General features: G+C 62.8%; 104 protein-coding genes, 1 tRNA gene, 7 pseudogenes and 1 riboswitch (2 of these 113 running past the window's edge). Of the genes and pseudogenes, 42 read left to right on the top strand and 70 right to left on the bottom strand.

Annotation, left to right across the window (positions count from 1 at the left end; all coding sequences use genetic code 11):
• Positions 1-1,478 carry the 3' portion of a dynamin family protein gene (locus tag AC3AP7_RS19120; protein WP_487364148.1) on the top strand. 625 nt of this gene lie to the left of the window's left edge, so only the last 1,478 of its 2,103 coding nucleotides appear in the window; the start codon falls outside the window, past its left edge; it ends in the stop codon at positions 1,476-1,478.
• 192 nt (positions 1,479-1,670) lie between these two features.
• Here AC3AP7_RS19120 and AC3AP7_RS19115 read toward each other — a convergent pair whose 3' ends face one another.
• From AC3AP7_RS19115 to AC3AP7_RS18985, 27 genes are all read right to left on the bottom strand, one after another.
• Positions 1,671-3,227 (bottom strand): MutS-related protein, encoded by a 1,557-nt coding sequence (locus tag AC3AP7_RS19115; RefSeq protein ID WP_487364147.1) that lies wholly within the window; start codon positions 3,225-3,227, stop codon positions 1,671-1,673.
• Complete coding sequence (locus AC3AP7_RS19110) at positions 3,224-4,759, bottom strand: MutS-related protein (protein WP_487364146.1); 1,536 nt, start codon at positions 4,757-4,759, stop codon at positions 3,224-3,226. Before AC3AP7_RS19110 ends, AC3AP7_RS19115 begins: the two co-directional genes overlap by 4 nt.
• A gap of 167 nt (positions 4,760-4,926) precedes the next feature.
• Positions 4,927-4,991: riboswitch (Fluoride riboswitch) on the bottom strand.
• 983 nt (positions 4,992-5,974) lie between these two features.
• Entirely contained in the window at positions 5,975-6,712 is a 738-nt protein-coding gene (locus tag AC3AP7_RS19105; protein ID WP_487364145.1) for a YoaK family protein, read from the bottom strand.
• A gap of 578 nt (positions 6,713-7,290) precedes the next feature.
• Complete coding sequence (locus tag AC3AP7_RS19100; protein WP_487364144.1) at positions 7,291-8,304, bottom strand: relaxase/mobilization nuclease domain-containing protein; 1,014 nt, start codon at positions 8,302-8,304, stop codon at positions 7,291-7,293.
• A gap of 1 nt (position 8,305) precedes the next feature.
• A complete protein-coding gene (locus AC3AP7_RS19095) occupies positions 8,306-8,842 on the bottom strand; it encodes a plasmid stabilization protein (protein ID WP_487364938.1) in 537 nt (178 codons plus the stop codon).
• Positions 8,843-8,856: 14 nt separating this feature from the next.
• Positions 8,857-10,380 (bottom strand): LPD7 domain-containing protein, encoded by a 1,524-nt coding sequence (locus AC3AP7_RS19090; protein WP_487364143.1) that lies wholly within the window; start codon positions 10,378-10,380, stop codon positions 8,857-8,859.
• Between the two features lie 51 nt (positions 10,381-10,431).
• Positions 10,432-12,285, bottom strand: a complete 1,854-nt coding sequence (locus AC3AP7_RS19085) for a PriCT-2 domain-containing protein (RefSeq protein ID WP_487364142.1) — start codon at positions 12,283-12,285, stop codon at positions 10,432-10,434.
• Positions 12,282-14,018, bottom strand: a complete 1,737-nt coding sequence (locus AC3AP7_RS19080; RefSeq protein ID WP_487364141.1) for a type IV secretory system conjugative DNA transfer family protein — start codon at positions 14,016-14,018, stop codon at positions 12,282-12,284. The genes AC3AP7_RS19085 and AC3AP7_RS19080 overlap by 4 nt, the downstream gene beginning before the upstream one ends.
• Positions 14,015-14,416, bottom strand: coding sequence for a hypothetical protein (locus AC3AP7_RS19075; RefSeq protein WP_487364140.1), 402 nt, complete (start codon positions 14,414-14,416; stop codon positions 14,015-14,017). The genes AC3AP7_RS19080 and AC3AP7_RS19075 overlap by 4 nt, the downstream gene beginning before the upstream one ends.
• Positions 14,417-14,423: 7 nt before the next feature.
• The gene (gene virB11, locus AC3AP7_RS19070; protein ID WP_487364139.1) at positions 14,424-15,542 is read right to left on the bottom strand and encodes a P-type DNA transfer ATPase VirB11; all 1,119 of its coding nucleotides are present in this window, start codon (positions 15,540-15,542) and stop codon (positions 14,424-14,426) included.
• Positions 15,539-16,702, bottom strand: coding sequence for a type IV secretion system protein VirB10 (gene virB10, locus AC3AP7_RS19065; protein ID WP_487364138.1), 1,164 nt, complete (start codon positions 16,700-16,702; stop codon positions 15,539-15,541). The genes virB11 and virB10 overlap by 4 nt, the downstream gene beginning before the upstream one ends.
• 28 nt (positions 16,703-16,730) lie before the next feature.
• Positions 16,731-17,561 (bottom strand): TrbG/VirB9 family P-type conjugative transfer protein, encoded by an 831-nt coding sequence (locus AC3AP7_RS19060; protein ID WP_487364137.1) that lies wholly within the window; start codon positions 17,559-17,561, stop codon positions 16,731-16,733.
• Positions 17,558-18,262: a VirB8 family type IV secretion system protein gene (locus AC3AP7_RS19055; protein WP_487364136.1), complete on the bottom strand. Its 705-nt coding sequence runs from the start codon at positions 18,260-18,262 to the stop codon at positions 17,558-17,560. The genes AC3AP7_RS19060 and AC3AP7_RS19055 overlap by 4 nt, the downstream gene beginning before the upstream one ends.
• Positions 18,263-18,466: 204 nt before the next feature.
• The gene (gene virB5 / locus AC3AP7_RS19050) at positions 18,467-19,162 is read right to left on the bottom strand and encodes a P-type DNA transfer protein VirB5 (protein ID WP_487364135.1); all 696 of its coding nucleotides are present in this window, start codon (positions 19,160-19,162) and stop codon (positions 18,467-18,469) included.
• A 10-nt stretch (positions 19,163-19,172) separates the two neighbouring features.
• Positions 19,173-20,354, bottom strand: a complete 1,182-nt coding sequence (locus AC3AP7_RS19045; RefSeq protein WP_487364134.1) for a TrbL/VirB6 family protein — start codon at positions 20,352-20,354, stop codon at positions 19,173-19,175.
• Positions 20,351-22,798: a VirB4 family type IV secretion/conjugal transfer ATPase gene (locus AC3AP7_RS19040; RefSeq protein WP_487364133.1), complete on the bottom strand. Its 2,448-nt coding sequence runs from the start codon at positions 22,796-22,798 to the stop codon at positions 20,351-20,353. Before AC3AP7_RS19040 ends, AC3AP7_RS19045 begins: the two co-directional genes overlap by 4 nt.
• Before the next feature lies 1 nt (position 22,799).
• Entirely contained in the window at positions 22,800-23,144 is a 345-nt protein-coding gene (locus AC3AP7_RS19035) for a VirB3 family type IV secretion system protein (RefSeq protein ID WP_487364132.1), read from the bottom strand.
• Between the two features lie 16 nt (positions 23,145-23,160).
• Positions 23,161-23,502: a TrbC/VirB2 family protein gene (locus AC3AP7_RS19030; RefSeq protein WP_487364131.1), complete on the bottom strand. Its 342-nt coding sequence runs from the start codon at positions 23,500-23,502 to the stop codon at positions 23,161-23,163.
• A 66-nt stretch (positions 23,503-23,568) separates the two neighbouring features.
• Positions 23,569-24,192: a lytic transglycosylase domain-containing protein gene (locus tag AC3AP7_RS19025; protein ID WP_488324852.1), complete on the bottom strand. Its 624-nt coding sequence runs from the start codon at positions 24,190-24,192 to the stop codon at positions 23,569-23,571.
• Between the two features lie 20 nt (positions 24,193-24,212).
• Entirely contained in the window at positions 24,213-24,836 is a 624-nt protein-coding gene (locus AC3AP7_RS19020) for a hypothetical protein (protein WP_487364129.1), read from the bottom strand.
• Between the two features lie 539 nt (positions 24,837-25,375).
• Complete coding sequence (locus tag AC3AP7_RS19015; RefSeq protein ID WP_487363172.1) at positions 25,376-26,182, bottom strand: IS5 family transposase; 807 nt, start codon at positions 26,180-26,182, stop codon at positions 25,376-25,378.
• A 42-nt stretch (positions 26,183-26,224) separates the two neighbouring features.
• Positions 26,225-27,031 carry an IS5 family transposase gene (locus AC3AP7_RS19010; protein WP_487364128.1) on the bottom strand — a complete coding sequence of 269 codons (807 nt, stop codon included), beginning with the start codon at positions 27,029-27,031 and terminating at the stop codon, positions 26,225-26,227.
• Positions 27,032-27,361: 330 nt separating this feature from the next.
• Positions 27,362-28,552 (bottom strand): M20 aminoacylase family protein, encoded by a 1,191-nt coding sequence (locus AC3AP7_RS19005; protein ID WP_487364127.1) that lies wholly within the window; start codon positions 28,550-28,552, stop codon positions 27,362-27,364.
• A gap of 57 nt (positions 28,553-28,609) precedes the next feature.
• The gene (locus AC3AP7_RS19000) at positions 28,610-30,076 is read right to left on the bottom strand and encodes an aldehyde dehydrogenase family protein (RefSeq protein WP_487364126.1); all 1,467 of its coding nucleotides are present in this window, start codon (positions 30,074-30,076) and stop codon (positions 28,610-28,612) included.
• 87 nt (positions 30,077-30,163) lie between these two features.
• Positions 30,164-31,489 (bottom strand): NAD(P)/FAD-dependent oxidoreductase, encoded by a 1,326-nt coding sequence (locus AC3AP7_RS18995; protein ID WP_487364125.1) that lies wholly within the window; start codon positions 31,487-31,489, stop codon positions 30,164-30,166.
• Between the two features lie 204 nt (positions 31,490-31,693).
• Entirely contained in the window at positions 31,694-32,575 is an 882-nt protein-coding gene (locus AC3AP7_RS18990; protein WP_487364124.1) for a GNAT family N-acetyltransferase, read from the bottom strand.
• 66 nt (positions 32,576-32,641) lie between these two features.
• Positions 32,642-33,046 carry a RidA family protein gene (locus tag AC3AP7_RS18985; RefSeq protein WP_487364123.1) on the bottom strand — a complete coding sequence of 135 codons (405 nt, stop codon included), beginning with the start codon at positions 33,044-33,046 and terminating at the stop codon, positions 32,642-32,644.
• Positions 33,047-33,185: 139 nt separating this feature from the next.
• Between AC3AP7_RS18985 and AC3AP7_RS18980 the strand changes: the two genes are divergently transcribed.
• From AC3AP7_RS18980 to AC3AP7_RS18970, 3 genes are all read left to right on the top strand, one after another.
• Positions 33,186-34,106 (top strand): LysR substrate-binding domain-containing protein, encoded by a 921-nt coding sequence (locus AC3AP7_RS18980; protein ID WP_487364122.1) that lies wholly within the window; start codon positions 33,186-33,188, stop codon positions 34,104-34,106.
• A 190-nt stretch (positions 34,107-34,296) separates the two neighbouring features.
• On the top strand, positions 34,297-35,427 hold the full coding sequence (locus AC3AP7_RS18975) for a DSD1 family PLP-dependent enzyme (RefSeq protein WP_487364121.1): 1,131 nt from the start codon (positions 34,297-34,299) through the stop codon (positions 35,425-35,427).
• Positions 35,428-35,507: 80 nt separating this feature from the next.
• Positions 35,508-35,783 carry a transposase DNA-binding-containing protein gene (locus AC3AP7_RS18970; protein WP_487364937.1) on the top strand — a complete coding sequence of 92 codons (276 nt, stop codon included), beginning with the start codon at positions 35,508-35,510 and terminating at the stop codon, positions 35,781-35,783.
• A gap of 390 nt (positions 35,784-36,173) precedes the next feature.
• On the opposite strand, the gene AC3AP7_RS18965 is transcribed toward AC3AP7_RS18970, so the two are convergent.
• The 10 genes from AC3AP7_RS18965 to AC3AP7_RS18920 all read right to left on the bottom strand — a co-directional run bounded on the left by AC3AP7_RS18965 (position 36,174) and on the right by AC3AP7_RS18920 (position 45,061).
• Positions 36,174-36,479 (bottom strand): hypothetical protein, encoded by a 306-nt coding sequence (locus AC3AP7_RS18965; protein WP_487364120.1) that lies wholly within the window; start codon positions 36,477-36,479, stop codon positions 36,174-36,176.
• Complete coding sequence (locus AC3AP7_RS18960; RefSeq protein ID WP_487364119.1) at positions 36,476-36,718, bottom strand: helix-turn-helix transcriptional regulator; 243 nt, start codon at positions 36,716-36,718, stop codon at positions 36,476-36,478. The genes AC3AP7_RS18965 and AC3AP7_RS18960 overlap by 4 nt, the downstream gene beginning before the upstream one ends.
• A gap of 605 nt (positions 36,719-37,323) precedes the next feature.
• Positions 37,324-38,358 carry a porin gene (locus tag AC3AP7_RS18955; protein WP_487364936.1) on the bottom strand — a complete coding sequence of 345 codons (1,035 nt, stop codon included), beginning with the start codon at positions 38,356-38,358 and terminating at the stop codon, positions 37,324-37,326.
• 62 nt (positions 38,359-38,420) lie between these two features.
• Positions 38,421-38,975, bottom strand: coding sequence for an amino acid synthesis family protein (locus AC3AP7_RS18950; protein WP_487364118.1), 555 nt, complete (start codon positions 38,973-38,975; stop codon positions 38,421-38,423).
• On the bottom strand, positions 38,972-40,387 hold the full coding sequence (locus AC3AP7_RS18945; protein WP_487364117.1) for an amidase family protein: 1,416 nt from the start codon (positions 40,385-40,387) through the stop codon (positions 38,972-38,974). The genes AC3AP7_RS18950 and AC3AP7_RS18945 overlap by 4 nt, the downstream gene beginning before the upstream one ends.
• 49 nt (positions 40,388-40,436) lie before the next feature.
• Complete coding sequence (locus tag AC3AP7_RS18940; protein ID WP_487364116.1) at positions 40,437-41,615, bottom strand: ABC transporter substrate-binding protein; 1,179 nt, start codon at positions 41,613-41,615, stop codon at positions 40,437-40,439.
• An 8-nt stretch (positions 41,616-41,623) separates the two neighbouring features.
• Positions 41,624-42,385, bottom strand: coding sequence for an ABC transporter ATP-binding protein (locus AC3AP7_RS18935; protein WP_487364115.1), 762 nt, complete (start codon positions 42,383-42,385; stop codon positions 41,624-41,626).
• Complete coding sequence (locus AC3AP7_RS18930; protein WP_487364114.1) at positions 42,372-43,106, bottom strand: ABC transporter ATP-binding protein; 735 nt, start codon at positions 43,104-43,106, stop codon at positions 42,372-42,374. Before AC3AP7_RS18930 ends, AC3AP7_RS18935 begins: the two co-directional genes overlap by 14 nt.
• Positions 43,106-44,182 (bottom strand): branched-chain amino acid ABC transporter permease, encoded by a 1,077-nt coding sequence (locus tag AC3AP7_RS18925; RefSeq protein ID WP_487364113.1) that lies wholly within the window; start codon positions 44,180-44,182, stop codon positions 43,106-43,108. The genes AC3AP7_RS18930 and AC3AP7_RS18925 overlap by 1 nt, the downstream gene beginning before the upstream one ends.
• A gap of 3 nt (positions 44,183-44,185) precedes the next feature.
• A complete protein-coding gene (locus AC3AP7_RS18920) occupies positions 44,186-45,061 on the bottom strand; it encodes a branched-chain amino acid ABC transporter permease (protein ID WP_487364112.1) in 876 nt (291 codons plus the stop codon).
• A 257-nt stretch (positions 45,062-45,318) separates the two neighbouring features.
• Here AC3AP7_RS18920 and AC3AP7_RS18915 point away from each other — a divergent pair, with 257 nt between their 5' ends.
• Both AC3AP7_RS18915 and AC3AP7_RS18910 read left to right on the top strand, forming a co-directional pair.
• A complete protein-coding gene (locus tag AC3AP7_RS18915) occupies positions 45,319-45,564 on the top strand; it encodes a helix-turn-helix domain-containing protein (protein ID WP_487364111.1) in 246 nt (81 codons plus the stop codon).
• A gap of 435 nt (positions 45,565-45,999) precedes the next feature.
• Positions 46,000-47,343 (top strand): amidase family protein, encoded by a 1,344-nt coding sequence (locus AC3AP7_RS18910; protein WP_487364110.1) that lies wholly within the window; start codon positions 46,000-46,002, stop codon positions 47,341-47,343.
• 42 nt (positions 47,344-47,385) lie between these two features.
• Here the strand turns inward: AC3AP7_RS18910 and AC3AP7_RS18905 are convergent, their stop codons facing one another.
• From AC3AP7_RS18905 to AC3AP7_RS18895, 3 genes are all read right to left on the bottom strand, one after another.
• A complete protein-coding gene (locus tag AC3AP7_RS18905; protein ID WP_487364109.1) occupies positions 47,386-47,874 on the bottom strand; it encodes a GNAT family N-acetyltransferase in 489 nt (162 codons plus the stop codon).
• The gene (locus AC3AP7_RS18900; protein ID WP_487364108.1) at positions 47,871-48,143 is read right to left on the bottom strand and encodes a type II toxin-antitoxin system TacA family antitoxin; all 273 of its coding nucleotides are present in this window, start codon (positions 48,141-48,143) and stop codon (positions 47,871-47,873) included. Before AC3AP7_RS18900 ends, AC3AP7_RS18905 begins: the two co-directional genes overlap by 4 nt.
• A 99-nt stretch (positions 48,144-48,242) precedes the next feature.
• Positions 48,243-49,079 carry a FadR/GntR family transcriptional regulator gene (locus AC3AP7_RS18895; protein WP_487364935.1) on the bottom strand — a complete coding sequence of 279 codons (837 nt, stop codon included), beginning with the start codon at positions 49,077-49,079 and terminating at the stop codon, positions 48,243-48,245.
• A 238-nt stretch (positions 49,080-49,317) separates the two neighbouring features.
• Here AC3AP7_RS18895 and AC3AP7_RS18890 point away from each other — a divergent pair, with 238 nt between their 5' ends.
• The 12 genes from AC3AP7_RS18890 to AC3AP7_RS18835 all read left to right on the top strand — a co-directional run bounded on the left by AC3AP7_RS18890 (position 49,318) and on the right by AC3AP7_RS18835 (position 61,702).
• Positions 49,318-50,577 carry an acyl-CoA dehydrogenase family protein gene (locus AC3AP7_RS18890; RefSeq protein ID WP_487364107.1) on the top strand — a complete coding sequence of 420 codons (1,260 nt, stop codon included), beginning with the start codon at positions 49,318-49,320 and terminating at the stop codon, positions 50,575-50,577.
• Between the two features lie 31 nt (positions 50,578-50,608).
• Positions 50,609-50,887 (top strand): acyl carrier protein, encoded by a 279-nt coding sequence (locus AC3AP7_RS18885; protein WP_487364106.1) that lies wholly within the window; start codon positions 50,609-50,611, stop codon positions 50,885-50,887.
• Between the two features lie 106 nt (positions 50,888-50,993).
• Positions 50,994-51,911 carry a 3-oxoacyl-[acyl-carrier-protein] synthase III C-terminal domain-containing protein gene (locus tag AC3AP7_RS18880; protein ID WP_487364105.1) on the top strand — a complete coding sequence of 306 codons (918 nt, stop codon included), beginning with the start codon at positions 50,994-50,996 and terminating at the stop codon, positions 51,909-51,911.
• The gene (locus AC3AP7_RS18875) at positions 51,908-52,855 is read left to right on the top strand and encodes a 3-oxoacyl-[acyl-carrier-protein] synthase III C-terminal domain-containing protein (protein WP_487364104.1); all 948 of its coding nucleotides are present in this window, start codon (positions 51,908-51,910) and stop codon (positions 52,853-52,855) included. The genes AC3AP7_RS18880 and AC3AP7_RS18875 overlap by 4 nt, the downstream gene beginning before the upstream one ends.
• A 47-nt stretch (positions 52,856-52,902) precedes the next feature.
• Positions 52,903-54,522, top strand: a complete 1,620-nt coding sequence (locus tag AC3AP7_RS18870) for an acyl-CoA ligase (AMP-forming), exosortase A system-associated (protein WP_487364103.1) — start codon at positions 52,903-52,905, stop codon at positions 54,520-54,522.
• On the top strand, positions 54,519-55,727 hold the full coding sequence (locus AC3AP7_RS18865) for a pyridoxal-dependent decarboxylase, exosortase A system-associated (RefSeq protein WP_487364102.1): 1,209 nt from the start codon (positions 54,519-54,521) through the stop codon (positions 55,725-55,727). Before AC3AP7_RS18870 ends, AC3AP7_RS18865 begins: the two co-directional genes overlap by 4 nt.
• Before the next feature lie 26 nt (positions 55,728-55,753).
• Entirely contained in the window at positions 55,754-56,866 is a 1,113-nt protein-coding gene (locus AC3AP7_RS18860; RefSeq protein ID WP_487364101.1) for an acyl-CoA dehydrogenase family protein, read from the top strand.
• A complete protein-coding gene (locus tag AC3AP7_RS18855) occupies positions 56,863-57,459 on the top strand; it encodes a GNAT family N-acetyltransferase (RefSeq protein ID WP_487364100.1) in 597 nt (198 codons plus the stop codon). The genes AC3AP7_RS18860 and AC3AP7_RS18855 overlap by 4 nt, the downstream gene beginning before the upstream one ends.
• Positions 57,460-57,467: 8 nt before the next feature.
• On the top strand, positions 57,468-58,508 hold the full coding sequence (locus AC3AP7_RS18850) for a beta-ketoacyl-[acyl-carrier-protein] synthase family protein (RefSeq protein WP_487364099.1): 1,041 nt from the start codon (positions 57,468-57,470) through the stop codon (positions 58,506-58,508).
• A complete protein-coding gene (locus tag AC3AP7_RS18845; protein WP_487364934.1) occupies positions 58,502-59,431 on the top strand; it encodes a 3-oxoacyl-ACP synthase in 930 nt (309 codons plus the stop codon). Before AC3AP7_RS18850 ends, AC3AP7_RS18845 begins: the two co-directional genes overlap by 7 nt.
• 366 nt (positions 59,432-59,797) lie before the next feature.
• On the top strand, positions 59,798-60,586 hold the full coding sequence (locus tag AC3AP7_RS18840; RefSeq protein ID WP_487364098.1) for a LuxR family transcriptional regulator: 789 nt from the start codon (positions 59,798-59,800) through the stop codon (positions 60,584-60,586).
• A gap of 267 nt (positions 60,587-60,853) precedes the next feature.
• Positions 60,854-61,702, top strand: a complete 849-nt coding sequence (locus AC3AP7_RS18835; RefSeq protein ID WP_487364097.1) for an acyl-homoserine-lactone synthase — start codon at positions 60,854-60,856, stop codon at positions 61,700-61,702.
• Here the strand turns inward: AC3AP7_RS18835 and AC3AP7_RS18830 are convergent.
• From AC3AP7_RS18830 to AC3AP7_RS18790, 9 genes and pseudogenes are all read right to left on the bottom strand, one after another.
• On the bottom strand, positions 61,617-62,207 hold the full coding sequence (locus tag AC3AP7_RS18830; RefSeq protein WP_487364096.1) for a hypothetical protein: 591 nt from the start codon (positions 62,205-62,207) through the stop codon (positions 61,617-61,619). The genes AC3AP7_RS18835 and AC3AP7_RS18830 overlap by 86 nt on opposite strands.
• A 714-nt stretch (positions 62,208-62,921) precedes the next feature.
• Positions 62,922-63,086 carry a hypothetical protein gene (locus AC3AP7_RS18825; RefSeq protein ID WP_487364095.1) on the bottom strand — a complete coding sequence of 55 codons (165 nt, stop codon included), beginning with the start codon at positions 63,084-63,086 and terminating at the stop codon, positions 62,922-62,924.
• A gap of 298 nt (positions 63,087-63,384) precedes the next feature.
• Entirely contained in the window at positions 63,385-64,134 is a 750-nt protein-coding gene (gene hutC / locus AC3AP7_RS18820; protein WP_487364094.1) for a histidine utilization transcriptional repressor HutC, read from the bottom strand.
• 35 nt (positions 64,135-64,169) lie between these two features.
• Positions 64,170-65,753: an HAL/PAL/TAL family ammonia-lyase gene (locus AC3AP7_RS18815; RefSeq protein ID WP_487364093.1), complete on the bottom strand. Its 1,584-nt coding sequence runs from the start codon at positions 65,751-65,753 to the stop codon at positions 64,170-64,172.
• Between the two features lie 33 nt (positions 65,754-65,786).
• The gene (locus AC3AP7_RS18810; RefSeq protein WP_487364092.1) at positions 65,787-66,578 is read right to left on the bottom strand and encodes an ABC transporter ATP-binding protein; all 792 of its coding nucleotides are present in this window, start codon (positions 66,576-66,578) and stop codon (positions 65,787-65,789) included.
• 27 nt (positions 66,579-66,605) lie between these two features.
• On the bottom strand, positions 66,606-67,352 hold the full coding sequence (locus tag AC3AP7_RS18805; RefSeq protein WP_487364933.1) for an ABC transporter permease: 747 nt from the start codon (positions 67,350-67,352) through the stop codon (positions 66,606-66,608).
• 18 nt (positions 67,353-67,370) lie between these two features.
• The gene (locus tag AC3AP7_RS18800) at positions 67,371-68,093 is read right to left on the bottom strand and encodes an ABC transporter permease (protein WP_487364091.1); all 723 of its coding nucleotides are present in this window, start codon (positions 68,091-68,093) and stop codon (positions 67,371-67,373) included.
• 45 nt (positions 68,094-68,138) lie between these two features.
• Positions 68,139-68,984, bottom strand: a complete 846-nt coding sequence (locus tag AC3AP7_RS18795; protein WP_487364090.1) for a transporter substrate-binding domain-containing protein — start codon at positions 68,982-68,984, stop codon at positions 68,139-68,141.
• A gap of 629 nt (positions 68,985-69,613) precedes the next feature.
• Positions 69,614-69,775: pseudogene (locus AC3AP7_RS18790) on the bottom strand (transposase domain-containing protein); the annotation flags it as partial.
• 42 nt (positions 69,776-69,817) lie between these two features.
• On the opposite strand from AC3AP7_RS18790, the pseudogene AC3AP7_RS18785 reads away from it, so the two are divergent.
• Positions 69,818-70,456 (top strand): annotated as a pseudogene (locus AC3AP7_RS18785) (transposase); the annotation flags it as partial.
• A gap of 395 nt (positions 70,457-70,851) precedes the next feature.
• Here the strand turns inward: AC3AP7_RS18785 and AC3AP7_RS18780 are convergent.
• Positions 70,852-73,203 (bottom strand): serine hydrolase domain-containing protein, encoded by a 2,352-nt coding sequence (locus AC3AP7_RS18780; protein ID WP_488324851.1) that lies wholly within the window; start codon positions 73,201-73,203, stop codon positions 70,852-70,854.
• Positions 73,204-73,311: 108 nt separating this feature from the next.
• Here AC3AP7_RS18780 and tnpA point away from each other — a divergent pair, with 108 nt between their 5' ends.
• From tnpA to tnpC, 3 genes and pseudogenes are all read left to right on the top strand, one after another.
• Positions 73,312-73,758 (top strand): IS66-like element accessory protein TnpA, encoded by a 447-nt coding sequence (gene tnpA, locus AC3AP7_RS18775; protein ID WP_488324850.1) that lies wholly within the window; start codon positions 73,312-73,314, stop codon positions 73,756-73,758.
• Positions 73,755-74,099: an IS66 family insertion sequence element accessory protein TnpB gene (gene tnpB, locus AC3AP7_RS18770; protein WP_488324849.1), complete on the top strand. Its 345-nt coding sequence runs from the start codon at positions 73,755-73,757 to the stop codon at positions 74,097-74,099. Before tnpA ends, tnpB begins: the two co-directional genes overlap by 4 nt.
• Before the next feature lie 30 nt (positions 74,100-74,129).
• Positions 74,130-75,687: pseudogene (gene tnpC / locus AC3AP7_RS18765) on the top strand (IS66 family transposase).
• Positions 75,688-76,023: 336 nt separating this feature from the next.
• Here tnpC and AC3AP7_RS18760 read toward each other — a convergent pair.
• The 3 genes from AC3AP7_RS18760 to AC3AP7_RS18750 form a co-directional block, all read right to left on the bottom strand.
• On the bottom strand, positions 76,024-76,293 hold the full coding sequence (locus tag AC3AP7_RS18760; protein WP_487364086.1) for a hypothetical protein: 270 nt from the start codon (positions 76,291-76,293) through the stop codon (positions 76,024-76,026).
• Between the two features lie 129 nt (positions 76,294-76,422).
• Positions 76,423-77,676, bottom strand: a complete 1,254-nt coding sequence (locus AC3AP7_RS18755; RefSeq protein ID WP_487364085.1) for a tyrosine-type recombinase/integrase — start codon at positions 77,674-77,676, stop codon at positions 76,423-76,425.
• Between the two features lie 189 nt (positions 77,677-77,865).
• Positions 77,866-79,257 carry an aminotransferase-like domain-containing protein gene (locus tag AC3AP7_RS18750; protein WP_487364084.1) on the bottom strand — a complete coding sequence of 464 codons (1,392 nt, stop codon included), beginning with the start codon at positions 79,255-79,257 and terminating at the stop codon, positions 77,866-77,868.
• A 226-nt stretch (positions 79,258-79,483) separates the two neighbouring features.
• Here AC3AP7_RS18750 and glyA point away from each other — a divergent pair, with 226 nt between their 5' ends.
• The 5 genes from glyA to thrC all read left to right on the top strand — a co-directional run bounded on the left by glyA (position 79,484) and on the right by thrC (position 84,883).
• Positions 79,484-80,731 carry a serine hydroxymethyltransferase gene (gene glyA, locus AC3AP7_RS18745; protein ID WP_487364083.1) on the top strand — a complete coding sequence of 416 codons (1,248 nt, stop codon included), beginning with the start codon at positions 79,484-79,486 and terminating at the stop codon, positions 80,729-80,731.
• A 7-nt stretch (positions 80,732-80,738) separates the two neighbouring features.
• Positions 80,739-81,956 (top strand): benzoate/H(+) symporter BenE family transporter, encoded by a 1,218-nt coding sequence (locus tag AC3AP7_RS18740; RefSeq protein ID WP_487364082.1) that lies wholly within the window; start codon positions 80,739-80,741, stop codon positions 81,954-81,956.
• A gap of 20 nt (positions 81,957-81,976) precedes the next feature.
• Complete coding sequence (locus tag AC3AP7_RS18735; RefSeq protein WP_487364081.1) at positions 81,977-83,137, top strand: NAD(P)/FAD-dependent oxidoreductase; 1,161 nt, start codon at positions 81,977-81,979, stop codon at positions 83,135-83,137.
• A gap of 57 nt (positions 83,138-83,194) precedes the next feature.
• Complete coding sequence (locus AC3AP7_RS18730) at positions 83,195-83,614, top strand: Rid family detoxifying hydrolase (RefSeq protein WP_487364080.1); 420 nt, start codon at positions 83,195-83,197, stop codon at positions 83,612-83,614.
• Between the two features lie 69 nt (positions 83,615-83,683).
• A complete protein-coding gene (gene thrC / locus AC3AP7_RS18725) occupies positions 83,684-84,883 on the top strand; it encodes a threonine synthase (RefSeq protein WP_487364079.1) in 1,200 nt (399 codons plus the stop codon).
• 452 nt (positions 84,884-85,335) lie between these two features.
• Here the strand turns inward: thrC and AC3AP7_RS18720 are convergent.
• The 8 genes and pseudogenes from AC3AP7_RS18720 to AC3AP7_RS18685 all read right to left on the bottom strand — a co-directional run.
• Positions 85,336-85,507 (bottom strand): annotated as a pseudogene (locus AC3AP7_RS18720) (IS3 family transposase); the annotation flags it as partial.
• 94 nt (positions 85,508-85,601) lie between these two features.
• On the bottom strand, positions 85,602-86,378 hold the full coding sequence (gene benD / locus AC3AP7_RS18715) for a benzoate diol dehydrogenase BenD (protein WP_487364078.1): 777 nt from the start codon (positions 86,376-86,378) through the stop codon (positions 85,602-85,604).
• Positions 86,375-87,397 carry a benzoate 1,2-dioxygenase electron transfer component BenC gene (gene benC, locus AC3AP7_RS18710; protein WP_487364077.1) on the bottom strand — a complete coding sequence of 341 codons (1,023 nt, stop codon included), beginning with the start codon at positions 87,395-87,397 and terminating at the stop codon, positions 86,375-86,377. The genes benD and benC overlap by 4 nt, the downstream gene beginning before the upstream one ends.
• Positions 87,398-87,430: 33 nt before the next feature.
• Positions 87,431-87,919, bottom strand: a complete 489-nt coding sequence (gene benB / locus AC3AP7_RS18705; RefSeq protein WP_487364076.1) for a benzoate 1,2-dioxygenase small subunit — start codon at positions 87,917-87,919, stop codon at positions 87,431-87,433.
• Positions 87,916-89,274 carry a Rieske 2Fe-2S domain-containing protein gene (locus AC3AP7_RS18700; protein WP_487364932.1) on the bottom strand — a complete coding sequence of 453 codons (1,359 nt, stop codon included), beginning with the start codon at positions 89,272-89,274 and terminating at the stop codon, positions 87,916-87,918. The genes benB and AC3AP7_RS18700 overlap by 4 nt, the downstream gene beginning before the upstream one ends.
• Positions 89,275-89,367: 93 nt before the next feature.
• Entirely contained in the window at positions 89,368-90,297 is a 930-nt protein-coding gene (catA, locus tag AC3AP7_RS18695; protein WP_487364075.1) for a catechol 1,2-dioxygenase, read from the bottom strand.
• A 78-nt stretch (positions 90,298-90,375) separates the two neighbouring features.
• On the bottom strand, positions 90,376-90,666 hold the full coding sequence (gene catC, locus AC3AP7_RS18690) for a muconolactone Delta-isomerase (RefSeq protein ID WP_487364074.1): 291 nt from the start codon (positions 90,664-90,666) through the stop codon (positions 90,376-90,378).
• Between the two features lie 24 nt (positions 90,667-90,690).
• Positions 90,691-91,827 (bottom strand): muconate/chloromuconate family cycloisomerase, encoded by a 1,137-nt coding sequence (locus AC3AP7_RS18685; protein WP_487364073.1) that lies wholly within the window; start codon positions 91,825-91,827, stop codon positions 90,691-90,693.
• A 190-nt stretch (positions 91,828-92,017) separates the two neighbouring features.
• Here AC3AP7_RS18685 and AC3AP7_RS18680 point away from each other — a divergent pair, with 190 nt between their 5' ends.
• Entirely contained in the window at positions 92,018-92,953 is a 936-nt protein-coding gene (locus tag AC3AP7_RS18680) for a LysR family transcriptional regulator (protein WP_487364072.1), read from the top strand.
• A gap of 242 nt (positions 92,954-93,195) precedes the next feature.
• Here AC3AP7_RS18680 and AC3AP7_RS18675 read toward each other — a convergent pair.
• Both AC3AP7_RS18675 and AC3AP7_RS18670 read right to left on the bottom strand, forming a co-directional pair.
• A pseudogene (locus tag AC3AP7_RS18675) lies at positions 93,196-93,492 on the bottom strand (IS3 family transposase); the annotation flags it as partial.
• Positions 93,493-93,496: 4 nt separating this feature from the next.
• Complete coding sequence (locus AC3AP7_RS18670) at positions 93,497-94,894, bottom strand: IS30 family transposase (protein ID WP_487364071.1); 1,398 nt, start codon at positions 94,892-94,894, stop codon at positions 93,497-93,499.
• A 346-nt stretch (positions 94,895-95,240) separates the two neighbouring features.
• On the opposite strand from AC3AP7_RS18670, the gene AC3AP7_RS18665 reads away from it, so the two are divergent.
• Positions 95,241-96,290 carry an IS110 family RNA-guided transposase gene (locus AC3AP7_RS18665; RefSeq protein WP_487364070.1) on the top strand — a complete coding sequence of 350 codons (1,050 nt, stop codon included), beginning with the start codon at positions 95,241-95,243 and terminating at the stop codon, positions 96,288-96,290.
• 12 nt (positions 96,291-96,302) lie between these two features.
• A pseudogene (locus tag AC3AP7_RS18660) lies at positions 96,303-96,509 on the top strand (IS3 family transposase); the annotation flags it as partial.
• Positions 96,510-96,751: 242 nt separating this feature from the next.
• On the opposite strand, the gene nikR reads toward AC3AP7_RS18660, so the two are convergent.
• Positions 96,752-97,210 carry a nickel-responsive transcriptional regulator NikR gene (gene nikR, locus AC3AP7_RS18655; protein ID WP_487364069.1) on the bottom strand — a complete coding sequence of 153 codons (459 nt, stop codon included), beginning with the start codon at positions 97,208-97,210 and terminating at the stop codon, positions 96,752-96,754.
• Between the two features lie 159 nt (positions 97,211-97,369).
• Between nikR and AC3AP7_RS18650 the strand changes: the two genes are divergently transcribed.
• A complete protein-coding gene (locus tag AC3AP7_RS18650) occupies positions 97,370-98,434 on the top strand; it encodes a HoxN/HupN/NixA family nickel/cobalt transporter (RefSeq protein ID WP_487364068.1) in 1,065 nt (354 codons plus the stop codon).
• Positions 98,435-99,442: 1,008 nt separating this feature from the next.
• Here the strand turns inward: AC3AP7_RS18650 and AC3AP7_RS18645 are convergent.
• Together AC3AP7_RS18645 and AC3AP7_RS18640 are read right to left on the bottom strand one after the other, a co-directional pair.
• Positions 99,443-100,162 carry a LysR family transcriptional regulator gene (locus tag AC3AP7_RS18645; RefSeq protein ID WP_487364067.1) on the bottom strand — a complete coding sequence of 240 codons (720 nt, stop codon included), beginning with the start codon at positions 100,160-100,162 and terminating at the stop codon, positions 99,443-99,445.
• Positions 100,163-100,207: 45 nt separating this feature from the next.
• Complete coding sequence (locus AC3AP7_RS18640) at positions 100,208-101,089, bottom strand: LysR family transcriptional regulator (RefSeq protein WP_487364066.1); 882 nt, start codon at positions 101,087-101,089, stop codon at positions 100,208-100,210.
• A 157-nt stretch (positions 101,090-101,246) separates the two neighbouring features.
• Between AC3AP7_RS18640 and AC3AP7_RS18635 the strand changes: the two genes are divergently transcribed.
• The 11 genes and pseudogenes from AC3AP7_RS18635 (at position 101,247) to AC3AP7_RS18585 (ending at position 111,038) form a co-directional block, all read left to right on the top strand.
• The gene (locus AC3AP7_RS18635; RefSeq protein WP_487364065.1) at positions 101,247-101,993 is read left to right on the top strand and encodes an SDR family NAD(P)-dependent oxidoreductase; all 747 of its coding nucleotides are present in this window, start codon (positions 101,247-101,249) and stop codon (positions 101,991-101,993) included.
• A gap of 64 nt (positions 101,994-102,057) precedes the next feature.
• Entirely contained in the window at positions 102,058-103,257 is a 1,200-nt protein-coding gene (locus AC3AP7_RS18630; RefSeq protein ID WP_487364064.1) for an MFS transporter, read from the top strand.
• A 160-nt stretch (positions 103,258-103,417) separates the two neighbouring features.
• Complete coding sequence (locus AC3AP7_RS18625; protein WP_487364063.1) at positions 103,418-104,164, top strand: SDR family NAD(P)-dependent oxidoreductase; 747 nt, start codon at positions 103,418-103,420, stop codon at positions 104,162-104,164.
• A 25-nt stretch (positions 104,165-104,189) separates the two neighbouring features.
• On the top strand, positions 104,190-104,693 hold the full coding sequence (locus tag AC3AP7_RS18620) for a DUF3237 domain-containing protein (RefSeq protein ID WP_487364062.1): 504 nt from the start codon (positions 104,190-104,192) through the stop codon (positions 104,691-104,693).
• Positions 104,694-104,711: 18 nt separating this feature from the next.
• Positions 104,712-105,113 (top strand): nuclear transport factor 2 family protein, encoded by a 402-nt coding sequence (locus tag AC3AP7_RS18615; protein WP_487364061.1) that lies wholly within the window; start codon positions 104,712-104,714, stop codon positions 105,111-105,113.
• 222 nt (positions 105,114-105,335) lie between these two features.
• Complete coding sequence (locus AC3AP7_RS18610) at positions 105,336-106,181, top strand: alpha/beta fold hydrolase (protein WP_487364931.1); 846 nt, start codon at positions 105,336-105,338, stop codon at positions 106,179-106,181.
• Between the two features lie 64 nt (positions 106,182-106,245).
• Positions 106,246-106,995: an SDR family NAD(P)-dependent oxidoreductase gene (locus AC3AP7_RS18605; protein ID WP_487364060.1), complete on the top strand. Its 750-nt coding sequence runs from the start codon at positions 106,246-106,248 to the stop codon at positions 106,993-106,995.
• A gap of 17 nt (positions 106,996-107,012) precedes the next feature.
• Positions 107,013-108,260 (top strand): MFS transporter, encoded by a 1,248-nt coding sequence (locus AC3AP7_RS18600; protein WP_487364059.1) that lies wholly within the window; start codon positions 107,013-107,015, stop codon positions 108,258-108,260.
• 81 nt (positions 108,261-108,341) lie between these two features.
• Positions 108,342-109,592, top strand: a pseudogene (gene egtB / locus AC3AP7_RS18595) (ergothioneine biosynthesis protein EgtB); the annotation flags it as partial.
• Positions 109,572-110,561 carry an L-histidine N(alpha)-methyltransferase gene (egtD, locus tag AC3AP7_RS18590; protein ID WP_487364930.1) on the top strand — a complete coding sequence of 330 codons (990 nt, stop codon included), beginning with the start codon at positions 109,572-109,574 and terminating at the stop codon, positions 110,559-110,561. The pseudogene egtB and the gene egtD, both read left to right, overlap by 21 nt.
• A 114-nt stretch (positions 110,562-110,675) precedes the next feature.
• Positions 110,676-111,038 (top strand): DUF7673 family protein, encoded by a 363-nt coding sequence (locus tag AC3AP7_RS18585; protein ID WP_487364058.1) that lies wholly within the window; start codon positions 110,676-110,678, stop codon positions 111,036-111,038.
• Here AC3AP7_RS18585 and AC3AP7_RS18580 read toward each other — a convergent pair.
• The 4 genes from AC3AP7_RS18580 to rpoD form a co-directional block, all read right to left on the bottom strand.
• On the bottom strand, positions 111,019-111,309 hold the full coding sequence (locus tag AC3AP7_RS18580; RefSeq protein WP_487364057.1) for a DUF6538 domain-containing protein: 291 nt from the start codon (positions 111,307-111,309) through the stop codon (positions 111,019-111,021). The two genes, AC3AP7_RS18585 and AC3AP7_RS18580, sit on opposite strands and share 20 nt — an antisense overlap.
• Before the next feature lie 228 nt (positions 111,310-111,537).
• Positions 111,538-112,770 carry a tyrosine-type recombinase/integrase gene (locus AC3AP7_RS18575; RefSeq protein WP_487364056.1) on the bottom strand — a complete coding sequence of 411 codons (1,233 nt, stop codon included), beginning with the start codon at positions 112,768-112,770 and terminating at the stop codon, positions 111,538-111,540.
• A 173-nt stretch (positions 112,771-112,943) separates the two neighbouring features.
• Positions 112,944-113,031: transfer RNA gene (locus AC3AP7_RS18570), tRNA-Ile, on the bottom strand.
• Between the two features lie 142 nt (positions 113,032-113,173).
• On the bottom strand, positions 113,174-115,343 hold the 3' portion of the coding sequence (gene rpoD, locus AC3AP7_RS18565; RefSeq protein WP_487364055.1) for an RNA polymerase sigma factor RpoD. Its footprint extends 224 nt past the window's final position; 2,170 of the gene's 2,394 nt are visible here — the last part of the coding sequence; its start codon lies off the right edge, out of view — the gene reads right to left on this strand; the stop codon is at positions 113,174-113,176.

The raw sequence follows: 115,343 nt of genomic DNA, 5'->3' as shown, positions 1-115,343 counted from the left end.
GATCCGCCGACATTGTCGTCGGACTGTTTGGCGCAGTCGGGGCAGGAAAATCGTCACTGATCAACAGTCTGCTGGGTAGCCCGCTTCTTCCCGTGGCCGCGTTGCCCACCACCGCCGTGCCGGTGGAAATCCGCTACGGAAAAGTCGAAAGAGGCGTGGTGGAATGTGTCGCAGCGAAGACCGAACTCATCGACCGTGCGCGGATCGCCGAGTTTGCCGATGAGCACTCCAATCCCCGGAACATCAAAGGGGTGACGCGGATGACGTTCGACACGCCCGCGCCGCTACTCACAGACGGAATTACGCTCATCGACACACCCGGCATCGACTGGGAAAGGCCCGACATTGCACAGGGAAGCTCTTCATCCGCGCCCTGGTGCGATATCGCGGTCGTGCTCATCTCCGCTGCGGCCCCGCTAACGCTACGTGAAGCGGCTTTCGTACGTCAACTCTGCAACCGCGGCGCACGGGTCGCCGCTCTGGTCACGAAAATCGACCTCGCAGGGGCCGATGACCGCTGGAGAATCTATGAGCACGTCGTGCGCGGCCTGTGGAAAAGTACCCATATCGAGGTTCCGGTCTATCTTGTCAGTACACAGGAGAATGTTCCGCCGTGGTGCCGTGCCTGGATCGATGGCCCCTTTGCCGACATGCTTGCAGAGTGCCGCAAACAGCGAACCGACATGCGTCAGCGCCAGCTCGCGATGCTGCGTCGGGACGTGCTTGACGCGCTCCAGATCCGCCTGCTGTGGCATGAACCGCAACCCCGTCCAGGGGAACAGTTGGACCAGGCGCTTCAGCGTACGACTGCAGACCGTGAGGCCGTCGACGCGGCGATCCGCTCACCGGCCGATCCCGTTGCACAGGTCACGCGGGCGATGGACGGACTCGTAAACGAAATCGCCCACAACGCGGCGGCACTCTGGTCGGAGACGCATGACCGGTCCTTCGACGTCACCCGGCTTGTCGAGCTCGCCGCGAATGCCCGGGCTCTTGCCTTTTGCGGCACATGCACGCGCGCCGTTGAAACGCTGAACGCAAGAGCGAACATCACGTTGCATCATCTGGCTGACACACTCGACGCACCGCGACTGATACCACCGCTGCCTGACTTGCCTGTCGTACCCGCGTTTGTCCTCCACGATGGGTTGCCTGCAACGATATTGCCACCCTCGTTAGGATGGGTGCTGGGACGGTGGGGTTTTTATCTGAGCGCTCGCCGCGCCTTGCAAGGTTGCCCTTCCATGCAGTTGGTCGGACGATCGCTCTGCGCGTATCTGGAACTGCTGGAAGCCTGGAAACACCAGGTGCTATCTGCGCTGGCGAGGACACTCACGGAACATATCGAGCGGCTTCAAGGCACCCGCGGCACCCATGAGCCTGGCGCGCAGGCGGCGTTTCAACGTTTGCGGGACGACATTGCGCGTCTTCGCTCTGCAGAGCTGAGCGACTGGTCAGGAAGCGAAGCCGGTCCGTGAGACGGGTTCAATCTGCGCGTCGCGGCATAACCCGCGGCCAGCCGGTTGAATGATTTCCGGCATGACGTCCGCCTGCCTAGCGAGCCGTGACCCACCATCACTTCACCGGCGTGCTCGCGAACCACAGTTGTGCCAGACCACCTGCTTCAGCAAGCTCCGGCCTCGTACGCGCTCTGCCGACGTTCCCGGACTTCAGGTCTCGCCCATCCCGGACAGCACGCCGTTTTCGCCTCCCGCTTCTTCGTCCGGGCGTGGTGCGTCGCGAAAGATCTGCCGGTACAGATCCTGTCCGAAACTGGTCTGCAGCGGCTCCGCTTCAACAAGTCTGAACGTCCGCACCCCGTCGCCCCGCCTTTCAGCACGCAGGAACAGGGTCGGGTAAGAGCCCGCCTCATGGAGGCCATGTGCGAGGGTAAAAAGGTGTGTTACGAGCACCACCTTCACATGACGATCGAGCAATGCATCCACGATTTGCCGACCTATCTGCGAACCTTCACGCTCGTTCGTTGATGCGAACGATTCGTTCGACAAAAACAGGCCGTGCTCGACCAGATGATCGACAATTTCTCGCATGCGCTTAAGCTCTTCGTCGAATTTGCCGCTTCGCATCGTCGCATCTTCCTCCCGCTTGTAATGTGTAAATATCGCCTTCGCCACATTCGCTTCGAATTCACTGGCGCCGAGGAACATTCCGGCCTGCAGGAGAATCTGCGCAATACCGACGCTGCGCAGGAAGGTTGACTTTCCGCCCTGGTTCGCACCGGTCACCACAATGAGATTCTTGTCGGTTGCGTCTGCATCGTTTGCCACAGGCGCCTGATCCAGGCGTAAGGCAAGGCTCACATCGTAGAGCTGCCGGTAGCGATGCCTGCGCTCAGCCGCCGCGCACGGCACAGGAAAGCAGACCGGCAGTCCCCGCCGCTGCAGTTCGCTGCGCAAATTCAGGCATCCCATATAGAAGCCAAGCTCTGCGCGAAGCATGAAAAAGAAGCTTTTCATGTGGTCGGCCGACTGTGCCAGTGCATTAGCCACATGGTTGATGCCGCGTGCCTCAAGATCGCTTAGTGCCCGCGCGCCATTTTCGTCCCGATCCGGGATACGAAATGTGCGAGATGGCGGACCTTTTGTAAACAGCCGCCTGAGAAGATTCGGATCTTTCTCGTGCGGCTTCCTCAGAATGTATTGTTCCCCCTTGTTTCCGCGACCGGGTCTGGCGCTGATCAACACCCCGCCGCTGAACTTCAGGTCCTTCAGGCATCGCGTGATGGTTACGAAATAATCGTCGGTCAGTTCCGACTGGATCATGTCGTAGAAACGACGGAAACCGGGTGATCGGAACCGTTCGATATTGTCGTCGGCCACGCGACGCAGCTTTCCGAGAACGCCGAGCAAAGCCTGAACAAGGTCCCGTGCGCTATGCAGCACGCTGCCCGGCGACGCACTGATACTCCAGTAAAAGCTCTTTTTTTCAACGTCCAGCGCTTCCACGGCAATGGCATACAGCTGCCTCACCGTTTCTTCATTTTCGATACAGTCATTCAGGATTGCCTGACGATAAAGTATCGCGACGAGGTCACTCAGGCTAACAGGAACGACCTTCTTCACCGTGTCATACAGGTATTCGTCGCCTGCGGCCATTGTCCGGTAAAGCGTCTCCAGCTCCAGGTCCTGGTTCAGCGTCCGTTCATTCCAGAATTCATCGCGATGCCAGGGAAAATCGCGCGCGTCATGGAGCAGATAGGCTTTCATGATGCGAGGCGCTCCTTGATACGTTCATAGGTGAGACCGTATTGCTCGGCAACGGAAAGCGCGTAAGCATGCCCGTCCGCTGGACGCCTGCGGACCCGAAACGTTCGGACAGAAAGATTCTCCGGGTTGATCTCGCTCACCATACTCACAGTTTGAGGCCCCAGCCGGGCCAGTTCCTCGATAAACGTCACACATACGCACAGCACATCCCGTTCCATGATCTCGCCGATAATCTTGCGACAGAGGAACAGTGCGTCGGCAAGCGTCGTCGAACTGAAAATCTCATTCATCAGGATGATGCTGTTGGGCGTGGACGCCCGCAGGATCTCATGCATTCGCATCAGGTCGTCCTGAAGTTTGCCGCGCAGATCCAGCGTGTTTTCTTCCCGCTCGAAGTGTGCGAAGAGACGATCGTAGAGAAAAAGATGGGCATTTCGCCCTGGCACCGGGCACCCCAGCCGGCCGAGAAAATGGAGTTGCCCAAACGTCCTGGCAAAGGTCGTCTTGCCCCCGTTGTTGGGCCCGGACACCACAAATATTCGTTCCTGTCCTTCGAGATACAGGTCATTACAGACAACCGCAACCTTGTCCCTGCAAAGCTTGTGGGCCAATACAAGGTCGAACGTGCCGTCGCACCGCACCGCTTTGGTCGCGCGCGAGACGACTGGATAACTGAACGGGAGGCCGGCTTCGCGACAGAGCTGGATGTAGCTGCGATAAGCCACGTAAAACTCTATCTCCCGGTCGAACGCCGCAATCGTCGAATCGACGAAATCGCTATGATTGGACCAGAAGCGATTGAGGAGCATAAACGGCTGCGGATCGAGTTCCGCCACACAATCCAGTATTTGCGCCTCGACATGATTCATCTCGGGCCAGTCTTTCAGTTCAACGCTATGATCCTTGACCGAACCCTGCTTGAAGCGGTCAAAAATATTCAACACGTAAGTGCTGTAGTCCTCTTCTTCATGATAGTTCAAGACCGTGACGGTGCTTCCGTTGAGGTGGATGCAATACCGCACGGCGGCCAGAGCGTCCTGCACTTCCTGTACGTCGTTACACAGCTTCACAAAGGGTGCGGACTGCAGGTATCGCGCGAGCCACGAACTGAAAGCGGTCAACCCCCTCGACTGGGGGCCGGCCGTGCGCAACGCTTCGCAAAACGACTGGATACCCTTGCAATAACGTGACGCCCCTTCAACGAACCACCACTGTTTCTGCCGCGGATAATAGAGCTTCTGCACATCCGTCAGACATGCACGCATTTTCCGCATTGCGAGAGAAAAAGCCTGGATGGCAAGCAGAACATCCTGGCTGTCGAAGTCCCGCATGACTTCGTGCCGATATACCACCGCACTCTGCCGGATCAACTCCGTACGAAAAAATGGAGCAAGGTCGTATTCATCGAATCCACGCGTGACTTCGCTCACGAACTGATCGAGATTCAGGTCGCCAAAGAACGCTGGTTGCGCGCCGTCCCGGGATGGCGGCCCATCTTCTGGTGCCTCGAAGAGGATGCTGTGGAATTCCATCTTGTACCCCCTGTTCCTTGCTCGCTGGCCTGGCTGACACGTGCATGGTCAACCCGGGCTGACTGAAGTGGCCAGAGCGTTGCTGGAGAACCGGAAAGCGCCGCAATCACGGCATGGATACAGAGGGGGTAGCACGCTTCGCGCGCACGCCTACAGTGTCTCTTCCCGAGCCTGTAGGCATCATTAGCCCAGTGGGGCGGTTATCTGGAGGAATGCCATCTCCCACAGTCAGTCTACGCCCACGTCATCTGGCTTACAAGTGCGGACGGTACATCAACGCTTCGCACGGAACCAGCGCCCCCTCAACACACGCCGTCAATGTCGACGTCGACCAGTCATGCTTCCGGAGCGCCGCAACTTCCGGACCCGGCAGACCTGATGGCCGGCACCGTCAGCATCGGATTTCAACTGGCGCGAAGCCATTTCCTGGCGGCAAAGCAATCAGGCCCTCCTCGCCCGGGCGAGCACAGCCTGGACGCACCCGCCTCTGTCCTGTTTGTTCGGCCATCGCCGGCTCATTCACGGGTTGGCTATCGACCTGCTTGACGCTGGCCTCGAGATGCGGATCGCGAGCGCCGCGTAATGTCCGCACTGTCCAACGTCATCTCGTCGGGTGTGTCATCCTGCGTCTCATCCTGTCGAGCATACTGAACTGTGAGCCCGACGACATGACGCCAGACGAACGCGTCGACGGCCAGCCGCCTGTTGCAGCCGCAACCGTCCGGGAGGATATGCATCCACCTTGCTTATACGGGTATCTGGATCATCGTAGGCCTGAGTGCGACCGATCGCGGGATCGGCGCGGCGCTCCTTGCCCCATCCCTGCACCAACCGATGAGCAACCGCCCGCGCGGGCAAGCGGAGCATCCGCTCGCGCAGACCCTCGCAGAGTCCCGGCAGCATCAGGCGCGTCACGCGACGCCTGTCACACCTGCCCGCTATCCACGCCCTTCACCCCAAAGGGATGACCTGCCTCGAAGAAGGGGCATCGGTGATTGTCAAAACTGCCAGGGGCAACCGCTACCATGTCCTCGACCTGCCGATGCCCGGAAGGATCGCCGCCGCTGCGGCGTTGCCTCAGGTCATCACCCATGCGGACGTTTGGCTAGGCCATCAGGAACCGGTCTCCTGCTTGATCGACCTTGTGCGCTACGTGCGCGACATCGGCCTGCGTCCGTCGACCGTCCGACGGGAACCGGCTCGGCACGCACCGATTCACGGTTTGACGGGCGGACGCCCGGTCCACGTCCTCGCGCGAAGCAGCGCCCGGGACGACAGCGCAAACAGCATCGCAGCGGCAACAAGAAGCAGCAGGGTGCCAATTTCCCGGTAAATCAGCACGCCCGCCACCCCGCCGACCAGGAACGACAGGACCGTGAATGCGTGCAGCCGCAGCTTCGCGCCGTATTCCGCAGCTGCTCCCCGGCTTTCCCGGCCGCGCAGCATATCGAACAGCACGCCGAGTTCAATGCCGATGTCCGTCGACATCCCCGATACGTGTGTCGTGCGAACCCGCGCGTCGGAAATGCGCGTGACGACCGCATTCTGGATCCCCATCAGAAAGCTGAGCCCCAGGATCAGCACCGGCCCATGCTCATGCGACGGCACAAGCCATTCGAACAGCCCGAGCAGCCCCATGAGCACCGCTTCGGCCAGGATGCCGATCGCGTAGATACCGTCGATGTCGCGGCGCCGGCCAGCGCTGATCAGCAGCGTCGACGCAGACGCGCCGCCGATGAAGACCAGCACGATGCCCAGATAGAACAGTCCCGTCCACCACTCGCCATCCGCGGCATGGTCGGACAACGACGAAACGTTACCGGTCATGTTGGCCGAAAAGAACCCGACCGCGTGAAAAGCGGCCGTGTTGAGCGCACCCGCCACCGCTGCCAGGGTGCACGCGAGGTTGCGGTCGATGTCGTGGCTACGGGCTTCCCCTTGTGTGAGTAACATGATGGCGCGATGAACCGTCAGGAAATGGTTTAGGGACGTTTATCATCGCATTGTGCATGAGCGGGCGGCAACCCGACGGGCGCGACCGATGCCTGCCTGAACGCGCCTGGCGCCCGTCCGTTATCGTGCCGGTAGGCCGCCGCGTTCGCGGCCACGCGTCCGGCGGTGGTTGCCGGCGCAACCTTTCTCGGCGGGCACCGATGGCCGCGTATCTCCGTGGCCACGAGGGCACACTCGCATTGAAACCAGTCCGGTCGACACATTCGCCTTTCGACCTCGAGCGCCGGACGTCGCGTCCAGCCGGGGACGAACTGGAAGGACTCCGCGTCGTCAGAGGTCGCAGCGAGGGGTCATTTCGCGAGCAGCCAGACCGGATAGCGGTATGGATCACCCACCAGTGTCAGATCATGTGAGGCGATCCACAACGGTATCTCCGTACGGGCTGACAGAGTGCCCGTCGCGTGGTCAACATAAAAAAACGCCGGCAATAGCCGGCGTGAAGAAGTTCCAGCTATCCGAGGGTCAAGCTGGAATCTGAGAGAACTGCGTGTCTGCGATCATACCTCGGGAAGAAGGTCCTAGCGTTCGATGTCTGGATCAGGACCGTCAGGCTGACTATCGCGCTCCGGCGCGGTCCGAAGCTCGCGCACTGGTGCAGGATCGTGCCTTAGCTCGGGGACAACGGCGTCCCGCTGGACCGGCATCGCACGCACAAACTCGACGATGCCGACGGCCATCGCGCGATCGGCACCGGCTGGGGACGCAGCCACTGTCCGCGCCACTTCCCGCCACACGGCAAATGCCATGTCGTGAGCCTGCCACCCAGCCTGGCGTTGCTTTTCGTTCGCCACGGCGCGCCAGTACTTCGGTGTTTCGCCACGCTCCACCATATGCCTGACACCCTGAACGGGATACCGTCGCGTCTCGCCACGCACCCGTCGCGGCGTCGCATTGGCATCCACCCCGTTCGCGCGGAGCTGCTCGGCGAACCGCTCGCGCCAGCGCCGCAGATCCTGCTTTCGCGGATTCAGGCGCCGGCCATCCGGCCCACGCACCTGCACGCTCAGGTGAACATGCGGGTGTGCCTCGTCGTCATGCGCAGCAAACACATAGGCACGCCCATCCCCAAATTCGACGGCCGCAAAATCCCGCGCCGCGTCCTTCACAGCCTGACGGTTCGTACCCGGGCGCATCGACAGCAGGATGTTGAATACCTCGCGACGGGCACTCGTTTCCGGTATCCCCCATCCACCGAATTGCCAGGTCAGTACAAGATCACGTACAGCATCGGCGCCTGCGATCCGGTCCCCGTTCTGGTCTTCCAGCTCAACCTGACCGTTCCGGGAAATATATCGAAGGTGCCGGCGCACCGCGCCGATACCCTGCGCGCCCGATGCCTTGTTCGTGATCTTGATCATCACCTCCGGCGTGTGCCTGAGCGTACGCGCCAGCTGCTCGCGCATACGCGCAGCCTCGTCGCGCAGGCTCGCATGCGAAAGCCGCTGTGCCCGTGCGTGCCTGAACGGCTCCTGAAACAGCCGGTCACCCCAGTTCAGAAGCATCGCATCGATGTAGACCTTCGGATAGGGCATCTCACCGGCTCCATCGATCCAGGTTCGCACGTATCACGACCGACACGACCCGCAGATGCGCATCGATCGCTCCACGGATGGCCTCGATATCCCCGTTCCTATCCTGTGCGGTAGGTCGTATGTGGCCGCCGCGGACAAGTTGTCCGAGCCACCGGCTGATCGAAGCGAGCTGCAAATTCGAATCCGACAGCAGCCGCATTTCCCGCGCGCCGAGCTGGGGTTCGTGCGTCAACTGCGCACGGATCAGCGCAACGATCCAGCGATTCGCGGTCAGGCCTGATGCCTCCGCGCGCAACCCAACCGCCTCAAGTTCGGCCGGCGTCAGCCTGAGTTCGATCCGGGTACGAGGATCATCGACAGCAGTCCAGCGGATATCCGCTTCTATCCCTGGATCACCATTGCCAGCGTCAGCACGCAACGCGGCGGCAACCAGTTGCCGGGCCCCCTCACCAGCGGTCAAGCCCCGGCGAAAGCACCAGCGATCCCAATCCCGTCTCATGCCACCAAGCTCGACACACAGGCGCTCACGTTCACGCACACGCATGACAGCTCCTAGCGCGCAGGCGAAGGTTCGACGGGCGTGTGCACCAGCTCCAGCTCGATATCCCGCGCAGGCGTACGTCCGACCGCAGTGCGTGTCCGGCGATCCCGTTCCGACGGCGCTTTCGGATCGAAGACCTTCGGCCGCGGCACGGGAATTCCCTCGCGACCAAACGCATCGAGCAGCGCTTCCGCACGTCGTTGCACACGCTCGATCGAGCGCGCGCTGAATCCCTGCTCCCGCATCGCGCCGACGAGCACAGCCAGGTGCAGCACCTTATCTTGCTCGGAAACGCTCGGGCGTCGTGATTCGTGGCCGCTTTCGCGCGCGTTCGTCACCACAGATGCCGCGTCTGCTCCCGCTGCGCGTTCGGGTTCCGACACAGATTGCTCCGCCGTACGCTCTCGTCGCATCACATCTATCTGCCAGGTGTTCCGGTGCACATCGCGCTCGTCTTCGCCGATCACCACACCGTGCTCGTCCAGGATCGGTACCTTGACGGTGACGAGCCGTCGCCCCAGGTTTTCAAGTGCGACCTGCTGCCCGGGCTGCGCGCCCGATTCCCGCACTGCACGCTCGAGATCCACGCCCCAGACCACGTAATCTGCACCCGTCGCATCGCGGAACACGACGTAGTACGACTCACTGCGCGCCGGATTATTCTGGTACGGCGCACCGCCGTGCTCGCGCAGCTCGCCGGTATATCGCCTCGGGGTGTCGGATTCGTCGCCCGTCGCCGGCTGTCGCTTCGCGTCAAGAGGCTCTCCCCGCTGAGCATCACGTCGCAGGGCTGCAGATGCGGCACCGTCCGCCACATTCGGCGGCCCGGCGGCTGGTGCGGGGGCAGACGGTGCACGACTGCGCTCTGCCACGTCTATCGGCAAACCCGCAGCGCGCGGCGACGCATCCGCCTCGATCCGGTTGTTCAGACGAACCTTCCGCACATCGGCCAGACGCGCCAGATCAGCGGCCTTTGGCTCATACCCGCTGACCTCGATGCCCAGTAGCGATCCCTGCAGCCACACTTCGCTGCGGAACACCTCATGACCGGACACGCGAATACGACGCCACGATTTCGCCGCCACCATGTCGACCATTGACTCCACCACATCCGGCCGGTTGTGTTCGGTGACGAGGTACGGTCCGATATCCTCGAACGCGAGCTGATAGGGCGCATCCTTCAGAAAATACTGGTTTCCCGCGCGAAGGTAGCGTTTGCGCACGCGTTCCGGCGGCTGGTCTAGCGGCGCGCGAATGGCACCGGCATCTTCTCGTTCCACTGGAGCGTCGCCGGCTGGGCGGGAGGCAGACTGACGGACCGCACCGGCATCGTCCCGTGTGGTCTGATCACGCAGACGCGCCCGCGCCGCGTCGAACTCGCGCCGGCGCCGGGCTGACACCGCATCCAGAGCGGCAGCGTCGAGACGACTGGTATCGCCATCACTTTTCGGGGGTTCAATTGCTGGCGAACGCCCGGAAACATCCTGCTCGATCAGATTGATGACCGGCTCGGCAGGCGACAGGGCTTCAGACATGGTGGGGCTCCTTTCTGATCGGTCATACTTCCTGGTGGTACGTCAAATGGTCTAGCGATCCGGTCCAGGCGGATCCTGCGATGGCGACCGCTCCTTCGACTGCTCGAGCGCTGCTGTACGCGCTTCGCGTATCCGGGCCCACGAGCGTGCCTGTAACTGATCGAGCATCCCCTCGAGATTCGGACTGAAATTCAGCTCCCGGGCGGATTTCTTGAGCGAACCGACCGTGCGGTCGAGCAGGTCACGCGCGCGGTCCCACGGATAAACCTTAGGCCGATCGCCGTCGTATCCGACCTGCAGTTCCGATCCATTGAGCCGGGCATTCTCGTCCATCCATCGCAGCCGCTCCGAGACGAACTCCATCTGTGTCTTCGGATGGAAGACGACGCTGCGCGTCGCCACTTCCTGGATCAGGTAGTGCTCGGTGTTGAAGACCTCGCCGCGGTAAGGTCCGCCGTTCTCGCGCGGCGTGCCCATCCGGAGCGGGAAGCCGAACCGATGTTCGGCCAGTGCCCTGACCTCGTTAGGCACATCCGCTACGGCGAACAATGGTTCGCCAACTGGTGGACGCGTTGGTGCGAAGCGCCTCGGCTCGGCGGCCGGCGTATGACCCGCAGGCACAGCCGTAGACCGCTCACCTGCCGGTTGTGCCTCCGCCGATGCCGTCACCGGCGCAGGTGCTTCCGAGGGAGTATCCGGCTTCGGTGCGCTGCGCTTCGATGTGCGACGACGTGGAGTGTCGTCCCCGGCATTGACGAGTTTTTCCTTCACGTTGCCCATCATGTCCTCCATCGGTTCGTCCAGCTTCCTGCCGTTTGCTGTGCCCGCCAGCGACCCAATGCCATCGACCACCCGCGCGTCATCGCGGCCCACGACTTCGCGCAGACGTTCGCCCACACGATCGAACCCGGACAGCACCGCCATGTCGTTGAAATCGGTTGGAGCCTTGTCGTCAATTCGCGCGTCGGCGGCAAATACGGGTGAGACCACGCGTGCGCGGGATGCGTCTGCGGCCTGTCGGGCTTTGGCCTCACCGGGCCCCAGCTCACCCAGCACGACAATGTCCGCGTCCGGGAACTGTTCGCGCACGGATTCAGCGACGGGCGGCAGGTTGCCGCTCGAGAGCGCAGCCAGCGCCACCCATCCCGTTGCGCGATGTACAGAGAGCATGGTGGCCATGCCCTCGCCGATCAGGATCGGCACTGCCTGCCCGCGTGTTGTGGGCGCAGGCCCGGCAATCCAGTACCCGCCCTTCTTGACGCCCCCGGCCAGTGACGACTTGTTGCCCGCTTCGTCGATCAGCTCCAGTGTGGAAACGGCAGGACCGATCCAGACTGGCACAACCAGCACGCGCCCGGAAAGCGGCCGTGCCTCGCTCGCCGGGGCATACCCCAGCAACGCACGCAGTTCCGGCGCTTCCAGTTCGCGCAGTGCCGGCACGGGATCGAGGCCCTTGCGCACGAGATAGGGGTGCTTTGGACCAACGGGTCGCGCCCATTGCCAGATTTCCTGCGCCTCCAGGGCTGCCGCGGCATGCCGGGCCTGCCGGCGTGCCGCTTCCCGGGCGCGGCGTTCCAGCACATCGGGACCCGGCGCGAGCGCCGTCGCCATCTGGTCCGGGTAGTACCCGCGTCTCAGGTCAAAGCCGTGTTGTCGCGCGAGCCAGAAGAGCGACGCGAGCGTCTTGCCGCCCGACTCCTTCACCGAGCGCCAGGTCGTGCGGGCCGCCCGCTCGTCATAGTTGCCGGCTGTGCGACTCCATTCGTCCCAGATCTCGAAGCCCGCGTCTCCCAGACCGTGCTTCAGTGCAAACGCCATATCGACCCACGTGCCGTAGTCCTCCGCCGGAATCACGGCAAGGGCGGCGCGTACACGGGCGGTTTCGTCCACATGGGGCGTACTCATCGCCGGGCTCCCTCAATCGATGCCGTGTTCGTCCCGGCACGTGTCACCGGATCACGCCTCGCTCGCGCGGACTTTGGCGGCACCAGCTCCGCGACGTCGAGGTCCGCAACCGACAACCGGCGCGTCGCCTGCCCGATACGCTTCGCCGGAACGCCCAGCAGCATGAAGTGCCGTTCGACGTAGGTCGTGACCTCGTCCTCGCTGAGGTCGGCGAGCCGCGGTGGCAGGTCGCGCGGATCCCAGGCCTGCAGCACCTCCAGATACTCGGCCGACAGATGAAGGAGACCCGCACCGTCCGGATCGATCTCGTCAGACGCGACTTCGCGCACACGTCGTTCGATCTGAGCAGTGAAGCGGGCCAGGTCCATGGCCGGCACCGATGGTGCACCCGAGACCCGTGAAGCGAAAACCGGGTCGCACCAGTAGCAGATCCGGTCGGCAAGGATCGGCTTCGTGTTCTCCAACACGATGATTTCCTTGTCGCGCCCCAGTTCCTTGAGTTCCTGCGGCAACAGCAGCGGGCGACGCTGCTCGGACATGCTTTCGCTCGATCCACCGCGGCCGCCGAACATTGAGTTCGGTCGGCTGATGCTGCGCGACTGATCGGTCAAGGTGCCGAGCATCTCGGAATAGTCGTTCGCATCTTTCTGCTCACGCGGCGCATAGAGAATCTGCATCGCGTGGTTCGTGAGGAACGTACGGGCGTCGGCCCGGCCGTAGACCGATTCGAGCTGCGCAATCGACTGCACGACGGAGAGCAGACGCAGGTTGTAGCCCGCCATGTAGGCCACGGCGCGCGCGATGATATGGATCTTGCCGATCGCGGTCATCTCGTCGAGCAGCAACAGGCACTGGAACCGCAAGGCCGGATCCGCCTCCGGCAACTGTTTCGTGTTCAGGTTGACGAGCTGCGAGAACACCAGATTCACGAGCAGCGCAGCCTCGGACAGGTGATCCGGCGTGATTCCGATATAGACCGACATGGGACGCCGACGCACGTCGCGCAGGTCAAAATCGTTGGCGCTCGTTGCCGCGTCGACGATGGGGTTCGCCCAGATTGTGAGCGGCGCGTGGAATGTCGCGAGAATACTCGCCAACACCTTGTCGTCGTTGGACAGAAAGCGGTTCAGGGCATCGACGCACGCGCCCGTCAGCAAAGTTCGATGCTGCACGAGTGCACGCTGCAGGTATGCCTTGACCGGCATGCCGTGGCCGGACGACTGCCGCAGCACCTCGCCCATCGTGACGGGGTAGTCGGGAATGGATTCGCCCTTCCCCGTGCGCCGCGCGTCACGCCACTCACTGAGCAGCAGGACGATGCCGAGAAACAGGTTGCGCGCCTGGTCTTTCCAGAAGTCATCGTGGCCACCGAGCGGATACAGGGCGTAGCCGATCGCCAGAATGTCGCCGACGCGGAACAGGCCATCCGAAATGGCCGACAGCGGGTTGAACCGGTGCGTGCGGCCATCTTCCGCGAACGGGTCGAAGAGATAGACCTCCTGCCCGTGTGCGCGCCGGAATCCTGCCGTGATCGCATAGTTCTCGCGCTTGATGTCGAGCACCACAACCGAACCGGTATAACTCAACAGGTTCGGGATCACGATGCTGACGCCCTTACCTGACCGGGCGGGTGCCGCGAGCAGCACGAACTGCTGTCCGGCAAAGCGCAGATAGCGCCCTCGCCAAGTCCCGACGACAATGGGCGGTGCATCGATCAGCGTCCGCGCATTCATAGCAACCCCGCCGCACGGATTTCTGTTTCGCTGGCAAACCGCGCACTGCCATAGAGACGCCGCCGTCCAGTCCGCTCCCAGATCGAATACAACGCCATCGCCGGGCTACCCACAGCGACCAGCACGCCGAGCAAGGCCGAGCCTGCGAGACGCCGACCTCCGTGCGGCATCAGGCCGTCATGCCAGGCCAGCAGTGCATTGGGCCAGCCCCATAGTCCCGCATGGAACGGGTTCAGCCGCAGGCTCGCGTACAGGAAAAATGATGCAACCCACAGCGATGCCAGCAGAGCTCCCGCAAGAGTCGCAAGAACCGCGACCGTCACCAGGGCGGTACGCGCATGATGTGCTACCGGACCAGCGGTGTCGGAAGGAGTTGAGCGACGACGGTTCGTATCCATGCCGGCCTCAAGAGAAAGTCGTGCGCGCCTTGCGCACCGGATCGAACCAGACTTCCGTCATGCCCCAGCGCTTGCCGGTCTGTTCGCCCGCCTCGTCGTAGAGCGGATACGCCTCCATGTGCGTGACCACGTCGATCGTCAGGGTGAGCAGGCGCTTGAGCGCCGTATCGTCATAGGCTGCGGCTTCGGGGTGCTCCTTCGCCATCAGCGCAAAGCGCTCGATCGCAACCGTGGCGCTTGACGCGTGATAACTAGTGATCGAGCCGGCGTGGCCGGTCGTCAGCAGTTTCAGGAAGTCATGGGCTTCAGCGCCGCGCAGTTCAGCGAGCAGCACGCGATCCGGTCGCATGCGCATCGTGCTCGCGATCAGGTCGGCCGGCGTCACGCGTGCCTGACCATGACCGCCCTTGCTATACAGCAGATGGACGCAGTTCTCGATATGCCGGATGAAGAGTTCGCGGACATCCTCGATCGTCACGATCCGCTCGGTCGAAGGGATCGACCGGCAGAGCGTCTTCATGAAACTGGTCTTGCCCGAGCCGGTATTGCCGACGACCACGATGTTCAGGCGCCCGGTGACGGCCCGCTCGAAGAAGGCACACCAGTCCCGCTCTTCGAGGCACTGCACGAGCTTCTGGTCTGTCGGGCGTAGCGTCGGCAGCACGGCATCGAGCCCATCCGGGCGGTGCCAGACGGTGCCGTCGAACAGCCCTTCGTCGCGATATGCGTCAAGGCTCTTTTCGCGCGCGGAAGGCCGACGGATCGTCACTGAGACGGTGCGCGGTGGCACGACAGGCGGCACCACGATCTGGATGCGCGCGTCACCCGGCAGCAGCGCGGAGAGCACCGGATGCTGGGCCGACACCTCCTGGTTCGTCAGCGTCGCAACCGCGACCGCGAACGACATCAGGCGTTCATAGTCAAGATCAGCGTAGTCGTGACCGTGCCAGCCGAGATGCGTTTCGGTCAGCACACGCTGTGGCCGGTTGATGACCAGTTCAGTCACATTGGCATCGTCGAGCAGTGGCGCGAATGGTCGCATCAGTTCGCGAACCGATGCGTCGTCGGGAAGCCGCGCGAGAATGGTTTCGCGAGACCGGTCCGGTATGTCGGAATGAGCGCTCATCGCGATTCCTCCGGCTCCAGTGCGTAGACAGATCCGAAATCCAGATCGCGCGCAACGACGATCGTGAATTCGGCCCCCTGGTTCTGTGTCAGCGTCGGCGGAATGTTGATCGTGCTGTCGAGCACCCGCGTAGCCATATCGTTGCCCTGCTGCTCGGTGTTCTCGTAGACCACAGAGCCGTTGCTGTTGCCGCCACGCGTAGCCAGATAGCCGATGGCGTCCTCGGTCACGCCCAGCAGCATGGCGGCGCCAATTCGCTGGCCCCAGTGGTTATCGATGTAGCCGTCAACCCCCATGCGCCCGAGCGCGTCGGCGACCGGCGAATCGATCTCGACCGTCACCCCATTGGGTGTCCTGATACGCGCGGCGAGGATGAAGGCGCGCTTCTGCCCTGGCGACAGGTTCGAGCGATATTCACTATTGATCTGTGAACCACGCTCGATCAGTACCACCTTCCCGTCGTCCGAATACACGTTCTTCGTCACCGTGCAGGTGGATATCCCCGCTTCGGTCGAATCGAACGCGGTGTCGCCTGCGCAGTCGATCTTGGCGCCCTGTGCGAGTATCAGGCTGCGATTGCCGAGGAAGCCGGCGCGTACCCGCGGCGTGACGGTCGGCGTAAGCGCCCGGGCGAGCGCACCCGTCCCGTCCTGGCCGCGCATACCGGTCGTACGACCCGGCACCACCACCGTCGGGGCAGCGATGGTGGCCTGGTTATCCGCCGGGGATATGGCGCCCGTCACCAGCAGCGGCGCATCGTAGTAGCTGGATGCAGGTCGAACGGCAGCAGGTACGACCGGCGAATGGCTGACGGCGGTCAACGATGCCGCCCTGACCACGGAAGGCACTGATGCCGCCCTCGCCGGCAACGCGTGGTCATCCCGGAAGACGCGCCCATCGCGTGGGGCCTCCGCAATCGCGTCCCGACGCGCTTTTTCCTGTGCATCGTGACGCGCAACAAATGCATGAACTGTCCAGACCGCCCCCGCACCCGCCACGAGGACGACCACCAGCGGTGTCAGCCACCAGGCGCGTGGACGGGCGCTCCGGTACTGGCCGAGCACCGGCATGCCGCGATCCGCGACCTCTCCGGTCACGCTATCGGAGTCCGGGTCGCGCCCGCGCCGTCCCCGGTCAGGCGACTCATCGGGGTCGATCATGTTGCGAGGCCCACGCCCGTTCAGTGGGTCATTCATCACTGTGACTCCGCAGGATCCGCCTGACGCCAGGGACCGTCGTGCCGTCATGGGGCGGTACGCCATTCACGTCGTAGGCGTCATTCCAGATCCCCACGACCTCGCTGCCCAGACGTAGCACGAAGCGTCTGGCCACTTCGTGGATCACGATTGTGTTGCCGTCCATGTGCCGGTTGACCGTGCTCTCGCTACCGTCACCGGCAACCCGGAAGATCGCCGGGATACGCCGGTTGGCCGGGATGCGGATATAGGTGAACCGTCCGTCGTCCCATGCTGCCGTCGGCGCGATGTCGTCCGAGTGGGGCATGATCTGCATCGAATACCGCGTGTTGCGCACTACGGGCGGTGCGGCAAGACGCTGCGCGACAAGTGCCGCAGACGCTCGCACACGAGCCTGAACCGCCTCCTCACCCGGGTAGATGAAGGTCACGCGGTACATCTCCTCGTCATTTCCGAATTTCGCCGTCAGTGGCAGCACCACCAGATCGAAGCTGTAGCTGCGCCTGTCAGTGCGGATCTCCAGGTTCGAGTCGTGTGCGGCCAGATCGGGCTTCAGGTACACGTCATGGTCACCCTTGTTCGCCACGATCTGCCATCCGTCCCGGTCGCCCGGCGCCACCACCTCGATGTGCTCATGTGGGTCGAGTGCGATGTGCGTGGCAAAGCCGCGTTGCGCCTGAATACGCACCACCGCGTCGGGGCCGTAAACAACCTGCCGCACCCGTGGATCGTCAGACCATCCCGGCACGGTATAGGCCCGCACAACCGGGCTCATCACCAGCAGGCACGCGAACCCTATTACCTTCAGTGGAAGCCGTTTCATCGCGTCTCTCCGGCCACTGCCGGCGAAGGCGGTGGCGTATATTCCGGATCGCGGCTGTATGCCGTGACCTTGAAACCGAACGGATTGGCGACGGCAACGCTTTCCCGGGTAAAGACGGATGGCCGATAGGTATAGGCGAGCGTGATGACGAAACGCTGGGGCGGCGCGGCATCAGGCTGGCCATCCCTGTAGGTCGTCCGCTCGATGTGGACGACGGCGTGCCCCGGCTCATCAGAGGGAAGCGTTGTCGAAAGAATCCGCACACGAAGCTCAGCGTTCGGACCCAGTTGCCGGTCGAGCGCATCCGGGCCGATGTAGATCGCGCGGTAATCGCGCGCGACTCCGTCGTTGCTCATCGCGAGCACATTGTCGTAATCCATCTGCAGCAGGCCCCAGTCATAGCGTTCGCGCTCACGCACGTACGCCTCGACCCAGTGCTTGTCCTCGATGTTCTTCACCGGGATGTGCCGCGCGTCGAGCACGTCGATCACCTGGGCCTCCCCCGTCAGGCGATCCACCTCGATCGGAAGCGGCACGACCCGATAGAACGGCACCATGACGGCCAGCGCCATGACACTCAGCACGGCCACGGCAACCGCCCCATACGCGACATGCCACGCCCGGCGTTCGGAGCACTCCTGCAGGTGTGTCAGCGACGCCTCGATGTCGAGCACACGCTCGTAGTCCCCGGAAGCGCTCATCGCCCGCCTCCCGCGGTCGGCGTGCGAGACAATACAGACGGCACAGACGGCACCGATACCGGTACCGGTGGCACGCGATTGATGGGTACACGATGCAGACCGTCCGGCAGAACCGGCTTCGGGGGTACGGAATCGCATCCACTGATCAGGACAACGAAATTTATGAAAAGAAATTTGCCCATGAATCTGTGCATGACAGTCTCCTCAGTTCCCGAACGACGCTGGTACCATCTGGTCCTGCAACCGGGCGGTGTTGCGTGCCCGGCTCAATACCAGTTCGCTCTGCTGCTCGGTGACAAGCTTGTCTTCCGTCCGGGCCAGCATCCTGAAAAGCTGCAGCTTCGTCATTTCGCTGCCGACCGCCGCGCTTTCCGCCTGGATACGCGCCTGCAGTTCCGCGATGCCTTTTGGGTCCTGCGTGACATCGATCTGCTGCATCAGGCTCTGGATCTGGTTCAGTTCCTGCAGTTCTGTCTGGTAGGCCTGCTGGCCAAACGCCTTGTCCTGGAACGGCTTGTTCAGCGCCCGCTGGCAAACCTGCCGGTCGATGCCGCTCTGGTCTTCGCAGTTGTAGATTTCGCTCGCTGAACGCAGCGTCTGCGCGCTTCCGGTAAGGCCCGCGTAACCGCCGTTCTGTACCGCCGTATAGATGCTCTGCCAGTTCGGCGGCAATGAGCTGGCAATCACGGGATTGCCCAGCAATGCGCCAAACCCTCGCGTACCCACCGTCGACCGATAGATCTGGATTTCCTGCTGGACCTCATTCTTCAGTTGCCCGACGGTCGCAATGGCCTGGATCACGTTCTGCGCGTCGTAGACCGGGATCCCCTGCGCGTAGCCTGCCGAGGCCAGTAGTGCCCATAACGACACGATGCCTGCCACCCTGAATCGTCCTGTCATGATGACCTCCTCACCGTCCACTGCCCTGCTGCCCGAGATGGGCGCGGGCTACCCGCTGATAGGCTGGCAGCCCCCCACCTCCTGAATTTCCGGATCCACCCCCACGACCGCCGCCCGGGCCAGCCTGCCCGCGAATCGTGCCACCGGGGCGCGGGCCGTTCCCGCCACCGGCGAGCGTGCGTCCCATCAGGGCAACGATGCGGCGCGATGCCATCCCCGCCGCGAACGCACCGAACCCGGACAATGTGGCGCCGCCGGAGAGGCCCGAGGCGACCGACGGGAGCTGCCAGCCGACCATCGCGAGAAAAATCGCAGTCGCGAACATGCCGAGCGCCGCGCCCCACGGCGCCGAGGCTTCGAGGGCTGCCTGCCCCGCCGCGACAAGCGCAGCGCTGTCTGTGGTCGGTGGTGATACCGTCACCCGGAATGGCGCAAGCTCGGTCGAAAATGCCGTCAGTGCCATCCCCAGAAAGGCTGCCACCAGGATCTGCAGCAGGGCATAGTTCGCAACCTTCGCGGTCCACGCCTCGAAAAAGCGCGCCGTCGGAGTAAATGCGGCGCACGCGATAAAGATCGGCCCGATACCCAGCACCAGATCGAGCAGCATCCTTGCCATCACGACCTCGAAGGCGAGCACGATGAGGAAAATCGACCCGCCCAGTGCGGCGACGAACCCGCACACGACGTCGCCGATGCCCGCTACGATGCCGGTGAAGCTCAATCCCTCATGGGCTGCCTTCACGGCATAGGCATCGAGCACCAGATCGACCTGCTGGTCGTAGCAGTCGAGCGTCTCGTAGATCGTGGTGGCGCTGCCGCCCGTCACGCTGCTGCCGCTGACCGGGCCGCATCCCGGGTTGCCGCCGCCCGTGGTGCTGACAGCGCTCTGGATCGTCTGGGCGAGGCCCGACGTCGCACCGCTGATGGCCGCCACAACCTGCTGCTGGTAGAGGCCGCTGCCCAGTGCGAACGCGAGGATGACGGCCACTTTCAATCCTCGCCACGCGAACGCGGGTACGGCCTCGTGCGCCTCCCCCCGTACGATCGCAAGGCCATAGGCGATGATCCAGATCGTCACAGCCGTCGTCACGACGGGAAACAGCGCGCCCGACAGCGCCGACGAGACGTTCGTGACGTAAGTCGACATGCCGTTTTCGAGCGTACCGCCGATTGCGGTAAAGAGGCCGCTCATCGCGCACCTCCTGCACGTGGTACCTGGGTCGCCCGGCGCTTCGCCAACTGCGCGTGAAAGACCGGCAGCCAGACGTCGGGATCCTCACCCACCTGGGCGCGAATCGTGTCGAGGAGTTCGACGTTGTCGGTCGTACCTGACAGGACATCGAGCACGTCGCCAAGCCCCGCGAGATCGAGCTTCCCGATCGCGGACCGGTGCCCCTGCTTGACCAGGAACATCCGGCTGTTCTCGCCAAGATTGCGCACGATACTGAATTCGGCTTCGGTCAGCTTGAAACCATGCACGTAGTCGTCGTAGTCGGCCCGCGGGTTCGGCAGAAAGAAAAAGGTCGCGCTCTGCTCGATCAGTGCCCGTGCGATATCGCTGCGCAGCACATCCGCTGGTGACTGGGTGTCGAAAACGCCCAGCCCGTTCTGCTTGCGGATCGTCTTCTGCTTGTTCTTCGCAAAGTCCGTGAAGACCGGATCACCCAGCCGCTTCCAGAATTCGGTCATCACGTAGAGGAAGCGCCGGCCGTCGATCAGGCTTTCCGTCAGATGCAGCAGGTACATCGTCACAGGCGTCGAGATTTCCGCGTCATCGAGCAGTTCGGTGTCGTCGAAGCCGAAGAGATTCGCGCGTGTGAGGTCCACGGTGTCGGTCGGATTGTCGAGCACCCAGCCGAGACGCCCACCGGCACACCATCTGGCGAGACGCGCATGCAGGCTGTTCTCGCCCACGTTCGGCAGCAGTTGCCGCACCATCGACAGGCGACGCAGTGGCCGCTCCATGCGGGCGACCTCGCGCACCGCGCGCGAGAGGTCGAGTTCGTCTTTGGCGGACAACGGCAAACCTGTATCGACGAGCTTGCGCACCAGCCGCTCCCAGAAGTCGAGCACGGACTCGTCCGGCGTCATCTGGAAAGGGTTGAGCCCGGTCGCCTCGCCGCGGCGGAACACGGTATAAATGCCGCCCATCGCACGGATCGCGATCTCGGTGCCGCGATCCTTGTCGTACAGCACCGCAGTCACCCCAAACTTCGTCGCCATTGCGAGCAAAAACAGTTCAAGCACCGTCTTGCCCGCACCGGCCTGGCCGATGATCTGGGTATTGGCGAGCGCTTTCTCGTCGGCCGAATCCTGCTTCTCGGGCGTCGCGTGGAAATTCAGGTACAGCGGCTGGCCGCTCGGCGTCTTGACGATCGTGATCGCCTCGCCCCATGGATTGCCGTCGCGCTTGCCGGTCGCGAAATTGTGCAGACTGGCGAGACCACAGAAATTGCGAGACGTCAGCTTCGCTTCGCGCGGCCGGTAGCGCCAGTTGCCGGGCAACTGAGCGAACCATGCGGCATCCGCCACGAGGTCGATCAGCGCAGTCTGGAAACCTGCTTCGGCAAGCTGCGTGCGGGCCTTCGCGACATGCTTCGAGACTGCCGCGGGCGTATCGGCCAGCACCGCGAGCGAATAGTGATATTCGCCCAGCACGAAGTTGCCGTTGATCAGGTCGTTGAGCGCCTGGTCCATCGCCTCGACCTGGGAGACGGCCACATCCTCGCCGGCGATCAGCTGGTTGCGCTGACGCTCCAGCGCTTCCTTCGCACCAGGCTTATCGAGGATCGTGAAGCTCTGCGTCTCGATATACTCGAAGTCGCCATACAGGAGGCCATTGAGCATGCCCGGCTCGGTTTCCTCGGGATAGTCCTTCAGGTCGAGCAGTGCAGCGTATCGCGTCGCGGACGGCATGCGGATCTCGATCTTCTCGACGCCTACGAACAGGCGCGCGGTTGGCAGCGCCTCACGGATCGCTCCTGAGGGAACCGGCCCAGGTTCCCACACCGTGTTGACGAGATAGCCAAGCAGTTCGAGCGCCGATGAGAACCGTTGCGCTTGCATCGTGAACGGACTCGACCTGCGATAGACCCCGAGCGCCACCGGGTCGTAGGGTTTCAACCCCGACTCGATCTGGGCGCCGAGTTCGTCCATCACTTTCAGCGCGTCCTGCTGGTCGCGCCTGATGTCCTCGCGGGTACGGCGCGCCGCACGGCTGACGACGCGCCCGAGCTTCGTGCGGGTGGGCCGATAGACGAGCGTCAGATACAGCTCGTTGGCCATCATCCGGTAGCCCTCGAAGCTCGCGTAATAGCGGGTAGCCAGTTCCTGGCAGAAGCGGTTGCCATACGGCGTGGCAAAGTGGTCCGATACACGCCGGCGCAGCCGGTGTGACCAGAGCGCGATGTGACCACCAGGCAGTGCGCGTACAAGCTGGTTGAATCCTTCGTGACGCACCAGGATGTCGGCCGGATCGGCCGCCTCGAATGCGATACCCGCAACCCTCCAGATCCGCAGGTAATCGCCCTCGCGCGTCCTGATCACCTGATCGGTGACGTGCGTCGAGTAAGGGATGTAGTCAGCAAGCGCCACCTCGCGGCTGGCAACGGTGCCGTGTGCCGGATCAGCGTGCATGTCATCCCCTCCTCTTCAGGCGAACCGGCGTGTAGGCACGCGCCCCCCAGAACCAGCGATTGCCCTGCCGGACGACCATGCGCAGGCGCAGTACGTACTGCGCAAGGCGCTGATCGTCGCGGCGTGTGACGACGCGCATGGCGACGAACACCGGAATCATCAGGAACAGGAGCCCGACACCGATCGGCGGGCTGGCAAGCAACGCCCAGATAGACGGGATCAGCATGCCGCCACCGACCATGAGGACTGGCACGAGCGGCACACCCCAGAGCATCGCGGGCCGCGTGCACCCCTTGAAGACCGCATCCCTGAGCGGATTAACAGGCGAGTTCGTGATCGGGTTCATGGTTGCCGGCTCCGGATCAACTCGTCGGAATCAGCATGCCGGCGATCACCGTCGCACAGCCGACAAAAAGACCGCCAATGAACACGTTCGCGATGTCGCCGAACCGCGCGTGCTGGAACATCATCCGGAAGCCTGCCCAGATGATCGAAATCGAGCAGATCACGCCGCCCACACCCAGCAGGGTCGTCTGGATCGTGTCCAGCAGCGTATTGACCTGTGACAGCTGCGCCCAGGCGGGCGTGGCGATGAGCCACATCGATATCGCCAACGGGACCCCTCGCGCCCACCGTTCTTCGACACCGGGCCACCGGACTCTCTCCTGCCTGGTGCCTGTACGGTCTTGTGTTTCCGATTTCATGCGTCGCTCCTGTTCGCCTGCAAAATCGAATGCCGTGCCTGTCCTTCCGCACCCTCCGCCTACGCTTCAGAACACCACCGCGCTCCAGACCCGCTCGCCGCCCGGATCTACGGGCGGCGGCAGCCCTTGTTCCGCTCGCCGCGGCGAATCGATCGCACGTCTGGACCGAACGTGGCCGCTGGCCACATCGGACGTCACCGGCTCGACCGGAATCGGTGCGATGGCTGGAACGAGGACGGGGGATACCGGACGGGGCGGCAGCGCGCTGCTTGCGATGTGTTGCACGTAGCCGATGCGGTAGCCGGTCGAAAAATTACCGCTCGCATAGCACGAGAGGCCCGCCCGGAGCGCTATCTGCGGGTTGGCATAAATGTGGCGCGCCGCCATGAAGCAGTTCTGGAGAATCGCCGCGCCTACCGCGAGGTTGCGGCATGGGTCGAACGCGGTCCGCCCGGTAAGCCCATACCGCGGCCAGTTCACACGGTTGACCTGAGCGAGCCCTGCGCTGAAGCGCCAGCCGTTCGCCTCAAGCGCGCGTGCCGTCACCATGGCTTGCGCCGCGGTGGTCGGTTGCCGCACGAGCCGCCCACGTACCACGCCGATCGCATACGGATTGAAGTCCGATTCGGCGCGCACCACCGCTGCCAACGTGACCGGTGAGATCTGCGGGGCGCACTGCCGCGCAAGCATCAGAAAGTGAAGCGGCATGATCAGCGCCCTCCCGCCGATCGGCCGTCCTGCCCGATCCTTTCCTTCGGGAAAGGCCTGGCCGACCGTGTCCGGTCGGCAGGCCGCTGCGTGCTACCGACACGATAGAACCCGGTGTTCGTCGGACCTGGTCGGTCGACGCCCCACCAGACACGGGCATAGGGCTGGCCATCGACGTTAATTGCGCCGGAGGCACGGCAACGCAAGATGCCCCGTTCAGGGCCGCCCCAATACACGGGATCTTCGCGGCAATAGCCGCCGCTCGCGAACGTATCGGTTGCGAACGCGCCTCGCGCGCGACAGCCGCCGAAATCGCAGGTCGGGAGTGAATCGTCGTAACGCAGCGCGCGCCATAACCGCTCCATCGGCGGCAAGCGCCCGCCGTACTGCTGCGTTTCAGCGGGACCGGGAAGGTACAGGATGACCTGGCAGCCCCAGTTATCCGCACGGGCGACATTGGACCATGCCGTTGCGAGTCCAGCCACCGTTGCGCAGACCACGATACGGCGCCGGCACATCATGAACGTATGGGCGCAGCGCGCTCGATGCGGATAACACACGACGAGGAATATGCGCAAGGCAATACCCCGGCCAGGTTGGGGAAATGCCACCAGAATCGGTTTCATGACTGTCGTCCTCGGAGCAGGGTACCGGGTATCGACAGGTGAACCGGGGGGAATAACGAAGATATGTCCGGAAACAAAAAAGCCTGCGAACGCAGGCTTCTTCGGGAACGACTCAACATACTGACCGGTTGTACTGACGTCGATACATCGGGACCGCTAACGCGTACTCGGTCGTGCGCCGCACGTTGACCGGATCAGATTGTTGGTTTCAATCTAGGCCAGTACTCATGCATATGCAAGGCGTCAAAAGCGGAACACAATGAGTCGTCGTTCCCTGGACTACCGTGCCGGTCTCACCGGTTCCCCAAAAAATTTTCATGGCTCGGCTGTCGCAAGGAATTCTTTCTGGTCAGACGCCGTTCGTTCCAGTAGGTGCAACTGCCTTGTACATGTCGAGCCTTACGCTGCCATCGCTGGCTTCGCATGTTCCAACGATCTCGTCGACAGGAGCCTGTTGGGCATGAGCGGCTATCCCTCGCAAACCACTTCCAAGCCTGTACACCGCGATCCGGCGAGCCGAGTTCGTTAGCTAGAGCGTGTTAGGCACTTTGGATAATGGGCACAGCATGGACGAGCATGAGCATGGCAAAGACGACAAAGTGCAGGCCCGCCAGGGTTTCAGGCAAGCGCTCATAGTCGCGTGCCAGCCGCCGGAAGCGGTTGAGCCATCCGAAGCTGCGCTCGACCACCCAGCGACGCGGCAGCAGCACGAAGCCCTTTTTCGCCTCGGGCAACTTGATGACCTGCAATTCCATACCTTCGTCACGAGCGGCCTGTGCCGCCGTGTCACCCGTATAGCCCTGGTCTGCAAAGGCGAGTTTCACTGTCTGGCCGGTGACGTGCTGAACCTGGCGCGCCAGCTCGCCCACCTGCGCACGCTCCTGCTCGTTGGCCGGCGTAATGTGTACCGCGAGCAGCAGGCCCAGGGTGTCGACGGCCATATGAACCTTGCTGCCCCGCTTGCGTTTGTGACCGTCATAGCCCGCGCGCGGACCGCTCTCACACGTGGACTGCAACGTGCGGCCATCCAGGATAACCGCACTGGGCTGGCCCTGCCGCTCCTGTGCCACGCGCAGCACCGAGCGCAAATCGTTGACCATCGCCTCGAAGCAACCCGCGTTAAGCCAGCGTTGCGTTTGCTGGTAGACCATCTCCCACGGCGGAAAATTAGTCGGCAGCATGCGCCACGACGCACCGGCGCGCGCCATCCAGCGCAGCGCGTTGAACATTTCGCGCAGTTCGTATCGGCGCTGCGGCGCGCCTTCGTTCATCAAGACCAGGTAGGGAGCGGCGAAGCTCCATTCCTCGTCCGAAACGTCCGTGGGATATGGCTTGCGTTCTGGCATTCCGCCAGGTTACCAGGTTTGACCGAAAGTACCTAGAAGGTGTTATGCACTTTTGTTAAGGGCTGCAAAGTGGACGAGCATAAGCACGGAGAATACGACGAAATGCAAGCCAGCCAAGGTTTCGGGCAATCGCTCGTAGTCTCTGGCCAGACGGCGGAAGCGGTTAAGCCAGCCGAAGCTGCGCTCCACCACCCAGCGGCGCGGCAACAGCACGAACCCCTTTTTCGCCTCCGCCAGTTTGATTACCTGAAGCTCGATTCCTTCGTCGAGTGCTGCCTGCGCAGGCTCCTCGCCGGTATATCCCTGATCGGCGAACGCCACCTTGACCGTCTGGCCCGTGGCCTGCTGAACCTGACGTGCCAGTTCTCCGACCTGCGCGCGCTCCTGTTCGTTGGCCGGCGTCACATGCACCGCAAGCAGTTGCCCCAATGTGTCCACCGCCATGTGCACTTTGCTGCCTTTCTTGCGTTTGTACCCGTCGTAGCCTGCGCGTGGACCGCTCTCGCACGTCGACTGCAGCGTACGGCCATCGAGGATGACTGCACTGGGCTGACCTCGGCGATCCTGCGCCACCCGGATAATCGAACGCAGGTCATTGACCATGGCCTCGAAACAGCCCGCCTGAATCCAGCGCTGCGTCTGCTGGTAGACCGTCTCCCACGGCGGAAAATCATTGGGCAGCAGACGCCACGGTGCACCCGCACGGACAATCCAGCGCAAAGCGTTGAACATCTCGCGCAATTCGTAGCGACGCTCAGGCGCGTCCTTGTTCATCAAGGTCAGGTACGGAGCGGCGAAGTACCACTCTTCGTCCGATACATCCGTTGGGTAGGGTCTGCGTCTTTTCATCCCGCCAGGGTACCAGGTCTGGCCGAAAGTTCATAACACCTTCTAACACGCTCTAGCGCGTTCCGGGCGAGTTCTCACAAAGCCTTGGCCAATGGGAGCCGTTCGCCTTCACCGTTACGCGGTGACTCAAGCGACGCTTCGATGATGCCTCGCCGTCTCTCAGAGACAACGCGCAACGCACAGCCATCAAGCTTTAGTACGGCTTGCGGAGCGCCAGCGTGATATGGAGGAGGCCGAGACGGAAGGCAAGCAATTCAAGCGCAGCCGTGATTTGAGCGCCAAAACGCTCCAGGCGCCGGCTCGAGGTGCCGCCGCGCCACCACGCACGGCTCACAGGTTCTGCCGCCGCGTGCGGAAGTAATGTTGCGCCAGCGCGACCCAGTACCGGACGCCAGTCGGGATAATGTCGTCATTGAAGTCATATTTCGGGTTGTGCAAACCCGCCGACACGGTGCCTGCGTTGCCAATCAGTACATAGGTGCCGGGTCGTTGCTCCAGCATGAAGCCGAAGTCTTCCGACGTCATATTGACCGGCACGTCGGGCCGCACGCGTTCATCGCCGAAGGTCTCCCGAATCACCGTTTCACACAGTGCGGTCTCGGAAGGGGTGTTGATGGTGGCCGGATAGTACTGGAAGAATTTAACCTCGACTTGTGCGCCGTACGCGCCTGCCAGCCCTTCGCACACCAACTGGATATCGCGCTGCAACTTCTGCTGCATCACCGCCGACAGCGTGCGGATTGTGCCGCGTAACTCGGCGCTATCGGCGATCACGTTATCGGTGTCGCCCGCGTGCATCATGCAAACGGAGATTACCGCAGGGTCCGCCGGGTCTTTGTGTCGCGCCGCGATGGTCTGGCATTGCAACACCATCGAGCAAGCCAGCGGGATCGGATCGAGGCCCAGATGCGGTTGCGCTGCGTGTGCACCCTTGCCCGTCACCGTAATCTGGAAGCGCGAACCCGCCGCCATAATCGGGCCGTAGCGCAAGCCGAAATGTCCAGCGGGCAAACCGGGCCAGTTGTGCATACCAAATACGGCCTCAGTGGGACAATGCGCGAACAGCCCGTCGTCGATCATCTTTTGCGCGCCCGCTCCGCCTTCTTCGCCGGGCTGAAAGACAAAGTGCACGCTGCCGGGCAACTGCGGCAATGCTTTCAGGATGCGCGCGGCGCCCAGCAACATCACCGTATGTCCGTCATGGCCGCAGGCGTGCATAACGCCATGTGCGCACGATGCGTGCGTGAAGTCGTTGGCTTCGTGGATTGGTAGCGCGTCGAGATCCGCGCGCAGCACGATTCCCCAAGCCGGATTCTCACCGGGCAGGCTCGCGACCACGCCCGTTCCGCCGAGTCCTCGCGACACCTCGTACCCCAGTACCGTCAACTCGCGGGCGACGACGCCCGCCGTGCGGTGCTCCTCGAATCGAAGTTCGGGATGGGCGTGCAGATCGCGTCGCAACTTCTCCCAATGCGGGTGATACGCGACCAGCGATGACTCGACAATAGCAGCGGTATCCAAATCAACACCTTTCGAAAACGAACAGTTTCAGCGCACGACGCGAACCTCGGCACCAACTCAATCCTCGTACCCGAGGATCGACTTGATTTCCATGTACTCTTCCATGCCTTCAACACCATACTCGCGACCATTGCCGGATTGCTTGTAGCCGCCGAACGGTGCCTGCGGGTCCCACTCCGGATAGTTCAGATGCACCTGGCCGGACTGGATACGCCCTGCTACCGAACGCATTAGCGCCTTGTCCGTGCCTTGCACATGCGCACCGAGCCCATAGATGGTGTCGTTCGCGATGGCGATTGCTTCGTCCACCGTGTCGTACGGCAGGATAGCCAGAACCGGTCCGAAAATCTCCTGCTGCGCCACGCTCATTCCGGTCCGCACGTCCGAGAAGATCGTCGGACGTGCATAGAAGCCTTTGCCGAATCCTTCGGGTCTTCCAGCCCCACCCGTAACCAGTTTCGTTCCCTCGTCGATGAAGGTCTCGATCATCTGCTGCACCCGGCCGAACTGCGCCCGATTGGCGAGCGGTCCGTGGGTCGTCGCTTCCGCGAACGGATCGCCGACACACATCTGCTCTGTAGCGGCCACGGCGAACGCCTCGACTTCGGCCATCACGCTGCGCGGAACGATCATTCGGGTCGGTGCACTGCACGACTGGCCCATGTTGCGGAAGGCCGCTGCGACGCCAAGCGACACGGCACGCGGCAGATTGGCATCTGGCAGCACGATGTTGGGCGACTTGCCACCAAGCTCCTGAGCCACGCGCTTGACAGTTGGCGCGGCCGCCTGCGCGACCAGTACGCCCGCACGTGTCGATCCTGTGATCGACACCATATCGACCTGAGGGTGCGATGCGAGCGCCGCGCCCACTTCCGGACCCGTGCCACTCACCAGATTGAACACGCCCGCCGGAATGCCCGCATCAGCCATCACATCTGCAAACAGCAACCCGCTTAGCGGCGATAGTTCGCTGGGTTTCAGGACCACGGTGCAACCTGCCCCCAGCGCCGGACCGACCTTCGCCGTGATCTGGTAGATCGGCCAGTTCCACGGCGTGATGAGCGCGCACACGCCGATCGGTTCGCGCGCAATCGCCGTGGTGCCGCGCAGGGCAAGAAACGGGTATCGCACCAGGTTGTCGCGCGCGACGCGGAGATGGGCAATCGCGAGCGGCACATGCGCAACGCGTGCATAGTTGATCGGCGCGCCCATTTCCAGGGTCAGCGCCCGGGCGAATAGTTCGGCGCGCTCAATCATCAAGCTATGTACGCGATCCAGCATCGCCGCGCGTTCCTGCGGAGACGTCGCGGACCATTGCGGGAACGCCCTACGCGCCGCTAGCACGGCACGGTCGACATCGCTCGCATCACCTAGCGAAATCTCGCACAACGTTTCTTCCGTTGACGGGCAGGTTACCGCAGCGCACGCTGTGCCTGAAATGGACGCGGGCAGCGTCCATTCGCCGTCAATAAAGAACCGGTCCAGCCGGGCCGCATGCTTCAGGTGAAGAACGGGTGAATTCATTGCGGCATGTCCTGGAGTCTTGACCATGCACCCTTCGAGGGCGGAAACGGTAGTTTGCGATCGGCTTGCCAGTCGGTACGGCGATTGTTAAAACTCGGCGACCTTCCCCCAAACCGGTTCCTCGAATCGCTCCGGGCGGTAGGGGTCGGGATCGACTATCGGCTTCAGGCCCATCACGAGGTCCGCGACCAGATGGCCACACCCCGGACCGATGCCGAAACCGTGACCACTCAGGCCCGCGGCCAGGAAGAAGCCGGGCAGGTTATTCACCTCGCCGATTGCTGGCACGCCGTCCGGCGTCATATCGATATAACCAGCCCAGGACGCCGCAACCGGTGCCGCGCGAATCGCCGGGCACATTTCGATGGCACGCCGGTAAATCTCCTTGAGCGTGGCCTGATCGACGCACGGATCGAGGACGCGCATTCTCTCCATCGGTGTTGGCTGGTCGAGTTGCCAGCGCCCGATGTTCTCGTGGCCAGAGCGTACGCCTTCGAGATTTCCGGGACTCAGGCTGCGCCAGCGACGCGTAAACATCGGCAGGAAATCTTTGGCATAGCGGAACTTTTGCAGCGTGAAATCCATTTTCGCGAGGCCGCTAATCGCCAGCGAATACGTTTGGTCACCGCGTCGCGTGATCGTGATGGCCTTCGTATGCAGCGCATCGGGCAGCGTACCGCGTGGCAGCGAGACCGACATGACCGACGAGCGGATCGTGGCCTGTGGCAACCGGATACCGAGTTGCCGACAGAACGCCGACGCCCATGCACCGCCTGAGAGCACCGCGATCTTCGTGCGGATCATACCGTGCTCTGTCACCACGCCGCTGACACGACCGCCTTCTATTTCGATTCCGCGCGCCGCGCAGTTCTGATGCACGGTCCCGCCGAGCTTCATGATGCTGTGCGCCACGGCGGGCGCGGCAGCGCCGGGGTCCGCGGTGCCATCGGTCGGCGCAAACACACCACCCTTCCAGTGTTTTCCGGTCACAGCCGCGCGCGCAGTCGCGGCTTTGCCACCGAGCGCTTCCGTCTTCACGCCCGCCGTGCGCGCGAAGTTGCACCAGTTCGCCCAGCCAGCGAGTTCGCTGTCGTCGTTGCTCAGATACAGCAGGCCGCTGCGGCGAAAGCCGGCGGTTTCACCGGACGCGGCTTCGAACTGTTCCCACAGTCGCAAGCTTTCGATTGCGATCGGCAACTCGCGTGCATCACGATTCTGTTGCCGGCACCAGCCCCAGTTCCTGCTGGATTGCTCGCCGCCAACCATGCCCTTTTCGATCAGCGCGACCCTCACTCCGCGCTTCGCCAGAAACCACGCGGTGAATACGCCGACGATGCCGGCGCCTATCACGACGACATCAGCGCTATCCGGCAGCGTCGGACTGGTAACAATACGGGTCAATGGTACGCGCATCTGGGAAAACTCCTTCCTCACTCAGGCATCGGGAGCCATGCATGGCTTCTGCCGGACGCCTGCAATTGATATTACAGACGTCTCGCAGCAGAAAATATCGAATGGACTGGTCTAAACGAACCGAATATCTGCCTGGGAGGCTCATGCCTGCATACAAAGCAGCATCGGGCAGCTCATTTCCAGGCGTTCGTACGCAGCGCGGCTTTAGAGCATGGCCTGACTGACAAGCCCGTACGGTCGGAAGACCGGATCGGGTGGGCCGCGATGCGCATCGACGGGCGCATTGCGAACCATCTTCACCGTGGTATCCACGCGCTTCAGGCCTCGCACAATCAACCAGTCGGTCAGGGTCGCGCCCGAAGGGACGTCGATACGAACGAACTCGCCTTCTCGACCGGTCAGCCAATGACCAATCAACGCTTTGGCATGCAAATCGTCCTGCGAAGGCATCGCAACGACCGGACCGAGCACAAGACCCCGACCGAAGCGGCGCAGCACTGAAAACCCAACAATCTCACCTTGACGTTCGAGCACCGCGTTCTCGCCTGTCGCCAGCAGTTCCGAATACATCACCTTACGTTCGAGACCATAGGCGCGCGTCGCGAGTTCGATGAGCGCGGGAAAATCATCGACGGTCGCAGCGCGCAGTTGTTCCCCATTGGGCAATCCCACCGGCGACACGTCACCCACATGGCCTTGATGCTGGTCAAGCGTATCGCAGACCGCAAAGCCGAGCTTTTCGTAGAGTGGCCTGCCGGCAGGCGTGGCGTGCAGAAACGTGACACGCGGGCCCAGTTCTTCAAGCAGCAGTTCCATCAGCCTGCGGCCTATACCGCGCCCCTGCTGCTCTGACGATACGATCACGAGACCAAGCGAGGCTCGATCCGGGCCGAATTTCCAGCACAGTCCGGTGCCGATCACGACACCGTCTTCTTCAGCCGCAAAACCGGTGCCTTGCGCGGCGGCAAACCGCCAGTCCTCCGGGCGATGCGGCCAACCGACAGCCATCGATAAGGCATGCGCCATCGGGATATCGGAGGAGGTAAAGACTCGATAGTGAAGGTTTGTCGTGGATGGTGCGTTCATCATAGTGTGCTGTCTGATTCGCTTTGCCTTGTGGACGCCAGTGTCGGGATGAGGTCCGGGATGACGCTAAAGCGTCGCCACCGCTTCGATTTCAATCTTCAGCCCGAAGTGCACGGCTGGAACTGGCACCACAGCGCGAGCGGGTCTCGCTTCGCCGGCCCAGCGCGCATAGATAGCGTTAAAACTCGCCCAGTACTCGACATCGACGATATAGACACGCACCTGTATCAGCTTCGAGACATCGCTGCCCGCACCGCTCAACGCCGCGCCCAGATTGGCCAGCACCTGTGCTGCCTGGGCCTCGAATGCGCTTTCCGTGAGCTTCGTGCCGTGCGTGTCGATGGGCAGTTGACCGGACACGAAGACCAGTCCGTTTGCGATCGAAACGTGACTGTAGTGACCGCCGGGTGTCGCGAGTCCGGCCGGGTTCATCGTCTGTGGAACGTGGGCCGCGTGTTTGGGTTGGTCCATAAAGGTCGCTCCTCGTTGAATAAGGTTCGCCCACGCCTTCGGAGACACACTGCCGTTGCCGGGCTCGTACGACGCACTATAGAAAAAAATCTCTTTATCATGTTTAATATCCAGTGAATCTATCGTTAAAGGTCGCTTAATGATCGATATGGAAGACATGCGCCTGTTTCGCGCGCTCGGCGTCTCGCAATCACTTGCCGCCGCCGCGCGGCTGCTGAACCTCACCCCGCCCGCCGTGACGGTTCGTCTTCAGCGCATCGAGAAGCGCATGGGCATACGTCTCGCCACGCGTGCAGCGCGCGGTATCTCGCTCACCACGGAAGGCGAGCGACTGGTTCAGGAAGCTGTCGAGATCATGGAGCGGATCGAGTCGATTCCTGCGCGCGTCTCCGGCGAGTTGGGCGGCGTCAGCGGGCATTTGCGGGTTGTCGCCCCCTTCGGCTTTGGCCGTGCGCATGTCGCGCCGCTGGTACGCGATCTGCATCGCTCGCATCCAAATCTCGCAATTTCGCTGATTCTGTCCGACAGCCCGCTCACCGCTGCTCAGGGCGCCGACGCGGTGGTCTCCATCGGCAAGGTCAAGGGGGCATCGTGGATCGGTCACTATCTCGCGCCCAACGATCGCATTCTGTGTGCAAGCCCGGGCCTCGCACGCCGCCTATCGAAGCTCGCGCATCCATCGGAGCTCACGCAGTACCCCTGGCTGACATTGCGCGAAAACGACGATGATGTGACGCGCCTGCGTTTTACCCAGGCCGACGGAGCAGGAAAGCGCAGTACCAAAACGGTCACCGTCCGGCTCGACGGCGCGCTGTCGTCCAACGACGGTACCGTCGTCAGCGACTGGGCTGTTGATGGCCTCGGCATCATTGAGCGCTCCGAATGGGATGCAGCGCGTCTGATTGCAACGGGAAAACTCAAACGCGTATTGCCTGCGTGGCGCCTCGAATCCGCGCCGGTGATGGCGCTGATGCCCACACGTCATGGTCTGACGACCCGTCAGCGGGTATTCATCGAGGCCGCGAAGCGCGCGTTCGATCCCGTCCCGTGGCGCAGTTGATGCGGGCTTCGACGCAATTCGACGCACCATTCGCCCCAACGATCGAAGCAGTATTCGATGTGGATTAATGCTCAATTTATCGTTCGTTAAACACACGCCTGAATGCGAATCTTATATTGGCGACTCGTTCCGCACGGCGTCATCCCGATGCCCTGGCCCTACTCGCGCATGGAATTGTAAGGAGCAGCAGATGGAATTATCGTCGCTGGATACCCCCGCCGCATTGATCGATGTCGAACGCATGACGCGCAACATCGAGAGGATGCAACATCGCCTGAATGCGCTCGGAGTAAATTTTCGGCCGCACGTGAAAACCACCAAATGCGAGCAGGTGGTGAAAGCTCAGATCGATGCGGGCGCGCAAGGCATCACGGTGTCCACACTGAAGGAAGCCGCGCAGTTCTTTGCAATCGGCGTGCGCGATATCGTCTATGCCGTCGGCATGGCACCCACCAAACTTCTGCAGGCCCTGGCGCTGCGTCGGCAAGGCTGCTCGCTGAAAATCGTCGCGGACAGTATCGTCTGCGCACAGGCCATCGTCGCGTTTGGACGGAAGCATCAGGAAAAATTCGACGTGTGGATCGAGATCGACGTGGACGGCCATCGCTCGGGTATCGAACCGGAAGACGATTTGCTCCTCAGAGTTGCCACCACGCTCGTCGAGGGCGGCATGCAACTAGGCGGCGTCGTCGCCCATGCGGGCTCCAGCTACGACTACGATACGCATGCAGATCTGGTTCGCATCGCGGAACAGGAGCGCTCGCGCGCCGTACGCGCGGCGCAACGCATCCGGGAGGCAGGTATGCCGTGTGACGTCGTGAGTATCGGCTCGACGCCGACCGCGCTAGCCGCCACGCATCTGGACGGCGTGACCGAAGTTCGCGCAGGTGTCTATGTGATGTTCGACCTCGTGATGCACAACGTGGGCGTCAACCAAATCGCGGAAATCGCGCTGAGCGTGTTGACCACGGTGATCGGCCATCAGCGCGAGAAAGGCTGGGCTATTGTCGATGCAGGCTGGATGGCAATGAGTCGCGACCGGGGCACGCAGCGCCAGAGGCAAGACTTCGGCTATGGGCTCGTCTGCCTGGAAGGCGGCGAGGTCGTGGGCGATTACGTGATGAGCAGCGCAAACCAGGAGCACGGCATCATTTCTCACATGGCCACACCGGATCACGACATCGAGACACGCTTTCCAATCGGTACGCGTCTGCGCATTTTGCCCAATCATGCCTGTGCAACCGGCGCACAGCATCCCGTCTATCAGGCGATTGCAGCGGACGGCAGCGTGGAAACCTGGTCGCGCTTTTACGGCTGGTAGTACGCATTCCAATAGGCACCGGTTGGCGTGACCGATCTGTAAGCTTCCGCGGCTTGCCGTTTTCTCTTGCTTCTTGCGCGATGCACGAATGGCAGAAGCAACGGGGAGCTGGGCGGCAATGGATTTCAAGGGTATCGAATCTGGGCGACAGGTGGCTGAACTGGCAGGTGATCGTGCCGTTCGGACAACTGTCGGTTAATCTGGTGGCGAGCATTACGCAGGCGTGCGAGGGTTGGGCCGAGCCGGCTGAGGCTTATCGATTCTTCACGCAGGACAGGCTGGGCTGGACCGAAGTCATAGAGCCGCACTGGCAGTGTTCGGCTGAGCGTATGCGACGTGGCGCGGTGCCCGGATGACATTGACCATCCGCAAACAACGGCCAGGTCGCCGCAAGCCAATGGGATTGTCGGGCGATTGCACAAAACCTTGCTCAACGGTTCTACCGCGTCGCCTTCCGCAAAGGGATCTTCGAATCGATCGCCACCTTGCAGACGGATCTTGATGCGTCGCTCGACCGGTACAACAATGAACAGGAGCATCAGGGGGCGGTGGTATTGCGGCACGATGCCAATGTACACCCTTCTCAATTCACTGAAACTCGCCAGGGGAGAAACCCCTTCCGCCCATTGATCGTTCTCTCTCTATCGGACCGACCACCTTTCAGATCGAGTCCCGGCTAATTCATCCAGTATGTGCCTGTCAGCCCGTGATCTCGCACTTTTTCTGTCGCCCCACATCGTGCCCGATCAACGCGCCCCACTACCCGCGTTCGCCACATCGGCCAACGCCCGCGCCAGCGCGGACTGTGCCCACGCGAGTTCGAGATCGAACCGGTCGGGTGGACGGCGCGGAATACCCAGTCGCCGGCAGACGACCTCGCGATGCGCACGCCACAGATACACCATTCGAAGCAGTTCCTGATGCCTGGGGCTCAGCGTCCGCCAGGCCTGTGTCACCCGCCCCGCGTCAACCGGATCATAGGCCCCCCGCCCCGCGTTGCCCCAGTTCTCCAGGCGATGCTCGGGCGTATCGCTGCTGAGGTCGCGACTCACAACGTGCCGCCCCGATCAACGTTTGCGGATGTAACGTGTGCCCTGTAGTGTGCCGGGTTCCTGAGAAACTGGTCGATGTCGGCGGCACGCCAGCCCACCATGCGACCACCCAGAGGAATTGCCGGTGGAAATGTACCGTCCTGCATACGCTTGTAGATCGTCGAACGCGACAGCCCCGTTCTCGCCTCGACCTGCGGACGACGCAGGATCGCAAGCGCACCACTCTCTTCGACGAACATGATTTGCCCTCCGACCAGTTATCCGGCGCGAACATGGCCGGAACATGAAGGCATTCAAGCAGTCGTCGAGGCGGTCAGCCAAACCCGTCGTGTCGACGGGATGTCCCGTCGGGTTCTGCTTCACAATCAACCAGCCGTTGCGCGGAAGGGAGATCGGGTGAAAGAGGCGATCACGGCGATAAAGGCGCTCGCCTCCCGTGTCGATCTCACTGTCCGTACGTCCGACCCATAGGTTGAGGAAGATCGCCGGCCAGGGCTCACTTCGCGGGAATACGTTCGCCCCCATTCGATCAGCGGATGACACCCGGCACAATGCAGTCTCGATGCCACGCACATGGACCGCGCCGACTCTGGCGATCACCTGCTAGCCACCGCGACTTCACGGGTTCTCCCCTTCAGGGTTGCGGCAGCCTCCCTGTTTCTGTGACAGCGACCCGACCGGTGGTGTGGTCGAGAGAATCGAATGTTCGCCACGATCATGTGGCGTTACCACTGATCGCGAGCGTGCCATGGATTGATGTCATCCGATCCCGGCAAGATGCGGGTCGCGCCTGACCAGCAGGTGTCCGTTCATCGCCAGTCCCTTGCCAGCGCGCCCGCATGGCTCAGAACTTCATTCGTATCCCGGCGCCCACACTGTTGCCCGACGACAGGCTCGTGATCGTGTCATACCGCCAGCCCGCGTAGACGTCAGTCCGCGTCGAGAGCGGATAGTCGTAACCCAGCGCCACCGTGGACCAGCGGATATCGGACCCGACCACCGGATGCCGCTGCGTCCCGGCCCACGACAGCAGCACGCTGCCTCTCCCGATACGGGCGCTCGCCCCTACCTGTGCCGTATCGTCCGTCAGCGCGTTGTTGTCCGTCACCCTCTCGACCTGCACATCCACCTTGAATGCCTGGAACTGGTATGCGCTCCCGGCAAGCCACGCGGTCTGAGCGGTCGCACCGTTCAGAAACAGCGAGGCGGTGTGCAAGGTCTGCACGGCAACCGTGGCCGAGAACGGTCCCGCGAAATACAGGACGTTCGCACTGTAGTTCGCCTGTCCCGCGTGTCCTGCGACGCCCGCGTTGCTGTAAAGCAGGCTGCCCGACAGGCCATCGATCTCCGGCGTCTGATATGTGACCGAATCGTCGATAGCCGTATCACTCTGCAACGACGCCGCCCCCATCGCGGAACCGAGATAGCTGTGAATCACGATCGGAGAAAAAACGAAGGAGTTGCCGAACGGATTGAAAAGTATCGTCGACACGAACAGCGGCGTGGTGTTGCGCCCGATGGTGAGCTCGCCAAAGTGTCCGCTCAGGCCGACAAATGCATTGCGCCCGAAGAACGACTGACCGGTGAATGAGCCGGCCTGCCCGGAGTTGACACGATAAAAGCTCTCCAGCGTGAAGACAGCCTTCAGGCCATCCCCCAGATCCTCCGAACCGGACATCCCCCAGTACGACGTCGTCATTCCGCCAGACCCCGCCTGCCACGCGTTGCCGGCCGCGCCCGCGGGACGAAACTCGCCGACGAATGCATCGGCAAGCCCGTACAGCGAAACGGACGACTGTGCGTGGGCCATACCGGCAGATGCGCACATCGCCAGCGCCACCGTCCACTGCCCTGCCCTTGCCTGAAACCTGACCTGCATGGTGTCTCCTTCCTTGTTGTGCATGTTGGCCCGCATCGCCGAACCCGCGCACGAGGTCGCGTTCAGTCCGGGCGTATCCGCGCGAGCGGGCGTCCACGGTCGGCCAGCGCAACCGCCACGACGATCTCGTCAGGCGCGGGCACGTCAGCCAGCATCAGCGACACCGTGTCGAAGTAGTCGAAACGCCACATATCCACGCTTCCGTGCAACGGAATGTCGATGCACGTACCGGGCGCCCCACGCTTGGTCACTGACGGGATAAGCGAGGTCGCTCCGGGCAGGCAGGCACGCATCGCCTGGCCCATCCGTGGATGCAGGAGCGCTGCTGCACACTCGAGTGGCACGGCGGTGCCGACCAGTGCCGCCTTTCCGTAGGCCTGGATCGCAGACGGCTCGATATCCAGTGCCCGGCGCGCGCGTTCGGTCAACAGCGTGCCGAGCCCGGCGCCCACCGCGTAGAGGCACTCGAGCGACGCGAGGGGGACATCCGCGCGCCAGCCGTCAAGCGTCAAAACGGCCGCGGCGATGCCCTGCCGGTGCGGCGGGTCGACCGCGACCTCCAACTCCGCGCACCGCTCGACAAGGTGAACGACGATCTTCACGACCGGTACGTTCATGGCCGCCCCACCGCTTCGGTCACCGGGTCCTGCCATGCCTGCGCCGGCTCGGGAAAAGGGCCTCGTGCGGATTCGTACGCGCACGCTGCACGCAGCACCAGCGCATCCCCACCCGGCGGACCGATGATCTGCAGTCCCGTCGGCAAACCGCCTGGCAAACCGCAAGGCACACTCGCAGCCGGCAGCCCGGTCTGGTTGCACCAGGACGTCAGCGGCGGCGCGTTGCGCAGTTCCCCAGGCAAACCGGGTACGGGTGGCGGTCCGCAGTGAAATGTCGGAGTCACCAGCAGGTCGACTTCCTCGAAAAGGGCCGTCATCGCGACCGTGAGTGCATGTCGCGCCTGCAGTGCATCGGCAAAGGCCGAGGTGATCACCCGTGCCCCGGTCCGCGCCAGTTCCTGCACATCCGCATCGAGCTGGGCCCGCGCGGACTCGGGGAGTTGCTGGACCCGCTGTGAGAAATACACGGCCCACTGGATCGCGTGCATATGACTTTCGACATACCCCGCCAGCGGCTTCACGCCGGTTTCCTCGACCTGCGCGCCCAGTGCGTCGAGGCAGCCGACGGCCTGACGCACGCTGTCTGCTATGCCGGGCTCGACGCGCACGCCAGCGGGGGCATGGCAATACGCAATGCGCAACCCGGCGATACCATCGTCCAGTCCGGCACAGGCGTCCGGATTGTTCCCGGTGGCGAGCCCTTCGTTGCGCTCCACCTGGGTGAGGACACCCAGCATGAGGGCGGCATCGCCCGCGGTACGGGCCATCGGCCCGAGCGCCGACAGCCCCGTCCAGTTGCCCGCGGCGCCCGCCGGCACCCGACCGAACGAGGGTTTCATCCCCACCAGGCCGCTCCAGCAAGCCGGGATGCGAATCGATCCTCCACCGTCGGTCGCCAGTGATAGCGGACCCATGCCGAGCGCGACAGCGACGGCCGATCCGCCGCTGCTACCGCCCGGTGTGACTCGCCGGTCCCAGGGATTACGGGTAACACCCGTGAGCGGGCTGTCCGTGACGATCTTGTGGCCAAATTCCGAGGTTGTTGTCTTGCCGAACAGCACTGCGCCGGCGCGCCGCAGCCGGGCGACGGCCGGGGCGTCCTCGTGCTCTGGTGTGACCGGAGACGTGAGAGATCCCTGCCGCGTCGGCAATCCCCGGACCGCCACGAGGTCCTTGACCGAGAGCGGCACACCATCCAGCAGCCCGCAAGGCTCGTCGCGCATCCAGCGACGCTCCGACGCGTGTGCAGCCGCCAGTGCGCCGTCCTCGTCGATACTGCACACGCCATTGACGAGCGGATCGAAGCGCGTGACCCGGTCCAGCACCGCACACATGACCTCGACCGGTGACAGCGTGCGGCGCCGGTAACCATTGATCAGTTGGCGGGCACTCATCCTGAGTACGTCATTCATATGTAATCCTTAATAATTTTCAAATGGATTTCCCGGTGAATTGATCCCCTTATCCCTCGCACCCTGGCGGGATCGGTCCGACCGAGTCCAGAATCTCGAAACTGTCGTCGGCAAGCGCCCGGCCGATGCGCGTCAGGCACAGCACGTGATCGCCGTCCGGGCTCACCCCCGTCCTGCCGCGCGGCAGGTCCAGCGACACACCCGGTAACCGGGCTTTCACCTGAGCCACATCGACACTGCCGGCCGCCGTGGCCGCCTGCGCAAACAGGCGGATACCCGCATACGTGCACTCGCCATGCGGCAGCACTACCGCGTACGGCCCCAGGCGGGGATTGTGCGCATCGGCATAGTGCGCGGTATAGCGCGTCAGGAAATCCCGGTTCTGTGGATTGTCGATACTCATGTAGTACGACGACACGCCGATGATTCCCGTCGACGCGCCGGTCGTCGCTATCGACAGTGACTCGTGCGCGATGTCGGTCACGAGTTGCGGCTTCATGCCGAAAGAGCGGTACTGCTTGACGAAGGTCACCGGGTCGTCGCCGATGCTGTGCCAGACAATCTGTGGATGCTGACCGGCTACCTGCTGCAGCACCGCCCCGTAATCGCGGGTGCCGAACGGCAGCCAGTACACGCCGAGGAAGGCGCCACCATGACGTTTTACCGCGGCCCTCAACTCAGGCACGAGCACCTTGCGATTGCTGCCGATGTCCGACACAACCGCACAGACGGAGCGTCCCCCGTGGCGCATCAGCCAGGCAATCAGCGGGTCGACGCGCTGGTTGACCGCCAGTCCCGTGGTAAGCAGATGTGGGTCGCACCGCCCCTCGTCGAAGTTCGGGTACGCGACGAGGCGACCCGAAGATCTGGCGGCCTGCAGCGCAGCTTCGCGCTCCGACGGCAGCACCATACCGGTGAGCAGGGCCACCTCGTCGCGCATCAGGAGCAGCCGGGCCTTTTCGAGCGTAACGGCCGTGGACATCTGCGTGTCTTCGACCCGCAACTGGAGCGGACGGCCGAGCAGGCCGCCAGCGGCATTGATCTCGGCGACGGCCAGCTCGGCGCAGTTGCGGTTTGTCTCGCCGACACGGGTCAGCGGCCCGCTCAGCGGAGCCAGGAGGCCGATCTTCAGCGGTCCGGCAGCATGCACCAGCGAAGGGACCGCGGACGCGGCGAGCGCGCCAGCGGCGCTGAATAGTGCAGTTCGGCTGAAGTCGCGGCGATTCATCGGTATCCTCATCGGGTCGGTTGCAGGTCGGAAGGTGTCGGGTGCATCGAGGGCATGCTGGAGCCAGCTGCTGGCGACAGGAAGTGCGCCAGCGAATGGCCGCTGGCTGCGCCGTGGCTGGGCCCGATCGCGCCCGCATGAACCAGTCGCCCGTTCGCAAGCACGATGCAGCGTTGCGCGCTGCGCAACACGAGATCGAGGTTCTGCTCGACAAGGAGCACGGCAAGCTGCGATCGCCGGCAAAGCATCGGGATGACTTCACCGATCAGCTCGACGAGATTCGGCTGCACGCCATCGGACGGTTCGTCGAGCAGCAGCAGCTTCGGCCGGCCGCACAGGGCGCGGGCAATCGCGAGCACCTGCTGCTCGCCGCCCGACAGCGTGCCGCCGTGTTGCGCAAGACGGGTCTTCAGCACAGGAAAATAGTCGAACACCTCGTCGAGAATCGCCCCGCCGCCCGCCGCCTGTGTACCCATGAGAAGGTTCTCGCGCACGGTCAGCTTCGGAAAAATCCAGCGTCCCTGCGGCACCAGTCCGATGCCCCGGCGCGCGATCTGGTGCGTGGGCAGGCCACGGATGCCACGTCCGAGAAAGCGCACGTCCCCGCTCGCGCGCGGCAGCAGCCCCATGATCGCCTTGACCAGCGTCGTCTTGCCCGCACCGTTGCAGCCGAGCACGCCAACGACCTCGTTCGGTCCCACGTCGAAACCAATCTGGTGCAGTACGTCCACATCGCCATAGCCAGCGGACAGATTTTCAATGTGCAGCACGAGCCGCCCCCTGACCAAGATAGATGCGCCGGATTTCCTCATCGCACGCAATATCGGCATAGGTTCCCTGCCGCACGATCTGGCCGCGGTGCATGACCCAGGTCTCGCACTGCATCGCCTCAACAAAGCCCAGGTCGTGCTCGATGGCCAGCACCGCACAGCGCTCCCGCAACCGGTGAATGAGCCGTACGAGCCGCTGCGCGTCGCTGGCAGACAGTCCCGCAGCCGGTTCGTCGAGCAGCAGCAGCGAGGGCTGGCACATCATCGCCATGCCGATCTCGAGCCACTGCCGCGCCCCGTGCGGCAGGTGCATCGCCAGCTCGTTCGCCTCAGCCGTCAGGCCGATTTCGTCGAGCACCGCGTCGGGGTCGGGCATCGGGGTGGCCCGGTGGGCGGCGACGCCCAGTCCCGCAACAATCAGGTTGTCGCGCACCTGCATCGCCAGAAACGTATTGGTGCCCTGGAACTTGCGCACCACACCGCGCCGGCAGAACTGGTGCATGGGCCGGCCGGTCACCCGCTCGCCGGCAAGGAACAGTTCTCCTCTCCCCGGCGCGATCGCGCCCGACAGCAGGCCGACCAGCGTGCTCTTGCCGGCTCCGTTCGGGCCGATCACGCACAGCAGATCGCGCGGACCGATCGTGACGTCGACGCTGGCAACCGCCTGGATCCCGCCGAACGCGCGCTGCAATCCAGTGCCCTCCATCAACGGCGCGTCCATCAGCGCCCTCCTTCCGCGTGTTCGCGGTGGGGCATCGCAGTTCGTCGCCCCCGGCGCGCGTGCGCGATGCGGCGCAGGGCCGCCGTCAGGCCGTGCAGCCGTACACCGTTGGGCAGGAACAGGATGCAGCAGACGAACAGGGCGCCGAGCAGCAGGGGCCACCCGTCGGTACTCAGGCTTGAGACCGTCTGCTTCAGGAGCGTCAGCACGATCGCCGCGAGTACCGGACCGCCGAGTGTGCCCCGGCCGCCGACCGCTACCCAGAGAATGACTTCGGTGGCCAGCATCGGCGAGAACACATCCGGCGCCACCACACCTGAGCACGCGGCCATCAGGGAACCCGCGATCGCGGCGAGCCCCGCTGACACCACGAACACCAGCAGCAGGTGCCAGGGCGTGTGGTAACCGCAGGCCTTCGCCCGCCACTCGTTGGTGGCGATCGCAGCCAGCACCTTGCCGTAGCGGCTGCGGCACGTGAGCCATGTCAGACCAAGGAAGAGGAGAAGAGCCGCCGTCACGGCATACCAGGATCCGCGCGGGCCGCTCAGATCGAGCGTATGTCCGGCCAGATGAAAGCACAGCCCCGGAATACCCAGGAGGCCCGTATCCCCACCCGTGACCGACTGCCAGCTCGTCGCCAGTTGCTGGACGACGATCAGCACGGCCATGCTGATAATGGCGAAGAAGTGCAGCCTCACGCCGGCATACAGGAGGAAGTAGCCGAGGACGGCTGCCACCGCCATTGAACACGTGAGCCCGGTGACCAGCCCGAGCACGGGCGTCTGTCCGAACCGCACGGTGGCGACCGCGAAACCGTACGCGCCAAGCCCGAAGAAGGTCGTGTGTCCGAGTGTCAGGACGCCCGCCCGTCCCCACAGCAGATCGTAGCTAAGCGCGAGTATCCCCATGATCAGCGCATCGCGCACGATCGACAGCAGATAGGGCCCCAGACAGAATGGCAGGATCAGCGCGGCGGCGACGATCGCGATACCCGTCGCCAGGGGCGACAGGTCGTCCCGGGTCATCCCGGGCTGCGACAGCCAGAGGCGCGTGCGAGCAAGGAGGGCCTGAGACATCGGTTAACCTTTACCGAGAAGTTGATGAGCGGCGCTGAACCCGGGAATGAGCCCCTGTGGCCGGAAGCGGACCAGCACGATGGACAGGACCAGCACGAGCGCTGAAGCGAGCGACGGATCCACGTGATAGCTGAGCAGCGTCTCCGCGGTACCGACGACGGTGCTCCCCAGCAGGCTCCCGGCGATCGAACCGATGCCCCCCAGCACGATCACGAAAAACGCCCTGGCCAGGTAGGCAACACCGAGGTGAGCATCCACCGAGACCATGGGCGCGACGAGCGCCCCGGCCAGCGAGGCGAGCGCGGCGCCACCGCAGAAGGCCAGCCGGTTCAGGCGACGGGTATCGATGCCGGCTGCCTCGGCCATCTCCGGGCGCTGGATCACGGCACGCAGCTGTGTGCCGAAGCGCGTACGGGCGAAGAGCAACCAGCAGCCGGCCGTCACGGCGAGGGCCACACCGATCACGAACACCCGGTACGCCGGATAGCTGCCGCCGGGCACGGCGATCGCGCCGGTGAACGGGGCATATACGAGCATCGGCTGTGTGCCGAAGATCAGCTCAAGAGCTTTCCGGACGATCAGACCGACGGCATAGGTCGCAAGCAGTGTGTCGAGTGGTCGCTCATAGAGCAGTCGGATCACGAGACGCTCCAGACACCACCCGAGCACCGCACCGACCGCAGGTGCGGCGAACAGCGCGAGCCAGAATGCGTGAGGCCCGTCGGCCGATTGGACTACCGCCAGCGTGTAGGCTCCGATCGTGACCCACTCGGCATGTGCGAGGTTCACGATGTCCATCAGGCCGAAGATGATCGCGAGACCAAGCGCGATCAGTGCCAGGATGCTAACGTCGCTCAATATATTCAGGATAACTACCATATATTCTCCAGGAATCACTAGCATCCGGGGGTTCCATGGACCTGCCTCTCAAAGCCCATCCGAGACGACTCTTGCCGGCATCCGCGCCTCGACTTCTGCCGCTACGTCTTGTGGCTTCCCCAACCGGCAATCAGTCATCCGGACACTCACAATATATTGTTAGTCACAGGGCAAATTCAAACTAGATTCACAATGTATTGTGAATTTCTGGATGAACGCTCCCCGATACTCGACGGGGCCAGTCAAATCGAGTCCGCATGACCACAGAAACAGAAGCATTCATCAAGGCGCTCGGTGCCGAGATCCGCGCACGCCGCAAACGGAAAAAGCTGACTCAGGTTGGCCTCGCCTTCCGCGCCAAGGTTCATCCCAATACGGTCTCGCTCATCGAGCGCGCTGAAACAGTCGCCGGACTTGACGCATTGCTTGTTCTGGCCGGCGCGCTTGACGCGCCCCTCTCGCACATCATCAAAGGCGTCGAGGATCGCATCGGCCGTCGCTGACACGGTTCGTTCCAGCTCCACACTTCAGCGGGGCGATGTCGCCCTGGCGGCGCGAAGCTTCGATATCTGGCCGCTTGAGCGTCTGGCCCACGCACAACCTGACACGTCCCAACGGCATTCATACCAACCGCGCCTCGTTTTCAGAAGCGACCGCGGGATATGGTCACGCGTCGTCATCGTTCCTGCACCAGACGAATTTATTGCAATCAAATCTACGCCCAAGGAAATCGGGTGTCAACGTTGCCATTTTCCACGTTTACCCTGAATTTACGCAGCAATCGTGTACACCACGCCATCTTGACAATCGCCATGATTGTGCCTATCGTCAATTTATTATAATCAATAGGAGGCGGTATGCACGGCGACCTTTGCAACCGGACGGCGCGCGAGCTCGGCGCGCTCTACGCAGCGGGCGACGCCTCGCCGGTCGAGGTCATGCATGCGGTGCTGGAGCGCATCCAGTCACTCGATCCTGCGATCAACGCGTTCTGCCAGATCGCCAGCGATGCGCTCGACCTGGCGCGCGCATCCGAAGTGCGATGGCAACACGGCACCCCGCTTGGCATGCTCGACGGCGTGCCGGTCAGCATCAAGGACAACGTCTCGATCGCGGGCCTCGCCACGCGTTACGGCTCGCGTGCGACCTCTCGCGAGGCGGCATCGCAGGACAGTCCGTGCGTCGCCCGGCTGCGCGAGACGGGCGCGATCTGCTTCGGCAAGACAACGCTCCCCGACTTCGCGCACAAGATCGTCACCGACAGCCCGCTCACCGGCATCACGCGCAACCCCTGGGACCGTTCGCGCACCCCGGGGGGAAGCAGCGGCGGCGCAGCGGCGGCGGTCGCGCTCGGAATGGGCCCGATCGCCATCGGTACGGACGGCGGTGGCTCGATCCGCATCCCGGCGGCATTCACCGGCACTTTCGGCTTCAAGCCGAGTTTCGGACGCGTCCCGCATGCCCCGCGCGGTCCGTTTGCCCTGCTCAGTCACGCCGGCCCGATGACGCGTTGCGTCGAGGATGCGGCGCATACCCTGACGGCAATCAGCCGGCCGGACAGCCGCGACTGGTACGCCTTGCCGTTCGATGGTGCGGATTACGCGCGTGGACTGCAATGCCAGCCGGTCCCCGGCGGCATCCGCATAGCCTGCAGCCCGGCGCTCGGACTACCACTCACCGTCGAAACGCCCATCCATGACGCGGTGACACGCGCTGCATCGACCTTCCGCGAGCTGGGCGCGCGTATCCAGTTCTCCGATCCACCGGGCATCGCCCGCTGCAATGCGATTCACACCACGCTCTGGCGTGCCTGCTGCCACCAGCTCACAGGCGGCATGACCGATCAATGGGCCGAACTCGATCCGTCGCTGCAGGCGTACGCTGAAGCCGGCAGCGCGATCTCCAGGGAGGCCTTGCTCGGTGCACTGATCGAACGGGGAGAGCGGGGTGCCGGGGTCAATACGTTTTTCGGGCAGCACGACCTTGTCATCTGCCCGGTCTATACACGCGTCGCGATGCCGCTCGCAGAACCGACGTCGGGCGACGAGCTGTTTCCCCATTTCACAGCGTGGTGCAACCAGCTTGGACTGCCGGCTGCGAGCCTCTACGCCGGGATGACTGCAGCGGGCCTGCCGATTGGCATCCAGATCGTCGGCGGCCGCCACGCGGATGCGCTGGTCCTGTGGGCCAGTCACGTGCTCGAACTCGCATTCGGACGCGCTCCGTTCGCAGACATGACGTGCGCTCTGGCGGCGTCCGTTGCGGGCACGGCACCCGCCTGACAAGGGATGGCTGTGATTGCCCCCTCGCGGCCACCACGGAAGCTACCGGATGCCTGCAAGCGGAAGGAACAGTGACAGCGCGTCACCACCGAACGGGCTGAACCCGAAATGCCGGTAAAACCCGGCAGCCTCTTCGTCCTTCGCATCGACAGCCAGCGCGACAGCGGGAATCTCCGATTGCGCAGCCCGGCGCAATGCATTGACAAGCAGCGCGGCCCCCAGCCCCCGGCCGCGATACTTCAGGTCGACGGCCAGTCGCCCCATGCGTATGGCCGGAACGGCCGGGTAGCGCGGAAGCTTTCGTGCGACCTCCCGGGGGAGGTCAGCGAGCGCGATACTCGCGTTTGACAGCGTGTAGTAGCCGACCACGACGTCGTTATCCAGCATGACGAAACACGCCGCGACGCGACGGCGGACGTCCTGCGTGGCGTATTCCCGGAAATACCGGTCCAGTGCGGATGAACCACTCTCAAACTGGGTCCGGTCATGCATCGAGGCAAGCGCGCAGACAACAAGCGGGACGCCATTCATTCGTTACGCAGCAACCGGTCGTGACTGGCGATCGCGCGCCTGAGCGCATCCACCGGCTCCGGCGGCGAAATGATCGCATCAGCAAACCGCTGGGAATCCTCCAGCGAAAGCCGGATGACCTCCGCCTCGGCAATCGCCCGCTGAGCGGCCTCGCGCGCAGCAGAAATGACGAAATCCGTCATCGTGCGCCCCTGGATTTCCGCCGCGCGCCGGATCGTCGCATGCACATCCGGCTCCATCCGGGCCTCGAATCTGGTCGTCATAGCCATGGAAAATCACCTCCTAGCATCAATTGTACGGAAATTTGCCGGGTCAAACAAGCTCCGTACGGAAATTTGCCGGTTATCCCACGCAAAAAACCGACGGCGTCAGGATGCACCGCGGTCTGCGCGCAGGTCCAGATCGGAGTCCAGCACAAGCTTCTGCTGCAGCGCCGCGTGAACCTTGCGCAGTTGGGCTTCGGCATCGTCCATGTGCCCGGCCATGAGCCGGGCAACAGCACCGGCATCCCGGCGCCGCGCGGCAGCAAGGATCGCCCGGTGCGCCGCAACGGTCTGCCGGCCGAACGCCTGGTAGTCCTGCTGCGTCACATTTCCCGCGACAATCACCAGCGTGTGAAGCATCTGGTTGATGATCTGGCACAGGCAGCGCAGGAACGCGTTAGGATGAGCCGCCGCCAGCACGTCATGGAAGTGGATGTCCTCGTGGCGCTGATCAAGCGCTCCCTCCGGGTGTACCTCGAACGGCTCGCACACCGAAACGCTACGCTCGAGCGCCTCGAAGTCTGCCTCGGTCAGCCAGGCCACGGCACCGGCCGCCACCATTGGTTCAAGCGTGCGACGCACGGCGTAAATGTCCTCGAGCGTGATGTTCTCGAAAAACAGATAGTTCTGTAGCGATTGAAAGGCCCGCGCGAGCGGTACCCGCGTAATGGTCGCTCCGCCGTCCGGTCCCGTGCTCAGACTCACCAGCCCCTGCACTTCCAGCGCCTTGAGCGCATCGCGCATCGAGCCCCGGCTGACGTTGAACATCTGCTGCAGTTCGGCCTCCTTGTTGAGACGGTTTCCCGGCCGCGCCCGCCCATCGTTGATCCAGCGCTTGATCAGCTCGGCCACCTGATCGCCCCGCTTGACCGCGCGCGATCCCCGTCTGTCCGGCTGCACCGGCGGCATCTTCTTTTCGGTTGTCGGTTTTCGTCCTGCCATATCGGTCACGCCCGTCGTTGGCCATTCATCGCTTCATTCCGCCGCCATTATCGGGTATCCGCAGCACGCCCGGCCAGCATCCGAAACCTGACTGGCTGCACCCTCCCATTGTGTGGAGGTAGCGCGAGCACCAGCGAGCACCTACGCTCCAGTCCGGACAGCAAGCGCACAAACCGCCCTTACGTTCCGTGCATGCCGATAATCCGCCGCGCGCTCGCGGTGCTGGAGGAACCCGCCGATGTTCGAGTATCTGCAACCGTCACCGGAACGCGGCACGCTGGCCGCACTGGCGGCAAGTCTCGAAGCCTGCGGATTGCCGCTTGACCGGCTCGCGGCATGCATGCGTGCCCACGGCCCGGAAGCCGACCGGACCGGACAGATTCCCGACGCAGTATGGGAACCCGGGGACGTCCCCACACTGAATCTGCATCTGGTCCCTCTCGCCTATGGCGGGTGCCCACACGTTCAGTCGCTCGCGTCACGCGTGATGGTGATGGAATACCTGGGTTATGCCGACGCCGGCCTGGCCCTCGCCCTGCCCGGTCCGGGCCTTGCCATGCCCCCCGTCCTCGCGCTCGCTAGCGGCCCGCAGCAGGCCCGCTTCTTCGAACGCTTTCACGGCACGACGCCGCGCTGGGGCGCATTCGCCATCACCGAGCCCGACTGCGGTTCCGACGCCACCGCTATGCGGACCACAGCGCGCAAGACCAGCCAGGGCTGGGTGCTGAATGGCACCAAATGCTTCATTACCAATGGCGCGCGCGCCGACTGTGTCATCACGTTCGCCACAGTCAACCAGAAATCAGGCCGCTTCGGCGTCCGCGCGTTCCGGGTCGATTGCACTACACCGGGCTTCTCGGTCGCACGCATCGAGCGCATGTCGGGCCTGCGTGCCAGCCAGCTTGCCGTGCTCTCCTACACCGACTGCGAAGTGCCCGATGACGCATGCCTCAGACGAGGCGATGAAACGCCGCTCGATGACGCATTCTCGGGTGCCCAGCAGGCGTGGGACTATTTCCGGCCCCTGCTCTCCGCTGTCATGGTCGGCGTCTGCCGGCGGGTACGCGACGATCTGGCTGCCTATTTCGGAGCGGGCGGACACCCGGTCGGCAAGCACCATCGCGTCGTCGATGTGGAAGCGAGTCTGCTCGACCTCGACCGGCAGATCACCTCAGCGCATCTGCTGTGCCATCACGCGGCGTGGAAAACCGACCAAGGCATCGCGACCTCGATGGATGCGTCGATGGCGAAGGCTCACGCTTCGCGCGTAGCCGCGCGAGTCACGCGCACCGCGCTTGAACTCGCCGGCCTCGACGGCATCGCAGCCTGCCCGTCGATCGAACAGGCTTATCGCGACGCCAAGGCATTCGACATCATGGAAGGCACCGGCGACCTGCAACGGCTCATGATCGCCCGCGCCGCGCACCGCGCGACCTCCCTGCCCTGGGAGATTCATTCGTCGACATCGTCGAATCCCGCACACGCACTCGCATCCTGAGGCCCCACACACCTCGCACCGGAGACCGCTCATGGCACCCCCCCGCGTCTCAACCCGACCCGATGACATCCCCGCGACCGTGAAAGACTGCCTGCTGTCCGTTCTCGGCAGCAACCTGAGCGCCGAGCTTGTCGCCGACGACACGAATCTCTTCGACATCGGCGTCGATTCGATGAACATGACCGAGTTGCTGCTGCAGCTCGAACAGCGCTTCGGCTTCACGCTGGCGCCAGAGGATCTGTCTGCCGACCTGTTCCTCCGCTTCGGCAATCTGGTTGCGTTCGTCGAGTCCCATGTGTCCTCCGACTGAACACGCTGATGTCGAGGCTCGCATCGTCGCCACGGCAAGCTACATTCCATCTCCCCGCGTCTCGCCGGATACACGTGCTGAACCTTTCCGGCGCTCTGGCGCCACCGTGAAAGAAGCCGTCATGCGCGCCGTCTATGCCGATACGCTGCGATGGCGCGACAGGGCTACGCCATTCAGGGCAGATAGCCGTCAGCCCCACCAGTGCAGTCTGCCGGCCAGCGATCGGATCGCCATCGAACGGTGCCTGACGCTCTCGGACATGGCCCTGCATGTTGCGCGGACACTTCTCCGGACTTCGCCCCGGGCCGGTCTGCGTGCGCCAGACCAGATCATCGTGTGCACGACCAGCCTTGAACATGACCTGGCACTGTCCTGCGCGTGTCGTCTGCACAGCGAACTCGGATCGAGCCGCGCGCCGTTCGCGATCGGACAGCTTCAGGGTGCCGCGTTCATCATGGCTCTGGACGTCGCCGCTGCGATGATGGCTGCCGACACCCGGCTGCATACGGTGCTGATCGTCGCGGCAGAGCGCTGGCGCGCGCCCTTCCCGCGCCGGACCGGGTCCGTGGCGGTCCTGGGCGACGGGGCCGCCGCGGTACTGGTCGCGCAAACGCCTGTCTCCGGCTGGCAGGTACGCAGCCTCACGGTCCGGACACCGGGAGCCGGCTCATGCTCGCCGGCAGCAACGGAATTCATCGACATCGCAACACTTGCCGAGATCATCGATGAAACATGCGCGTGCGCCGGGCTGGGCCCAGCGGAAATCGACTGGATCGTGCCCGCAACCATCGACGCCTGGCTGATACAGGAGGTCAGCACACGCTGCGGGCTGCGCGCCGGACGGATCTGGCGTAACGACGGAAACACTCCCGGTCATCTGTGCACCGCTGATACGCCCGCGCAACTCGATACGTTGCTGCGCTCGATCAGTCCGTTCGATGGACAACGCGTGCTCGTCTGGTCCGCGGGCTTCCAGGGACAGGCCGCCTGCGCTGTGATCGAATTCCACGGGAGCGACACATGACGACCCCGGCACACACCCCGTCACTCTCTGTGTCCGGCATTGCGTCCAGCCTGCCTGGAAAGACCGTCGATGCACACGACTGGGCGACACGCTGCGGCCTGCCGGTCGCGCGCGCCCGTGCGCTGCTCGTCAACGGCGCTATCCGGTTTCATGACGCGGCCGGTGAGTCGCCTGTGGCGCTGGCTGTCCAGGCAGTCTCCGCGCTGTTGCACGACTCGGACACGGCACCCACTGCTATCGACGCCCTCGTGTACACGCACACGATCCAGACCAGCGTCCTTGCACCGCCCTCGGGTACCGCCCGGCATATCCAGTCCTGCACAGGCCTGACTCGCGCCCTCGCGTTTTCTGTCACACAGCAGCATTGCGTTTCGCCGATGGCCGCCATCCGCGTGCTTCTCGCGCTCGCCGCACGGCACCCTTCGCTGGAACGCGCGATCGTCGTATGTGCCGACGTGATCGGTTCGGAATGCGACCGGCTGCGCGCCATTCACGATCTCGCCCTGCACAGCGACGGCGCCTGCGCCGTGCTGCTCGAGCGGCACGGTCAGCGCAACGTGATTGCCGGTCTGCATCTGTACACGGACGCACGCTCATTCCGCGGCACGGACGACGATCTGCAACCAGTGCCCGACGATCGCTACTACTGGTCCGCGTTCGCGACCATGCGCGCCGCGATCCGGCAGGCAGGCATCGCGCCCTGCGACATCACGCACGTACTGCCCCATCACGCCAACCTGCCAGGCTGGGCCAGGTTGATGACGATGCTCTCCATCCCGCAGGAGCGGCTCGCCAGCGCAAATTTCGGGCGCATCGGCCACGTCTTCGGTGCGGACCCGTTCATCAACCTCCAGACCTGCCTGGATCTGGAGCCCGGAGAGTGGTCCCTGCTGTTCTCCTGCGGTCTCGCTGGCTGTTTCGGTGCGACGGTCATTCGTCACTGACTGTCCAGCGGATTTCCCCACCTATTTATCGTCGCCCTGACATCACCATGAGAAATCTCATCGACCTCATCCACGCGGCAGCGAACCGCACGCCCGACGCGGAGGCCCTGGTCTGTGGTTCGACCCGGACGACCTATCGCGATCTGCTCCATCACGCGCTTCTCATCGGACAGGCGCTCGACGCACTGGGAATCCCCCACGGTGCGCGCATCGCCATCCTGCTCGACAAGCGCATCGAAACCGTCGTGTCGATGCTCGGCATCGCAGCGACGGAACGCGTGTTCGTGCCCGTCAATCCCCTGCTCAAACCCCATCAGGTTGCACACATCCTGCGCGACTGCGGCGCCGACTGCCTGATCACCACCGCCCTGCGCGCATGCGTGCTCGACGAAAATGGTCTGGCGGGCGTCCCGCATACGATCATCGTGGACGATCCCGGTGTCGTGAGCCCACATCTGCGCACGAATACACATATTCAGGGCTGGCCCGGACACGCGGGCGTGGAGTCCATCGACGACGGTGGTCCGCATGTATCACGCCCGGGAACCGCGTCGGGCATCGACACGGACCTGGCCGCTATCCTCTACACCTCCGGCTCCACGGGGCTGCCCAAAGGCGTGATGCTCAGTCATCGCAACCTGCTCGAAGGGGCATGGAGCGTCGCGCACTACCTTCACCACACGCCATCCGATCGCATCCTTGCCGCCCTGTCGCTCAGCTTCGACGCGGGTCTCAGCCAGCTCACATCGGCATGGTCCGCAGGCGCCAGCGCCGTGCTGATCAACTACCTGACGCCGCAAGACATCATCGATGCGTGCGAACGCGAACGCATCACGGCAATCACCGGCGTGCCACCGTTGTGGATGCAACTGGCCCGCGCCGCCTGGCCGGACACGGCACGCCGCACGTTGCGCTATTTCGCCAATACGGGTGGCCGGCTACCGGTACCGGTCCTGCAGCAACTGCGCTCGCTGTTTCCCGAGGCAACACCGTACCTGATGTACGGCCTGACTGAAGCGTTCCGCTCGACGTTCCTCGACCCTGCCGAGGTGGATCGCTGTCCCGATTCAATCGGCAAGGCGGTGCCGAATGCCCGGATCCTCGTGGTCCGCGAAGACGGCACCTCGTGCGGGCCGGAGGAAGTCGGCGAACTGGTTCACACCGGTGCCTGCGTCACGCTGGGCTACTGGAACGACCCGGCCCGGACAACCCAGCGCTACCGGCCATCTCCGGAGATCAAGCCTGGCCGCGCCGTGCGCGACACCGCCGTCTGGTCAGGAGACCTCGTGCGGCGCGATGCTGACGGGTTTCTCTACTTCGTCGCACGCAGCGACGCCCAGATCAAGAGCTCCGGGTACCGGATCAGCCCCGAAGAGCTTGAGGAGACCGTGCACGCCAGCGGCCTCGTGACGGAAGCCGTCGCCCTCGGCATCCCTGATGACGAACTCGGCGAAACGATCGTACTGCTGGTCGTGCCGGCAACCGGCCTGTTCGATCCCCAGACCCTTCGGGCCTGGTGCACAGAGCGCCTGCCGCGATACATGGTGCCGCACCGGATCGTCGTCCGACCCGGTATCCCGCGCAACCCGAACGGAAAATTCGATCGGACCGCGTTGCGCGCCGCATTCACCGGCACTGCAGGCGGGCTCGAAGGGAGACCATCGTGAACCACCCGTTCAGATCGCAAAACGGTATCCTGACCATCGGCGGCATCGAGGCGGGGCGCCTGGCCGATCGTGCGGGGCGCACGCCTTTTTTCGCGTATGACCGGACGGCAATCGATGGCCGCGTGCGCATGCTGCGCGACACACTGCCGGCCGGAATCGGATTGCACTATTCGATCAAGGCCAATCCGATGCCCGCCATCGTGCACCACCTCGCGACGCAGGTCGACGGTTTCGACGTCGCATCCGCGACGGAGATGGCGCTCGCCCTGAATACCGGCATGGCCGCCACCGAAATCGGCTTTGCCGGACCGGGCAAGGAGCGTGATGAGCTGCGTCGTGCAGTCGCGAGTGGCATCAACATTCATCTCGAATCAGCCACCCAGTTGCACCTCGTCACGGCAATCGGCTGGGAACTCGGCGTGCGACCCAGCATCGCCCTTCGCATCAACCCCGACTTTCACGTCGGGCACAGTGGCATGCGCATGGGCGGCGGGGCAGTACAGTTCGGCGTCGATGTGGAACAGGTGCCGGCCCTGCTGCGCGAGCTCGATGCGTGCGAACTGGCACTGGCCGGCTTTCACGTCTTCTGGGGATCACAGTGCCTGCACGCCCCGACCGTCATCGAGGCCCAGCAGAAAAGCGCCGCACTCGTCATGGGACTGGCAGACGGCCTGGCACGCGCGCCGCGATACGTGAATCTGGGCGGTGGCTTCGGCATCCCGTACTTCGCGGATGACACCCCGCTGGATCTGCGGGCCGTCGCAGACGCCATGCACGGCTGGTTGCCCGGATTCCGGAGTGAACTGCCGGACACGCGCGTCGTCCTGGAACTGGGACGATACCTGGTTGGCGAAGCGGGCATCTACGTGTGCCGCGTCATCGACCGCAAGATATCCCGTGGCAGGACGTTCCTGGTTACCGACGGCGGCCTGCACCACCATCTGGCCGCCTCCGGGAATTTTGGACAGGTCCTGCGTCGCAACTTCCCGGTCGTTCTCGGCAATCGCGTCGACGACGTACCCTGGGAACGCTGCCACATCGTCGGGTGCCTGTGCACGCCACTCGACCGGATCGCGGACGACGTCCTGCTCCCGGAGGCCCGCATCGGAGATCTTGTGGTCGTCCTGCAATCAGGCGCCTACGGGCAGTCGGCGAGCCCAGGCAACTTTCTCGGTCATCCCGCCGCCGTCGAGATGCTTGTCTGAACCCAGTGACAACAGAGGAGGACGCGATGCGTGCCACGCAATCCTTTCTGTCGGCCCCGGTGCCCACCTCCTGGGCACTGACCGACGATCAGCGCAGCCTGCGCGCAGCCAGTGAACGCTTCGCCAGCGAGCGACTCGAATCCTTGCTGGCTCAGGCCCCCTCGGCGGTCGTGTGGGAGGAGACCGTCGGGCTCGCCGCGGCGCAGGATCTGGGCACGATGATCCTGCCCGAGTCCCTGGGTGGGATGGCCATCAACCACGACGACCTGTCGCTCGTCATCGGGGCGCTCGCCGCCGGCCCGCTCGAGCGGGCCGCCGCACTGACCCTGAGCGCCCCTGCACTCATGACGCTGCGCGCACACGACGCGCTCGCCCCACTGTCTGCGCGCCCGGTCGGCGACTATTTCGACGCCACTGCATCCATCGCCCTCACGGTGCCGGATACCGGAACCGCCGGCCAGTGGCGTCTCCGTGAATCAGTTGCGCCGGGACTCACGATGCATGTCGATACCACACGCCGCGGCGTCGTTCTCACCGGGCAGGCGCCTGCGCTCCAGGCACCACACGCCAGACACGTCGCCACGCTCGGCACGCTCACCCTCGAGCATGTGGATCTCGGCGAGGCCAGTCCGGCACCACCGCTCGCCATGATCGGGCAGCCCAACGCGGAAGGCATTTTCCCCGCGCAGACCTGGCTCACGGAAGCGGGGTTTTATCTGGCCGCACTGCTGACCGGTGCGATGCAGCACAGCGTCACGTTCGCACTCGACTACGCAACGTCGCGGCAGGCCTTCAGAAAGCCTCTGGCAATCCATCAGCTTGTCGCCACACGGCTGGCCGACATGCTGATCGTCACCCACGGGACTCACCTCTTTCTGCGCTCCGTGGCGGCCGCCGGACCATGTGTGCCTGCATCGCTCGCCCGACAGCTGATTCGCCATGTCGCAGCCGAATCCGTCGACGTCGGTTGCGAACTGGTCCAGCTCTGCGGCGGTCACGGCTACGTCGAAGGACTGCCGCCGGCAGCACGCTTCCAGACAGGCCACTGGTTCGCAATGCTGCTCATGCAAATCGATGCGGCGCTCGGGCAATTCACGTCACCCACGCATACGGGAAACACGGAAGAGGTGCACGCATGACCGGACATCCCCCCGGGTCCACCTCTCCCGGCTCCACGGTCCGGGAGCCTCAGGCCGATATTCCATTCTCTGGCTGCTGGTTGCGTGAACCTGACCGTGACGATGTCCGCGACATTGCCTGCTGGCTCGCGCAACCCGCCATCGGACACTGGTTTGATTTCGGACTTGGCCGGCAGACGCTGCCGGCACTCGCCGTACACGCGATGCTGCGATGCGGCCGGCACCGCATACGCGTGTTCGGTCCTCCCGGGTATCGCGCCCCGAGCGGGCTGGTCGCTGCGAGCGACATCACCCATCGCTTCGCCACGGGCTCCTTCTGGGTCCTCCGGGACAGACGGCGGCCCGCCTGCGCGAACATGACCTACGACGCCGCACGATCCCTCCTTCACGAAGCGTTCGACTGCGACGGGCTGCACTGCATCACTGCGTGGGCAGCGCAATCCAACGTCCCCTCGCAGCACCTGCTGGCCCGGCTCGGCTTCCGACTGATCGGATTGCAACGCGACTGCCACCTCGTCGGTGACGAGCGGGTCGGCCGGCTGCTCTACGACCTGCTCCCGGAGGAGCTCGGCACTCCGTCCGCGCCATCATGAACGGGCCCATGATTACGGCACTCGCGATACATGTGCCGCACGCGGTCCCACCGGACCGGGAACAAGCGATCGGGGCAAGGCAGCGCAACACCACGCGGTCCGGCTGGGATGCCTGGGTCACGTCATGGCGCAGGGAATGCGGCACCTTTGTGGAAACGGCGAAGACCGATTTCCACAAGCCTGTTGCCGTCAAGGCAAAAGGTTCCCGCACCGCCCAGGTGCCTGTCGAGTGCGAAACGGATCTGTCGGGCCTCGCCGCCAGCGTCACGCAAACGATCTGCGCGGCGCGGCATCCCGATGCCGCCCCCATCGACATCGTGATGTTCTGCCATACCAGCCTCGCCGAGCATGTCTCAACCACTGTTGCCGGGCGCCTGTGTACCGTCGTCGGCACGCCATGCTTCCCGTTCTCCGTCTCCCAGCAGCAGGGCGCGTCGGTGTTCACCGCGCTACAACTGACGCAGGACCTGTTCATTGCCGAATCCCACGTGCACACCATCCTGATCGTCGCCGCAGAAAAGTGGTACCCACCGTTTTCGCGACGGTCCGGCCGCGAGATCGTGCAAGGCGACGCGGCCGGCGCCATGCTGGTCGAGCGGTCCTCGATCACGACGCGCGGACTCCGCCTGATCGACGCATCCACGCGTCCCTTGCACCGGATATCGGCTCGCCCCCCGCTCTCGCGCGCCGGTATCCAGCGCGTCTGGGCGCCGGCCTTGCTCCTGACGGTCGATGCGCTATTGGCACGGCACCGCGTCCGCGCACACGAACTCGCCACCGTGGTCGGACAGGAAACCGGCTCGCAGCTGGGCGATCTCGTGCACCAGCATCTCGGTTGCCACGCGAGCAGTGGCGCCCGCTTCGCCGACCTCGGCTCGGCTGGTCCGATCGTGCGACTGGCCGACATGCTCGCCACCCGCGCGCCGCCCTGGCAAGGTCAGGTCCTCATGTGGGGCATCGGACTCGGTGGCTTCGTCGGCTGTGCGCTGTTTGCATCACACGGGACACCGTCTCTCCACGGTGACAGCCACGGGCACGGTCCATCGTGAAGGTGGTCATTGGCATCCCGCACGTCGCCTACTCGCTACCCGGGCGTATCGAGGATGTCCGCAGGTGGGGCCTGAGAACCGGGCAACCGGATGCCACCATCACCCGCCTGAGACTGGCGGGCGTCCACCGCTTCCACGACGCAGGGAGACGAACGGCCATCACGCTTGCGGCACATGCAATCGAGTCGCTGCTGGATACGGCCGCGCTCGCACCCGACACCGTCGACTGTCTCGTCTACGTCCACACGCTGCAAGGCAGCGTCGCACCGCCGCCCCTTTCCCTGCCGCGCCTGCTGTGCGAACGGTTCGGCTTCTCGAACGCAAACGCATTTTCATTCGCCCAGCAACATTGCGCATCGTCGCTCGGCGCGCTGCGGATTATCCGCGCGATGTTCATCGCTCGCCCGACCATGAATCGCGTATTGCTGGTGGGGGCTGACACCATGCCGCATGCTGCCGACAGACTGATCGAGGCGTCCGGACTCCTCAGCGACGGCGCGTGCGCCGTGCTCGTCGAGCGCAACGCCAGGATCAACCGCCTGCTCGCGCTGGCGAGTCACGCGAGCGGAAACGGATGGCGTGGCATGCTGGAAGGGCATGAGCGGCGCTTCGCGGCCCATTATTTTTTTACGGCGCGACGGCTCATCCTGCAGGTCGCCGACGACGCCCACATACCGTTGACCGAGATTCAGCGCATCCTGCCGCCTCATCTCGATCTGCCGGCGTGGCGCAGAATCGTTGCCACGCTCGGACTGCCAGCGTCATGTCTGTTCACCCGCAACTTTGCGCGCACCGCCCATGTGACAGTGAGCGACCCCTTCATCAATCTCGCCGACTGCGATGGGCTGATTCCGGGCAAGCCTCTTCTGCTGTATGCGCAAGGGGTGGGTGGATTTTCTGCAGCCGCTCTGCTCATACGCTAGGCGCGCCAGCCCGATCGGGTCTGAGGCAATCGGGTCTGATTCATCAACCGAAGCCACCATGATTGCAACAAACGGCGTCGTGCAATTGAAAGCATTAATTTCTGGTCCGTCATCCTTATCCGAAATAAGGCAATCCATCTGGCGATGTTGCGGATACCGGTATTAAAATAAATCCCCACTCCGCGCGGACAAACACTTTCAGGATCACTTCAATATCCGGGCGAGCAGGGCTGATGCGCGACTTAATCACTGCCAGGGCACAAGCTGCCTGACGCAATCGGCTGGGCTTCCGGAAACGATCGGATAGCTGGCGTTCCCGCCGCATCACTTCCTTGAATACCACCGGGCAGAAGCGAGGTGACAGTCATGAAATCCGTTATTCGACATCGCCCACGCGGAATGGCATCCAGACCACGGCCATGGAGTATCGACCTGGTCAATCGAATGGCGCCGATATTGGCAACCTTTCATACATCCAGCGACATTTTTTCACTTGATCGCCTGTTTGGTCATGCTGCGCATTCCCTCGGTTTTCCACGCTATGCGGTCAGCCGGATCTCGAGAACCCGCTCCCGATCCCACCCCCGGATAAATGTGGAAACCATTTTCGCCCATTATCCCGATAACTGGGTACAGCACTACCTGCAACGCGACTACGGACCTATCGATCCCGTGCATCGGGCAGCATTCACTCGCCCCGTTCCTTTTCACTGGGTCGACATTCCCGACCTTAATCATGTCGAGCGACGCGTACTCGGCGAAGCGCGCGATGCCGGACTGGCCCACGGACTCAGCATCCCCATTCATGAGCCCGGTGGCGCCGTTCTGCTCATCAGCCTGTCCGGCCAGCCGGTCAACGCCCGTGCCATCGTCAGCCTCCAACTGGCCAGCCTGATCAGTACGCTGTTTCACCAGGAACTGGAACGCCTTACACGGAGCCAGCACCCCGGCCCGACGCTGCAACTGTCCCCCCGCCAGCGCGAGTGCCTGCTCTGGGTCGCACGCGGAAAAACCTCGTGGGAAATCGGCACGATCCTCGGGATATCCCATCACACGGTTATTTATCACGTTAGCGAAGCCATGAGGATGCTCAACGTCAATAGCAGAACAACGGCGGCCGTGTACGCCACCGTTTACGGACTGATCCAGCACTGATCACCGTCGGGACCACGACCCTGCGTTCCTCCAGCAATTTCAGACGGCTTTCGTTATCGCCAGTCCGCCCGGTCCGGGCGGATCAACTATCCCGCATCTTGAACCGGAACGCCCGCCCAGCCAGCGCGCGCATTCCGATCCACATCTTGCGCATGGCAGTCCCGCATCCGTCTGTGTGTGCTACCGGGCCGGCCTCCCTGACTGACTAGTTCCTCTCGTGATCCCGCGTTGATAGCGTGGCGTCCGTTAACACAGGAGGAAAAGTCCATGTCCTACATCGCTGCAGGCAGGCGGAATGACCTGCCCCCCGATATGCGTCACGATCTGGGAACCTTCCGGCACGATGTATTCGTGCGGCGTCTGGGCTGGTCACTGCCCGATGTTACCGAAGGCGCCACTGCCGAATGGGACCGCTTTGACGGGGAGAATGCAGTTCAGATTGTCGCGCTTACGCCTGAGCGGCAACTCTGCGGTTGCGCCAGGTTGATGCCAACCACGGGCCCGTACCTGCTCCCCGACCTGCTCCCTTGTCCGTCGTCTCTCGCTCTTCCGTCGTCGTCAACGGTATGGGAGCTTTCACGGTTCGCCGGATCCCGGACAACCGGCCACCCGGCGGATGCCGGATTGGGCATGGAACTGTTTCCCTATGCGCTGGCTATTGCCGTTTCCCTCGGGGCAACCTGCATAATCGGCGTAGTAACCCGCGCCGTCGCTCGCCTGTACCGCCGCTATGGTCTCGACCTCCGTGAGATCATGCCGGACCTGGAGACCTCCGCATTTCCCTTCCTGGTCTGTGCGATTGATCTCACGCCTTCAACGTTCACCAACCTCGGACGCAATCTGCACGATCTTCTGGATTCGGTGACGTGGTATGGGTTCCGCGCGTCGCCGGCTTCTTCCGCGGAGGAAACAGAGCCTCGCGTTCTCCGGCGGCCCGCCACATCCGGAATGTCTCCGCAAAACCCGGTGACACGCACAAGTGCGAGCCTCGAAAGAGGGGGCACACCGGGAGTGTGCAGCGCTACCGGACTCACCCCGGCCACGGCGATCCCCGCACCGTTGCCGCGTGACGATGATGATGCCGGTTGTCCGCATCCTTCACCCAATCCGGCCTGATGGCAGACGCATACGCCTGGCCGCTGCGTGACGCCTCGCCATTTGCCTGCGCGCTCAGTCCGAGGCGTTCATCGATGGCACGTGCGACAGTCGAAGACTTCGGAGAGTGACGGTGGTCACCATCCGCCCAGAACGCGTGCATGGCGTCGAACAGGACGGACAGTACCGTCGTCACGTAAGGCAGGCGGACGAGCACACCACCCGCTACCCCATCACCATCGGCCAGGTCGAGGGACTTCTCCTCCGCTCCGGCAGGCATACCGATCCTCATCGCATCAAGCTCGCGTTGCAGGCGGTCTTCCACACAATAATGCGCGGCTGCCGAATTCGCCAGTACCTTTCTGAGCTCGCAGAGCTTCTGTTCTTTCAGGTGAAGACATCTCCTGAGCCGGCAGACTTCCGCTTCCGCGCGCTGCAGCCGACTTTGCAACGCTGCGCAATCGCGCATACACGCAGAGCGGTCTTTCCTGTCGTCTGGTTGCGATACACCGTCACCGTGCTCCATGGCGTGCCTCACCTTAAACGTGGTGCCCGCATGCACCGTCAAGCGTCCGAACTGTCAATACCGGGTCCACCACCGAACCAGAAACAGTGCTGTACCTCGATTGAATTCACGTCAAATGCGCGAGGCTTACCGGACCGGTTATGTCGTGATGGTGGACCGGGTGTATCCGTTTTTCGCTTCCGCCGGGTCCCACGTCAACTACATAATCGCGCAGGATATTGCTACCCGCCAAAAGGTAGGCGGCCAAACACGCCTGTGCCTTGTCGCGAGGCTTCCCGATGCGAGCCGAAAGGTGTTCACCATGTCCAGTTGCCCGTAACAGGCAAACGCTTCTTCTTGCGCTTCGATGACGTGCACGGCTTCCAGCCTGATGGCTACCCGGTGCACCAGTACCTTGCAACTCGCCCAGTCCACCGCCGCCGTCAGAAACGCCCCGAAGGAAGTCTCCTTTGCGCGACACGAATCCACACGCCAATGGAATGTGCGCCATGTCGCGTGCCCACGCCTGGTTGGGCCGCTCGATCTTCGTGCCACGCAGCAGATACGACCGGATCTTGTGCTGCGTATTGCGCCGGCTCAAGTACCGCCAGCAGTACAGCGCATCGATACCCCTGCGCTTCATCAGCGTACGCACACGCCGATGGTCAATCCCGTGTCCCTCGCGACGCAAGAGTCGCGTCTGTTGTGAGCCAGGAAACGTGTGGGTACGATCCGTCATTGCTTTGCGCCCAGCAATCCCGGTTTGTTGAGGGAGCCTCTTAAAAAAGCGCTCTCCGGCGTGAGCGTGCCGATCTTCGCGTATAGCTCCTTCAGATCGACCAGCGACTCGCTCGACGCCGTGCCGCCCGCACCGAACACGTCTGCGGCACGTTCCTGCATCTACCGCTTCCATTCCGTGATCTGCCTGGCGTGCACGTGGAACTGCTGCACCAGCCCGGCCCGCGTCCGCTCACCCCCGACCGCCGCTATCGCAACTTTCTCTTTTAACGCTGAGGAGTGCGCACGTCGGACTCTCTTCGTCATCTTCCAGGTCCTTTGCCGGCATTATCGCCGATCAGGCTCTGAACGCCCCATTTTTCCGGTTGTCCAAATTTGCGTGCTTGGCTCTGGAGAGCTAAACGCATCAGGAAGCGGGATTCAGCGGCGCTGCGGCAACAAGCCGGCGCATGAATTGTGATCACGCGCTCCCGGTCAGATGAAAACGGGAAGCTGGATACCAGAGTTGTACCGACGTCGCGACCCGCTCGCCGACCCACGTACGGCGCCACATCAGCAGGCACGGTTCGCCGATTTCCATCTTCAGTTGAGCGCGCACGCGCGCATCGGGCTTCTGCGCGTAAATGCGGAAATCGGCGCGCTGGATCGGCGCGAGCCGCACCATGTAGTGATTGGGCGTTTCGACCGTAAAGTCCTGCTTCAGATAATCGGGAAACACCAGCGGGTTCACATAGCGATCCTCGTACTGGATCGGCTCGCCGTTTTCGCTGTGGACGATACGGGAATGGAACACGGAGCCGCTTGCCAGACCGACTGCGGCCACGGCCTGGGGGTCGTTGCTCGCATCGAGCGTCAGCACGCGGGCCGAATGCCGGTGTCCACGCGACGTGATTTCGTCGGCGATATTGCGGATCTCCAGCACGGTCGACTCGTAATGACGCGACTCGACGAACGTCCCCAGACCCTGCACGCGCGTCAGCACGCGCTCCGCCGTCAGCTCGCGCAGCGCGCGCGACACGGTCATGCGCGCCACACCGAACTCTTTCACGAGTTCGGTCTCCGACGGAATCAGGTCACCAGGCTTCCACGTCCCGCCCGTGATGCGCCCGATTACGTATTGTTTGATCTGCTCGTAAGCCGGCAATACCTTCTGGGGTGTCCGCGCGTCACACGTCCCTTCCGTTGCGTCGTGTCGTGCATCCATACTCATCCTGTACGCCCCGGGATAGCCCGGCGGCGTGGTCATCAGTGGCCGAACGCCCCGGTCAGCACGGCGGACGCAGCGGCCTTCGACGTCTGAACGTCCGCCTGCGAAACCGGAATCGCCAGCGCGGCGTCAGGCAACGTGGGCGCGTCAGTAGCCAGCATGCGGAATGCGAAGGCCATGTCGTCGGCAAGCGGCCGGTCGTCGCGATACGTGGGCAATACGCTGCGCACCTGCGCACGCAACCCTTCAGTGTAGTACGCGCGCGGCAGGTCGGCCGGCTGCAGATCGTAGGCCTGCACGGCGGCCAGCAATTCGATGGCGACGATACGCGTGCTGTTCTCGATGATGTTCAGCACCTTGAGCGCCGCCGGCGTCGCGTGGCACAGGTGGTCCTCCTGCAGGCCGGATGTGATGCCGCCGTCGAGACTCGCCGGCGCCGCTTCGCGCCGGTTCTGCGCCACCAGCGACACCGCCGTGTATTGCGCAATCATGAAGCCCGAACGTGTGCCGCCCTCGACGGCCAGAAAGGCCGGCAATCCGCTCACGAGCGGGTTCACGAGCCGGTCGATGCGGCGCTCAGCCATCGCCGCCACCTGCGCGACCGCGACGGCCACGCTGTCCATCGCGAGCGCGATTGACGCACCCACTGCATGCGCCTGCGAATAGACGCGCGGCTCGTCCAGCGTGCCGGCCACCACCGGGTTGTCGGTAATCGACGCCAGTTCGCGGTTCACAATCTCTCCCGCATTGCCCAGCACGTCGCGCGCGGCGCCGTGCACCTGCGGCACCGTACGCAGACTGAGCGGATCCTGGGTGCGCCGGCCCACCGCCGCTGCGAGAATGCCGCTGCCAGCGAGCGCCGCGCGCAGGCGGGCACCGACGTACGCAAGACCCGGCGATTGACGATATGCGAGCGACTGCGCGTCAAACGCGTCGATCTGTCCGCGCAGGTTCTCGAAGCTCATCGCCGCCACCGCGTCAGCCCAGTCGAGCAGCCGCCGCGCGCGCGAGAGCGCGAGCGCGGCTAGCCCCGTCACGCACGGCGTGCCGTTCACAAGGCTCAAGCCCTCCTTCGCCTCGAGCGACAGCGGGTAGAGACCGAGTTCGCGCAGCGCGTCGGCGCCGCTCATCATGGTTCCACGCCAATGGACGCGCCCAGCGCCGACGCACACCAGTGCGATGTGCGCCATATGGCTCAGGTAGCCGACCGAGCCGAACGCCGGCACTTCCGGCAGACAATCGGCATTGAGCAACGCGGCGAGCTGCTGCACGACCTCGGGTCGCACACCCGAATGACCGTGCGCATGATTGTTGATCGCAGCGGCGATGATCGCGCGGGTTTCCTCACGCGCGAGTGGCGCACCGACGCCCACCGCATGGCTCATCAGGATGTTGTGCGACAGGTCGTGCTGCTCGGCTGGCGACACGATAACGTCGCACAGCGCGCCGACACCGGTATTGACACCGTACGCGCGGATGCCGCGCGCCACGATCTGCGCGACCAGCGCGTGCGCGGCCTCGATGCGCACGCGCGCGTGCTCGGACAGTTCAAGCGGCGCGCCCGCGGCGACCGCGGCAATCTCGCACCAGTCGAGCGGCCGTTCGGAACGGGTGATGGTCATGGAGATATTCACGGTAACGGGTGCGATCCGGCGTCAATGTACGGCCCGGTCCTGATGGCTCGAAACGAACTGGCGGAAGCGTTCGGACCTGCACTCGCCGAACGCTTCCTGCGGCGTACCGTCGAGATCCACACGGCCTTCGTGGAGAAACATCACGCGATTCGACACATGGCGGGCAAAGCCCATCTCGTGCGTGACGACCAGCATCGTGCGGCCTTCGTCGGCAAGCGCGCGCATCACGCGCAGCACTTCGCCAACCAGTTCGGGATCGAGCGCGGAGGTCGGTTCGTCGAACAGCATCACCTTCGGGTGCATCGCCAGCGCACGCGCGATGGCAACCCGCTGTTGCTGGCCGCCCGACAGATGCGCCGGATAGTGCGCACGCTTTTCGGCAAGCCCTACCTTGGCCAGTAGCGCCTCGGCTTCCTCGGTCGCTTCGGCGCGCTTGCGCCCGAGCACGCGCATGGGCCCTTCTATCAGGTTGTCCAGCACCGTCATGTGTGACCACAGGTTGAAGTTCTGGAACACCATGCCGAGCTGCGAGCGGATGCGATCCACCTGGCGACGGTCTGCCGGCTGCAGTGTGCCGTCGCTGCGGCGCTTCATCTTCAGTTCCTCGCCGGCGAGTGAGACCGAGCCAGCGTCCGGCGTCTCCAGCAGGTTCAGACAGCGCAGCAGGGTGCTCTTTCCGGAGCCGCTCGCGCCGAGAATCGAAATCACATCGCCTTCGTGCGCATCGAGCGAAATGCCTTTGAGCACCTGATGATGGCCGAACGACTTCTGGATGTCCTTGACGGACAGGGCAACGGGTGCAGCAGCATTCATGGAGATTCTCCTTCAGTGCGCGGCCGCTCAGGACACGGCGCGGCGGGGATCGGGCGAGGTGACGGCGGGCGCGGCCGCCGCGGGCGGAGGGCGCAGGTGACGCGACAGCCGCACTTCGACGAGTCCGAGCGCGCGTACGATCAGGAAATTCAGGCCCAGGTAGATCACCGCCGCGCACGCGAACACCTCGGTCGTACGATAGGTCTCGTGGATGATCTCCTGAGCGACGGCGGTCACGTCCCAGACCGTGACGAGGCTCGCGAGTGCGGTCGACTTGACGAGCAGCACCGCCTCCGTCGAGTAGGCCGGCAGGCACTGGCGCAGCGCGATCGGTGCGATCACGCGGCGCAGCAGCGCAAACCCGGACAGCCCGATCGCATAGCCGGCCTCGATCTGCCCGACCGGCACGGCCATCAGGCCGCCGCGAATGATTTCGGCGGTGTACCCCGCGGTGCACAGTGCGAGCGACAGCACCGCGCAGACATACGGCTCGCGCAGCAGCGGCCACATGAAGCTTTCGCGGATCACGCCGAACTGGCCGAGCCCGTAATAGACGAGGAACATCTGGATGAGCAGCGGCGAGCCGCGAAACACGAGGATGTACACGCGCGCGAAGCGGTTCGGCAGCCAGTGCGGCGACACGCGCATCGCGACGATCGCGAGCGACAGCAAGCCGCCGAGCGCGAGCGAAGCGAAGAACAGGGCCAGCGTCGTCGGCACGGCGGCGAGCAGCTGGCGCATCGTGTCGAAAAGAAAGCCGAAGTCGGGCATGATCAATCTCTTCTCGTGGAATCAGTTGCGTGCGAAATTGCGCTTGAACGAGCGTCCGACCACGGCCTCCGCGCGACCGAAGACGCGGTTCGAGATACTCGTGATCACGAGATACAGCACGCCACCGAAGACGAAGAACGCGAAATACTGGTGCGTGGATCCGGCCGCCACCTGACTGGTGCGCATCAGCTCGGCAAGGCCGGTTACCGAAATCAGTGCGGAGTCCTTTAGACTCATCTGCCACACGTTGCCGATTCCGGGCAGCGCGAAGCGTACCACCTGCGGAATCAGGATCCGGCGCGCCACCATCAGCCGGGGCATCCCCACCGCATGCGCGGCCTCCAGTTCGCCGCGCGCGACCGCCAGTACCGCGCCGCGATACACCTCGGCCTGGTACGCGCCGGAGATGAGCCCGACCGCGAGCGCGCCGATCGCGAACGGCGGCACGCTGACAAAGCCGCTCGCCCCGAACCACTGCCCGACGCTTGACACGAACGACGAGCCACCGAAGTAGAACAGGTAGATGACCAGCAATTCGGGCACCCCGCGAAAGACCGTCGTGTAGCAATCGCCGACCACGCGCAGGATGCGCAGGCGCGAGAGCTTCGCGGCGGCAACCAGCGAGCCGGCGACCGCGCCGATGGCAAGCGCGGCGAGCGTGAGCAACACCGTCATCACGGCGCCCAGCAGCATCATGCCGCCCCAGCCGTCCGCGCCGAAACCAAAGATGTCGAAAAAAGCCATTGCCGCTCTCCCCTCCCGCGATGAACGTGACAGCGCGTACGCCGCTCAGGGCGCGACGTTGGTCTTGAACCACTTCTCGGACAGCCGGCTCACTGTGCCATCCGCAATCGCCGACGCGATGGCGACGTCGAACTTCGCCTTCAGACTGTCGTCCTGCTTGCGAAACGCCAGTCCTTCACCGGGTCCCCAGATCGGGCCGGCGATTTCCGGACCTGCGATCACGATCGACGCTGTCTTGTTCGCACCCGACGTAAAATAGGTCACATCGTCGAACGACGCGTCGATACGGCCATTCGCCAGATCGAGGTCGCGCTCCGGCGCAGTCTTGTACTCGCGGATCGTCGCGACGTCCCTGAAGTTGTTTTCGATGAACTTCGTATAGACGGTGCCCGACTGGATACCGATCGTCTTGCCTTTGAGCGCCTTGCGCAGCGCGTCGATGGCAGGCTGATCGACCCGTGCGTCGCTCCCCAGCTTCACGACCATCGGGGTGGCCGACGTCTTCGGCAGAAGCTTCGTGTCAGTGACGGCGAACGTTGCAGGTGTCGCCGCATAGGCATTCGAAAATCCGATGATCTTCTCGCGTTCCGGCGTGATCGAGATCGCGTCCATCAATACGTCGAACTTGCCTGCCATCAGGCCGGGAATCATGCCGTCCCAGTCCTGCGTGACGAGCTTGCACTGAAGTTGCGCACGCGTGCACAGATTCGCGATCAGTTCAGGCTCGAAACCGCTCAGCTTGCCGTTCGGCTGCGTCAGGTTCCAGGGCGCGTAGTCGCCCTCCGTGGCGATGATGACCTCTTTCGCCTGTGCGTTCGCCGAAGCGAGGACCGCCGCGCCCAGTACTGCACCCATGCACGCCCTGACGAGCGTGGCCCGCTTGATTCCCATGTCGAGACTCCTGTTGTTTGAAGAGACGTTTGCTTGCGAACCTGGACTGCCACTGCCATCTTGTCTATACAAGCATGCATGAGCCAAAATCTCCCCGCAAGTGAAAATCGCAAAATAAATTGAATCCCGAGGGTATTCCCGGAGGTGCCGCTCCGACAGCTCCGGATTTCCGGCAACTCCCACGCAGCCGGCCTGTCGAGCGGTTGTAATGATCGATGCAAAAAGGCACGGCTGCGGCGGGACGACGTTCGAGCCGGCGCGCGCGACGACGCGCTCGCCAATATCGCAATTGATATTGTCTAGACAATCATGCGCATGCGGAGGGTTGTGTTGTAAACGAGGACCGGGGGTATCCGCTTTTTTCGCTTCAGCCGCGTCTCACGCCAACTACATAATCGCGCAGGATATCGCCACCCGATAACGATGGCTGGCACCTGGTAAACATACCAGGCCCGGTGCGTCTTCGGGCTAGCGAATCGAAAGCGGTGACTTCAGCACACCGAATAAAGAATCGTTTGCGACCGATGGTCGAACGTAGCCGTATCGCAATGGTCGGGGGCAACCGGCAATGTCCGCGTCGAGGTAATGAGCCTCCACGTGGGCCAGCACGCCGACGCGCATTCAGTTCGTCAGCCGGACTCTTCCTCTTGCTGCTGCCGGGCGTAATTGAACGGTAGAAGGTCGGTTACATCTGCGGCCGGTACACGCCTCGGCAATTCGCAGAGTGCGTGTAGCAGGTAGTCATACGGCTCGACGCCGCAGGCTCGACGCGTCAACAGCAGGCTCTGTACACGGGGGTGCGGCTAAACTCCTGGAATACCTGGAGGTAGTCCGTGTACTCGTACGAAGACCGCGTTCGAGCAGTTCAGCGTTATCTGAAGTTGGGCAAGCGCGTCAGGGCGACCGCCGGGCAGCTGGGTTAACCGACAAAGAATTCGTTGAAGTGCTGGCATCGCGAGTACGACCGGTGCCATGATTTGCGAGCCGGCTATGTTCGTGTTGCGCCAACGTATCCGGCCGAACAGAAACAGATTGCCGTCGATCACTTTCTGAGCCATGACCGATGCGCCGCTGCGACCTTGAAGGCTTTGGGTTATCCGAGTCGCGGGACGTTTGCCAAATGGAGCCAAGAATTGTGCCCCGGGATCGGAAAGCGTATCGTCGGCACGGTCGCTGGCAGCGTTCCGAAATCGCACGAAGCCAGGCAGGCGCCCGTCATTGAACTGTGCACCAGAGAGGAAAGCGCGAGCGTCGTTGCCCAGAGAGCGGGCGTGAGCAGGCCTCTGCTGTACAACTGGAAGCGGCAGCTACTCGGACAGGAGGTTCCAGCATCCACGAGACGCCAGAAGAAGCCAGCACCGAACCTTGAGCGTGCAGAGCGGGAACCGCAGGCCGAATCGCTCGGACGCGACGTCCGGAGGCTGGAAATCGAGCGCGACATCCTCAAGAAGGCGAACGATCTGATTAAAAAGGAGAGGGTGTTAGAAGGTCTCCAGGTGCCCACCAGTGCCGTGAATGCCCCCTTCTTACCACTTGCACCCAACATCAACCATTTGCGCCTGACCATCGCCCGATAACCCACATCTTTGCGGACGCGATCGACACGGTACCCCCGCTCGGAGCTACCAGGACCCGCCATCCCTGACTGTCGCCCAAATTTGTAGCTAGCATCGTTTCCCTGTCAAGACGAAAGACCGAAACCCTTATCAGATAAGGCTCAAGTCATCTAAAGTGGAACGGTACGATTCGTGCTGATGTAGCCGCCATGACGTAGCCACAAATCCGCCGGCCAGCGCGCCCCCAAACGCCGGGCAAGGTGACGCTGAGAAACGCTGCCCACGCATCTCCGCATGATCTCGTCACAATGTCAGACCGGCGCGTATATCGAACTGCCCAATGTCAGCGTGGTGGCGTTGTTCGCGGACGCGAAGCGGATCTCGTAGAGATCGCGACCGAAATTTCCCGGTACTTTTACCGACATGCCTCCCCGGTCGTCTGCGAGCGGCACGAAGAGCTGATAGCGCAGGTCGTCGTTCCCGTACAGCACATAGCCGGGCAATTCGGGCAACGCGGTGAGGATGGCCGGCTCATTTCCACCAATGACGATCGGCACTGCGGTCGGCGAATCGTTGGTCAAGCGCCATTGTGTGCCGAGGCGCTGCTGCCACGCGCTATCGAGCGGCGCGAGCGCGCCAAGCTGCTGACCGATCGCGAGCGTGAGAAATGCATAGCCCGCGCCGGGCACGACCCGCTTCATCAGATAGCGATAGCTGTACGCGTTGCCGTCTTCGTCGGTTCCGGAGGCGAGCGCAAAACGATACGATGCCGCATCGCTGTCGCTCCACCACCATCCGTCACTGCGGTACTGGTAGGTCCCTGCGCCAACCGGCGACCACGCGCGCGTAGCACTCTCCCACTGGTTCAGTTGCAGACTGCCGTCCGTCGCAGCGATCACCTGTAGCGGCGCGTTGCAGTTGCCGTAGATGCCGGCGGCGCTGGCCACGGCAGGGCCCGAGGCGACCGGGGGAACCGTGCCGCCGACCGTGGGCGGCAGCGATGCGATCGTGCCGTCCTCCTTCAGCGCGGACAGCACGATCGACTCCGCCAGCTTGCGCGCGTCGTAGCCCGAGTTGCCGGTGATCATCAACGCAAACTGCGCGCCCGGTACGACGAAGAATTCGCTCGAGAAGAATGCGGTGCCGCCGTCCTTTTCCCATCCGGACACGCCGGCCGCCGCCAGCGCCGGTTGCTGGACAGAATCCCACCCCAACCCCCAGCGCCATTCCGGCGCGGGATTGATCAGTAACCCTGTCGTCTGGTCCGCGCCCATTTCGGCGACGCCGGCGGCGGACACCATCCGCCGACCGCGAAACACGCCGCCGCCGAGAAACAGTTGTGCGAGATTCATCATGTCGCCCGGCGTCGAACTCAGCCCGCCGGTTGCATACGCATTGACGAATTCCTGATACTGCGTGCCGTTGACGTACGGATACGCGAATGAGCCCGCAGTCGGCACACCCGTGAGATAGCTGGAGTTCGTCATGTCCAGCGGCGCAAGGAGGTTCGTTTCGACGAAGCTCGCGTAGCTCTGCCCGGTCATCGCAAGCACGATCTGCTCGATCATGGTGAACCCGTCGTTGCAATACACGGCCAGTTCGCCCGGCAGGTGCTTCAGATGCGTGTTCGCCAGTTCGGCTTGCGTATCCGCCGCATAGCCGGCAACCGGGGCGAACGTGAAGAGGTTGCGTGAATTGGTACCGGGCAAACCCGACGAGTGCGACAGCAGCTGACGCGTCGTGATCTGCGCAAACTCGGGGGACAGCATCGTGAATGCCGGCAGGTAGCGGACGATCGGCGTATCAAGCGAGATCAGTCCACGGTCCTGAAGGACAATGGCGGCGAGCGCTGCTATCACCTTGCTGACCGAGCCGATGTTAAAGCGGGTCTGGGGCGTGGCACCGATCTGGTCCGGCACCGACGACATGCCGAACGCCTGCTGCCAGACCACGCTATTGCCCTTGAGCATCGCCACCGAAATCGCCGCCACGGGTTGCGCCGGATCACTGATCGCCTGCTGGATCGCCTGCCGACCCATCGCAATCGTCCCCTCGTATGTGACGCGCTGGACTTCATCGCTGTCGCAACCCGGCAGCAGCGTCGCAAGCATTCCGGCGCCGGTGAAACCGAGAAACTGCCGGCGTCCGGCATTAAAAGGTCGATCGTTGACGCGGTCAGAACGAGGCACGGCGGTTCTCCTTGTTGTCGTTTCGGAGCCTGTGTAGTGCGGTTTCTGTGTAGCGTGCCAAATTATAACGATCGTCGGTGGCAATCGAGCAGGGATATCGCGGCCATTACCGCGCGAGCCAGCCGCCCGTGCAACGGCCTGCCGCGAATGGCTGCGCCCGACAGACGCTTCGACAATGACGTGACCGCCTGCATACCCGAAACCGGTTATACGCTCCAGTTTGCAGCCCCGCCGCGACTCGGGGAAAATCGGCCCCCCGCAGACGGGAGAACCCCGCTGCGCGTCCCTTCGCGCATCGTGCCGGACAATCGACAGGTGTGCATCCGCTCCGTTGCGCGCACGCGGGTGCTCGATTCCGGTGAAGGGCGAGTCGTGGCGATCGCCATCAGTCGCAAATCCGGAAGATATCCGGGAACCGTCGCGGCCGGCTCGGCCACCGGACGTACCGCACCGACACGTTTGCGAAGTGCGCACCGCGCGCACGCGAGCGCCCCGCGTTCGGGCAATCAGGCAGCCAGCAGGAGAAATGCGCGGCGCGGCGGGATCATTGTAAGCACCTCACGACGGCCGTCGTAGACGGCGATGAGGAGCGACCTCAAAGTGGTGCCCATCATTTTGGATTTGATGGACATCACTGTGACAGAGTCGGAAGCCAAGCCGGATAGCCGCAAGGGACGCCCGAACCATGATCCAGAATTTCGACGCCGACTTGCAGCCGCCGCATGTGAGCCTGGTGTGTCGGTCGCGAAGCTGGCACGGGAGAGTGGAATCAATGCAAACATGCTGTTCACATGGCGGCGTCGGTATCGCGAGCAATTGCAGGCCGAAACGACGTCGCTGATTCCAGTAGCTGTGGTCCGTGAGACGCTGCCGGAGCGCGTGGCGATGTCGCCGGACGCGCCGAACGTCGTCCATCCGACGCCGCGGGCCGGGACGATCGAGATCCGGATCGGCGGCGTGGTCGTCAAGGTCGACGGCGTCGTCGATGCCGATACGCTACGGGTAGTACTGGCGAGCGTGCGATCGTGATTGCTCTGCCCGCGGGTACACGCGTCTGGCTTGTGGCAGGCGTCACCGACATGCGCTGCGGGTTCCAGGGACTGGCGGCGAAGGTACAGACGGCGCTTGAGGAGAATCCGCTGGGCGGCAATGTGTACATCTTCCGGGGACGCCGCGGCGACCTCGTGAAACTCCTGTGGGCGACCGAGGACGGGCTGTGGCTTCTTGCCAGGCGGCTTGAGCGTGGCCGCTTCGTCTGGCCGCAGGCCGATGGCGGCAAGGTGCATCTGACGGCGGCGCAACTGTCGATGTTGCTCGAAGGCATCGATTGGCGGCAGCCGCGTCGTACCGCTGCACTGTCGATGTTGTAAACCGCGAGGAAGGCTCGTAAACTGCGTCGCATGTCGAACGGCGCTGAACTTCCTGACGATGTTGAGACCCTGCGGGCCTTGCTGGTCGAGGCCCGTGCCCAGCTTGCCGAGCGCGATCTTGAGATTGAGCAGCTCAAGGCGCAGATCGACAAGCTCAAGCGCATGCAGTTCGGACGCAAGTCCGAGCAGTTGGACCGGGAGGTCGCGCGGCTCGAAACCGCGCTCGAGGATCTGACTGACGGGTGAGCGTGGCGTCGCCGATGTGCGACGCGCCCGCCAATCGAGCGCGAACACGTCGGCCGGCGACGCGTCGCCGAAGGAAGCGCTGCCGCCGCATCTGCCACGCGAAGAACGCGTGCTCGACGCTGACGCGATCTGCCCCAGGTGCGGTAGCGCCATGCAGCCGCTCGGAGAAGACGTGTCCGGGCAGCTCGCCCGCGTCGCAGCAATGTTCAAGGTGATTCGCACAATCCGGCGCAAGACGGTCTGTCCGTGCGGTCACCACGTCTCACAGCCGTCCATGCCCGGCTTGCCGATCACGCGCAGCATCGCCCATCCGAGCCTGCTGGCCGATATCCTCGTTTCGAAATACGCTGACCACACGCCGTTGTACCGGCAGTCGCAGATTGCCGCGCGCGACGGCGTGAAGCTCGACCCGGCCAGCATGGGCCGCTGGGTCGGCCAGTGCGAAGCGCTTTGCGAGCCGCTGACCGAGGCGCTGCGCCGCTACACGGTGGCACCGTCGAAGCTGCACGCGGACGACACGCCGATCCCGGTGCTTGCGCCGGGTAACAAGAAGACGAAGACCGGACGGCTCTGGGTGTACGTGCGCGACGACAGCCGTTCGGGTTCGACGGAACCGGCTGCGGTGTGGTTTGCCTACTCGCCCGACCGCAAAGGTATCCATCCCCAGACCCATCTCGCCGGATTCGAGGGCATCCTGCAGGCCGACGCCTACAGTGGCTTCAACGAACTGTACGAGAGCGGAAAGATCCGTGAAGCTGCATGCTGGGATCATGCCCGGCGTTACGTCTACGAAGTTCACGACCGCACGCCTACCGAAGCGACTCGACAGGTGCTCGAATTGATCGGTGAGCTCTACGGCATCGAGGCCGACATCCGCGGCAAACCAGTTGCAGAACGGCTGCGCGTGCGGCAAGAGAAAAGCGTGCCGCTGCTCGCGACCATCAAGACGTGGATGACGGACAAGCTCGCCACACTGTCGAAGAAATCCGATCTGGCCAAAGCGATCGGTTACTCGCTCAACCAGTGGGATGCGCTCGTGCTGTACTGCGAAGAAGGCCGTGCCGAGATCAGCAACGCCCTGGCCGAAAACGCGCTGCGCTGTGTAAGTTTGGGGCGCAAGAACTTCCTGTTCGCCGGCTCCGATAGCGGCGGCGAGCGGGCTGCCGCGATGTACGGTCTGATCGGGACGTGCAAGCTCAACGGGATCAACCCGCGCGCCTACCTCGAATACGTCCTGACCCACATCGCTGACCATCCGATTAACCGCGTCGACGAGCTGTTGCCCTGGAACGTGGCCAGCAAGCTGCCTCGGCAGGCTGACCCATCGGCGTCTACTGATTGATTGCCAGCCAGTGACAGCCAGGTAGTCCGATACCCGATCATGCCTCACGCGGCAGTCGCACGGCGGACGGCCGTCGCGAGGCGCTTACGGATCATTGCATATACCGATCGTTCCGAATAATCGACATCGGTTATTCGCATTGCATATCAATTCGTCGCGATCAAAAAAAAGCCCGCGATCACCGAAGGACCACGGGCTTGCACACGCCAGGAATCATGGAGTCCCCTTGATCACTGGAAACGTCAGACTATATCGACATCCGGGTCAATTCCATAACAACGAATTACATCGGCACAAACAACGAGCGGCGAACGTGATCACACGTGAGGTGCACGCTCAAACGGTATTACCGGATGTCATCCAGAACGCGCCTGTCCTCTGAATGCAGAAGTACTGCGCACCGTCACACATCGTGCTGTTATGCAATACGCATTCGTGAGCAGCCGCCACCGCTTCGACCGCTGATGACTCAGCCCCGAGATGCGCGGACGTCGTCACCTCCGGCAACACGATGTCCCTGCTCGTCCAGTAGCGTTTCCTGTTGAACGTCCAGCCGTCCGCATCCTTGCTATGCTGGTTAAACAAGAAAATTTGAATCCAGTGCATCAACTCTCACGCAAGGACCTCACTCCAGACGCGTGTGAAGTTCCTGTGTGAATGCGCGCCCACGCCGATGGTCCGTAAGAGATTATCAGCGACTTGTCGAACGGTATGGCTTTCCCTCTCTGCCAATTGCTAGGCTGAAAATGGTTGTGGTACATCCGACACCGTTGACTCGACGGCCCCCCGCTCGCCGCCGCAGTATCGCCCCCAATCGTCCATCATCCGGCGCCGACGCTCAAGTTGGTCTCGACGCCGGTAGGCTGCCACTGTCGGTGACGCGATGACGTGAGCCAGCGCCTCTTCGGCCAATGAGTCCGGGTACTCCGTGCATTCGGCCACCCAATCGCGAAACGTCGACCGGAAACCATGTACGGTGATGTCGTCTCGCGACATGCGTCTCAGAAGGAGCAACATCGCCATGTTGGATAGCGGACGTCCTTCCTTGCAGCCCGGGAACAGGTAGCCGTATTTCGCACGAGGTAATACACTCCGCACGATCTCAACCGCACGGTCACACAGCGGAATACGAAGCGGTCGGCCGCTCTTCGTACGTTCACCGGGAATGGACCAGACACGGTTATCCAGGTCGAATTCTTCTGGTCGCGCGAGGCGCACTTCGTTCGTACGGGTCGCCGTCAGGATAAGCAGATGGAGAAGCCGTGCCGCACGTCGCGGACGTCGCTCCAGTTCCCGAATGAACTCCGGCAGTGCCTCCCACGGCAGCGCGGGATGGTGCTGGATCTGCGAGCGTTTCTTCGACCGCGGCAATACAAGTTCCAGGTGATCGGCGTACCGGGCGGGGTTGCTGCCGGCGCGGTGGCCCAGCACCGTCTCTGCGTCGAGGATGGCCTTGATACGGCCACGCACCCGGCGCGCCGTCTCCGCTTTTTTCGTCCAGATCGGTTGGAGAATCCGCACGACCATCGCGGCATCGATGTCACGCACCCGAACGTCACCCATCACCGGATACGCGTACCTTTTAAGCGTGTTACCCCATTGCTGAACGTGCTTGTGGTTTCGCCACTCGGGTTCGCGCACCCGGATGAACGCTTCGGCAGCCTCACGAAACGTGACGTTGGCGTCCATCGAGATTTCGAGCAACTCCCGGCGCTGCTGCTCCCGCCGTGCATGGATGGGATCGATGCGCTCCCGGACCCTCTCGCGGTAATCCGCGGCCTGCTTCCGTGCCTCGGCAAGCGAGACCCGCGACAACGGCCCGAGTCCCATCTCGCGCACGCGGCCATCAAGCGTAAACCGGAACACCCACGAGCGCGCGCCACTGCCCGCGATCTGCAGATACAGCCCACCGCCATCGGCATAGTGACCGGGCGTCACTGTCTTTGCGACCCGCAGAGCGCTGAGTCGATGCAAATGTCGTCCTGCCATGTTGCCCTCCATTCCTACCCACAAAACCCATGTCGCTACCCATGTTTCGTGCGGATATTGTGTGGGACGCGGTCGGACGCCGCAAGCACGTCATTACCCACAAATCCACGCAAAATCATGGAGTTGCGGAGCATCCAGGGAAGGGTGAGGAACAGCCTGGAACCTTTGAAGGGCGGATGGATTGGAAGCCTAAAGCCAGGCAGAGTCAGGTGTATTGATCAATCCAGTCAGCTTCGTCAGAACAAAGCGCATGCGATCCCGGGTCGACGCCATAATCGAAATCCGGACGCTTTGCCTTCCTTCCTCGTCCCGATTAACGGAAAACGCATCGCCCCCCGAGATCATCAGTTGATGTCCACGGGCAAGCACCGCGAAATGATCCCCGCTCGACCACCGGGCAGGAAGTTTGAGCCAGATGTGAAACGAGGTTGGTTGAGCCCGATACTCATATCGCCCCAGCAACTCTTTCACCATGTCCTGCCGGACACGGGCCTCCCGAGACTGGTTGTTTGCCATCTCGGCTGCTTGTCCACTGGTAATCAGATGGGTCGCAATCTGCGCAGCCAGGGGAGAGACCATCCAGATACTGGTACGCACGCTCGCCGTCATTCGGGGTAACCATTCCGGCGGACAATGGATGTAACCCAGCCGGATCGTCGACGCAACGGACTTCGAAAGACTTGTCAGATAGACGGAGCGCTCGGGCGCGAAGGTTGCCAGTGGTGGAACGGACGTCGGTGCGAGAAAGCCGTACAGGTCATCGTCAAGCAGGATGCAATCGAAGTCTCGCGCAATCCGGGCAATGTCGCTGCGCCGCTGAGGAGACATGACTGCCGTCGTTGGATTCTGGCAAGTCGCAATGCAGATCACCATTGCAGGGCGTTCATGACGACACAGATCCTGCAGATTGTTCGGCTCCATCCCCTCCTCGTCCATTCGCACACCCCGGATACGCCGGCCAAGGCTCAACACCACCGAGGCCACACCAGGATAGCAAAGCGATTCGCAATACACGAGATCGCCAGGCCGGGTCAGCGCATTGACCGCTACCCATAGCCCGTGCTGCGCGCCTGCTGTCAGCAAGACCTGCTCTGGGCTCGCGGGAAATCCTCCTGCCTGCATCCACGCTGCCCCTGCCTGACGGTGAAGCGGATGTCCGCCATCGGGGGTGTAATCCAGCATGTCCAGCAGGGAGCCCGATTGCGCAAGGTCGGACAGGGCCGCGCGCATATAGGGTTCCTGGATCTGCAAATTGGGTTTGACGATCGACAGATCGATGACGTCAGGAGTCGTGTCTGGCGCTGACGGCAACACGGCAGATCGTCCCGTTTCCTTACGCCCGTCCCGGTTCAGCACGAAAGTACCCCGCCCCACTTCCCCCTCGACCAGCCCTCTTCGCTGCGCGAGTTCGTACGCCCTGTTCACCGTACCCGGTGTAACCCCGAGTTGGGCAGCGAGTTCCTTGAGCGTCGGCAACCGGGTACCCGGCTGCAGACGCCCTGCCTGGATATCGCTTTCCAGTGCCGCAGCGATCTTTTCATAGATCGCCCCATCGTATTGCTTCAGGTCCGGTTCCCACATGGGGGCAGATATCCTTGGTTCGATGTAATAGATCAAATATGAATAGTGTAATCCAATCGGAATACTTCGTCCAACCAGCGATTCCCGATTTGTGCCCTGTGGGTTTCGCATCGATGCACGCTGACTGTCTCACAAGGCAGTTGACACATTACATCGATTCAATTAGTTTACCAATCCACAGAATTACACCGACTCATATTGACTCGATAGGCTACGTGGAGAAAGCATGTTTGATGCCCGAGAAGACGCTCTTGAATGTGTAGATCCTGATATCTGGAATGTGATCTGCCGTGAAAACCGCAGGCAGGAGGAGCACGTTGAACTCATCGCGTCCGAGAACTACACCTCGCCTGCGGTTCTGGCCGCGGTGGGTTCCCAACTGACCAACAAATACGCCGAAGGCTATCCAGGCAAGCGCTACTACGGCGGATGTGAGGTGATCGACGAAGCCGAACGGCTGGCAATCGAGCGGGTGAAGGCGCTATTCGGTGCCGAGGCGGCCAACGTGCAGCCTCACTCCGGGTCGCAGGCCAATCAGGCCGTCTTTTTTGCCGCGCTGCAACCCGGGGACACGATTCTCGGTATGAGTCTGGCGGAAGGCGGCCATCTGACGCATGGCATGCCGCTGAACATCAGCGGCAAATGGTTCAAGGTCGCCAGCTACGGATTGAACAATCGCGAGGAAATCGACTACGACGGGATGGAACGCAAAGCGCGTGAGATCAGGCCAAAGCTGATCATCGCGGGTGCCTCCGCCTACGCTTTGCGGATTGATTTCGAGCGTTTCGCCCGCGTAGCGCGCGAGGTCGGCGCGTACTTCATGGTCGACATGGCGCACTACTCCGGGCTGATCGCTGGCGGCGTCTACCCTAACCCCGTGCCGCATGCTGACTTTGTGACAACGACAACCCACAAGGGCCTGCGGGGCCCCAGGGGTGGGGTCATCCTCATGAAGGCGGAGCACGAAAAAAGCGTCAACTCCGCCATTTTCCCCGGCACGCAGGGCGGGCCCCTGGTCCACGTCATCGCAGGCAAGGCCGTTGCCTTCAAACTGGCCGCGACCTCGGCATTCCGCCTGTATCAGCGTCAGGTACTCGGGAACGCCCAGGCGATGGCGGACGTACTCCAGTCGCGCGGGATACGCATCGTTTCCGGTCGAACGGAGAGCCACATGATGCTCCTCGACTTGCGCTCGCTGAACATCACCGGTCGGGATGCCGAACAGATGCTTGGCGAGGTGTGCATCACATGCAACAAGAACGCCATCCCGAACGATCCGCAAAAGCCCACAGTCACCAGTGGCGTTCGGTTCGGTACGCCAGCGATGACCACGCGCGGATTCGGCATCGAAGAATCCCGGCATATCGCGGGGCTTGCCGCCGACATCCTCCACGCCCCACGCAACCCCGAAACCCGCGCCGCCGTGCTCGCCCAGGTTCGCACACTCTGCAACCGCTTTCCCGTCTACAGCTGAGGTAACCGTGAATCGCACATTACGCCAATGGCGCGCAGACGCCTCCCTTTCCGCACTGGTTTCCGGCTTCCTCGCCGTCCTGATCTCTTACGCGGGCCCGCTCGTCATCGTTTTTCAGGCCGCCAATCAGGCCCATCTGTCCACTGAAGTGACATCCTCGTGGATCTGGGCCATTTCCATTGCCGCCGGGCTTTCCGGGCTGACTCTTAGCTGGAAATTGCGTACGCCGGTCATCACCGCCTGGTCGACCCCCGGCGCTGCGCTGCTTGTCGGCATGCTCCCCGGCATACCGCTTCCGGAAGCGATCGGCGCGTACCTGCTCAGTGCTGTCATCGTGACGGCAGTCGGGCTGTCCGGCCTGTTCGACCGATTTATCGAACGAATCCCCAAGGGAATCGCGGCCGCCATGCTGGCCGGGATTCTGCTGCATTTCGGCACCCAGGTATTTGCATCGATCAGCGCGAGCCCGGTCCTCGTGCTCGTCATGACCCTCACCTTTCTCGTCATCAAGCGTGTCTGGCCCAGGTACGCAATCGCCTCGGTCATGATGATCGGCATCGCCGTCGCCATTGCGCAAGGCACAACGCACCTGTCGCAGTTGAAGTTCGCGTTAGTACACCCGGTGTTCATCGCGCCGGCATGGAACTGGCACACGCTGCTGGGTCTGGGCGTTCCTCTCGCGCTCGTCGCGCTTACCGGGCAGTACGTGCCGGGCATGGCCGTCCTGCGTGTGTCCGGCTATCAGGTTCCCGCCGGTGGAATCATCAGCACCACCGGTATTCTGTCGCTCCTGCTCGCGCCATTCGGATCGCACGGCGTCACGCTCGCGGCGATCACGGCGGCAATCTGTACAGGCAAGGAAGCCCACGAAAATGCTGACCGCCGGTACATCGCAGGTATCGCATGCGGCGTGATCTACATCGTCATCGGGATCTTCGGGGGAACGCTCGCCCTGCTCTTCCGGGCATTGCCAGCGGAGCTGATCGCCGCCCTCGCGGGGCTGGCGCTCATCGGCGCGATCACAACCGGAATGACCGGCATCGTTCACGACGAAAAACACCGCGACGCGAGCATCATCACTTTCCTCGTCACCGCATCGGGCATGACGTTCCTTGGCCTTGGATCCGCATTCTGGGGACTGGTCGTTGGCGGTGCCGCATACGCAATCCTGCACCGGACCTGGAAAACCCGCACAACCGGCGCTCCGGCCTTGAACAAGATCTGAACCAGAACACAAGACAGGCAATGCAAACAAATCAATTCGATTTCGTCGTAGTCGGCGGCGGCATGGCCGGTGTATCGGCAGGCGCGGAACTGGCAAAGCGTGGCCGGGTTCTCGTCGTGGAACGCGAGAACAGCCTTGCATATCACACCACGGGTCGCTCGGCAGCCATCTCCATGGAGAGTTACGGAAATGCGCTGATTCGCCGCCTGACCTGCGCTTCCCGGGACTATTACGAATCGCCGCCAGGGAACCTCACCGATCAGCCCTTGCACTCACCCCGAGGTGCGCTGATCGTGGGCGACGAAGACCACTGGGGAAAACTGCAGGCGCGCTACCATTCGGTGCTTGAGCAGGTTCCGGACGCAAAATGGATGGACCGGGATGCGATTTCCTCGATGGTCTCCTTTCTCTCGCCCAGATGGGTCGGCGGCATCTACGAGCCCAGCGCATTCGATCTGGACGTGCACGCAATCCATACGGCGTTTGTTCGGCAGATACGTCAGGCTGGGAGTGAAATCCGGGCGTCAACCGAAATCATCGAGGCCCGGCGCCTTGACGGTCTCTGGCATGTGAGAACCACGCGTAATGAGCTCATTCACGCCCGCATGATCGTCAATGCGGCTGGTGCCTGGTCTGACGATGTTGCGCGGACGTGTGGTGCGATACCGCTGGGTATTCAGCCACTGCTGCGGACGGTTATTGTTGTCGATCCCGGGCTGGATGTGAGCCAGTGCCCCTATATCGGAACGGTGGACGAGCAGATATTCATCAAGCCTGATGTCGGCCGCCTGATGGTCTCTCCGTGCGACGAAACGCCCAGTGCCCCCTGCGATGCGATTCCCGACGAGTTGGGGGTGGCCATCACAATGGACCGCCTTGAGCGTGCGACGACACTGCGACCGAAACGAATTCTCAACCGCTGGGCGGGACTGCGTGTCTTCGCGCCGGATCGCTCTCCGGTCATCGGTTTTGATCCGACGGTGGAAGGGTTCATGTGGTGTGCCGCGCTGGGCGGATACGGCATTCAGACCGCCCCGGCAATGGCCAGATTCTGTGCGGCGCTAGCCTGTGGTGAGGCCGCACCTGGTGATCTCTCGAACATCAACTCCGACGAAACCTCACCGGCCAGAATGCTGACGGCGGGCAAGCGAACAGTTGTTGCTGTGGAGGAGCTTGAATGAAGTCCTGATTTCCGATTGAAGCATCGATTTCCACATTTCATTTACTAAGCATAACTTATGAACAAGCGCTACGAAAACCCGACCGCGAACGACAAGATTATCTTTACGAACAGGGCCCCCGCCCCACTCGGCACCTATTCCCAGGGCGTACGCGTCGGCAATACAGTCTATCTTGCCGCGCAAACCCCGGTCGTTCCTGAAACAAACGAAGTTGCAGAAGGCGGCTTCGAGGGACAACTGCATCAGACGTTCAAAAACCTGCGCGCGATGGCGCAAGCCTCCGGCTGCACGCTGTCGGACGTGGCGCAGGTGACCGTGTACATCACGGATATCTCCAGATTTCAGACCATGAACGCGATCATGGCGGAGTATTTTCCGCAGCCCTACCCCGCCCGCACAACCGTTGGTGCGGCAAGTCTGGCGCGAGGAACCATGGTAGCGATCGACGCGATCCTGGCACTGCCGGACGGCGCCTGAACGAGAACGGCCATAAAGAAAACCGGGATGTGCCTGCACACTCCCGGCCTCATTCTGACGGGAGCTTTAATGCGCTACGGATTTTCAGTGGGATTGCGGTGCCTGCATTGTAATGCGGAGTATGCACCGGAAACAGTGGGTTATTTTTGCCCGGAATGCAAGCTGGACGGTGCGCTTGATGTCGAATACGATTATTCCGCAATAGTCCCTGATTTTATCAGGAGCATCAGCGACAGGAGCCAGGTCCTCGACATGTGGCGTTATCGTGCGGCGCTTCCCGTCGGAAATGAGTTTGCCCCGAGGCTGCACACCGGCGGAACGCCGCTTTATCAGTTGCCGCCTGAGGGCGATGGTCTGGTGTTTATCAAGGATGACAGCCGCAATCCCAGTGGCTCGCTGAAAGACCGTGCCAGCGCGTTGGCTGTCGCGCTCGCGCGGGAGCGGAATGTCGACACCATCGCGGCAGCCAGTACGGGAAACGCCGCAGCCGCACTTGCCTGTATGAGCGCTGGCAGCAAACTGCGTTGCGTCATTTTTGCGCCGACAAATACTGCGCGGGAGAAGCTCGTTCAGATCATGGCATACGGAGCGAAAGTTATTCAGGTCAGTGGAGGCTACGACGAAGCCTTCTCGGCCTGTCTCGCTGCCTGTGAAGAAAAGGGCTGGTATAACCGTAGTACAGGCATCAACTCCTACATGACGGAAGGCAAGAAAACCGTCGCGTTTGAAATATTTGAGCAGATGGGCTGGGCGGTTCCGGATCGCATCTTCGTTCCCGTTGGTAATGGCTGCATTATCGGTGCGGTCTACAAGGGTTTCGATGAGTTACGAAAAATGGGACTGACGAACAGGATGCCGCACATCATGGGAGCCCAGGCAGAAGGAAGCGACTACATGTATCGCGCCTGGAAGGAGGGAGCGGGCCCACACCATGCAGAGCGTCGCGCCGCACGAACATCGGCCAGTAGCATAAGCGTCGCCTTCCCACGGGACCGGATCAAGGCGCTCCGGGCAATCGAGGCGAGTTACGGAAAATTCATCCGTGTTCGCGACGAGGAAATTTTTGATGCACAGATCCGGTTGGCGAGGACCTCCGGCATATTCGCCGAACCGGGTGCGGCGGCCGCATACGCGGCAGCAAGAAAGTACCGGATTTCCGAACAGGACGAAACATCAGTTATCCTTATTACAGGAAGCGGGCTCAAGGATACCAACGGGTTGCTTGCCAGTGGTGTGCTGGAACAGACCAGCGCCGGCGTAGCCGCCTGACAATTCGTGCTTCGTGAAATCAATGGCCTTCGTTTGCCAGTTCAGGCAACACACCCGTTGTGGGCGTGCCGTCCTTTCGATTGAAATTGAAGGGTACAGGGTGGGAAGGTCCAGCACAAGGAAAACCCCGGAAGGACCGTGTGGCAACCTTCCGGGGTTGATTCCGGGACAGTGTGGAATGCTCCGGGAAGATCTCTTGGCGGAGAAAGCTGGATTCCCAGCACGCAGACTGGCCATCAGACACGGGGCGGAATCGCCAAGGTTCCAATGTTGCGATCGTTGGCTATCGAGCGCCAGTACCTCGCATTTTCTCCGCCGGCACGTAAAAGAGATCCCACGTGTGCTGGTGCGCAGTCCTGGCATCGACGCCCAGCACGGCAATCTTCATGTTTCCACTCTGATCTTCGTCGCAACGTCGCATCGCTGCCCCCCTCAAGACGCAGCGCCGGCTACGCTCCGTCACCGTTGAGCTTGCCCGACGCCTCGGTCTTCACCCGGTTGCGAAGCGTCTGCCCCGAAACGTCCGGCTCGCGGGTCACTACCGCCGTTCCACGGCCATCCTTGAACCGCTGCACTGCGGCCCGCTTGAACTCCGCCGTACACCTGTTTCGGTACCTTGAACATGCCTGATTTCTTTGTCGGGTTTATACGCGACCTCCTGGAAGGCGAGATTTCAGGAGAGGCTCCGGCGTAGCCGGATTCAAAAATAAACCTGTGGTCAGCCCGTATCACCACCCGCAACCGGCAATACCGAACCGGTGATGTAGCTGGCTTCATCGGAGGCCAGAAACAGAATCGGCGCAACCTGCTCGTCGATAGTGCCGTAGCGCCTGAAAAAGGTCGATTCGATTACCTGACGGACCGCCTCGCCCATCCATGCCTTCTCCTGTTCGCTATCGCCCGCCGCATTGCGCGGCACCTGGCGCGGCGGCGCGTCGGTCCCTCCCGGCGCGGTCGCCACCACGCGGATATTGCGCCCGGCATACTCCATCGCGAGCGATTGCGTCAGCGCATTGACCCCACCCTTCGCGGCTGAATACGGCACGCGACGGATACCGCGCGTTGCATTCGAAGAAATATTCACGATAGTTCCGCCGCCGCGCGCCAGCAGATGCGGCAGTACCGCATGACACGCATACAGCGTAGGCATCAGGGAACGGCGAATTTCGGCGTCGATCTGTTCGGGCGTGAATTCGGCGAACGGACGCATGCGGATCGCGCCGCCCACGCCATTGATCAGGATGTCGATCCCGCCGAAACACTGCTTCGCGAACGCGAACGCCGCGGCAGCACCGTCGTGCGTTTCGAGGTCGGCGACAAAGGCGGCCACGTCCGCATCCCTGGCTTCGGCCGCGACTTCGCCGACGAAGTCGGCCCGATCGACGAACAGCACCCTGCCGCCTTCGGCTGCCGCGCGCAGCGCCACGCCGCGGCCAATGCCCTGCGCTGCCCCCGTCACAACCACGACCTTGCCTGCGAATCGTTGCATGATCATTCGCCCTTTGCCGGCGCATTCGGCGTGAATTTCTCGTAGTGGAAGCTACCGGGCTTCACGCCCTGCTCGTCGAGGTATTGACGCACCGCATCGACCATCGGCGGCGGACCGCACAGATAGACATCGACATCGCCGCCGTTCAGCACTTCGGCCGGCATATGCCCGGTCACCCAGCCCTTGCGCGGGTGCTTCGAGGCGGCCTCGGCCACTACCGTGGCATAGCTGAAGTTCGGCAATCGCGCCACATAGGCCTCGATCGCCTCGACCTGAACCAGATCGAGATCGCGTGTCACGCCATAGACCAGATGGACCCGTCGCTGCGAGCCGGCGCGCGCGAGCACTTTGAGCATCGACAGGAACGGGGCGAGTCCCGTGCCGCCGGCCAGGAACAGCAATGGCCGCGGCCCCTCCCGCAGATAGAAGCTGCCGAACGGCCCCGCCAGTTCGAGCGGATCTCCCGGCCGGGCCGATTCGAGCCACGCACTCATCACGCCACCCGGGATCTTCTTGATCAGGAAACCCATCCTGGTCTCGCCCGGCGCCGACGAAAACGAATACGAGCGGTGCTGCCCGCTACCCGGCACGCCGATGTTCGCATACTGGCCCGGCAGGAATACCGGCGCTCCCGCATCGACGTCCAGTTCGAGGACGATCGCGGCGTCGTTGTGCGCTTCGATCTTCGCCACGGTCGCGGCGAAACTGCCATGCCCGGTCTTGCATACCGCCGAGCTGGCCGGCACAGCGATCACGCAATCGCTGTGCGGCACCATCTGGCAGGTCAGCACCAGGCCGCGCGCCTTCTCATCCCCGGTCAGCGCGTCATCGACATACTCGTCGCCGAGATCGTATCTGCCGCTTTCGGCGCGGCACTTGCAGGTGCCGCACACGCCGTCCGAGCAGTCCATCGGCAGGTTGATCCTGGCGCGAAACGCGGCATCGAGCACCTTCTCGCCCGGCTTGCATTCGATGAAGCGGGTAATGCCGTCTTCGAAATTCAGCGCAATCTTGTAGCTGGACATGGCAGCCTCCTCACTTTCCTCGCCGGCACTCGATCAGACGTGGTAGACATCGAGCACCTGGCGGATGTAATCGTTCTTCAGCACGATCTTCTTGGACGAGATCAGCAGGGCATCACCGGCCCGGCGCAGGGTCACGAACATCGTGCCGAAGTACTGGTCGGTCAGCCGATAGCGGTGGCACAGCGTGTGGAAGTTGTAGCGCACGTCCACTTCGTCGGCACGCTCGGCCAGCACTTCCACGTTCGCGACGCTGTGACTGGTACGCGGCTCGGGCATCGAAGCGCCGCTGCGCTCCGTCCTGATGCGAAACACACGATCCTCCAGACCACCACGGTCCCGGTAGAACATCAGCGAAATCTGGCGCTGATGGTCGTCGACGAGCTGGTCGTCGTCGTCCCACGCCGGCATCCAGTACGTGACGTCGTCGGCATAGCAGGCGAGCCACGCCTCCCACTCGCGATCGTCGAGCAGACGCGCCTCGCGGTACAGCGCGGCACAGATGGTTTGATGATCGAAGCTCATGCCGCGGCCTCCCCATGCGCTTTCTGCAGAGCGTCGCGCATCACCCTGGCCCAGTATTCGTGCTGACAGACGAACAGTCCCTCGTCCTCGCTGCGCTCGCCGGAAATCAGCGGCGTCATGCCCATCTTCTTCGCGTTCTCGTCGGGACCGTGCACCCACAGCGGCGCGCCGCGCGACAGATCGTTCCACAGCGGCGTACTGCCGGCATAGGTGGCCTGGCAGGCGCGGAACTCTTCCAGGTCGTCGGCGGTACCCATGCCGGAAACGTTGAAGAAATCCTCGTATTGTCGAATTCGCAGCGTGCGGTCCTCCGCACGCTCGCCCTTCGGGCCAAAGCAGAAGATCGTGACCTCGGTCTTGTCCACGCCGATCGGACGCACCACGCGGATCTGCGTGCTGAACTGGTCCATCAGGAACACGTTCGGATACAGGCACAGGTTGCGCGTCTGATTCACGATGAAATCGGCACGATCCGCGCCCACGCGAGCCGCGAGCGCCTCGCGCTGGTGATAGATCGGCCGGACCTCCGGATTCATGGTCCGGGTCCAGAGCAGGATATGGCCATGCTCGAAGCCATACACACCCGCCACCGACTTGCTCCAGCTGTTCGCGTCGACCGCCCTGGTGCCCTCTTCCCTGCGACGCCCCATGGTCGCCGCGTAGTTCCAGTGCACGGTGCTGACGTGGTATCCGTCGCAGCCGTTTTCCATCTGCATCTTCCAGTTGCCATCGTAGATGTACGAGGAGTTGCCGCGCAGCACTTCGAGCCCTTCCGGTGCCTGATCGACGATCTGATCGATGATCGTGCGCGTCTCGCCGAGATGCGCCTCGAGCGGCAGCACGTCGGCATTGAGACTGCCGAACAGGAAGCCGCGGTAGCTCTGGAAGCGTGCGACCTTCTTCAGATCGTGCGACCCCTGGGTATTGAACTGCACCGGATATTCGGTGGTCTTCTCGTCCTTGACCTTGAGTAGCTTGCCGGCGTTCGAGAAGGTCCAGCCGTGGAACGGACAGGTGAAGCTGCCCTTGTTGCCGTGCTTGCGCCGGCACAGCATCGCGCCCTTGTGCGCGCAGGCATTGATGACCGCATGCAGCTCGCCGGTCTTGTCACGCGTGATCACGACCGGCTGACGACCGATCCAGGTGGTGTAGTAATCGTTGTTGCCGGGGATCTGGCTTTCATGGGCCAGATAGACCCAGTTGCCCTCGAAGATATGCTTCATCTCGAGTTCGTACAGTTCGGCGTTTGTGAAGATGTCGCGACGGCAACGGAACACGCCAGCCGGTTCGTCGTCCTGCACAGCGTTGACCAACAGGTCCTGCAATGGGTCTACCTTGTCGATGATGGCGGACATGGATGTCTCCCGGTTCTTCGAATCCATAGGAACAGTCTCGATGCTCGATGAAAGGCCGGCGGCGGCCTGCCCGGCCAGCGCCGCTGCCTGTGCTTACGCGTTGGCGCGCAAGCGCTCGACGATCTGGTTGTCCTTGCCCTCGACCAGCGGCGTCAGCACGACGTCGAACACGATTTCCCGGTACGGGTCGGCCTTCAGGCCCAACGCGATACCGCCGGTCTTCTCGACCACCGGCGGGATCAGTTCCTCGCGGGTGGCGTAGGCAAAGTCGTCCCAGATCAGCGGATCGCCTTCGATGTTGAACTGGGTGGTCAGCTTGCGATGCTGGCCGGCACTCACGAAGAAGTGCACGTGCGCCGGACGGTTGCCATGACGGGCCACGGCGTTCAGCAACTGCTGGGTGGCGCCTTGCGGCGGGCAGCCATAGCCCACCGGCATCAGCGTATGGAATTCGTAGCGGCCATCGGCGCCGGTCTTCACCGCACCGCGCAGGTTGAACGGGGTCTGCGCGCCGGTCGGGTCGAAATGCGAATAGAAACCCCTGGAATTGGCGTGCCAGCATTCGACCAGCGCGCCGGCCACCGGCTTGCCGTCCGTCCCGGTCACCGTGCCGCGGATCACCAGCGGGCCGGCATCCGCGTCGGCGTCGACGTCGATGCGCGCCTTGCCGTCGCGCACCGGCGCGCCGGCGACGTAGAGCGGCCCCTCGATGGTGCGCGGCGTGCCGCCGGCGAGGCCCGCCGCCTGGTCCGCGACGTCCATGCGGATGTCGAGGTATTTTTCGAGGCCGATACCGGCGGCCAGCAGCGCCGCCTCGCCGTCCTGCCCCAACTTGTTCAGATAGTTGATGCCGGTCCAGACTTCGTCGGGGCTGATGTCGAGATCATCGATCGCCCTGAACACGTCGCTCAGCAGGCGATGCAGAATCTGCCTGAAGCGCGGATTGCCGTCCTTGCCTTCCAGATTCGCGGCGGCGGCGAGCAGAGCCTGCACTTCCTTCGTTTCGAATACCTTGACGCTCATGAGATGTCTCCATGCGTATGTCGGGCAAAAACCGGCGCGGCGCGCACCCGCCCTCGAAGGCGCGCGTCTGGATCGGATTCAGGCATCGTCCTCGCGGATCGACGATGGGTGGCGGCACAGCGGCGTCACCGCGATCTTCATGTACGGAAACAGCGGCAGACCGGTCAGGATCTCGTGCAGCTCGGCGTTGCTTGCGACATCCAGGATGCTGTAGTTCGCGTATTCGCCGGCCAGGCGCCAGATATGGCGCCACTTGCCGCTGCGCTGCAGCGCCTGCGAATACGCCTTCTCCTGCGCCTTGATCTCATCGGCAACGTCGGCCGGCAGGTCGGCCGGGATATGCACATCCATGCGTACGTGGAACAGCATCGTCGTGTCCTTTCGTTATCCGGATTACTTTGTTATCCTGATCAGGCCGTCGCGCGTGAAGCGGCGGATCCTGGTCTCGTCGAGTTCGATGCCCAGGCCCGGGCCATCCGGCACGGTCAGCTCGAAATCGCTGTAGTCGAGGGGCCGGGTCAGGATTTCCTCGGTGATCAGCAGCGGTCCGAACAATTCGGTCCCCCACTGCAGATGCGCGAAGCTGGCGAACAGATGCGCCGAGGCAATCGTGCTGAACGCCCCTTCCAGCATCGTGCCGCCGTACAGTTCGATACCGGCGGCATCGGCAATCGCGGCCACGCGCTGCGCCGCGAACAGCCCGCCGTTCTGTTCGATCTTGATCGCGAACACATCAGCGCCATGCGTACGGGCGATCTCGAAGGCGCTTTCCGGGCCTTGCAGGATTTCGTCGGCCATCAGCGCCACCGGGAAGCGCCGCATCAGGCGCACCAGTGCGGCGGCCGAGGCCACCGGCTGCTCGACCAGTTCGCAGCCGGCATCGGCCAGCGCGGGAAGCGCCAGCGCTGCCTGCGTCTCGCTCCAGGCCATGTTGACGTCGACCCGTATCGTGGCGCGTTCGCCCAGCGCGCGCTTGATATCGGCCACGTGCTTGAGATCGGCGTGCAACGCCCTGGCGCCGATCTTCAGCTTGAAGATCCGGTGACGCCGCGCCTCGAGCATCGCTTCAGCCTCCTCGATATCGCGCGCGGTATCGCCCGACGCCAGCGTCCAGGCGACAGGCAGACGCTCGCGGCGCCGGCCGCCAAGCAGTTCGCTGACCGGCACGCCAAGGCGCTTGCCATGCGCATCGAGCAACGCGGTTTCCAGCGCGCTCTTCGAGAAGTGATTGAACTTGACCAGCTTGCCGAGGTACGCCATCAGCGACTGGATGCGCGTGGCATCGCGGCCGATCATGGCTGGCGCGAAATACGCGTCGATCGCGAGCTTCATCGCTTCCGGACTTTCCGGACCATACGCCATGCCCGCGATCGTGGTGCCCTCGCCGACGCCGACCACGCCGTCGCTGCAGATCACCCTGACCAGCATCAGCGTCTGCCCGTGCATGGTGGCCACGGAGAGCGTGTGCGGGCGGATTGTCGGCAGATCGACGAGGCGGGTTTCAATACGTTCGATCGTCGGAGCGGTCATGGCAGGAATGGCGCGAAAGAGGTTCATTGAACGGATTTATACGTTCCGCACCGGGCCTGCGTCCAAGACCATTTGGATCTTCTTCGATACCTGTCTGGTATTAAACTGGCTGAAACCGGGATAAATTAACGAACATCGACCATCAACATACTTACAAGGTATAGGGAATACCCTATACCATCCAGCGCCCATGGATCTCCGACAACTTCGCTATTTCGTCGCCGTTGCACGCGAGCGCAACTTCACGCGCGCGGCAGAGCAGCTCCATATCGCGCAACCGCCCCTGAGTCGACAGATTCAGCTGATCGAGGAAGAACTCGGGGTATCGCTACTGCTGCGCAACAGTCGTCCGGTGCAGCTCACCGATGCCGGACGCCTGTTTTACGAGCAGGCGATCCAGATACTCGGACGGGTCGAGCAGATGCAAGCGGCCACCAGACGCGTCGGCCAGCATCGGCGCAGCGTGCTGTCGATCGGCTTTGTCGCCTCGACACTGTATGGCGGCCTGCCGACCCTGATGCGCAAGCTGCGCGAGCGCGCGCCCGAGCTCGATATTCAGGTCGTCGAACTCATGTCGATCCAGCAAATCGAGGCGCTCAAGGAGGGTCGCATCGATATCGGCTTTGGCCGCGTGCATCACAGCGATCCGAGCGTGACAGGTACGCTGCTGCGCGAGGAACGGCTCGCCGTGGCGCTACCGATGAGGTCGCCCATGGCCGGGACCTCGGCGCTGTTGCCGATCCACAGCCTGCACGGGCAGAAGCTGATTGTGTATCCGAAGGACTGGCATCCGGGCTTCGCTGATCAGGTGCTGAACATCCTGCATGCTCATGACGTGCAACCCGGCGAGGTGCTCGAGGTACGAGAGATCCAGGCCGCGCTCGGTCTGGTGGCGGCAGAATTCGGTGTGTGCGTGATACCGTCGTCGGCGCGCCAGATGCGCAACGACGTCCATTACCGGACGATCGACAGCGAACGCGCGATCTCGCCGGTCATGTTCTATCACCGGGTCAACGACAATTCCAGATACATCGATCTGGTCAAGCTTCTGATCAAGGAAATGTATATTGAAGAACAGTCATGGCTTGATACGCATAATCTGCAGACAGTCATTTCGTTCGATTGAATTCAAGCTGTTCGTCATCGGCCATCCTGATTGAAGAGTAAGACGCAACATAAGCAGCCGGTCCCAACAACGTTGACTGTCCGCTGTGGAGAGAGACAATTGACTTTTATGGGTCGACCGCGGAGGTCGAGAACCCCCTCGTCGGCATGCGCTCATCAGTGAGTTTTCAGGATCAGCCAGGAGTCGACACTCGACGACACTTTGGCCTTGCCCCTGTTTCACGAATCCCATAGCTGAGGCAATCAAGCCGCTTGCCCTCGCTGAGCGGCGGCCCAATTCTTCTCGAACGTCATGGGACTGACGTAGTCCAATGTCGAATGCAGTCGGCGGGCATTGTAGAAACCAAGCCAGCCGACGATTTCATCCTTCGCAGCACGCCGCGTCGCGAAGTGCCGACCGTGCAGTCGTGCGACCTTCAGCGAACCCCACAGGCTTTCGGTCGGTGCATTAGTATCCCAAAAATCGCTACGCCGGCTCATCGACGAACGCATGCCGTACGCCTTGAGCGTGTCCCGGAACAATACGCTGCAATACTGGGCGGATTCAACCGGTCCTCGCAACACTGGATTGTTGAACAGATTTTAGGTACTCGTCCAGGGCTTCCGCAGGCGTCTTCCAGCCGAGAGTTTCCCGGGGCCTTGAATTCAACGTATTAGCGACGGCCTGGATCTCTCGAGCACTCCACCGGGCCAGGTCGGTGCCCTTTGGGAAGTACTGTCGCAGAAGGCCATTGGTGTTTTCGTTCGTACCACGCTGCCATGGGCTGTGCGGATCGGCGAAGAATACCTTCACGCCTGACTCAACAGTGAAGCGGGCATGATCGGACAGTTCCTTGCCACGATCCCAGGTCAATGATCGCCACAACTCAGCAGGCAAGTCAGTGACGGTCTTCTTGAGTGCATTGGCCATCGTGACAGCCCCGTAGCCGGCCAGGGCTGGTCCGTTTTTCGTGCGCGGAATCAATCCATAGCCTTTCTCCCGAGGCAAGTGCACGAGCATCGTGAACCGGCTTGATCTTTCCACCAGCGTCCCGACGGCCGATCGGTTCAGGCCAATGAGCAGGTCGCCTTCCCAATGGCCGGGCACAGCACGATCTTCCGCCTCTGCAGGCCGGCTGGAAATCATCACCTCCTCACTGACGTGCGCCCACGCCTTGGCACGCGCTCTCGCTCGCGGAACGCGCAACGCGCGCCCGGTGCGCAGGCAGCCCACCAACTCACGCTTGAGCGCGCCTCGCCCTTGAATATAGAGCGCTTGGTAAATGGCTTCGTGAGAGATGCGCATAGACTCATCGTCCGGGAAATCTACCTGCAATCGATTGGCAATTTGTTCGGGTGACCACCCGTTGACCCACTTTCGGTCACCGCGATGCGGTTTATTTCGACCCTTGAACGGTGCCTGCCTGGGCCCGGCAATTTCACGACCATCCGCGTCATGTACTTTGCCATCCAGACGCTCCTGTACATATTGACGCAGCCGTGCATTAGTCGCCAGCTTCGCCGGCTTTGGTCGTTTAGCGAACCGTTCCGCTTTCCACTGCGCGACCGAAGCACGATACTCGAGGTACCCGCCACGTGTCGCCGCGTTGCGCGTGAGTTCTCGCGAAACGGTTGATGGACTGCGTCCGATACGGCGGGCGATCTCGCGCACCCCGAGGCCTTGGGCAGAAAGCAATGCTATCTCTTCTCGCTCAGCGAACGACAAGTATCGACCCGCAATAGGCTTCGACATGAATAGTGGCATGCCGCCACGATAGCGGAACCAGCGCGAGCCTATCGCTTGCGATGCGCCTACCGCCTCCGCTGCTTTCTCGCTTGTAATGCCAGTGGCGATCTGTTGCCAGAACCGACGCTCGATCTCATTTCCAAGTGAGGGCGCCCCCGGCGAGTACATCGCTCCTCGCCCTGTCAACCGATACACCTGTTTTGCACTTCGTCCCATGCAACACCTCCTCGATTAAAGGTGTTGCGAGGACCGGTTGAATACGCCCAGTATTGCAGCGGCGACTATCAGGCGTTATTGGCCGAATACGGCATGCGTTGCTCGATGAGCCGAAAGGGAAATTGCTGGGACACTCAGTCCAGAATACGCCTCGAACGTCGGACCGATCTGACCCGTGCTGGGATTGGCCGAGGTGCCTTGGCATTGACCTGTCGATCGGGTTCCGGCGTTCCCCGAGCGTTGCCGGGCCCAGCGTCTGTGACCTGATAGGAGCTTTGTTTCTGCACCGTGAGTGTCCTGTCCTGCGATTGGGGTTGGTGATGCGCCCACCACAACGGACACACGCATGGAACAAAACGAAGTCATTCTGGGTGTTGACACGCATCTGGATACGCATGTCGGGGCTGTAATCAGCGACACAGGCAGGCTTCTCGGAACGCTATCGGTAAGGACCGACACGGCAGGATATCTCGACCTGCTCACATGGGCGAACTCGTTCGGACAGTTATGTCGCGCCGGGGTTGAAGGAACCGGCACCTACGGAGCGGGGTTGGCACGTGTGCTACGCGATCACGAGATCGAGGTGCTTGAAGTCAATCGTCCCGATCGTGCGCTGCGCCGGTCCAAAGGAAAATCAGATCCGACGGATGCCGAAAACGCCGCGCGTGCTGTCCTCGCCGGAAGGGCTACGGCTATTCCAAAGGAACAGTCTGGTGCAGCTGAGGCAATGCGTGCCGTCTCCGTCGCCAGACGCAGTGCCGTGAAGGCCAAGACGCAGGCTATCAATCAGTTACGGGCTTTGCTCGTGAACGCTCCCCAAGAGATCCGCGAGCGTCTTCTGAAAACGAAGACTGCAGAATGCGTTAACGGTTGCGCCCGTCTTCGCTCGTTGGGCAAAACGCCAATGTTGCAAACGCTCACGGCCACACTGCGTCTGCTGGCGAAGCGCTGGTTGACGCTCGCAGAGGAGCTCAAAGCGCTCGACACCATGCTTGACAGCCTGACCAGCCAGCATGCCAGGCGACTTCGCGATCGGTTCGGCGTCGGCCCGCAGACCGCTGCAGTATTGGTTGCTGTGGCGGGTGACAATCCCGAACGCCTGAAAAGTGAGGCCGCGCTGGCGGCCCTTTGTGGGACGAGTCCATTACAGGCGTCTTCCGGCAAGACGGTCCGGCATCGACTGAACAGAGGCGGTGACCGGTCTGCAAATAACGCTCTATGGACTATTGCGATGGTTCGGATGCGCAGCGATCCACGTACCAGGGCGTATGTCGAACGTCGGACGAAGGAAGGCATGTCGAACAAGGAAATCCACCGGTGCCTGAAGCGCTATATCGTACGGGAGTTGTACCCGCTCATCCTTGCCGATCTGGCCGATTCGACGCATGTTGCTTGACATAGGAGCGTCAACGCGCCGATGGAAAGCTTCTTCAACAGTCTGAAAAACGAACGGGTATTCCATGAACGCTATGGCACTCGCGATGCCGCCCGGCGCGATCTGTTCGAGTACATCGAAGGGTTTTACAATCGGCGCCGCCGGCATTCTTCGATTGGCTATCGCACGCCGGTTCAGCAGTATGACGCCTGGTTCGAAGAAGAGAAATTAGCAGCATAGACGCTACGTTGGTAGCCGGAAAACGCGCCCAAGCTCAGGGCATCGCCAGCGAATCCCCTATTTGGCAAGGGACAAACGCCGAAAGGCAGAACAGTACGATATTGTTCGGCATCCAGAATTCTTACCGAAAGTATAGCCACTTTATTTGGCTTCGAGATCAATGCCGAAGGATCTGCCCGCAGGTGGTCGGTTTAGCTTCGCCGTTTTCATTGGGTGCCGCTAGCACTTGATCGGTGCAGAGCTCACACGTGTAGATGGTCGTGAGGTGCAGCGGCATCGCCATGATGGTGGCGGGAGCGCTCAGCGAGTGCCGGTATCGTGTGCAGGTTCGCGAAGCGGACGCCGCGCTGGCTGGTAATCGTGTCTGCGAAATTCGTCACATCCGCGGTGCGGCCGCGAAGAACCGACGATTCGAGCAAGCTCATATGGTCGAGATGCACGCGGGTGCTTGCCACTGACAAGTCGTGGCGATCGTGATGTGCTTCGGTAATCCGACGCGCCAGATCACGCGTAGCGTGATCGTAGACATAGGTGAGCGTCGCGACGCAGTGGCTACCCGTCTGTACCGACGGCTGCCGTGCCAGATGCTCGCGAACGAGGTCACGGAACGCCTCGGAGCGGCTTGTGTAGCCACGATCGGCGACCAGTTCGTCCAGCGAAGCTAACAGCTCGTCGTCAATCGTGATCGTGATGCACTGCATGGTGGCTCCTGCACAGAAATATTTCGACCTGGGCCGCTGATGGTACGCCGCCAGGAGTATGAGGTTTTTTTGAAAAGATATTATCTGGACGGATGCGGATGATGCTGGATTTCGTGCGTCCGTAACGGGGTTTTGTAATGTAACCTGTCCGGAGAACAAATGACGAATCTGATCAAGGCACTGTTTGGCGACGAACAGGGCCAGATGAAGCAGAAGATCGGTGTGCTCTACGCGCTACTTGTGGCGTTCAACGTCGGCGCATGGGTGTGGGCATTGGCTGTCTTCCGTCACTATCCGCTGCTGATGGGGACCAGTCTGCTGGCATGGTCGTTTGGCCTGCGTCATGCGGTGGACGCGGATCATATCGCCGCCATCGACAATGTGACGCGCAAGCTGATGCAGGCGGGCCGGCGACCGATTTCCGTCGGCCTCATGTTTTCCCTGGGCCACTCGACGATCGTCGTGCTCGCCTCTGTCGGCATCGCGGCAACAGCGCTTGCAATGAAGAGCCAGATGGACGCGTTCAAGGACGTGGGCGGGGTGATCGGTACGCTGGTATCGACGTTCTTCCTGTTTGCGATCGCACTGATGAACCTGTTCATCCTGAAAGCCGTGATTGCCGCATTCCGGCGTGTGCGTCGCGGCGAGCCCTACGTCGACGAGGACTTCGACTTGCTGCTCGCCAATCGGGGCTTCCTGGCGCGGATTTTCCGTCCCCTGTTCGGACTTGTCACACGAAGCTGGCACATGTACTTCCTGGGCTTCCTGTTCGGTCTGGGCTTCGACACTGCGACCGAGGTAGGCTTGCTCGGCATCTCTGCCGCGAGCGCTGCACAGGGCATGCCGATCTGGTCGATCCTGGTGTTCCCGGTGCTGTTCACGGCCGGCATGACGCTGATCGATACGACGGATAGCATCCTTATGCTCGGCGCCTATGGTTGGGCGTTCGTAAAGCCTGTCCGCAAGCTCTATTACAACATCACCATTACTTCGATTTCGGTCATCGTCGCGCTGGTCGTGGGCGGCATAGAAGGGCTTGGGCTACTTGGTAACCAGCTACAACTGTCTGGTCCGTTCTGGGATGACGTGGGCAAGCTCAACGACAACTTCGGATTGATCGGCTATGTCATCGTCGGTGTGTTTATCGTGAGTTGGCTATGCTCCGTTGTCGTCTACCGATGGAAACGATTTGACGAAATGGAGGTTACGTCGGGTCAAACCTGACATGGCGGCAGATCGGATCGCTACATTATTCCTCCAAGTCCCTTTGAGAGGGATCGACAGACAAACGGTCGCGCTGCGCCTACGTCCGCGTTGGGTCGACAGCGTGCTTCATCCGCGGACCAACTCGCGTTTTGGCCGAATCGCTGCTCAGCGTGCGTCGGTCTTCTCTACCGACAGTGCTGGCGATCAAGCCAAGCCTATCCGGTAAGACTGCCCCTCGCGAGCATGAGTCGGTCTACTCATGCGTAATCGTCGCGAACTTGGCGCTCGACCCGGAGCTAGGTCAATCACTTCGTGCAACGGCACGACACGCGGCTCACGCGCACGAATAGTGTGCTGAATTTCGCTAGCGAAGCGCGACGATTCCGAGGCGCCTCCAAGATATATACCCCAGCAATCCGTTGGAAGCCACTCATCATTTGATCGTCGACTTGTAAGTCGCAAAAAAACAAACCCTGCAGAGCCTTAACTCTGGGGGTTCCGCCGCCATTGCTGGTGGGTACGGAGGAAATTCGCGCGACCACGGGCCGCGAAATCGACTTGTGCTCTGCTGCGCGCTGCACCGAACAGCGAAGGATGATTCCTAGCCCACGACCAATGCCGGACAATCAGGCCGACTGGCCCATCCATGATCGAGCGCCGTCGGTGCCACGACCGTTGACGCCATTCACGCGGCGTTGGAAGAGCTGATCGGCCGCACGAAGCGGATGCTCACGCAGAAGCAAAAGGACAAGAACAAACTTTACGCGCTGCATGCGCCGGAGGTGGAGTGCCTGGCGAAAGTGCGACGTGAAGTCGCAAACATCATTGTCTCGCCCGCCCACAAGGCTGGTGACGAGACCGGCCGTTCCGTCGGCCGTAGCCTACCTGTGCATGCGTTGCCGGCAACAGCGACGTGTGAAGCCACGGGGACAACGTGTCGGGCCTTCGGGCCGCGTCAGCCTCCGCGAGGAGGAGACGTCACCTGCGAGCATCGATGTGGGTGGGATCCCAGGCTGAGTGGCATGGTCAACAGATGTGAACTGCCGCAGGCATCGTTAGGCACGACAAGCCAAAGATGCTGACAGGCTTGAACCAAAACGGTACGTGGTCGGCTGCTCCTCCCTTTGCTACGGAGCACACGGACAGGGAGACCACCGGTGTACAGGCAGGACCTAACCCACTCGTTGTGATGTTTGTGGAACACGGTAAGCCCGACGTGCTGCCAGCGATGGCAGGCCAACCGCAAGGAAGGCTGATGGCATAGCGGGTATTCGTGATGCGCCTCGCCGTGGCGGTTGAATCGACGAGTCGCCCGAGCCGGATGGCGACATCGACCGCGTCGCGAATGAGATCCTGGCGTTGATCGCCCAGCGTCAGTTCGATCCGCAGTTCGGGGGGCTTCTCGGCGAACGGCTGCAAGCGCGGAAGCACTTCGCGAACGCCCACGCTGGTGGGCATGCTCATCCGCAGCACGCCTCGCAGGTCGGTCCCTTCGCGCACGCTATGTTCCGCCTCTTCGAGCGCGATCAGGATGGGCTCGACGCGTGCCAGAAAATCAGCGCCCGCATCGGTCGGCACCACCGCACGCGTGGTGCGGGATAACAGGCGCACCCCGAGGTCGCTTTCCATATCCGCAATCAGGCGGGAGACCTGCGACTGAGAAAGACCGACCTCCCGTGCAGCAGCAGAAAAGCTGCCGAGACGCGCCACGCGGGTGTAGAGCTTGAGGGAAAGAATGTCGTTCATGGTTGGGTCTTTCACGTTGCGAGGCCAGGCGCCCCGTTACTGGAATCACCTCCTGATCTGATCGATCCGCGAGAGGAAGAGCTCGACAAGGGGTGAACGATTGTTCCGGTTATACCCGACCACCAGTTCGATCCTCGGCGGTTCGCCTTTGAGCGGCCGGCTCGTCACCGACCAGGGCAGCAGTTTCTCGGCGTAGGCAGGCAAGAGGGCAACACCTCTCGTGGAGGCGATCAGCGACATCGCCATCGTCAGGTTGTGGACGCGATGCGCCGGCTCGATGGCGAGACCGTTTGCCGCCAGATAGTTCTCGATCGCGCGGCGCATGGGGCCCGCCACGTCCGAGCCGCCAATGAACAGCTCGCTCGCCAGTTCGTGCACGTCGATCTCGTCGAAGGCCGCGAGGCGATGATCGCTCGGCATCAGCACGACGAACGGCTCGCGCGCAACCGTCACGTACTCGAGGTCGGGCCGATTGGCTTCGGCACGCATGAACGCGATATCGAGCCGGCCCGCGGACAGTCCCTCGGCCAGATCCGGGGAGTGTTCGCTCGACACCGTCATCTCGAGGGTCTGCAGATCGGCCGCGAGAACACGCGTCGCCTCGGCAAGCCAGGTCACTTCCTGGCCGCTCAGAAAGCCGACGGCAAACGTCGGCTTTGAAGGCCGGGCCGCCCGCCGCGCGGCCTCGCGCGCCGCGTCGACCTGGGCCAGGGCGAGGCGCGCATGGTCGAGAAATGCCTTGCCGGCATCGGTCAGTTCAATGCCGCGCGCACTGCGCACGAACAGTTGCGCCCCGACCTCGTATTCGAGATCGCGGATCTGCCGGCTCAGGGACGGCTGCGACGTATAGAGCCGCCGCTCCGCCGCGACGGTCAGGCTGCCCTCTTCCGCCACGGCAACGAAATAACGCAGATGACGCAGTTCCATGCGCGCGGTCCTTTACGGGTAGTCATGCCTGTCAGGTATGACGCCCAGCTTACAAAGTCTTTTTCGCGCGGACAAGTGCCGACTATCGTTCGATTCCAGCAGCCGGACGAAACCGTCGCTCACCTCAACGTCAGTCATCTGCGGGAAGGACACGATCATGAAGACCCTCACCGGAAAGACCGCGCTCGTCACGGGCGCTTCGCGCGGCATCGGGCGCGCCGCGGCGCTCGCGCTCGCGCAGGCGGGCGCTCAGGTCATCGTCCACTATGGCCACCATGCACGTGAAGCAGAGGCCGTCGTCGCTGAAATCACTGCAGCAGGCAGCCGTGCCCATGCGATCCAGGCCGATCTCGCGGAAGCCGACGGGCCGCACCGACTCGCGCGGCAGGTCCGCGCAATCGTCGGCGAACGGCTCGACATCCTCGTTGCCAATGCGGACGTCGCAAAGGCCGCCACGCTCGAGGAAACCCGTGTCGAGGATTTCGACGAGCTGTTCGCCGTCAACGTCCGCGCGCCGTATTTTCTCGTGCAGCAGCTTCTGCCGATCATGTGCAAGGGCAGCAGCGTCACGCTGCTGTCTTCGCTCGCGGCCCATGCAGCCGTGGGCGACCTGTCGGCCTACTCGGCCACGAAGGGCGCCGTGGAAACCCTCGTGCGCCATTTGGCGGCTGACCTCGGAGCACGCGGCATCCGCGTGAACGCGGTCGCGCCCGGCGTGGTGCAAACCGACATGTCGAGCTTCACCCGCACCGAAGAAGGCCGCGACATGACACTCGGCCTGCAGGCCATCAAACGGCTCGCGGAACCCGGGGACATCGCCGCTGCAATCACGTTTCTCGCCTCCGGCGAGGCCCGATGGACGACGAGCGCGACGCTCCATGTGGACGGCGGCTCGAAGCTCTAGGCGCAGCGGGCGCGACGCCGCCCATTCAGCCGCTCAGAACGATTCACGCAAACCGGAATACATCATGACGCAAATCACTTCAATCCAGCCTTCGCGCACGCGAAACTGGCTCGCGGTTCTTTCAGTCGCACTCAGTGCGACCGTATTCTGCACGACTGAATTCCTCCCGGTCGGGTTACTCCGCTACATCAACCAGGGACTGGGCGTCAGCGAAGGCACTGCCGGCATCATGGTCACGACGCCCGGTCTGCTGGCCGCCATCGCCGCGCCGCTGCTGACCGTGGCAGTCGGACGCTTCGACCGCCGACGCGTATTGCTGGGCCTGGGCGTGCTGCTCGTGATCTCGAATCTGATGGCCATGCTGGCGCCCGATTTCGCGATTCTCATCGTCGCCCGCGCGCTGTTCGGATTCGGCATCGGCGGATTCTGGGCGATCAGCGTGGGGCTCGGCGCCCGACTCGTGCCGAACGAGCAGGTCGGCCGGGCCACGTCGCTGATCTTCGCGGGCGTGTCGCTCGGCATGCTGATCGGCGGGCCGGCGGGCGCGCTGATCGGAGACATGGTGGGCTGGCGCACCGCGTTTGGCGCCGCGCTCGCGCTGTCCGTTGCCGCGTTGCTGGCCCAGTGGGCGACGTTGCCGTCGCTGCACGTGGCGCATCGGGTCAGCACACGCGATCTGCTCGGTCTCTTCGGCACCCGGCCGGCGCGCATCGGGCTGATCGCGATGACGCTGGCACTGTGCGGGCAGTTTGCGACCTACACATACATCACCCCGTTCCTCGCGACGGTGTCGGGCTTTGGCGGCAAGGTCATCTCGTTGCTGCTGCTCGGCTATACGTTCATCGGTCTGGCGGGTAATTTCATCGGCGGTTCATCCGCGCAACGTAGCGTCAGGACGACCCTGGTCGCAAGCATCGTGTTCATCGCATTGCCGCTTGCCATGCTTCCCGCATTCGGCGCCAGCCGGCCCTGGGTGCTGGTAACGCTGGCCGCGTGGGGAACCGCATATGGTGCGCTACCGGTCGCGCTGCAGATGTGGATGGCCCAGGCCACCCGCGAAGTGCGCGAAGGCGGCATGGCGCTTTTCGTCGCCAACTTCCAGATCTCGATTGCACTGGGCTCATTCGCAGGCGGCCGGGTCGTCGACGGATTCGGTCTCTTCGACGCGATGTTCTTCGGCGCCGGACTCGCCGTGCTGTCGATCCTGACGCTGGCGCTGACGGGCGGCCATCCGCGCAGCGCCGACGAGCCCGCCACCTGCTGAACGCTGCCCCGCTGAGCAACCGTACGCAACCGTTACGGCGATCCGCGAGCATCTGGCGTTCTACCCCGACCGTATCGATGCAATCGAAGCGCTGCCCGCCGACGCGATTTCCGCTTGATCCCATTCCTTGCGCAGAACCCCACCCAACAGGAGAAGCAACATGAACAACGCCCCCGTCGTCCTGATCACCGGCGCGCTGTCCGGCATTGGCCGCGCCACCGCCTTCGCATTCGCCCGCGACAAGGCGCGCGTCGTGCTTGCCGGCCGCCGGGCCGAAGTCGGCGGGAAGCTCGCCGAAGAACTGCGCGCAACCGGCGTCGAAGCCGAATTCATCCAGGCAGACGTTCGCCATGAAGAACAGGTCGAAGCCCTCGTCCAGGGAACCGTCGCACGCTTCGGTCAACTCGACATCGCCGTCAACGCGGCCGGCGTCGAAGGCGAATCGGGCCCGGTCACGGAGCAAACGCCCGAGCGCTACGCAGCTGTCTTCGACGCCAACGTACTCGGCACCCTGCTCGCGATGAAGCACGAGCTGCGCGTGATGACAGCCCAGCAGCGCGGCAGCATCGTCAACGTGTCGTCGACGATGGGCGTGCGCGGCGCAGCCGGCATGTCTATCTACACGGCCAGCAAGCACGCAGTCGAAGGCCTCACGAAATCCGCGGCGCTGGAAGCGGCTGCGTCGGGCGTGCGCGTGAATGCCGTCGCGCCCGGCCCCATCGACACGGAGATGCTCACCCGGCTGACCGGCTCCGGCGAGCGCAAGGCTGCCATGCTGTCGAGCGTCCCGCTCAAGCGCGCGGGAACACCCGAGGAAATCGCCGAGGCCATCGTCTTCGTCGGATCGGACAAGGCCGGCTACATGACCGGCGAAGTGCTGCGCGTCAACGGCGGCAGGACTGCCTGAACCCGCCGGATGAGAGGAGAACACCATGTCCGCAAGCCATACGCCCCAATTTGACGATCTCCCCCCGGTCATGAAGGCAGTCCGGACGCGGCCGCTGTTCGTGGTCCGTCTGGGCGTCAAGCCGATCGTAACGGTCGGTCAGACGCCAGGCGCGTTGCGTCGCGTCGGTATCGTCGAGTCCGGCACGTTCCAGGGCGACCGGCTCACCGGTACCGTACTGGACGGCAGTAACGACTGGCAGACCGTGCGCGGCGCTACCGGCACGACGCACGATGTGCGCGTCACGCTGCGCACCGACGACGGCGTCCACCTCCTGATGTCGTACCACGGCGTCCGGCATGGTCCGACCGACGTGATCGAGCGCCTGGAACGGGGTGAAGTTGTCGACCCCGCAAGCTACTACTTCCGCATCAACCCCGTGTTCGAAGCGCCGGCCGGACGCTACGAATGGCTGAACGGCATCCTGGCCGTCGGCCTCGGCCACCGCTTCGCGTACGGCCCCGTGTACAGCGTATTCGAAGTGCTGTGATACTCACCGGAGAACACCATGACCACGACTACCCCCGCACAGAACAAGGCGCTGCTGCTCGAAGCGTTCGATACGCTCTTCAACCAGCGCGACTACGCCTCCGCCGAGCGCTTCTGGTCGGAGGCCTATATCCAGCACAGCGCGCACATTGCGCCCGGACGTGAAGGCCTGTTCGACCTGATCCGCACCTTGCCCGACACGTTGCGTTACGAGAATCAGCTCGTGGTGGCGGAAGGCGATTACGTGATTGCGCATGGCCGGTTTTCCGGCAACGGCAGACCCGCCGCCTGGATTGCCGCCGACATCGTGCGTTTCGAGAACGGCAAGCTGGCCGAGCACTGGGACGTGCTCCAGGACGAGGCCAGCGCGGCCCAGTCCGTCAGCGGCCTGCCGATGTTCGGCCAACGCTTTCCGTCCTGATTCGCGGGGCGCCGACGGCCATGCACGCCCCATACCTTAGAAGCATGGCCGATTGCCTGCAAAGTCTTTTTCCTGTTGCCGGACAGCGCGTACATTACCCATCAACAGGCACCGCCACACAAGACTTGCAGGCACGTGAGCGGACTGAGAAAGCAGCACCCCATGCATTCCAGACATACCAGACAGTCAACCGCTCAACCCGCCTCTGAAAGGACCGCGATCATGGCCCACCCGACTCACCACACCGCGCCGACGCAATACGTCGAGGCAAACGGCATCCGCTTCGCGTATCGCCGCTTCGGCAATCCGCAGGGTGTTCCGCTCGTCATGAACATGCACTTCACCGGCACCATGGATCACTGGGACCCTGCCGTGACCGACGGCCTCGCCGCGGGACGCGAGGTCATCCTGTTCAACAACGCGGGCATTGCGGGCAGCTCGGGCAGCGTCCCCGAATCGATCGAGGAGATGGCGGCCCACGCCGCCGCGTTCATCCGTGCGCTCGGCCTCGAACAGGTCGATGTACTGGGCTTCTCGATGGGCGGCCTGATTGCCCAGACGCTCGCCATTGCCGAGCCCGCCCTGGTGCGCCGCCTGATCCTCGTCGGCACCGGCCCGCGCAGTGGAGAAGGCATGGCCTCGCTGACGCCGGAAGCCCAAGACATCTTCGGCGCGGCCTATGCCGAGCCGGACCACCTCTGGCTGCGCGTGCATTTCTCGCCGACCGAAACCAGCCAGGCCGCCGGGCGGGCGTTTCTCGAACGCCTGCGTCGCCGCACCGAGAACCGCGATCCGGCCGCCAGCGAAGCCGTGGCGCCGGCCCAGCTCGCGGCGCTCGCGAAATGGGGCAAACCGCAAGACAACCCGTACGCTTACCTGTCGGCACTCCGCCAGCCGACGCTGGTCGTCAACGGCGACAACGACGTGATCATTTACACGGTCAATTCGCTGATCCTGCGCCAGCACATTCCGGATGCCCAGCTGATCATCTATCCCGACGCCAATCACGGTTCGCTTTATCAATACCCCGAGCGTTTCGTGGAAGACGTTTCCCGCTTTCTTGCGTGATTCCTTCGTGATTCCTTAGTCGCTATATCCGCCTTTTCGATGCATCACCCAAGGAGAATTCATTGTGAGTACTAATCTTGATGGCAAGACCGCCCTCGTCACGGGCGCTTCGCGCGGCATCGGCCGCGCCACCGCCCTGGCGCTCGCTGCCGCAGGCGCACGCGTGCTCGTGCATTTCGGCAGCGACGAACAGGCTGCACGTTCCGTGGTCGAGACGATCCGGGCGTCGGGCGGTTCGGCCGAAACGGTCGCAGCGGACCTGAGCACGGCGAACGGCCCGCACGAACTGGCCCGTCAGGTCCGTGCGCGGGTGGGCGAGCGCCTCGACATCTTCGTGGCGAATGCCGGCATCTCGAAGGCCGCGCCCATTGCGGAGACGACGATCGAAGACTTCGACCGCCTGTTTGCCGTCAACGTGCGCGCACCGTACTTCCTCGTCCAGCAGTTGCTGCCCGTGCTGGGCGAAGGCAGCAGCGTGGTCCTGCTGTCCTCCCTTGCCGCGCGCAACGCGGTCGGCAACCTGTCGGCCTACGCCGCGACCAAGGGCGCGATCGACACGCTGGTCAAGCACTTCGCCGCGGCGCTCGGCGAGCGCGGCATCCGTGTGAACGCCATCGCACCGGGCGTCGTCGAGACCGACATGTCGAACTTCGCCAAAACCGATGCCGGCCGCGACTTCACGCTCGGCATGCAGGCCCTCAAGCGCGTCGCGCAGCCCGACGACATCGCGGGCGCCGCCCTGTTCCTCGCATCCGACGCGGCGCGCTGGGTGACGGGCGACACGCTGCGCGTCGATGGCGGCTCGAAGCTCTAACCCCGACGGAGACGGCCATGACCCACGCAGCCTGCCCGACCGTTGCCGCGAATCGCCGCGGGAGCACCCGCCGGCATACGCATGTCGCACTCGGCGCGCGCGCCAGCTTCTGGGTCTCGGCCGGCGTGGTCGCGCATACCCTCTGGACCAGCGCCGCGCCCGCCATGACGTACCGGCTCTACGCGAGCGAATGGCACCTCACGCAGACAACCACGGCCGCCATCTTCGCGATCTACCCGATCGTGGTCGTCAGCGTGCTGCTGCTGTTCGGCGGCCTGTCCGACCAGATCGGCCGGCGGGCGACGATGCTGCTCGGCCTGGGCGCGTCGTTCCTCGGCGCGCTGACGCTTGCGCTTGCGCACGACGTCTCATGGCTTTTCGTGGCCCGGGCATTCATGGGCGTCGGCGTCGGCCTGACCGCCGGACCGTCGACGGCGGCGATGGTCGAATTCAACAAGGGCGGAGCGCCACGCCGTGCCTCCGTGGTTGCCACGGCCGCCCAGGCCGCGGGCTTCGCGGCGGCGCTCATCGTCGGGGGCGCGCTGACGCAATACGCGCCCTGGCCCCTGCATCTGGTGTTCTGGCTGCTGGCGCTGCTGATCGCGGCGCTGTTCGTCGTCACGTGGTGCCTGCCCCGGCCCGCGGAGCGCGGCGCCGCCAGCGGCTGGACGCCTAGCCTGCCGTCCGTGCCGCGGCGCGCACGCAGGGCCTTCGCGGTCGCAGCGTTCGCCATGATCACCGCCTACGCCCACGGCGTCATGATCCTGTCGCTCGGCGGACAGATCGCGCATGACCTGGTCCGTTCCCCGAACACGCTCGTCAACGGCGCGATCCTCGCGGTCTTCGCCATCACGTCCGGTGTCGTGAGTTTGCTGGGCAAATCGCTGTCGACGCGGTCCGCAATGATTGCGGGTGCCACGGCGTCCGGCGCGGGCATGGGATTGCTTGCGGCCGCAACCGCCCTTCACGGCATCACGCTTTTCCTGTCCGCGACCGCGATGACCGGCGCCGGCTATAGCCTGCTGTTTCTGGGCGCGCTGGAAGTCATCAACCGCGCAACTCCCGTCGAACGGCGCGGTAGCGCCCTGTCGGCGCTCTATCTCCTGGGTTATCTGGCCATTGGCGTACTCGCGCCGATTCTGGGGCGCATCGCGACGGTTCAGGGGCTGGGCTTCGCCGTCTATCTGGGCGCTGGCCTCATCGCTGCCTTGAGTGTCGCCACGCTCGGACTCGCGCTCGGCCTGCGTCGCATCGCGGACGATTGACCGGCACTGATTCCCATTGAACTGCCGAATCTGCTTGCCTCGCGTGACATAAGAATCAGCCGCTCCCCAGAAGAGAAAATAATGAAGAACCCTGTCGATCACTCCCACGACTTGCTGCCCAGTGGTGCTTCACCCTCCATCCGAGCTTTGCCCGGAAGAGTCCTGCTCGAACACTATCGCCTCGTTCGTGCGCGTACCGAAGCACTGGTGGCTCCGCTGAGCGATGAAGACCAGGCCATTCAGTCGATGCCAGATGCCAGCCCGACGAAGTGGCATCTGGCCCACACGACATGGTTCTGGGAAACCTTCGTGCTCGAACAGAATCTGCCCGGCTATACGCCGTTCGATCCGGATTTCTCGTTCCTCTTCAACTCGTACTACGAGTCGCTGGGTCCTCGCCATCCTCGTCCGCAACGCGGTCTGCTGAGCCGCCCCAGCAGCTCGCGGGTCGCAGATTACCGGCATTACGTCGACCAACACGTCGAGGAACTGCTCGGCACGCTACCGGTCGCGACATTGAACGGCATTGAACCACTCGTCCGGCTCGGCCTCGCGCATGAGGAGCAGCACCAGGAACTGCTCCTGATGGACATCCTGCATCTGTTCTCGCAGTCACCGCTCCATCCCGCCTACCGTCCCGACTGGTCACGACCCGAAGCCGGTCGGGCAGGCAAATTCCGCAGGCACGACGGGGGGCTGGTCTCGGTTGGAGACGCGGCATCGCCATTCGCTTTCGACAACGAACGGCCACACCACCGGACCTGGTTAGAACCGTTCGAAATCAGCGACCGGCTGGTCACGAACCGGGACTGGCTGCGATTCATGAACGATGGCGGATATACGATAGCTAGCAACTGGCTATCCGACGGCTGGGACCGTGTTCGCGCCGAAGGCTGGGATGCGCCGCTCTACTGGCGGCGTTCGTCCGCTGGGGAGGGCTGGACCGAAATCACGCTGCGCGGTCTCAATCCTCTGGATCTCGACGCGCCCGTCATACACGTCAGCTATTACGAGGCTGCAGCCTTTGCAACCTGGGCGGGCGCGCGTCTGCCGACCGAGGCTGAATGGGAGATCTCGGCTGGGGCGGGCCTGCTCGAACAGGCTAACGACGTCGCATGGCAATGGACTGGCAGCGCCTACGCGCCCTATCCAGGGTTCAGACCCACCGCAGACGCAACCGGCGAATACAACGGCAAGTTCATGAGCGGACAAATGGTATTGCGTGGCGGTGCATTCTCGACTCCCCACGGGCATACGCGCGCGAGTTACCGCAATTTCTTCCGGCCCGAGCAACGCTGGATGTTCTCGGGCGTGCGTCTCGCGAGGGATATCACCCCCGTCGATGGCGACAGGAATAACGATTCGTCGTCCGACACGGACACGTTCGAGCGTGACGTACTTGAAGGCCTGTCGCGCCCGGCAAAATCGCTGTCTCCCAAGTATTTCTATGATGCCCAGGGGTCGGCGCTGTTCGAAGCGATCTGTGCAACACCTGAGTATTACCCGACTCGAGCGGAAACCGCATTACTCAAGGAGATTGCCGCGCAGCTCGCCTCGGAGTTTCCGGATCACGCCACCCTGGTGGAATTCGGGAGCGGTGCGAGCGCAAAGACACAGGTCATCCTCGACACCGTCCCACAGATCCGCACCTATGTACCGATCGATATCAGTACGGCGGCACTGGAAGAGGCTCTGCAGCGCATCACCGACGCTTATCCGGCGCTGGACGTCCGACCGGTCGCGGGCGACTTCACTCGCGACATGGGGCTGCCCGACTTGCTCGGGAACGATTCCGTAGTCGGATTCTTCCCGGGATCGACAATCGGAAATTTCGAGCCGATCGAGGCAATCTTCTTCCTGCGAACGGCGAAGAAACTCCTGGGCAATCGGGCGAAGCTCATCGTTGGCGTCGACATGGTCAAGGATACGCCGACGCTCCTGTCCGCATACAACGATGCAGGCGGGGTTACAGCACGATTCAATCTCAACCTGCTGAGTCGCATCAATCGCGAGCTGGGCGCAAATTTCAGGCTCGACGCATTCGCTCATGCGGCTATCTGGAACGACGATCTGAAACGGATCGAGATGCATCTGGTCAGCTTGAAGAAGCAGATGGTTCGCGTGCTGAATCGCGACATCCATTTCGAAGCTGGCGAACGTATACACACCGAGAATTCGCACAAATACACCACCGACTCCTTTGAAAAACTCGCAAGATCGGCTCGATGGCAAGTAACACGATCGTGGGTAAGTACCGCGCCTCGGTTTGGAATTTTTCTGCTCGAAGCTTCGGCGCAGTGACAATCGCGGCGGCTTGTTTCATTTCAGCGGCTTCGGCCGCAAGCGTGCCAGGAGATATTTACAAGCCGGTGTTCGACATAACGATGTGCCACGACAACCAACCGGAGCCATCACATGTCGACCCACAACCCCTTCCAGGAATTTCTCAGCAAGATCCTGCACGACAACCAGCCCAACCAGAATCTCCTCGACGACGGGGTCCCCGCCCTACGCCGACTGTCTGCAATCGCCCACGAGGACGGCGGCCCCAGTTACGTCGCAGCGCTGTTTTTGCTCGGCCTGTACGACCCGAAGCGCTTCCCGTTTCAGCTCACCGATCTGCGCATGCTCGATCGCGAATGCTTTGAAGACGTACTTCGCGTTCTTAAAATGGACACCCTGGCCTGCTCGCACAGCGTCGAGCATTATTTCGCCCTTGGTGCAAAACGCTTCGAGCAACTGGCGATCGACTGGGGTCTCATTGACTCATCCGACTAATTGACGCAGCTCCCCGTGGCAATGCCACGGGGAGAGAGCCCAGGCACGGAATCGTCCTATCAGAACATCCGGTACCGGCTATCAGCCGGTGTGCAATGGTGATTGCTTCAGCACGGTTGCGCGTCTTGAGGCTGGCTCTGTAAGCATCGGTCGCCAGCTTGCCGCCCCTCGTGCGAGGGAACAGGTGCTGAAGGTGCTTGGGGATGCCGATACGGAGTTGATAGATACCGCTTTGGGAATGCGGTTCCAGTCCAGGGGGCAGTGTCGTCATGTCATCCATCCGCGTATTTTGACACGCGAATTGACAAGGTAGATTGACGATGCCGAAAAAGACAAAGCCCGGAAAGTCTTGCCAGTATTGGGATTCCCTTTACTGGCCTGGCTTTCCGGGCCTTAATCCTTGGTCGGGGCGAGAGGATTTAAACCTCTTACCACCTGCGCCCCATACAAATGACCTGCTCACGTCAACGACATGAATTCATATGCAGTCGGCGGCGGACTATAGCCGAGGCGAACTCGCTCTTGGGAACTGTGTTCGAACAACCCTTGCGCCGCGTTCCAACGCATCAAGATGATCAGCCCAAGCCTGCATCATCTTTCTGCGTACTGCCAGGTATTCAGCAAAGTTATAAGCTCCGCGCACCTCATCTCGCTCGCCGTGCGATAACTGTCGCTCAATAGCATCGGAAGGCCATCCCAGTTCATTCAACAAGGTCGAAGCCGTGCTTCGAAAACCATGACCGGTCATCTCCTCACGCGTGTATCCGAGTCTACGGAGAGCCGCATTGACCGTGTTCTCGCTCATCGGTCGCGCGCTCGTTCTGATACTTGGAAATAGATAGCGCCCATGCCCCGTCGCTGAATGTAGCTCCTTCAGAACTGCAAGCGACTGCGTGGCAAGAGGAACAATGTGTTGTTCCTTCATCTTCATTCGAGACGCAGGAATCCGCCATTCAGCCTGCTCACAGTCAAACTCCGACCACTCCGCCTTTCTTAATTCTCCTGGGCGGACAAACGTCAAAATGCCAAGCAGCAATGCACACCGCGTCTCGAACGCGCCCATGTAGTCCCGAATCACGCGCATCAACTGCCCCACCGCCTTGGGATCCTGGATCGATGCGTGATGCCGCTTCTGCGCAGGTTTGAGGGCGTCGCGCAGATCGGTGGTTGGGTCGTGTATGGCCCGGCCGGTGACCACCGCATACCTGAAAATCTGGCCGCATTTCTGCAACGCACGATGCGTAAGATCGATCGCACCACGTTGTTCGATCCGTCGCAAAACCGTCAGCAACTCCAGAGGCGTAATCTCCGCAATCGGACGACCGCCAAGCCACGGGAACATGTCGCGCTCGAGCCGATGGAGAACCAGGCTCGCATATTCACTTTCCCACTTCTCTTTTGTAAGCTCAAACCATTCGCGTGCCACGACCTCGAAGCTGTTGGCCGCCCGATCTGCTGCCGCAGTCTTCTGAGCCTTCCTAGCCTGGCCTGGATCATATCCGGCAGCGAGTTGTCTGCGTGCGTCATCGCGCTGTTCACGCGCGTCCTTTAACGACACATCCGGATAGGCGCCAAAAGCAAGGAGCTTTTCCTTACCCGAAAAGCGGTACTTCAACCGCCAAAGACGTGAACCGTTCGGGTTCAGCAACAAAAAGAGACCGCCGCCATCGGATAGCTTCGTAGGCTTAGCGCCAGCCTTGGCCTTGCGGATTGCAGCGTCGGAAAGAGCCATTGGGGGTATCTCCTCATTCCGAGGACAGGATACCCCCAAAACTACCCCCAACAATTCGAGGATGTCAATGGATGCCGCGGGAGTTTCCGGGAAGCGCGAAGGCTTGAAATGCCTGTACAGCAAGGGTTGGGGAGGTTTGTACGGAACACCCGGGATCTTGCTGGAACAGCGAATGGTGGGCCGGGTGGGAGTCGAACCCACGATGTCCTTTCGGAGGCGGATTATGAGTCCGCTGCCTGCAACCAGCACGGCGTCCGGCCCAAATGAAAAGACCCGGTATGAAGGCCGGGCCTGTCTGTCGATTGGCCGACATGGTACACGAAAAAGGGGCCTTCGGGACCCTGCTGTCGCAGCAAAACGGTCCGAAAGCCCCTTGTGCACGGGCGACGCAAACGTCCGCCGGTCAATTGCCCTCGAGGAATGACTTCAGCTTGTCCGAGCGGCTCGGGTGACGCAGCTTGCGCAGCGCCTTCGCTTCGATCTGGCGAATCCGTTCGCGGGTCACGTCGAACTGCTTGCCCACCTCTTCGAGCGTATGGTCCGTGCTCATCTCGATGCCGAAGCGCATGCGCAGCACCTTCGCTTCACGCGGCGTGAGCGAATCGAGCACATCCTTCACGACGTCGCGCATGCTCGCGTGCAGCGCCGCATCGGCCGGCGCCACCGTGTTCGTGTCTTCGATGAAGTCGCCCAGATGCGAATCGTCGTCGTCGCCGATCGGCGTTTCCATCGAGATCGGCTCCTTCGCGATCTTCATGATCTTGCGGATCTTGTCTTCCGGCATCTCCATCTTTTCGGCGAGCGTGGCCGGATCCGGCTCAAGACCGGTTTCCTGCAGGATCTGCCGCGAAATCCGGTTCATCTTGTTGATCGTCTCGATCATGTGAACCGGAATCCGGATCGTCCGCGCCTGGTCCGCGATCGAGCGCGTGATGGCCTGGCGGATCCACCACGTCGCGTACGTCGAAAACTTGTAGCCGCGCCGGTATTCGAACTTGTCGACCGCCTTCATCAGGCCGATGTTGCCCTCCTGGATCAGGTCGAGGAACTGCAGCCCGCGGTTCGTGTACTTCTTCGCAATCGAAATCACGAGGCGCAGGTTCGCCTCGGTCATCTCGCGCTTTGCCTGGCGCGCCTTCAGTTCGCCCGCCGCCATCTGGCGGTTGGTTTCCTTCAGGTCCTTCAGCGGCAGCACGACGCGCGCCTGCAGGTCGAGCAACCGCTGCTGCTGCTCGCGGATCGCCGGGATGTTGCGCGACAGGATCGCGCTGTACGGATGGCTCTCCGCAACGATCTTGTCGGCCCATTCGAGATCCGTCTCGCTGCCCGGGAAGCGCGCGATGAACTCGGCACGCGGCATCCCGCACTTGTCGACCACCGTGTGCAGGATCTGCCGCTCGACCTGGCGCACCTCGTCGACCTGCGCGCGCAGCGTGTCGCACAGACGCTCGACGGTGCGCGCCGTGAAGCGGATCGACATCAGCTCGTTCTGGATCGTTTCCTGCGCCTTCAGGTAGGACTTCGACTTGTAGCCCTCCTTCTCGAACGCGCGGCGCATCTTGTCGAACCACTCGCTGATGAGCGCGAACTTCTCCAGCGACGCGCGCTTGAGCGCCTCGAGCTGGGCCGCATTCGCGGTTGCCTGGGCGGCGCCGTCGTCGTCCTCTTCTTCCTCTTCCTCTTCGTCCTCGACGTCGCCTTCTTCGTTCTCGATCTCCTCGGCTTCCTGCGCGGAAAAGCCGTCGGCGTCTTCCGCGTTCGGATCGATCAGGCCGTCGACGAGCTCGTCGACGCGAATCTCGTCGTTCGCGACGCGCTCCGCCATCGCGAGGATGTCCGCAATCGTGGTCGGGCAGGCGGAGATCGCCATCACCATGTGCTTCAGGCCGTCTTCGATACGCTTCGCGATCTCGATTTCGCCCTCGCGCGTGAGCAGCTCGACCGTGCCCATCTCGCGCATGTACATCCGCACCGGATCGGTCGTGCGGCCGAATTCGGAGTCGACGGTGGACAGCGCGACTTCCGCTTCCTCTTCGACCTCGTCATCCGACGACGCGGCCGGCGCATTGTCGTTCAGCAGCAGCGTCTCGGCATCGGGCGCCTGCTCGTAGACCGCGACGCCCATGTCGTTAAACGTGCTGATGATCCCTTCGATCGCCTCGGTCTCGGCGAAATTGTCCGGAAGGTGGTCGTTGATTTCAGCGTACGTGAGAAAGCCCCGCTCCTTGCCGAGCTTGATCAGCGCCCGCAGTTTCGAGCGCCGCTCTTCCAGTTCCTCGGCGGTGCCCGGCTGACTGGACGCGAACGCGTCTTTCAGCAGCGCTTTCTCCTTCGCGCGGCGGTCGCGTGCCTTGGCCTTTTCGCCCTTGCCCGGTGCAGCAGCAGCAGCAGCAGTGTCGTCGCCCGGGGTTGCGTCGTCATCGACGGGTACTTCGTTCAGCTTTTTCGTCATGGAGTTCGCCGTACCGGCTGTAGTCTCGACTCGCGGCTGCTGGACAACAGCCGGTAGAACCGTGGATACTGGAGTCTCACGCGCTACCGCATTGTCCTGCGCGGCAGCCGCTTCCCTTGCG

It is taken from the genome of Paraburkholderia sp. PAMB 6770 (assembly GCF_057748135.1).
The sequence above is the reverse complement of the archived record's forward strand: the minus strand, read 5'-3'. Positions and strand labels throughout refer to the sequence as shown.

Bases quoted from the DNA above. Each gene is read 5' to 3' on its own strand.
- AC3AP7_RS19115 (WP_487364147.1), bottom strand. From the start codon at position 3,227: ATGAAAGCCTATCTGCTCCATGACGCGCGCGATTTTCCCTGGCATCGC.
- AC3AP7_RS19110 (WP_487364146.1), bottom strand. From the start codon at position 4,759: ATGGAATTCCACAGCATCCTCTTCGAGGCACCAGAAGATGGGCCGCCA.
- AC3AP7_RS19105 (WP_487364145.1), bottom strand. From the start codon at position 6,712: ATGTTACTCACACAAGGGGAAGCCCGTAGCCACGACATCGACCGCAAC.
- AC3AP7_RS19100 (WP_487364144.1), bottom strand. From the start codon at position 8,304: ATGCCCTATCCGAAGGTCTACATCGATGCGATGCTTCTGAACTGGGGT.
- AC3AP7_RS19090 (WP_487364143.1), bottom strand. From the start codon at position 10,380: ATGTCTGAAGCCCTGTCGCCTGCCGAGCCGGTCATCAATCTGATCGAG.
- AC3AP7_RS19085 (WP_487364142.1), bottom strand. From the start codon at position 12,285: ATGAGTACGCCCCATGTGGACGAAACCGCCCGTGTACGCGCCGCCCTT.
- AC3AP7_RS19080 (WP_487364141.1), bottom strand. From the start codon at position 14,018: ATGAATGCGCGGACGCTGATCGATGCACCGCCCATTGTCGTCGGGACT.
- AC3AP7_RS19075 (WP_487364140.1), bottom strand. From the start codon at position 14,416: ATGGATACGAACCGTCGTCGCTCAACTCCTTCCGACACCGCTGGTCCG.
- virB11 (WP_487364139.1), bottom strand. From the start codon at position 15,542: ATGAGCGCTCATTCCGACATACCGGACCGGTCTCGCGAAACCATTCTC.
- virB10 (WP_487364138.1), bottom strand. From the start codon at position 16,702: ATGATCGACCCCGATGAGTCGCCTGACCGGGGACGGCGCGGGCGCGAC.
- AC3AP7_RS19060 (WP_487364137.1), bottom strand. From the start codon at position 17,561: ATGAAACGGCTTCCACTGAAGGTAATAGGGTTCGCGTGCCTGCTGGTG.
- AC3AP7_RS19055 (WP_487364136.1), bottom strand. From the start codon at position 18,262: ATGAGCGCTTCCGGGGACTACGAGCGTGTGCTCGACATCGAGGCGTCG.
- virB5 (WP_487364135.1), bottom strand. From the start codon at position 19,162: ATGACAGGACGATTCAGGGTGGCAGGCATCGTGTCGTTATGGGCACTA.
- AC3AP7_RS19045 (WP_487364134.1), bottom strand. From the start codon at position 20,354: ATGAGCGGCCTCTTTACCGCAATCGGCGGTACGCTCGAAAACGGCATG.
- AC3AP7_RS19040 (WP_487364133.1), bottom strand. From the start codon at position 22,798: ATGCACGCTGATCCGGCACACGGCACCGTTGCCAGCCGCGAGGTGGCG.
- AC3AP7_RS19035 (WP_487364132.1), bottom strand. From the start codon at position 23,144: ATGAACCCGATCACGAACTCGCCTGTTAATCCGCTCAGGGATGCGGTC.
- AC3AP7_RS19030 (WP_487364131.1), bottom strand. From the start codon at position 23,502: ATGAAATCGGAAACACAAGACCGTACAGGCACCAGGCAGGAGAGAGTC.
- AC3AP7_RS19025 (WP_488324852.1), bottom strand. From the start codon at position 24,192: ATGCTTGCGCGGCAGTGCGCCCCGCAGATCTCACCGGTCACGTTGGCA.
- AC3AP7_RS19020 (WP_487364129.1), bottom strand. From the start codon at position 24,836: ATGAAACCGATTCTGGTGGCATTTCCCCAACCTGGCCGGGGTATTGCC.
- AC3AP7_RS19015 (WP_487363172.1), bottom strand. From the start codon at position 26,182: ATGCCAGAACGCAAGCCATATCCCACGGACGTTTCGGACGAGGAATGG.
- AC3AP7_RS19010 (WP_487364128.1), bottom strand. From the start codon at position 27,031: ATGAAAAGACGCAGACCCTACCCAACGGATGTATCGGACGAAGAGTGG.
- AC3AP7_RS19000 (WP_487364126.1), bottom strand. From the start codon at position 30,076: ATGAATTCACCCGTTCTTCACCTGAAGCATGCGGCCCGGCTGGACCGG.
- AC3AP7_RS18995 (WP_487364125.1), bottom strand. From the start codon at position 31,489: ATGCGCGTACCATTGACCCGTATTGTTACCAGTCCGACGCTGCCGGAT.
- AC3AP7_RS18990 (WP_487364124.1), bottom strand. From the start codon at position 32,575: ATGAACGCACCATCCACGACAAACCTTCACTATCGAGTCTTTACCTCC.
- AC3AP7_RS18985 (WP_487364123.1), bottom strand. From the start codon at position 33,046: ATGGACCAACCCAAACACGCGGCCCACGTTCCACAGACGATGAACCCG.
- AC3AP7_RS18980 (WP_487364122.1), top strand. From the start codon at position 33,186: ATGATCGATATGGAAGACATGCGCCTGTTTCGCGCGCTCGGCGTCTCG.
- AC3AP7_RS18975 (WP_487364121.1), top strand. From the start codon at position 34,297: ATGGAATTATCGTCGCTGGATACCCCCGCCGCATTGATCGATGTCGAA.
- AC3AP7_RS18970 (WP_487364937.1), top strand. From the start codon at position 35,508: ATGCACGAATGGCAGAAGCAACGGGGAGCTGGGCGGCAATGGATTTCA.
- AC3AP7_RS18960 (WP_487364119.1), bottom strand. From the start codon at position 36,718: ATGTTCGTCGAAGAGAGTGGTGCGCTTGCGATCCTGCGTCGTCCGCAG.
- AC3AP7_RS18955 (WP_487364936.1), bottom strand. From the start codon at position 38,358: ATGCAGGTCAGGTTTCAGGCAAGGGCAGGGCAGTGGACGGTGGCGCTG.
- AC3AP7_RS18950 (WP_487364118.1), bottom strand. From the start codon at position 38,975: ATGAACGTACCGGTCGTGAAGATCGTCGTTCACCTTGTCGAGCGGTGC.
- AC3AP7_RS18945 (WP_487364117.1), bottom strand. From the start codon at position 40,387: ATGAATGACGTACTCAGGATGAGTGCCCGCCAACTGATCAATGGTTAC.
- AC3AP7_RS18940 (WP_487364116.1), bottom strand. From the start codon at position 41,615: ATGAATCGCCGCGACTTCAGCCGAACTGCACTATTCAGCGCCGCTGGC.
- AC3AP7_RS18930 (WP_487364114.1), bottom strand. From the start codon at position 43,106: ATGGACGCGCCGTTGATGGAGGGCACTGGATTGCAGCGCGCGTTCGGC.
- AC3AP7_RS18925 (WP_487364113.1), bottom strand. From the start codon at position 44,182: ATGTCTCAGGCCCTCCTTGCTCGCACGCGCCTCTGGCTGTCGCAGCCC.
- AC3AP7_RS18920 (WP_487364112.1), bottom strand. From the start codon at position 45,061: ATGGTAGTTATCCTGAATATATTGAGCGACGTTAGCATCCTGGCACTG.
- AC3AP7_RS18915 (WP_487364111.1), top strand. From the start codon at position 45,319: ATGACCACAGAAACAGAAGCATTCATCAAGGCGCTCGGTGCCGAGATC.
- AC3AP7_RS18910 (WP_487364110.1), top strand. From the start codon at position 46,000: ATGCATGCGGTGCTGGAGCGCATCCAGTCACTCGATCCTGCGATCAAC.
- AC3AP7_RS18905 (WP_487364109.1), bottom strand. From the start codon at position 47,874: ATGAATGGCGTCCCGCTTGTTGTCTGCGCGCTTGCCTCGATGCATGAC.
- AC3AP7_RS18900 (WP_487364108.1), bottom strand. From the start codon at position 48,143: ATGGCTATGACGACCAGATTCGAGGCCCGGATGGAGCCGGATGTGCAT.
- AC3AP7_RS18895 (WP_487364935.1), bottom strand. From the start codon at position 49,079: ATGGCAGGACGAAAACCGACAACCGAAAAGAAGATGCCGCCGGTGCAG.
- AC3AP7_RS18890 (WP_487364107.1), top strand. From the start codon at position 49,318: ATGTTCGAGTATCTGCAACCGTCACCGGAACGCGGCACGCTGGCCGCA.
- AC3AP7_RS18885 (WP_487364106.1), top strand. From the start codon at position 50,609: ATGGCACCCCCCCGCGTCTCAACCCGACCCGATGACATCCCCGCGACC.
- AC3AP7_RS18875 (WP_487364104.1), top strand. From the start codon at position 51,908: ATGACGACCCCGGCACACACCCCGTCACTCTCTGTGTCCGGCATTGCG.
- AC3AP7_RS18870 (WP_487364103.1), top strand. From the start codon at position 52,903: ATGAGAAATCTCATCGACCTCATCCACGCGGCAGCGAACCGCACGCCC.
- AC3AP7_RS18860 (WP_487364101.1), top strand. From the start codon at position 55,754: ATGCGTGCCACGCAATCCTTTCTGTCGGCCCCGGTGCCCACCTCCTGG.
- AC3AP7_RS18855 (WP_487364100.1), top strand. From the start codon at position 56,863: ATGACCGGACATCCCCCCGGGTCCACCTCTCCCGGCTCCACGGTCCGG.
- AC3AP7_RS18850 (WP_487364099.1), top strand. From the start codon at position 57,468: ATGATTACGGCACTCGCGATACATGTGCCGCACGCGGTCCCACCGGAC.
- AC3AP7_RS18840 (WP_487364098.1), top strand. From the start codon at position 59,798: ATGAAATCCGTTATTCGACATCGCCCACGCGGAATGGCATCCAGACCA.
- AC3AP7_RS18835 (WP_487364097.1), top strand. From the start codon at position 60,854: ATGTCCTACATCGCTGCAGGCAGGCGGAATGACCTGCCCCCCGATATG.
- AC3AP7_RS18830 (WP_487364096.1), bottom strand. From the start codon at position 62,207: ATGGAGCACGGTGACGGTGTATCGCAACCAGACGACAGGAAAGACCGC.
- AC3AP7_RS18825 (WP_487364095.1), bottom strand. From the start codon at position 63,086: ATGCAGGAACGTGCCGCAGACGTGTTCGGTGCGGGCGGCACGGCGTCG.
- hutC (WP_487364094.1), bottom strand. From the start codon at position 64,134: ATGAGTATGGATGCACGACACGACGCAACGGAAGGGACGTGTGACGCG.
- AC3AP7_RS18815 (WP_487364093.1), bottom strand. From the start codon at position 65,753: ATGACCATCACCCGTTCCGAACGGCCGCTCGACTGGTGCGAGATTGCC.
- AC3AP7_RS18810 (WP_487364092.1), bottom strand. From the start codon at position 66,578: ATGAATGCTGCTGCACCCGTTGCCCTGTCCGTCAAGGACATCCAGAAG.
- AC3AP7_RS18800 (WP_487364091.1), bottom strand. From the start codon at position 68,093: ATGGCTTTTTTCGACATCTTTGGTTTCGGCGCGGACGGCTGGGGCGGC.
- AC3AP7_RS18795 (WP_487364090.1), bottom strand. From the start codon at position 68,984: ATGGGAATCAAGCGGGCCACGCTCGTCAGGGCGTGCATGGGTGCAGTA.
- tnpA (WP_488324850.1), top strand. From the start codon at position 73,312: ATGAGGAGCGACCTCAAAGTGGTGCCCATCATTTTGGATTTGATGGAC.
- AC3AP7_RS18760 (WP_487364086.1), bottom strand. From the start codon at position 76,293: ATGCACTGGATTCAAATTTTCTTGTTTAACCAGCATAGCAAGGATGCG.
- AC3AP7_RS18755 (WP_487364085.1), bottom strand. From the start codon at position 77,676: ATGGCAGGACGACATTTGCATCGACTCAGCGCTCTGCGGGTCGCAAAG.
- AC3AP7_RS18750 (WP_487364084.1), bottom strand. From the start codon at position 79,257: ATGTGGGAACCGGACCTGAAGCAATACGATGGGGCGATCTATGAAAAG.
- glyA (WP_487364083.1), top strand. From the start codon at position 79,484: ATGTTTGATGCCCGAGAAGACGCTCTTGAATGTGTAGATCCTGATATC.
- AC3AP7_RS18735 (WP_487364081.1), top strand. From the start codon at position 81,977: ATGCAAACAAATCAATTCGATTTCGTCGTAGTCGGCGGCGGCATGGCC.
- AC3AP7_RS18730 (WP_487364080.1), top strand. From the start codon at position 83,195: ATGAACAAGCGCTACGAAAACCCGACCGCGAACGACAAGATTATCTTT.
- thrC (WP_487364079.1), top strand. From the start codon at position 83,684: ATGCGCTACGGATTTTCAGTGGGATTGCGGTGCCTGCATTGTAATGCG.
- benD (WP_487364078.1), bottom strand. From the start codon at position 86,378: ATGATCATGCAACGATTCGCAGGCAAGGTCGTGGTTGTGACGGGGGCA.
- benC (WP_487364077.1), bottom strand. From the start codon at position 87,397: ATGTCCAGCTACAAGATTGCGCTGAATTTCGAAGACGGCATTACCCGC.
- benB (WP_487364076.1), bottom strand. From the start codon at position 87,919: ATGAGCTTCGATCATCAAACCATCTGTGCCGCGCTGTACCGCGAGGCG.
- AC3AP7_RS18700 (WP_487364932.1), bottom strand. From the start codon at position 89,274: ATGTCCGCCATCATCGACAAGGTAGACCCATTGCAGGACCTGTTGGTC.
- catA (WP_487364075.1), bottom strand. From the start codon at position 90,297: ATGAGCGTCAAGGTATTCGAAACGAAGGAAGTGCAGGCTCTGCTCGCC.
- catC (WP_487364074.1), bottom strand. From the start codon at position 90,666: ATGCTGTTCCACGTACGCATGGATGTGCATATCCCGGCCGACCTGCCG.
- AC3AP7_RS18685 (WP_487364073.1), bottom strand. From the start codon at position 91,827: ATGACCGCTCCGACGATCGAACGTATTGAAACCCGCCTCGTCGATCTG.
- AC3AP7_RS18680 (WP_487364072.1), top strand. From the start codon at position 92,018: ATGGATCTCCGACAACTTCGCTATTTCGTCGCCGTTGCACGCGAGCGC.
- AC3AP7_RS18670 (WP_487364071.1), bottom strand. From the start codon at position 94,894: ATGGGACGAAGTGCAAAACAGGTGTATCGGTTGACAGGGCGAGGAGCG.
- AC3AP7_RS18665 (WP_487364070.1), top strand. From the start codon at position 95,241: ATGGAACAAAACGAAGTCATTCTGGGTGTTGACACGCATCTGGATACG.
- nikR (WP_487364069.1), bottom strand. From the start codon at position 97,210: ATGCAGTGCATCACGATCACGATTGACGACGAGCTGTTAGCTTCGCTG.
- AC3AP7_RS18650 (WP_487364068.1), top strand. From the start codon at position 97,370: ATGACGAATCTGATCAAGGCACTGTTTGGCGACGAACAGGGCCAGATG.
- AC3AP7_RS18645 (WP_487364067.1), bottom strand. From the start codon at position 100,162: ATGAACGACATTCTTTCCCTCAAGCTCTACACCCGCGTGGCGCGTCTC.
- AC3AP7_RS18640 (WP_487364066.1), bottom strand. From the start codon at position 101,089: ATGGAACTGCGTCATCTGCGTTATTTCGTTGCCGTGGCGGAAGAGGGC.
- AC3AP7_RS18635 (WP_487364065.1), top strand. From the start codon at position 101,247: ATGAAGACCCTCACCGGAAAGACCGCGCTCGTCACGGGCGCTTCGCGC.
- AC3AP7_RS18630 (WP_487364064.1), top strand. From the start codon at position 102,058: ATGACGCAAATCACTTCAATCCAGCCTTCGCGCACGCGAAACTGGCTC.
- AC3AP7_RS18625 (WP_487364063.1), top strand. From the start codon at position 103,418: ATGAACAACGCCCCCGTCGTCCTGATCACCGGCGCGCTGTCCGGCATT.
- AC3AP7_RS18620 (WP_487364062.1), top strand. From the start codon at position 104,190: ATGTCCGCAAGCCATACGCCCCAATTTGACGATCTCCCCCCGGTCATG.
- AC3AP7_RS18615 (WP_487364061.1), top strand. From the start codon at position 104,712: ATGACCACGACTACCCCCGCACAGAACAAGGCGCTGCTGCTCGAAGCG.
- AC3AP7_RS18610 (WP_487364931.1), top strand. From the start codon at position 105,336: ATGGCCCACCCGACTCACCACACCGCGCCGACGCAATACGTCGAGGCA.
- AC3AP7_RS18600 (WP_487364059.1), top strand. From the start codon at position 107,013: ATGACCCACGCAGCCTGCCCGACCGTTGCCGCGAATCGCCGCGGGAGC.
- AC3AP7_RS18585 (WP_487364058.1), top strand. From the start codon at position 110,676: ATGTCGACCCACAACCCCTTCCAGGAATTTCTCAGCAAGATCCTGCAC.
- AC3AP7_RS18580 (WP_487364057.1), bottom strand. From the start codon at position 111,309: ATGACGACACTGCCCCCTGGACTGGAACCGCATTCCCAAAGCGGTATC.
- AC3AP7_RS18575 (WP_487364056.1), bottom strand. From the start codon at position 112,770: ATGGCTCTTTCCGACGCTGCAATCCGCAAGGCCAAGGCTGGCGCTAAG.